The sequence below is a fragment of the [Haemophilus] ducreyi genome (assembly GCF_900109315.1).
In the GTDB taxonomy this organism is placed as follows: domain Bacteria; phylum Pseudomonadota; class Gammaproteobacteria; order Enterobacterales; family Pasteurellaceae; genus Haemophilus_B; species Haemophilus_B ducreyi.
Window position 1 is genome coordinate 1 of the sequence record NZ_FOJC01000002.1, and the last position, 115,343, is coordinate 115,343.

General features: G+C 36.8%; 107 protein-coding genes, 1 tRNA gene, 1 rRNA gene and 5 pseudogenes (1 of these 114 running past the window's edge). 71 read left to right on the forward strand and 43 right to left on the reverse strand.

Annotated features, from left to right (window positions below; all coding sequences use genetic code 11):
• The first annotated feature begins 129 nt into the window (after positions 1-129).
• A 5S ribosomal RNA gene (gene rrf / locus BMX01_RS01225) occupies positions 130-245 on the forward strand.
• A gap of 184 nt (positions 246-429) precedes the next feature.
• On the opposite strand, the gene BMX01_RS01230 is transcribed toward rrf, so the two are convergent.
• The gene (locus BMX01_RS01230; protein WP_064083251.1) at positions 430-1,878 is read right to left on the reverse strand and encodes an aminoacyl-histidine dipeptidase; all 1,449 of its coding nucleotides are present in this window, start codon (positions 1,876-1,878) and stop codon (positions 430-432) included.
• Positions 1,879-2,050: 172 nt separating this feature from the next.
• Here BMX01_RS01230 and gpt point away from each other — a divergent pair, with 172 nt between their 5' ends.
• The 3 genes from gpt to tdeA all read left to right on the forward strand — a co-directional run bounded on the left by gpt (position 2,051) and on the right by tdeA (position 4,731).
• Entirely contained in the window at positions 2,051-2,524 is a 474-nt protein-coding gene (gene gpt / locus BMX01_RS01235; RefSeq protein WP_064082714.1) for a xanthine phosphoribosyltransferase, read from the forward strand.
• A 68-nt stretch (positions 2,525-2,592) separates the two neighbouring features.
• On the forward strand, positions 2,593-3,213 hold the full coding sequence (gene gmk, locus BMX01_RS01240) for a guanylate kinase (RefSeq protein ID WP_064082715.1): 621 nt from the start codon (positions 2,593-2,595) through the stop codon (positions 3,211-3,213).
• Positions 3,214-3,324: 111 nt separating this feature from the next.
• Entirely contained in the window at positions 3,325-4,731 is a 1,407-nt protein-coding gene (gene tdeA, locus BMX01_RS01245; protein WP_064083252.1) for a toxin/drug exporter TdeA, read from the forward strand.
• A 42-nt stretch (positions 4,732-4,773) separates the two neighbouring features.
• Here tdeA and BMX01_RS01250 read toward each other — a convergent pair whose 3' ends face one another.
• The 13 genes and pseudogenes from BMX01_RS01250 to BMX01_RS01315 form a co-directional block, all read right to left on the reverse strand.
• Entirely contained in the window at positions 4,774-5,076 is a 303-nt protein-coding gene (locus BMX01_RS01250; protein WP_010945606.1) for an RnfH family protein, read from the reverse strand.
• Entirely contained in the window at positions 5,066-5,500 is a 435-nt protein-coding gene (locus BMX01_RS01255; protein WP_064082717.1) for a type II toxin-antitoxin system RatA family toxin, read from the reverse strand. The genes BMX01_RS01250 and BMX01_RS01255 overlap by 11 nt, the downstream gene beginning before the upstream one ends.
• Before the next feature lie 47 nt (positions 5,501-5,547).
• Entirely contained in the window at positions 5,548-6,603 is a 1,056-nt protein-coding gene (gene modC, locus BMX01_RS01260; protein WP_064082718.1) for a molybdenum ABC transporter ATP-binding protein ModC, read from the reverse strand.
• Positions 6,604-6,621: 18 nt separating this feature from the next.
• Positions 6,622-7,302, reverse strand: a complete 681-nt coding sequence (gene modB / locus BMX01_RS01265; protein ID WP_074647615.1) for a molybdate ABC transporter permease subunit — start codon at positions 7,300-7,302, stop codon at positions 6,622-6,624.
• Positions 7,303-7,336: 34 nt separating this feature from the next.
• The gene (gene modA, locus BMX01_RS01270) at positions 7,337-8,149 is read right to left on the reverse strand and encodes a molybdate ABC transporter substrate-binding protein (protein ID WP_064082720.1); all 813 of its coding nucleotides are present in this window, start codon (positions 8,147-8,149) and stop codon (positions 7,337-7,339) included.
• A 78-nt stretch (positions 8,150-8,227) separates the two neighbouring features.
• Positions 8,228-8,989: an ABC transporter permease gene (locus BMX01_RS01275; RefSeq protein ID WP_010945600.1), complete on the reverse strand. Its 762-nt coding sequence runs from the start codon at positions 8,987-8,989 to the stop codon at positions 8,228-8,230.
• A gap of 2 nt (positions 8,990-8,991) precedes the next feature.
• A complete protein-coding gene (locus BMX01_RS01280; protein ID WP_064083042.1) occupies positions 8,992-9,900 on the reverse strand; it encodes an ABC transporter ATP-binding protein in 909 nt (302 codons plus the stop codon).
• Between the two features lie 11 nt (positions 9,901-9,911).
• Positions 9,912-11,976: pseudogene (dnaX, locus tag BMX01_RS01290) on the reverse strand (DNA polymerase III subunit gamma/tau).
• Positions 11,977-12,003: 27 nt separating this feature from the next.
• Positions 12,004-12,543, reverse strand: coding sequence for an adenine phosphoribosyltransferase (gene apt / locus BMX01_RS01295; protein ID WP_064082722.1), 540 nt, complete (start codon positions 12,541-12,543; stop codon positions 12,004-12,006).
• Between the two features lie 195 nt (positions 12,544-12,738).
• Positions 12,739-13,506: a metal ABC transporter ATP-binding protein gene (locus tag BMX01_RS01300; protein ID WP_064083254.1), complete on the reverse strand. Its 768-nt coding sequence runs from the start codon at positions 13,504-13,506 to the stop codon at positions 12,739-12,741.
• Positions 13,503-14,408 carry a metal ABC transporter substrate-binding protein gene (locus BMX01_RS01305; RefSeq protein WP_064082724.1) on the reverse strand — a complete coding sequence of 302 codons (906 nt, stop codon included), beginning with the start codon at positions 14,406-14,408 and terminating at the stop codon, positions 13,503-13,505. Before BMX01_RS01305 ends, BMX01_RS01300 begins: the two co-directional genes overlap by 4 nt.
• Positions 14,409-14,478: 70 nt before the next feature.
• Positions 14,479-14,814 (reverse strand): TusE/DsrC/DsvC family sulfur relay protein, encoded by a 336-nt coding sequence (locus BMX01_RS01310; RefSeq protein WP_064082725.1) that lies wholly within the window; start codon positions 14,812-14,814, stop codon positions 14,479-14,481.
• 61 nt (positions 14,815-14,875) lie between these two features.
• Positions 14,876-15,541 carry a Bax inhibitor-1 family protein gene (locus tag BMX01_RS01315; protein ID WP_064082726.1) on the reverse strand — a complete coding sequence of 222 codons (666 nt, stop codon included), beginning with the start codon at positions 15,539-15,541 and terminating at the stop codon, positions 14,876-14,878.
• A 185-nt stretch (positions 15,542-15,726) separates the two neighbouring features.
• Between BMX01_RS01315 and pgsA the strand changes: the two genes are divergently transcribed.
• From pgsA to BMX01_RS01360, 9 genes are all read left to right on the forward strand, one after another.
• Positions 15,727-16,278 carry a CDP-diacylglycerol--glycerol-3-phosphate 3-phosphatidyltransferase gene (pgsA, locus tag BMX01_RS01320; RefSeq protein WP_064082727.1) on the forward strand — a complete coding sequence of 184 codons (552 nt, stop codon included), beginning with the start codon at positions 15,727-15,729 and terminating at the stop codon, positions 16,276-16,278.
• A gap of 86 nt (positions 16,279-16,364) precedes the next feature.
• Positions 16,365-18,203 (forward strand): excinuclease ABC subunit UvrC, encoded by a 1,839-nt coding sequence (gene uvrC, locus BMX01_RS01325; RefSeq protein WP_074647623.1) that lies wholly within the window; start codon positions 16,365-16,367, stop codon positions 18,201-18,203.
• A gap of 73 nt (positions 18,204-18,276) precedes the next feature.
• Positions 18,277-19,569: a uracil-xanthine permease family protein gene (locus BMX01_RS01330; protein ID WP_064082729.1), complete on the forward strand. Its 1,293-nt coding sequence runs from the start codon at positions 18,277-18,279 to the stop codon at positions 19,567-19,569.
• 98 nt (positions 19,570-19,667) lie between these two features.
• Positions 19,668-19,985, forward strand: a complete 318-nt coding sequence (gene trxA, locus BMX01_RS01335; protein WP_064082730.1) for a thioredoxin — start codon at positions 19,668-19,670, stop codon at positions 19,983-19,985.
• Between the two features lie 198 nt (positions 19,986-20,183).
• Entirely contained in the window at positions 20,184-21,389 is a 1,206-nt protein-coding gene (gene hflK, locus BMX01_RS01340; RefSeq protein WP_064082731.1) for an FtsH protease activity modulator HflK, read from the forward strand.
• Positions 21,390-21,391: 2 nt separating this feature from the next.
• Complete coding sequence (hflC, locus tag BMX01_RS01345; RefSeq protein ID WP_064082732.1) at positions 21,392-22,279, forward strand: protease modulator HflC; 888 nt, start codon at positions 21,392-21,394, stop codon at positions 22,277-22,279.
• A gap of 134 nt (positions 22,280-22,413) precedes the next feature.
• Positions 22,414-23,712 (forward strand): adenylosuccinate synthase, encoded by a 1,299-nt coding sequence (locus BMX01_RS01350; RefSeq protein WP_064082733.1) that lies wholly within the window; start codon positions 22,414-22,416, stop codon positions 23,710-23,712.
• Positions 23,713-23,836: 124 nt separating this feature from the next.
• Complete coding sequence (gene thiI / locus BMX01_RS01355) at positions 23,837-25,291, forward strand: tRNA uracil 4-sulfurtransferase ThiI (protein ID WP_064082734.1); 1,455 nt, start codon at positions 23,837-23,839, stop codon at positions 25,289-25,291.
• Between the two features lie 72 nt (positions 25,292-25,363).
• Positions 25,364-25,957, forward strand: a complete 594-nt coding sequence (locus tag BMX01_RS01360; RefSeq protein WP_412556278.1) for a Maf family protein — start codon at positions 25,364-25,366, stop codon at positions 25,955-25,957.
• 31 nt (positions 25,958-25,988) lie between these two features.
• On the opposite strand, the gene BMX01_RS01365 is transcribed toward BMX01_RS01360, so the two are convergent.
• Positions 25,989-26,879 (reverse strand): NAD(+) kinase, encoded by an 891-nt coding sequence (locus BMX01_RS01365; protein WP_064082736.1) that lies wholly within the window; start codon positions 26,877-26,879, stop codon positions 25,989-25,991.
• A 278-nt stretch (positions 26,880-27,157) separates the two neighbouring features.
• Between BMX01_RS01365 and thrS the strand changes: the two genes are divergently transcribed.
• From thrS to BMX01_RS01390, 5 genes are all read left to right on the forward strand, one after another.
• Entirely contained in the window at positions 27,158-29,089 is a 1,932-nt protein-coding gene (gene thrS, locus BMX01_RS01370) for a threonine--tRNA ligase (protein WP_074647625.1), read from the forward strand.
• A 222-nt stretch (positions 29,090-29,311) separates the two neighbouring features.
• On the forward strand, positions 29,312-29,890 hold the full coding sequence (gene infC / locus BMX01_RS01375; RefSeq protein WP_428843239.1) for a translation initiation factor IF-3: 579 nt from the start codon (positions 29,312-29,314) through the stop codon (positions 29,888-29,890).
• Between the two features lie 242 nt (positions 29,891-30,132).
• Positions 30,133-30,330: a 50S ribosomal protein L35 gene (rpmI, locus tag BMX01_RS01380; RefSeq protein WP_005596065.1), complete on the forward strand. Its 198-nt coding sequence runs from the start codon at positions 30,133-30,135 to the stop codon at positions 30,328-30,330.
• A gap of 76 nt (positions 30,331-30,406) precedes the next feature.
• Entirely contained in the window at positions 30,407-30,760 is a 354-nt protein-coding gene (gene rplT, locus BMX01_RS01385; protein ID WP_005546410.1) for a 50S ribosomal protein L20, read from the forward strand.
• Positions 30,761-30,896: 136 nt separating this feature from the next.
• Positions 30,897-31,175, forward strand: coding sequence for a hypothetical protein (locus tag BMX01_RS01390; RefSeq protein WP_064082738.1), 279 nt, complete (start codon positions 30,897-30,899; stop codon positions 31,173-31,175).
• 88 nt (positions 31,176-31,263) lie between these two features.
• Here BMX01_RS01390 and paeA read toward each other — a convergent pair whose 3' ends face one another.
• The 5 genes from paeA to BMX01_RS01415 form a co-directional block, all read right to left on the reverse strand.
• The gene (gene paeA / locus BMX01_RS01395; protein ID WP_064082739.1) at positions 31,264-32,553 is read right to left on the reverse strand and encodes a polyamine export protein PaeA; all 1,290 of its coding nucleotides are present in this window, start codon (positions 32,551-32,553) and stop codon (positions 31,264-31,266) included.
• 188 nt (positions 32,554-32,741) lie between these two features.
• On the reverse strand, positions 32,742-33,158 hold the full coding sequence (ruvX, locus tag BMX01_RS01400; protein ID WP_064082740.1) for a Holliday junction resolvase RuvX: 417 nt from the start codon (positions 33,156-33,158) through the stop codon (positions 32,742-32,744).
• An 11-nt stretch (positions 33,159-33,169) separates the two neighbouring features.
• Entirely contained in the window at positions 33,170-33,730 is a 561-nt protein-coding gene (locus tag BMX01_RS01405; protein WP_064082741.1) for a YqgE/AlgH family protein, read from the reverse strand.
• Between the two features lies 1 nt (position 33,731).
• Entirely contained in the window at positions 33,732-34,463 is a 732-nt protein-coding gene (rsmE, locus tag BMX01_RS01410; RefSeq protein WP_064082742.1) for a 16S rRNA (uracil(1498)-N(3))-methyltransferase, read from the reverse strand.
• Positions 34,464-34,589: 126 nt separating this feature from the next.
• On the reverse strand, positions 34,590-35,180 hold the full coding sequence (locus tag BMX01_RS01415) for a YajG family lipoprotein (RefSeq protein WP_064082743.1): 591 nt from the start codon (positions 35,178-35,180) through the stop codon (positions 34,590-34,592).
• A gap of 126 nt (positions 35,181-35,306) precedes the next feature.
• Here BMX01_RS01415 and BMX01_RS01420 point away from each other — a divergent pair, with 126 nt between their 5' ends.
• Positions 35,307-35,618, forward strand: a complete 312-nt coding sequence (locus BMX01_RS01420; protein ID WP_064082744.1) for a BolA/IbaG family iron-sulfur metabolism protein — start codon at positions 35,307-35,309, stop codon at positions 35,616-35,618.
• 88 nt (positions 35,619-35,706) lie between these two features.
• Positions 35,707-35,796, forward strand: a tRNA-Ser gene (locus BMX01_RS01425).
• Between the two features lie 109 nt (positions 35,797-35,905).
• Here the strand turns inward: BMX01_RS01425 and BMX01_RS01430 are convergent.
• Positions 35,906-36,217 carry a DciA family protein gene (locus tag BMX01_RS01430; protein WP_010945570.1) on the reverse strand — a complete coding sequence of 104 codons (312 nt, stop codon included), beginning with the start codon at positions 36,215-36,217 and terminating at the stop codon, positions 35,906-35,908.
• Between the two features lie 112 nt (positions 36,218-36,329).
• Here BMX01_RS01430 and secM point away from each other — a divergent pair, with 112 nt between their 5' ends.
• The 5 genes from secM to groL all read left to right on the forward strand — a co-directional run bounded on the left by secM (position 36,330) and on the right by groL (position 42,168).
• Entirely contained in the window at positions 36,330-36,650 is a 321-nt protein-coding gene (secM, locus tag BMX01_RS01435; RefSeq protein WP_064082745.1) for a secA translation cis-regulator SecM, read from the forward strand.
• Between the two features lie 86 nt (positions 36,651-36,736).
• Positions 36,737-39,454, forward strand: a complete 2,718-nt coding sequence (gene secA / locus BMX01_RS01440) for a preprotein translocase subunit SecA (RefSeq protein ID WP_064082746.1) — start codon at positions 36,737-36,739, stop codon at positions 39,452-39,454.
• 179 nt (positions 39,455-39,633) lie between these two features.
• Positions 39,634-40,032, forward strand: coding sequence for an 8-oxo-dGTP diphosphatase MutT (gene mutT / locus BMX01_RS01445; protein WP_064082747.1), 399 nt, complete (start codon positions 39,634-39,636; stop codon positions 40,030-40,032).
• A 179-nt stretch (positions 40,033-40,211) separates the two neighbouring features.
• Positions 40,212-40,502, forward strand: a complete 291-nt coding sequence (locus tag BMX01_RS01450) for a co-chaperone GroES (protein ID WP_064082748.1) — start codon at positions 40,212-40,214, stop codon at positions 40,500-40,502.
• Between the two features lie 22 nt (positions 40,503-40,524).
• Positions 40,525-42,168 (forward strand): chaperonin GroEL, encoded by a 1,644-nt coding sequence (gene groL, locus BMX01_RS01455; RefSeq protein WP_064082749.1) that lies wholly within the window; start codon positions 40,525-40,527, stop codon positions 42,166-42,168.
• Positions 42,169-42,311: 143 nt separating this feature from the next.
• Here the strand turns inward: groL and BMX01_RS01460 are convergent, their stop codons facing one another.
• Positions 42,312-42,647: a DUF5339 domain-containing protein gene (locus BMX01_RS01460; protein ID WP_074647628.1), complete on the reverse strand. Its 336-nt coding sequence runs from the start codon at positions 42,645-42,647 to the stop codon at positions 42,312-42,314.
• 457 nt (positions 42,648-43,104) lie between these two features.
• Here BMX01_RS01460 and BMX01_RS01465 point away from each other — a divergent pair, with 457 nt between their 5' ends.
• From BMX01_RS01465 to BMX01_RS01525, 13 genes are all read left to right on the forward strand, one after another.
• Positions 43,105-44,655: a cytochrome ubiquinol oxidase subunit I gene (locus BMX01_RS01465; protein ID WP_064082751.1), complete on the forward strand. Its 1,551-nt coding sequence runs from the start codon at positions 43,105-43,107 to the stop codon at positions 44,653-44,655.
• Between the two features lie 12 nt (positions 44,656-44,667).
• Complete coding sequence (cydB, locus tag BMX01_RS01470) at positions 44,668-45,804, forward strand: cytochrome d ubiquinol oxidase subunit II (protein WP_064082752.1); 1,137 nt, start codon at positions 44,668-44,670, stop codon at positions 45,802-45,804.
• A 12-nt stretch (positions 45,805-45,816) separates the two neighbouring features.
• The gene (locus BMX01_RS01475) at positions 45,817-45,915 is read left to right on the forward strand and encodes a CydX/CbdX family cytochrome bd oxidase small subunit (RefSeq protein WP_010945561.1); all 99 of its coding nucleotides are present in this window, start codon (positions 45,817-45,819) and stop codon (positions 45,913-45,915) included.
• An 11-nt stretch (positions 45,916-45,926) separates the two neighbouring features.
• Positions 45,927-46,217 (forward strand): cyd operon protein YbgE, encoded by a 291-nt coding sequence (gene ybgE, locus BMX01_RS01480; RefSeq protein WP_010945560.1) that lies wholly within the window; start codon positions 45,927-45,929, stop codon positions 46,215-46,217.
• Between the two features lie 134 nt (positions 46,218-46,351).
• On the forward strand, positions 46,352-46,741 hold the full coding sequence (gene ybgC / locus BMX01_RS01485) for a tol-pal system-associated acyl-CoA thioesterase (protein ID WP_074647630.1): 390 nt from the start codon (positions 46,352-46,354) through the stop codon (positions 46,739-46,741).
• Between the two features lie 32 nt (positions 46,742-46,773).
• Positions 46,774-47,445 carry a protein TolQ gene (gene tolQ / locus BMX01_RS01490; RefSeq protein WP_064082754.1) on the forward strand — a complete coding sequence of 224 codons (672 nt, stop codon included), beginning with the start codon at positions 46,774-46,776 and terminating at the stop codon, positions 47,443-47,445.
• A 68-nt stretch (positions 47,446-47,513) separates the two neighbouring features.
• Positions 47,514-47,954 (forward strand): colicin uptake protein TolR, encoded by a 441-nt coding sequence (tolR, locus tag BMX01_RS01495; protein WP_064082755.1) that lies wholly within the window; start codon positions 47,514-47,516, stop codon positions 47,952-47,954.
• A gap of 18 nt (positions 47,955-47,972) precedes the next feature.
• Positions 47,973-49,085 (forward strand): cell envelope integrity protein TolA, encoded by a 1,113-nt coding sequence (gene tolA, locus BMX01_RS01500; RefSeq protein ID WP_074647632.1) that lies wholly within the window; start codon positions 47,973-47,975, stop codon positions 49,083-49,085.
• Positions 49,086-49,102: 17 nt separating this feature from the next.
• Positions 49,103-50,383, forward strand: coding sequence for a Tol-Pal system beta propeller repeat protein TolB (gene tolB / locus BMX01_RS01505; protein ID WP_064083259.1), 1,281 nt, complete (start codon positions 49,103-49,105; stop codon positions 50,381-50,383).
• A gap of 24 nt (positions 50,384-50,407) precedes the next feature.
• On the forward strand, positions 50,408-50,881 hold the full coding sequence (gene pal, locus BMX01_RS01510) for a peptidoglycan-associated lipoprotein Pal (RefSeq protein WP_064082757.1): 474 nt from the start codon (positions 50,408-50,410) through the stop codon (positions 50,879-50,881).
• Between the two features lie 216 nt (positions 50,882-51,097).
• Positions 51,098-51,958, forward strand: coding sequence for a co-chaperone DjlA (gene djlA / locus BMX01_RS01515; protein ID WP_064082758.1), 861 nt, complete (start codon positions 51,098-51,100; stop codon positions 51,956-51,958).
• Between the two features lie 89 nt (positions 51,959-52,047).
• A complete protein-coding gene (dusC, locus tag BMX01_RS01520) occupies positions 52,048-53,025 on the forward strand; it encodes a tRNA dihydrouridine(16) synthase DusC (protein WP_064083045.1) in 978 nt (325 codons plus the stop codon).
• Positions 53,003-54,028 (forward strand): YcjF family protein, encoded by a 1,026-nt coding sequence (locus tag BMX01_RS01525; RefSeq protein ID WP_064082759.1) that lies wholly within the window; start codon positions 53,003-53,005, stop codon positions 54,026-54,028. The genes dusC and BMX01_RS01525 overlap by 23 nt, the downstream gene beginning before the upstream one ends.
• A 66-nt stretch (positions 54,029-54,094) precedes the next feature.
• Here the strand turns inward: BMX01_RS01525 and BMX01_RS01530 are convergent, their stop codons facing one another.
• Positions 54,095-56,011: an ABC transporter ATP-binding protein gene (locus BMX01_RS01530; protein WP_064082760.1), complete on the reverse strand. Its 1,917-nt coding sequence runs from the start codon at positions 56,009-56,011 to the stop codon at positions 54,095-54,097.
• A 138-nt stretch (positions 56,012-56,149) separates the two neighbouring features.
• On the opposite strand from BMX01_RS01530, the gene moeA reads away from it, so the two are divergent.
• Complete coding sequence (gene moeA / locus BMX01_RS01535) at positions 56,150-57,379, forward strand: molybdopterin molybdotransferase MoeA (protein ID WP_064082761.1); 1,230 nt, start codon at positions 56,150-56,152, stop codon at positions 57,377-57,379.
• Positions 57,379-58,128, forward strand: coding sequence for a molybdopterin-synthase adenylyltransferase MoeB (gene moeB, locus BMX01_RS01540; RefSeq protein ID WP_064082762.1), 750 nt, complete (start codon positions 57,379-57,381; stop codon positions 58,126-58,128). Before moeA ends, moeB begins: the two co-directional genes overlap by 1 nt.
• A 296-nt stretch (positions 58,129-58,424) precedes the next feature.
• Here moeB and rlmD read toward each other — a convergent pair.
• Positions 58,425-59,752: pseudogene (gene rlmD / locus BMX01_RS01545) on the reverse strand (23S rRNA (uracil(1939)-C(5))-methyltransferase RlmD).
• A gap of 215 nt (positions 59,753-59,967) precedes the next feature.
• Between rlmD and rapA the strand changes: the two are divergent.
• Both rapA and rluA read left to right on the forward strand, forming a co-directional pair.
• Complete coding sequence (rapA, locus tag BMX01_RS01550; RefSeq protein WP_074647634.1) at positions 59,968-62,889, forward strand: RNA polymerase-associated protein RapA; 2,922 nt, start codon at positions 59,968-59,970, stop codon at positions 62,887-62,889.
• Positions 62,890-62,945: 56 nt separating this feature from the next.
• Entirely contained in the window at positions 62,946-63,614 is a 669-nt protein-coding gene (gene rluA, locus BMX01_RS01555; RefSeq protein ID WP_064082764.1) for a bifunctional tRNA pseudouridine(32) synthase/23S rRNA pseudouridine(746) synthase RluA, read from the forward strand.
• Between the two features lie 184 nt (positions 63,615-63,798).
• Here the strand turns inward: rluA and ampD are convergent, their stop codons facing one another.
• Positions 63,799-64,350, reverse strand: coding sequence for a 1,6-anhydro-N-acetylmuramyl-L-alanine amidase AmpD (gene ampD, locus BMX01_RS01560; RefSeq protein WP_064082765.1), 552 nt, complete (start codon positions 64,348-64,350; stop codon positions 63,799-63,801).
• A 79-nt stretch (positions 64,351-64,429) separates the two neighbouring features.
• Here ampD and BMX01_RS01565 point away from each other — a divergent pair, with 79 nt between their 5' ends.
• The 4 genes from BMX01_RS01565 to ruvB all read left to right on the forward strand — a co-directional run bounded on the left by BMX01_RS01565 (position 64,430) and on the right by ruvB (position 67,843).
• Positions 64,430-65,272: a 23S rRNA (adenine(2030)-N(6))-methyltransferase RlmJ gene (locus BMX01_RS01565; RefSeq protein ID WP_064082766.1), complete on the forward strand. Its 843-nt coding sequence runs from the start codon at positions 64,430-64,432 to the stop codon at positions 65,270-65,272.
• Positions 65,273-65,373: 101 nt separating this feature from the next.
• Complete coding sequence (gene pyrE, locus BMX01_RS01570; protein WP_064082767.1) at positions 65,374-66,015, forward strand: orotate phosphoribosyltransferase; 642 nt, start codon at positions 65,374-65,376, stop codon at positions 66,013-66,015.
• Between the two features lie 162 nt (positions 66,016-66,177).
• Entirely contained in the window at positions 66,178-66,783 is a 606-nt protein-coding gene (gene ruvA, locus BMX01_RS01575) for a Holliday junction branch migration protein RuvA (RefSeq protein WP_064082768.1), read from the forward strand.
• Positions 66,784-66,838: 55 nt separating this feature from the next.
• On the forward strand, positions 66,839-67,843 hold the full coding sequence (ruvB, locus tag BMX01_RS01580; protein ID WP_064083046.1) for a Holliday junction branch migration DNA helicase RuvB: 1,005 nt from the start codon (positions 66,839-66,841) through the stop codon (positions 67,841-67,843).
• A gap of 80 nt (positions 67,844-67,923) precedes the next feature.
• Here the strand turns inward: ruvB and BMX01_RS01585 are convergent.
• From BMX01_RS01585 to ubiG, 7 genes and pseudogenes are all read right to left on the reverse strand, one after another.
• A pseudogene (locus BMX01_RS01585) lies at positions 67,924-69,224 on the reverse strand (NCS2 family permease).
• A gap of 161 nt (positions 69,225-69,385) precedes the next feature.
• Positions 69,386-69,874: a non-heme ferritin gene (gene ftnA / locus BMX01_RS01590; RefSeq protein WP_010945539.1), complete on the reverse strand. Its 489-nt coding sequence runs from the start codon at positions 69,872-69,874 to the stop codon at positions 69,386-69,388.
• On the reverse strand, positions 69,874-70,380 hold the full coding sequence (gene ftnA, locus BMX01_RS01595) for a non-heme ferritin (RefSeq protein ID WP_010945538.1): 507 nt from the start codon (positions 70,378-70,380) through the stop codon (positions 69,874-69,876). Before ftnA (BMX01_RS01595) ends, ftnA (BMX01_RS01590) begins: the two co-directional genes overlap by 1 nt.
• Positions 70,381-70,532: 152 nt before the next feature.
• Positions 70,533-71,507 carry a protein translocase subunit SecF gene (secF, locus tag BMX01_RS01600; protein ID WP_064082769.1) on the reverse strand — a complete coding sequence of 325 codons (975 nt, stop codon included), beginning with the start codon at positions 71,505-71,507 and terminating at the stop codon, positions 70,533-70,535.
• 10 nt (positions 71,508-71,517) lie between these two features.
• Complete coding sequence (gene secD / locus BMX01_RS01605; RefSeq protein WP_074647637.1) at positions 71,518-73,362, reverse strand: protein translocase subunit SecD; 1,845 nt, start codon at positions 73,360-73,362, stop codon at positions 71,518-71,520.
• A 24-nt stretch (positions 73,363-73,386) separates the two neighbouring features.
• A complete protein-coding gene (yajC, locus tag BMX01_RS01610; protein ID WP_064082771.1) occupies positions 73,387-73,683 on the reverse strand; it encodes a preprotein translocase subunit YajC in 297 nt (98 codons plus the stop codon).
• 113 nt (positions 73,684-73,796) lie between these two features.
• Positions 73,797-74,507 (reverse strand): bifunctional 2-polyprenyl-6-hydroxyphenol methylase/3-demethylubiquinol 3-O-methyltransferase UbiG, encoded by a 711-nt coding sequence (gene ubiG / locus BMX01_RS01615; protein WP_064082772.1) that lies wholly within the window; start codon positions 74,505-74,507, stop codon positions 73,797-73,799.
• A 63-nt stretch (positions 74,508-74,570) separates the two neighbouring features.
• Here ubiG and BMX01_RS01620 point away from each other — a divergent pair, with 63 nt between their 5' ends.
• The 7 genes from BMX01_RS01620 (at position 74,571) to BMX01_RS01650 (ending at position 84,487) form a co-directional block, all read left to right on the forward strand.
• Positions 74,571-74,951 carry a pyrimidine dimer DNA glycosylase/endonuclease V gene (locus BMX01_RS01620; RefSeq protein WP_010945533.1) on the forward strand — a complete coding sequence of 127 codons (381 nt, stop codon included), beginning with the start codon at positions 74,571-74,573 and terminating at the stop codon, positions 74,949-74,951.
• Between the two features lie 113 nt (positions 74,952-75,064).
• Positions 75,065-77,767, forward strand: coding sequence for a DNA topoisomerase (ATP-hydrolyzing) subunit A (gene gyrA, locus BMX01_RS01625; RefSeq protein ID WP_064082773.1), 2,703 nt, complete (start codon positions 75,065-75,067; stop codon positions 77,765-77,767).
• 266 nt (positions 77,768-78,033) lie between these two features.
• Positions 78,034-79,971, forward strand: a complete 1,938-nt coding sequence (locus tag BMX01_RS01630; RefSeq protein ID WP_064082774.1) for an ABC transporter ATP-binding protein — start codon at positions 78,034-78,036, stop codon at positions 79,969-79,971.
• 40 nt (positions 79,972-80,011) lie between these two features.
• Complete coding sequence (gene tcdA, locus BMX01_RS01635) at positions 80,012-80,776, forward strand: tRNA cyclic N6-threonylcarbamoyladenosine(37) synthase TcdA (RefSeq protein ID WP_064082775.1); 765 nt, start codon at positions 80,012-80,014, stop codon at positions 80,774-80,776.
• A 282-nt stretch (positions 80,777-81,058) separates the two neighbouring features.
• Positions 81,059-81,832, forward strand: coding sequence for a uroporphyrinogen-III synthase (locus tag BMX01_RS01640; protein ID WP_126497620.1), 774 nt, complete (start codon positions 81,059-81,061; stop codon positions 81,830-81,832).
• A 9-nt stretch (positions 81,833-81,841) separates the two neighbouring features.
• Positions 81,842-83,236, forward strand: a complete 1,395-nt coding sequence (locus BMX01_RS01645) for a uroporphyrinogen-III C-methyltransferase (RefSeq protein ID WP_064082777.1) — start codon at positions 81,842-81,844, stop codon at positions 83,234-83,236.
• A gap of 9 nt (positions 83,237-83,245) precedes the next feature.
• Positions 83,246-84,487, forward strand: coding sequence for a heme biosynthesis protein HemY (locus tag BMX01_RS01650; RefSeq protein ID WP_064082778.1), 1,242 nt, complete (start codon positions 83,246-83,248; stop codon positions 84,485-84,487).
• A 114-nt stretch (positions 84,488-84,601) separates the two neighbouring features.
• Here BMX01_RS01650 and rpsO read toward each other — a convergent pair whose 3' ends face one another.
• The gene (gene rpsO, locus BMX01_RS01655) at positions 84,602-84,871 is read right to left on the reverse strand and encodes a 30S ribosomal protein S15 (protein WP_064082779.1); all 270 of its coding nucleotides are present in this window, start codon (positions 84,869-84,871) and stop codon (positions 84,602-84,604) included.
• A 208-nt stretch (positions 84,872-85,079) separates the two neighbouring features.
• On the opposite strand from rpsO, the gene BMX01_RS01660 reads away from it, so the two are divergent.
• The 4 genes from BMX01_RS01660 to apbC all read left to right on the forward strand — a co-directional run bounded on the left by BMX01_RS01660 (position 85,080) and on the right by apbC (position 90,346).
• On the forward strand, positions 85,080-86,945 hold the full coding sequence (locus tag BMX01_RS01660) for a SurA N-terminal domain-containing protein (RefSeq protein WP_064082780.1): 1,866 nt from the start codon (positions 85,080-85,082) through the stop codon (positions 86,943-86,945).
• Positions 86,946-87,064: 119 nt separating this feature from the next.
• Positions 87,065-87,712 carry a YchE family NAAT transporter gene (locus BMX01_RS01665; protein WP_010945521.1) on the forward strand — a complete coding sequence of 216 codons (648 nt, stop codon included), beginning with the start codon at positions 87,065-87,067 and terminating at the stop codon, positions 87,710-87,712.
• A gap of 9 nt (positions 87,713-87,721) precedes the next feature.
• Positions 87,722-89,245 carry a peptide ABC transporter substrate-binding protein gene (locus tag BMX01_RS01670; RefSeq protein WP_074647639.1) on the forward strand — a complete coding sequence of 508 codons (1,524 nt, stop codon included), beginning with the start codon at positions 87,722-87,724 and terminating at the stop codon, positions 89,243-89,245.
• Between the two features lie 3 nt (positions 89,246-89,248).
• Positions 89,249-90,346, forward strand: a complete 1,098-nt coding sequence (gene apbC / locus BMX01_RS01675) for an iron-sulfur cluster carrier protein ApbC (RefSeq protein WP_064082782.1) — start codon at positions 89,249-89,251, stop codon at positions 90,344-90,346.
• Positions 90,347-90,428: 82 nt separating this feature from the next.
• On the opposite strand, the gene nrdB is transcribed toward apbC, so the two are convergent.
• The 4 genes from nrdB to nhaB form a co-directional block, all read right to left on the reverse strand.
• The gene (nrdB, locus tag BMX01_RS01680; protein ID WP_064083263.1) at positions 90,429-91,559 is read right to left on the reverse strand and encodes a class Ia ribonucleoside-diphosphate reductase subunit beta; all 1,131 of its coding nucleotides are present in this window, start codon (positions 91,557-91,559) and stop codon (positions 90,429-90,431) included.
• Between the two features lie 38 nt (positions 91,560-91,597).
• Positions 91,598-93,868, reverse strand: a complete 2,271-nt coding sequence (gene nrdA, locus BMX01_RS01685; RefSeq protein WP_074647641.1) for a class 1a ribonucleoside-diphosphate reductase subunit alpha — start codon at positions 93,866-93,868, stop codon at positions 91,598-91,600.
• A gap of 329 nt (positions 93,869-94,197) precedes the next feature.
• Complete coding sequence (dsbB, locus tag BMX01_RS01690) at positions 94,198-94,737, reverse strand: disulfide bond formation protein DsbB (protein WP_074647643.1); 540 nt, start codon at positions 94,735-94,737, stop codon at positions 94,198-94,200.
• Positions 94,738-94,847: 110 nt separating this feature from the next.
• Entirely contained in the window at positions 94,848-96,389 is a 1,542-nt protein-coding gene (nhaB, locus tag BMX01_RS01695) for a sodium/proton antiporter NhaB (RefSeq protein ID WP_074647645.1), read from the reverse strand.
• A gap of 187 nt (positions 96,390-96,576) precedes the next feature.
• Between nhaB and fadR the strand changes: the two genes are divergently transcribed.
• Positions 96,577-97,299 (forward strand): fatty acid metabolism transcriptional regulator FadR, encoded by a 723-nt coding sequence (gene fadR, locus BMX01_RS01700; RefSeq protein ID WP_064082787.1) that lies wholly within the window; start codon positions 96,577-96,579, stop codon positions 97,297-97,299.
• 12 nt (positions 97,300-97,311) lie between these two features.
• Positions 97,312-98,322: a PhoH family protein gene (locus BMX01_RS01705; protein WP_064082788.1), complete on the forward strand. Its 1,011-nt coding sequence runs from the start codon at positions 97,312-97,314 to the stop codon at positions 98,320-98,322.
• Positions 98,323-98,444: 122 nt separating this feature from the next.
• On the opposite strand, the gene tkt is transcribed toward BMX01_RS01705, so the two are convergent.
• Entirely contained in the window at positions 98,445-100,442 is a 1,998-nt protein-coding gene (gene tkt / locus BMX01_RS01710) for a transketolase (RefSeq protein ID WP_064082789.1), read from the reverse strand.
• A 370-nt stretch (positions 100,443-100,812) separates the two neighbouring features.
• Between tkt and rpmE the strand changes: the two genes are divergently transcribed.
• The 3 genes from rpmE to BMX01_RS01725 all read left to right on the forward strand — a co-directional run bounded on the left by rpmE (position 100,813) and on the right by BMX01_RS01725 (position 102,717).
• The gene (gene rpmE, locus BMX01_RS01715; RefSeq protein ID WP_064082790.1) at positions 100,813-101,025 is read left to right on the forward strand and encodes a 50S ribosomal protein L31; all 213 of its coding nucleotides are present in this window, start codon (positions 100,813-100,815) and stop codon (positions 101,023-101,025) included.
• Between the two features lie 134 nt (positions 101,026-101,159).
• Positions 101,160-101,909, forward strand: coding sequence for a glycosyltransferase family 25 protein (locus BMX01_RS01720; protein WP_064082791.1), 750 nt, complete (start codon positions 101,160-101,162; stop codon positions 101,907-101,909).
• Positions 101,910-101,913: 4 nt separating this feature from the next.
• Complete coding sequence (locus tag BMX01_RS01725) at positions 101,914-102,717, forward strand: glycosyltransferase family 8 protein (protein WP_158077647.1); 804 nt, start codon at positions 101,914-101,916, stop codon at positions 102,715-102,717.
• A 153-nt stretch (positions 102,718-102,870) separates the two neighbouring features.
• On the opposite strand, the gene xthA is transcribed toward BMX01_RS01725, so the two are convergent.
• The 4 genes from xthA to yfbV all read right to left on the reverse strand — a co-directional run bounded on the left by xthA (position 102,871) and on the right by yfbV (position 106,795).
• Positions 102,871-103,674, reverse strand: a complete 804-nt coding sequence (gene xthA / locus BMX01_RS01730) for an exodeoxyribonuclease III (protein WP_064082792.1) — start codon at positions 103,672-103,674, stop codon at positions 102,871-102,873.
• Positions 103,675-103,696: 22 nt separating this feature from the next.
• Entirely contained in the window at positions 103,697-105,073 is a 1,377-nt protein-coding gene (locus BMX01_RS01735; RefSeq protein WP_064082793.1) for a Na+/H+ antiporter family protein, read from the reverse strand.
• 190 nt (positions 105,074-105,263) lie between these two features.
• The gene (gene ttcA, locus BMX01_RS01740) at positions 105,264-106,214 is read right to left on the reverse strand and encodes a tRNA 2-thiocytidine(32) synthetase TtcA (RefSeq protein WP_064082794.1); all 951 of its coding nucleotides are present in this window, start codon (positions 106,212-106,214) and stop codon (positions 105,264-105,266) included.
• A 146-nt stretch (positions 106,215-106,360) separates the two neighbouring features.
• Positions 106,361-106,795 carry a terminus macrodomain insulation protein YfbV gene (yfbV, locus tag BMX01_RS01745; protein WP_064082795.1) on the reverse strand — a complete coding sequence of 145 codons (435 nt, stop codon included), beginning with the start codon at positions 106,793-106,795 and terminating at the stop codon, positions 106,361-106,363.
• 148 nt (positions 106,796-106,943) lie between these two features.
• Between yfbV and BMX01_RS01750 the strand changes: the two genes are divergently transcribed.
• From BMX01_RS01750 to BMX01_RS01775, 6 genes and pseudogenes are all read left to right on the forward strand, one after another.
• Positions 106,944-107,690 (forward strand): hypothetical protein, encoded by a 747-nt coding sequence (locus BMX01_RS01750; protein ID WP_064082796.1) that lies wholly within the window; start codon positions 106,944-106,946, stop codon positions 107,688-107,690.
• 1 nt (position 107,691) lies between these two features.
• On the forward strand, positions 107,692-108,243 hold the full coding sequence (locus BMX01_RS01755; protein ID WP_064082797.1) for a septation protein A: 552 nt from the start codon (positions 107,692-107,694) through the stop codon (positions 108,241-108,243).
• The gene (yciA, locus tag BMX01_RS01760) at positions 108,230-108,700 is read left to right on the forward strand and encodes an acyl-CoA thioester hydrolase YciA (protein ID WP_064082798.1); all 471 of its coding nucleotides are present in this window, start codon (positions 108,230-108,232) and stop codon (positions 108,698-108,700) included. The genes BMX01_RS01755 and yciA overlap by 14 nt, the downstream gene beginning before the upstream one ends.
• Positions 108,701-108,736: 36 nt before the next feature.
• Positions 108,737-109,018, forward strand: a complete 282-nt coding sequence (locus tag BMX01_RS01765) for a YciI family protein (protein ID WP_064082799.1) — start codon at positions 108,737-108,739, stop codon at positions 109,016-109,018.
• A 61-nt stretch (positions 109,019-109,079) separates the two neighbouring features.
• Positions 109,080-111,954: pseudogene (glnE, locus tag BMX01_RS01770) on the forward strand (bifunctional [glutamate--ammonia ligase]-adenylyl-L-tyrosine phosphorylase/[glutamate--ammonia-ligase] adenylyltransferase).
• A gap of 95 nt (positions 111,955-112,049) precedes the next feature.
• A complete protein-coding gene (locus BMX01_RS01775) occupies positions 112,050-112,427 on the forward strand; it encodes a YacL family protein (protein WP_064082801.1) in 378 nt (125 codons plus the stop codon).
• Between the two features lie 68 nt (positions 112,428-112,495).
• Here the strand turns inward: BMX01_RS01775 and gltS are convergent, their stop codons facing one another.
• The gene (gene gltS, locus BMX01_RS01780) at positions 112,496-113,716 is read right to left on the reverse strand and encodes a sodium/glutamate symporter (RefSeq protein ID WP_010945496.1); all 1,221 of its coding nucleotides are present in this window, start codon (positions 113,714-113,716) and stop codon (positions 112,496-112,498) included.
• Between the two features lie 264 nt (positions 113,717-113,980).
• Here gltS and yihI point away from each other — a divergent pair, with 264 nt between their 5' ends.
• The 3 genes and pseudogenes from yihI to lptD form a co-directional block, all read left to right on the forward strand.
• Positions 113,981-114,565 carry a Der GTPase-activating protein YihI gene (gene yihI, locus BMX01_RS01785; RefSeq protein WP_064082802.1) on the forward strand — a complete coding sequence of 195 codons (585 nt, stop codon included), beginning with the start codon at positions 113,981-113,983 and terminating at the stop codon, positions 114,563-114,565.
• A gap of 130 nt (positions 114,566-114,695) precedes the next feature.
• Positions 114,696-115,035, forward strand: a pseudogene (locus tag BMX01_RS01790) (DUF2489 domain-containing protein).
• Positions 115,036-115,103: 68 nt separating this feature from the next.
• Positions 115,104-115,343: the start of an LPS assembly protein LptD gene (gene lptD, locus BMX01_RS01795; protein WP_074647647.1), read on the forward strand. It continues 2,091 nt past the right edge of the window; 240 of the gene's 2,331 nt are visible here — the first part of the coding sequence; its start codon is at positions 115,104-115,106; the stop codon falls past the right edge of the window.

The window sequence follows — 115,343 nt, forward strand, 5'->3', positions numbered from 1 at the left end:
AATACTCAGACAGCTTGTTTTTAGTTTTATGACACTATAAAAGAACAAAGAAATAACAATCAATAGATAACAATCAGTCAATCAATAAATAAACAGACAAACAAAGACAGAATATCATCACCAGAATATTCTGGCGACAACAGTGCAGTGGTCCCACCTGAATCCATCCCGAACTCAGAAGTGAAACGCTGTTACGCCGATGGTAGTGTGGGGCTTCCCCATGTGAGAGTAGGTCATCGCCAGAGATTAATTACGACCCCGTAGCGACTGCTATGGGGTTTTTTGTTGTTTAAGCGAATAAAAAAAGAACAAACAACAAATAACAAATAAGGTAATTGGGTACTAGATAGCTAAAAAATAAAGGGCGTATGAAATACGTATACTAGAATAATATGCGGTTATTTAGCTATCTTGTTTTGATACAGTTGGTTAGACCGCTTTTGAAAGTAAAGTAGTGAGTAGTTGCCAATAGGTTTCTACCGCTGGAATATGTACTTTTTCATCTGGTGAATGTGCATTTTTAATAGTCGGTCCAATAGATACAATATCCATATGAGGATATATTTGTTTAATTAAACCACATTCTAGGCCTGCATGAATGACTTTAATTTTTGCTTCGTAGCCTAAAATTTGATCATAAATTTTTTTGGTAAGCGATGTGATTTTTGAATTTATATTAGGCTGCCAACTAGGGTAATTTCCGCTATAGGTGGCTTTTGCGTCAGTCAATGTAGCTAATGAATTAATTTTACTACGGACTTCTGCTTTACCGCTTTCTAGTAAAGAACGGACTAGAATATTTGCTGTTAAGTGTTGATCTTCAATTTTTATTAGTCCAATGCTTAAGGATGTTTCTACGACATTTTCAATAATATCGCTATTGCGAATAACGCCATTGGGTAATAGATTCAGTAGGTGAATCATTTTCTGGGTCGATTCAGGCGTGAGTGTTTTTTGTGGTAAATCAATCTGTTCTATTATGAATTCTAAATTAGGCTCAGCTAATTTTAGTTCGTTACTAATTTCAGTAGTTAGTTGCGTTAAGTAAGCGGTTAATTTTTGTTGATCTTTGGCTTTGAATGTAATCGTTGTTTGCGCATTTCGTGGTATTGCGTTATGCACGGAACCACCGGTTATATTTGCGATATGAATAGTATGTTGGCTTGCAAGATCAGCGAGTAAGCGTGTCAGTAGTTTAATAGCATTTGCTCTGGTTGTATGGATATCACAACCAGAGTGGCCGCCTTTTAAACCTTTTAAACTGATATGGTAAGTACACTCAAATTGAGTTGGTTGATATTCTAGCGGTAAAGTTAAATTAATATTTTCACCGCCTGCACAACCGATATAGATTTCACCATTATCTTCAGTGTCGGTGTTAATCATAATATTTGATTGAAGCCAGTTACGGCGAAGTCCTAAGACGCCTTCCATTCCAACTTCTTCGCTCATTGTCAGTAATACTTCGATAGTTGGATGTATAAGCACTTTACTTTCTAAAACAGCGAGGCAAGATGCTAATTCAATGCCATTATCAGCACCTAATGTAGTTCCTTTAGCTTTAACCCGGTCGCCATCAATATAGGGCTGAATGGGATCTTTAGAGAAGTCATGTATGGTGGATGGATTTGCTTGTGGCACCATATCTAGATGTGCTTGTAATGCGATGGATTGTCGATTTTCCATTCCTTTAGTGGCTGGCTTACGTATAAGAATATTGCCTACTTCATCACGTTCCACAAAAAGCTGTTTAGATTTTGCCCAATTGACAATAAAGTTTGCGAGTTTTTCTTCATGGTAAGAAGGATGGGGAATAGTACAAATTTGATCAAACCATTGCCATAGTATATTGGGAGTGAGTTTAGATATTTCTGACATATTTGCCTCTTAAAATAGGTGGGTAATAAGTAGTTAAAATTATTCAAATAATTGACCGCTATCGCTGAATAGATGCGGAAATGATAGCACGAATGTGCTTTTTAGGTTAGAATGAGATAAGTTTTATTTATTCGGTGCTTAGTCGCCGCTTTTTTTTATCTAGGGCTTTTTTATGGGTGGGAAATACACAAACGAAAAATATGTGGTGACGTGGGATATGTTTCATATGCATACCCGTAAATTAGCAGAACGTCTTTTGCCTGCGTCACAATGGAAAGGTATTATCGCAGTTAGTCGTGGAGGTTTATTTCCAGCAGCGGTCTTAGCACGGGAATTAAGTATTCGCCACGTAGAAACTGTATGTATTTCAAGTTATGAACATGATGAACAAGGCGAATTAAAAGTGTTACACGCAGCACAAACAGATGGTGAGGGTTTTATCGTTGTAGATGATTTAGTGGATACGGGGAATACTGCGAAAGAAATTCGTAGAATGTATCCAAAGGCAAAATTTGTGACTGTTTTTGCTAAGCCACTTGGTGCGCCGCTTATTGATGATTATGTTATTGATATTCCTCAAGAAACGTGGATTGAGCAACCTTGGGATTTAGGCATTACCTTTGTTCCTCCGCTTGCTCGTAAATAAATTCAAACTAGATGGAGAATTAATAATTCTCCATTTTCCGTTATTTATAGAACATTATCTATTCTCTTATGTTAGGCAATCTATATATACTTTCAGCACCCAGCGGAGCGGGTAAATCTTCGTTAATAAATGCATTACTTGCAGATTTACCTCGTACAGAAGTGCAGCTTTCAATTTCACATACAACGCGTCAGCCACGTGTAGGGGAGACGCATGGTATCCATTATTATTTTACCGAGCATCACGAATTTGAATCGTTGATTGAACAAGGTCATTTTTTAGAATGGGCAAGAGTATTTGATCATTATTATGGTACGTCATTGCCGATGATTGAGCGTAGCTTGGCGCAAGGTATTGATGTATTTTTAGATATTGATTGGCAAGGTGCTCGCCAAATCCGTGAAAAAGTGCCTAATGTAAAAACTATTTTTATTTTGCCTCCATCGCGCGCTGAATTAGAAAAGCGTTTAGTCGGGCGAGGGCAAGATTATTTAGAAACTATTGCTAAACGGATGGAACAAGCGGTATCAGAAATGACTCATTACAATGAGTTTGATTATGTCATTATTAATGATCAGTTTGAAACCGCATTAACTGAATTAAAAAGTATTCTTACTGCTGAACGTTTAAAACAATCAGCACAAGCTATTCGCCAACAAGCATTAATTGCTGAATTATTAGCTGAATAAGCGGTCTATTTAACTGGGTAATTTACCAAAAAATCTTTTTTGCGCGTAAGAAAAGATATTTGGTTGAAATTCAGTGCATATTATTTAAATTATTATTTTAAGGAAAGCTAAATGAAATTTTCAAAATTAGCATTATTTATTACGTTAGCAAGCTTTTTGTCAGCTTGTACATCGAGTATGACAAAAGATGGCTCGCTTGAACAAGCAAAAGCCAGCTACCAGCAATATGAAGAATTGACTAAGCAGTTTAATATTGATGAAGAATGGTGGAAAGGATATAACGATCCGCAGTTAAATCGTCTTGTTAGCCAAGCCTTAGCTAATAATGTTAACTTAGCCAAAAGTGCTATTTTGGTTAATAAAGCGCTATATAATGCGAATTTAGTCGGCGCTAGTTTAGTACCAACTTTTAGCGGTAGCGGTTCAAGCTCAGCATCAAAATTGTTGGTTTCTGATGGCTCATTACAATCATCTAATAGCGTTACCAAGGCGTCAAATGTTGTACACAATGCCTCATTCAATTTAAGTTATACGCTTGATTTATGGCGTCGTTTAGCTGATAGTGCTAGTGCATCGGAATGGGAATATAAAGCAACGATAGAAGACTTAAAAGCAACTCGACTTTCTATTATTAATGCTGTTGTGGCTAGCTATTATCAAATTGCCTATTTGAAAGATGTGATTAATGTTAGTGAACAAACCATTAAAAATTATGAACAGATTAATCATATTTTAGAAAATAAAATGGAAGTGGGGGCGATTGATCACTTAGCGGTTGAACAAGCCAAGCAAGCGACTTTGAATGCACGTAATGGTTTGATTGGCTATCATACTACTCTAAAAGTGGCGGAACAAACTTTACGTAACTTATTGAATTTAAAGCCAAATGAGCCTTTGCCAATAGAGTATCCAGCGATTTTGTCAGTTGAATTACAAGGGGTTGATATGAATGTACCTATTTCAGCTATCGCAAATCGTCCAGATGTAGCAGCAAAATTAAAACGTTTGCAATCGGCATTTAAATCATTAAGTGCGACGGAAAAAAGTTGGTTCCCGACGGTTACATTAGGCGCTTCAATTTCAAGTAGTGCGGCTAAATTAAGGAATATTGGTGATAATCAATTAGGCAATAGTATGATTTCATTGAATTTGCCATTCCTAGATTGGCAAACCGTCAAAAATAATGTGAAGCTTTCGGAAGCGGATTATCATTTGGCAAAATTGAATTATGAGCAAGTCATTACATCCGCATTAAATGAAGTGGATAATTACTATTATGCTTATCAACAGGCCTTTGATAGTTATACCACTTTGCAACAAGTGTATGAACATAATAAGAAAATTAGTTTTTATTATAAAAATCGCTATGAGTTAGGTGTTGCTGAATTTCGTGAATGGATTAACGCGATGAATGTAGAATTAACTTCTCAGTTAGCCATTTTGAATCAAAAATATACTATTTTGGCCAAAGAAAATGCCGTTTATCAATCAATGGCAGGTAAATATAAACGGTTATAATCACCACAATCAAAAAAGCACGATTATTATATCGTGCTTTTTTTAGGCTTTTTGGGCCTGTTCCGCGGCGCGTTTTCGCCGAATTTCTTTTGGATCGGCAACTAAAGGGCGATAAATTTCGATCCGATCACCATGGGCTACATAATCGGTTAACTTGGCGGGGCGACTAAAAATACCGACTTTATTGATACGTAGATCGATCTCGGTGTATTTGGCTAAAATACCAGATTGTAGAATAACATTCTGAATAGTCGTGGGCTGATCTAAGCTTATTTTCTTAAGAAAATATTGATCAGGGTAAGCATATATAATTTCTACGACGATTTGGGACGATTCAGACACCATATACCTCTTTAGCGCGTTGTTTAAAAGCGTTAACCATTTTTAATGTTATTTCATTAAACACTTTCCCAAAAATCATTGCGATGAGCAGATTGGAAAATTCAAACGTCAAATTTAGTGATATTTTACAACTATGTTCATCAAATGGTATGAAAGTCCAAGCGCCCTCTAATTGTTTGAAAGGCCCATCAATTAAATGCATTTCGATTTTGCGGTTTGGTATCATTCGATTATGCGTACTGAAATGTTGATTAATACCTAATTTTTGGATATGAAGCGCTGCTTTTAATTCTGTATCGCTGATACTGAGCGTTTTAGTGCCAACACAACCGGATAAAAATTCAGGGTATTTTTCATAATCATTGACAAGTTGATACATTTGTTCAGCACTATAAGGTACCAGCGAAGATTGGTTAACGATTGGCATATTTTTCTCTTTAATAAGTGGTCTATTTTTTCATATATTTTGCAAAGTTATAAAGAAACACTTTTAATCTGTACATAAACTTGTTGGCCAATTTTTAGTGCGAGTTCATCAAATGACCATAAGCTAATTGATGCCCAAATTTGATGTGTTTCAATCAAGACTGCAATATCTACCCGATCATCGTGTTTTACAATTTGAGTAATAATGCCGTTGAGAATATTTCTAATTGAGCTGTGTTGCACTTGATCTAAACTAATCGAGACATCTTTGCTTGCAATGGTAATCCTAAGTTTATCACCTATTTTATAATGAGGTGTTGCTGGGATCCAAATATGTTGTTTACCTAGTTTTAAGCCCACCATTTTATAAATAGGCTGTTGTATATTCAAGGGTAATTCTAATAAGCTTATTTTTTGTGTCTCTGATTGCCAATCAGCTAAAATATCGCTATGCCATACATTAACAACCGAGTCAAAAGCGATAATCTTACCTTGTTCAAGTAAGATCAGCTGATCGGCTAAACGAATAATTTCATCTAAACTATGAGTGACATATAGAATCGGAATGTCTACTTGATTTGCTAATTGACTTAAGTAAGTGATTAATTCTTGTTTACGAGGTAAATCAAGGGCAGATAGCGGTTCATCCATGAGTAAAATTTGTGGTTTAGTTAATAATGCTCGTCCGATTGCGACACGCTGTTTTTCACCGCCTGAAAGACTGCTTGGATAACGATTAAGTAAATGTTCAATCCCCAATAATTTCACAATTTGTAAGAAATGAGAATTATCCACCCGCTTACAGCCATATTTAAGGTTTTTGGCTACGGAATAATGTGGGAAGAGTCTATGTTCTTGAAATACATAGCCTATATGACGTTTTTCTGGCGCAAGATTAATACCTTGTTCATGATCATACAGTGTTTGCTCACCCAGTTTAATATATCCGCGTTGTGCTGTAGTCAGCCCCGCAATTAGATTGATTAAACTGGATTTGCCAGCACCAGAACGACCTAAGATAGCCGTAATGCCTTTAGCCGCAATGTGTAAGTTTACCGTTAAATTTAGTGAACCTAATTGTTGATGAATATTAATTTCAAGCATAGTAAAGTGAGTTTGAAGCTAACGTTTTTGCTTTTGGGCCAGCCATTCGGATGTAAATAATGCGAATAATGAAATGGCTATTGCTACCATACATAAACGCGTAGCCGCCAGTTCATTATTTGGTATTTCAATAAAAGTAAACAGTGCGGCTGGAATGGTTTGTGTTTGATTAGGAATATTGGATACGAAAGTAATCGTTGCACCAAACTCGCCTAATGAACGAGCAAATCCCAAAACAGCACCTGCGATAATGCCAGACCATGACAATGGTAACGTAATGGTCCAAAACACTTTCAACGGACTAGCGCCTAAAGTACGTGCCGCTTGTTCTAATTTGGGATCGATATTATCAATCGTTAAACGAATGGAGCGTACCATTAATGGAAATGCCATCACCATTGAGGCTAATACAGCCCCTCGCCAAGAAAAACTGAATGAAAAACCAAACCATTGCCATAATACTTGCCCAATAATGCCTTTTTTAGCCATTAAAATAAGTAATAAATAACCGATGACTACAGGTGGCAGCACAAGTGGTAAATGAACAATGCCGTTTAGTATATTCTTACCATAAAAATCTTTCCTAGATAATAACCATGCGATTGCAATAGCAAAAGGTAATGAAAAAAGCACCGCTATTGAGGTGACTTTCAGACTTAAAATAATCGCATCAAGCTCTTGTGGCGTAAAATTAAACATAGAAGATAACATTAATATTGTGCAGGTTGGCGCTTTAATCAGTACTGTAATCGTGAGTAAAAAAGTGGATAAAACCACCTGATCGCATTAATTTTATCGGATAAAAGCCCGCTGCTTCAAATTTAGCGATTGCAATGGGGCTTTTTAGATAATCTAAAAATTTTTTTGCAACGATTTTATTGCTGACGGTTGCAACGGGATAAATAACTTCACCATAGCTTTCTGTTGGGAAAGTTGCGACCACTTTCACTTTATCAGCGGCAATTTTTGCATCAGTTAAGTAAACAATGCCTAGTGGTGATTCTGCGCGTTGTACAAAAGCAAGTGCATCACGTACATTTTTAGCTCGAGCAAGCCGTGGCTCAACACTCTTCCAAAGTTGGTAATGTTGTAATGCTTTTTTAGCATATCTACCTGCGGGTACGTGATCAGGATCGCCCATCGATAAATAGCTATCGTTTAATTCTTTGTTAAAATCAATATATTCTATTTTGTTTGCATTAATCTGACTATCTTTAGGCGCAATTAAAACTAATTCATTTTTAACGAGCGGTTGGATATTATTTACTTTAGTAGGTTGATTTTGTTTAATATAGTCCATCCATTTCAGATCAGCAGAAATAAAAATATCCGCTGGGGCATCTTGTTCGATTTGCTTAGCTAATACAGAAGACGAAGCAAATGAAAAGATCACTTTATCTTCAGGATAAGCTTTCTCAAATGCTTGATTGATGTCTTGTAATACATTGGCCATTGAGGCTGCCGCAAACACCGTAATATCTTCCGCAAAAACCGCAGTGGTATTTAATGCTAATACACTGACTAAAAATCGTTTAAATGATTTCATTTGAAGTTCCTTAATGTTTTATACGAGAGATGGATATAATTCTAGCATTATCTCTCGTACAATTTATAACAATGAAAATCAGGTGCGTAATCCCACGCCCTTTTCAATTAATGAAAAAGCAAAATAGTATAGTATTAGAATAAAAATGATTAATACCGAGAAACTATAAGCGATGGATACATCACTAATACCTAAAAAACCATAGCGAAAGGCATTAATCATATAAACAATAGGATTAAATTTTGAGAGTGTTTGCCAAAATTCTGGTAATAATGTAATTGAATAAAATACACCGCCTAAATACGTTAATGGCGTTAAAACAAATGTAGGAATGCTACCAATATCATCAAAAGATTTAGCATATACTGCATTAATTAAGCCACCTAACGAAAAGGCAATTGTGGTCATTAATAAAGTTAACAGAATAATGCTCCAAGAATGAATTTGGTAAGAAACGAATAGCAATGAAATTAGCGTGACTAAAATACCTGAAAGCCCACCACGCACGATACTGCCGACAACATAACCCCAAATAATGTTATGGGTTGAAAGAGAAGAAACTAATAGTTCTTCAAAATTATGGGTAAATTTGCTTAGAAAAAAGGATGAGGCCGTATTTACATAAGAAGCTGTAATGGCTGTCATCATCACTAAGCCAGGTGCAATAAATTGTATATAACTGACCCCATTCATTTCGCCAATACGACTGCCAATTAATTGACCAAAAATCAAGAAATAAAGGGTAGTCGTGATAATTGGCGGTACTAATGTTTGACGCCAAATACGAATAATGCGCCGTGACTCTTTGGTTGCAAGCGTGAAAAAACCGGTTAAATTCATAATTAATTTGCCATTTTGATAAATAATTCTTCGAGACGATTAGATTTATTGCGCATACTTTGTACTTCAATACCTTGTTGAGCAAGTTGTTGAAACAGTTTGGTTAAACCTTGTGTTCGTTTCACTTCAACTTCAATCGTATTGTCATCTAACCATTTAAAGGTGTAATCATTAATAGTAAGCGATTGATTTTTATCTGTTTTTTGTAAATCTAATACAAACGTCTCACTTTCTAATTTTGCTAATAATGCTTTGATTGAGGTGTTTTCAATAAGTAAACCGTTTTGAATAATACCTATATTGCGACAGAGTGTTTCAGCTTCTTCCAAATAGTGTGTCGTCAGAATGATGGTGGTTCCTTGTTGATTAATTTCACGCAAGAAATCCCATAATGAGCGACGTAATTCGATATCTACGCCAGTAGTTGGTTCATCTAAAATTAATAATTTTGGATTATGCACCAATGCTCTAGCAATCATCAGACGCCGTTTCATACCACCGGACAATTCACGAGTAAGGTGATAACGTTTTTCCCATAATTCTAGTTTTTTAAGCCAAGTTTCGGCACGTATTAAAGCTTGTTGATAAGGAATACCATAATAGCCCGCTTGTTGTGTTAATACATTAATCACTTTCTCAAATTGATTAAAATTAAATTCTTGTGGAACTAAGCCAATTTGTTGTTTTAGCTGAATTTTCTGTGTGTCTAAGTCATAGCCAAATGCTTTGACTGTACCACTTGTTTTATTTACTAATGAGTTAATAATGCCAATAGTGGTTGATTTACCTGCACCATTATGGCCTAGTAACGCATAAAAATCGCCTTGTTTAACGACAAGATCGATTCCTTTTACCGCTTGTACCCCGGTTGGATAGGTTTTAACAAGCTGATGTATTTCAAGAGCATTCATTTGATTATCCATTATATGTTGGCGACAGCACGAATAGTTGATTCATCAATTTCAGCTGCAAAGGTATCACGTAATAGCATTAATTTTTCATCATTATTCAATGCTTGCTTAGCCGCTAAAGTTAATTTCTCAAAAATCATCCGGCGAATTTCTAGTGGTGTTTTGTGTTCGGCACTTTCGCCTATCACTAATTTATAAGTGAATCCTTTGTCTGCTAACGCGAGTGTTAAACTTTTTCGTGATTCTTCATTGTCTAAATGTGACATTGACGGTTTTAAAACTAAATCTAATTGTTGGGCTGTTGTTTGTGCAAGATAGCTATTAAGTGCTATTTGACGTGAAAAGCTACTGAGATTAAGGGTATTAATAATCTGACACCATTGATCTTGTTCGCAAGCAAGTTCAATGGTTTTGGCAACTAATTCAGGCGTTTTATCTTGTAAAATAGCCTGTTTAATTTCAGCAGGTTTAGTGCTTTTGTTCTCAATCGCTAACTCTGGATCTAGCCAAGTCCAACGATAATCTTCTTCGGTTGATTGACTGGCGACTTCCGGCACAGAGGGTTGACTCGTCACTTTAGCGGTAGAATGAGCTAAATTCATCAAACGTTCTTGTAAATCTAACGATTGATGTTGTGTGTTGGTCGTTATCTCTGTTGGCGAACTTGTTGAATTAACCGTTATAGATTTACGCTTTTTTTTTTTCGTGTTGATTTAATTCAACGTGCTTTTGTTGTAATTGTTTCCGCGCTTGCATTGCAACAAGTGCGGGTGAGATTAGCGTATTATTTGTGCTATCTGTAATATTAGCCGGCACAGTTTGTTGCGCAGACTTTATTGATCGTTTGCTTGAAGATTCGACCGCTTGTGCACTTGTTTTATCTGTTGTTACTTGTGTTAAATTTGCTTTGAGCTGTTCAAGCTTATGTTGGGTATTGTCAACCATTGCCGACTGTTCGTTATTTGCTTGATTTAGTTGCGCACGTTGGTTAATTTCTTCAGTACGTTTAGGATGAAATGCTAAGGCACGTAAAAATACCATTTCTACACCAATACTTTGTTCTGGTGCATAAGCTAATTCTTTTTTGCCGATGAGCATTAACTGATAAAAAAATTGCACATCTTCAGGTGGTATCTGTTTTGCGAGCAAATGTAATGGCGTGTCTGATGGTGCTTCTTGTTTAAGCAATTGCAACATTGCAATTTGGTGTAAGGTTTCTGCCACATCATTTAGCAATTGTTGCCAGTCAATGCCTTTTGTTGCAATGTTTTGGATAATAGCCATAACTTGATCGCCATTTGCTTGGGCTAGAGCCATCACTAATTCAAGCGGTTGATCATTATCGATTAAGCCTAACATTTCGCTAACTATCGGTAATGTAATATTGGCATTACTTACGGCAATCGCTTGGTCTGTCAAACTTAATGAATCTCGAATACTACCTTGAGCTGCTTTTGCTAGTTTTTCAATGGCGGCTAATTCATAAGGAATGTTTTCTTGCGTGAGAATAAACTCAAGATGCTGGCTAAGTTGCGTTGGTGTTAAAGTTCTTAAATGAAATTGCATACAACGCGATAAAATAGTCACCGGTAATTTTTGAGGATCGGTGGTCGCAAGCAAAAATTTTACATATTCGGGCGGTTCTTCAAGTGTTTTGAGTAAAGCATTAAAACTATGCCGTGAGAGCATATGTACTTCATCAATCAGATAAACTTTAAAGCGCCCAACTGTAGGCTTATATTGGACATTATCTAATAATTCTCGTGTATCTTCTACTTTCGTTCGAGAAGCCGCATCGATCTCAATTAAATCAATGAATCTACCTTCTTCAATTGCTTTGCAATTTTCACATTTGCCACAAGGTGTGGCGGTAATGCTTGTTTCACAATTGAGTCCTTTAGCAAACAAGCGGGCGATTGATGTTTTACCAACGCCTCGTGTACCAGAAAAAAGGTAAGCATGATGTAATTTATCTTGACGTAGACCGTTTTCTAATGCGGATAATACGTGTTGTTGCCCAATTACTTCTGAAAATCGTTGTGGACGCCATTTACGTGCTAAAACTTGGTAGCTCATGGATTTTTATCGTTTATTAAGAGAGGATTAATGGCCGTCAAATTCCACTAGTGTGAATGATTTGATGCCGATTTGTTCAAGTCGTGCTTTATCGCCTAAATCGGGTAACCCAATAACAAAAGCCGCATTTTTAACTTGACCGCCTAATTGGCGAATTAATTTGGCGGTCGCATCAATAGTGCCACCAGTAGCTAATAGATCATCTACCACTAATACGTTGTCATCTTGATTGATAGAATCTAGGTGCATTTCAAGTGTATCTTCACCATATTCAAGGGCATAGGATTGCGAAATAACGGCTCTTGGTAATTTATGAGGTTTACGCACTAATACAAAGGGTAGCCCTAATGCTAAGGCTACAGGCACTCCAAAGATAAAACCACGAGATTCTGTGCCGACGACTTTAGTGATGCCTTTATTTTTGAATTCTGTGACGATTGCATCTATAGATGCTTTAAATGCGGTAGGATTTTCTAGTAAAGAAGTAATATCACGGAAAATGATGCCAACTTTGGGGTAATTAGGAATAGATTTGGTAGATGATTTAATTAAATCTAGCTGATTCATTTTTGACCTTCTAAAAAGAATAAGATAATGGGTAAAATTTAACAAAAATCACTGAAATTACAAGAAAAATTTGGCATAAATAACGGTTAGGCGTTTATAAAGCGACTATCTTTTTAGCGAACAATAATATGAAAAAGACCGCTTGTACAGATAAGCGGTCTAATTTAGCCTAATATTGGCAATTTATGGCGCTTTTTATGGGTATTTAACTAGCTTGCAAAAATGTACAATGCCACCAAATACTTTCTCTAAATTTTGATGATTAAATGTTGTTGCCGTTGGGCCCGAAGCAAGCAATGTACGATTAATCATTAATACTTGATCGCAAAAACTAGATACACTGTTGAGATTATGAGTAGAAACCAATACTAAATGCCCTTCACTCCGCAATTGTTGAAGTAAAGCTACAATGACATTTTCTGTTTTGACATCAACACCAGTAAATGGTTCATCTAATAAAATAATCTGGCTTTCTTGCGCTAAGGCTCGGGCCAGAAATACCCGCTTTTTCTGTCCGCCTGAGAGTTCACCAATTTGCCGATGTTGCAAATGGCTAATATCAACATGTTGCATAGCTTGTTCAACTTTCTGTTTATCTAGTGCAGATGGATTGCGTAAAAAATTCATATAACCATAACGGCCCATCATCACAACGTCATAAACAGATACGGGGAATTGCCAATCCACTTCTTCACTTTGAGGCACATAAGAAACAAGGTTTTGTTTAAGTGCTTTTTGAATGGGCATTTGGTTCAGTAATACTTGACCGGTTAACGGCTTAACTAATCCCATCAAGCTTTTAAAAAGCGTTGATTTACCACCGCCATTTACGCCAATTAATGCACAAACAGTGCCATGCTGAAGTTGGAAAGAGACATTTTCTAAGGCTAAATGTCCGTTGTTGTAACGGACGGTTAATTTATCAACAGAAATTGATGCTGTAGCTTGTGTTATATTGTTCATTTAGGCTCTTTTTTGCCCGCTTCAAAACCATCTACTATAGTAGAAATTGTCACTTTTAATAAATCTAAATAAGTGGGTACAGGTCCTTCTTTGGTGGAGAGTGAATCAACGTATAATACCCCGCCATATAACGCGCCCGTTTCTTTAGCAACTTGTTTTGCAGGCTTATCTGATACGGTGCTCTCGCTAAATACGACTGGAATATGATTAGCTTTAACACCATCAATTACTTTTCTCACTTGTTGTGGTGAACCTTGTTCTTCAGCATTAATAGGCCATAAATATAATTCTTGTAAGCCGTAATCTTGTGCAAGGTAGCTAAATGCCCCTTCACTGGTTACTAACCAGCGTTGTTTTTCAGGAATAACAGATAAGCGTTGGCGAAGTGGCTCAGAGATTGCTTTTATTTTTTCGGCATAGGCTTTCGCATTTTGGTTATAGCTAACCGCATTTTCGGGATCGTATTTGACCAAGGCAGCTCGAATATTCTCAATATATTGCAACGCATTGGCGGAAGACATCCATGCATGCGGATTAGGCAAGTTTTTATATTCACCTTCTAAAATAGCAATCGGCTGAATGCCTTCAGTTACGACGACAGCCGGTGTATTTTTAACGTTTTCAAAGAATCGTTCAAACCAACGTTCAAGGTTCATGCCATTTTGTAGAATTAAATCCGCTTTTTGTGCTTTGACAATATCTTTGGGCGTAGGTTGATAGTCGTGGATTTCAGCACCTGGTTTAGTAATAGATTCTACAATTGCTTTATCACCGGCTACATTTTGGGCAATATCTTGAATCACTGTAAATGTGGTGACGACCTTGAAGGGGGCTGCTATTGCAACAGTTGTTCCCATTGCGCATGCAATAATTAGGGTCTTTTTTAGAAAGGAAAGATTCATACTATCTCCTATAGAATATTAAAATTGGATCGATGTGCGTTATTGAGAATAATTCACAGTAATATACCAATTATAAACATTTTATAGGTTTAGGCAAGCCAGCAATTTTAGTCGCTTGCTTGGCGGGACCTTCCGGAAATAAACGTTGTAAATAACGGCTATTGCCTTTTTCTTCACCAAATTTGAGCGTCATTGTTTTAACTAACATTCTAATCGCGGGAGATGTCTTATATTCTTGATAGAAATCCCGTACTAACCAAATAATTTCCCAATGTTCTTCAGTTAAATTTATTTGTTCTTTACTTGCTATTGCTATTGCTAACTCAGTAGACCAGTCATTTAAATTAAGTAAATAGCCTGCGGGATCAGTCAAATATTGTTTGCCATTACATTCGATCATATGCATTTGTTGATTGTTTAAATTAAAAATGCCACTTTCAAAGTGGCACTTAGAGGAGGAGTTATGCTTAATCGTCCTTGCTTAATACACCAAAAATTTGTAATAAGCTTAAGAATAAGTTGTAAAGTGAAACATATAAATCTACAGTTGCGCGAATATAATTTGTTTCACCGCCATGAATAATGTTGCTGGTGGTTAATAGAATAGCGCCGGTTGAAAATAGCGCAAATAAAACGCTCATTGCTAGGCTTAGCGCCGGTATGGCTAAGAAAATATTTGCAATAACGCCAACTAATAGCACGATGAATAATGCCATCATCATACCAGATAAAAAGGACATATCTTTTTTGGTGGTTAAGATATAAGCAGAACAACTAAAAAAGACTAAGGCAGTTGAAGCTAATGCTAACATAACTGCATCCCCTAAGCCTGCGCCTACATAGCGGTTCAAAATAGGGCCTAATGTGTAACCTAAGAAACCAGTTAAGGCAAAGACACAGGCAAGCCCTACGGCACTATTAGCATTAGTATTCGTTAAGAATAATAAGCCATAAAAACCAATTAATAAGCCCCACCAAGGTAATGCGGGGGCATTCATTGCCATTGCAAAATGAGCCACAATCGCTGAAAAAGCCAGTGTCATGGAGAGTAATAGATAGGTATTGCGTAAGACTTTATGCGTGCTAAGCAGAGACTGATTATGAGCTGTGTTAGCAATTAAACGATTTTCCATTTTGTTTCCTCTTTAATGATAAAGCTCGAAAATTATAAGCTATATATGGACAAAATCCCATAAATCAAGTGTAAATTAGTCGTTTTTAAAGAACGTATAGGATTAAATTTAGCGGGTAATAGCTGATTGTTGAGTACTGTGATACACTAAATAAACTGAATTTTTACCTTTCCGCGCTAGCTATGATGAAACTAAATTTCCCGACTTATCTTACTTTATTCAGAGTTGTGTTAATCCCATTATTTATTGCAGCATTTTATTTGCCTGAGGGATGGCATGCACCTGAAATTTCAACTTTAATTTTTTTCATTGCATCTATTACAGACGCATTTGATGGCTATTTAGCGCGTAAATGGAATCAAACAACCCGTTTAGGTGCATTTCTTGATCCTGTGGCAGATAAAATTTTGGTTACAGTAGCATTTGTCTGTATTGTGGAGTATTACCATAGTTGGTGGATTACTATTCCTGTTAGCATTATGATTGCCCGCGAAATTTTGATTTCTGCTTTACGGGAATGGATGGCTGAAATTGGCGAACGCGCGAGTGTTGCGGTGTCAATTTGGGGTAAAGTAAAAACCGCCTGTCAAATGTTAGCGCTAGGCGGAATGTTATGGCGACAAAGTACTTTTATGGAAATTCTTGCCTTTATTTTTCTCTACATATCGGCGATTTTAACGATTTGGTCGATGTTACAATATTTAAAGGCTTCTAAGAAGAGTTTGATGAAATCTTAATCTGTTGTGTAAAGATCAGAAAATGTTAGCTAAGCGGTCTAATTTTATGATTTTATAACAACATTAAAGGTTCAGATTAATTAAAAATGTCTCAATTTAATGCTAAAGCTTTCCTTGCCGATGTGCCGCATTTACCCGGCGTTTATCGTATGTATGACGCTAATCAAGCCATTATTTACGTTGGTAAAGCAAAAGATCTAAAAAAACGATTAGCGAGTTACTTTCGTAGTCAAGTTGCGAGCAAAAAGATCGAAGCATTGGTGGGCAATATACACCATATTGATACGACTATTACGCATTCAGAAACAGAAGCGTTATTGTTAGAACATAACTATATTAAACAACATCAGCCGAAATATAATGTATTATTGCGTGATGATAAATCTTATCCTTATCTGTTATTAACTAAACATCAACATCCTCGTTTAACGGCATTTCGTGGTAGTAAAAAAGTAGCGGGTGAATATTTTGGCCCTTATCCAAATGTGAGTGCGGTACGCGAAAGCCTAAATTTATTGCAAAAAATTTTTCCTATTCGACAATGTGAAGATAATTATTATAAAAATCGTTCCCGCCCGTGTTTACAACATCAAATAGGTCGTTGTTTGGCTCCTTGTGTTACTGGTTATTGTTCACAACAAGAATATGATAACCAAGTGAAATGGGTCCGTTTATTTTTACAAGGAAAGGATAGTCAAGTGATTGACTATTTAATGCAAAAAATGGAAATAGTCGCAAGTGAGTTAGATTTTGAAACCGCTGCACGCTTTCGCGATCAAATTCAGTCGGTTCGTGCGGTGCAAGAAAAGCAATTTGTAGCGAATCAGCGTTTAGACGATTTAGATATTATTTCCATCGCTTATCAATCCGGTTTGGCTTGTGTGCATATTCTATTTATCCGGCAAGGCAAAGTATTAGGTAATCGTGCTTATTTTCCAAAAGTACCGAGTCATACGGACCTCACTGAATTAGCGGATACGTTTATTGGTCAATTTTATTTACAGTTAAATCAACATCGTAGCATTCCAAATCAAATTATCCTTGATCAGCCATTAACTGAAAGCAATGCATTGGCTCAGCTTTTAACTGAACAAGCGGGCCATAAAGTTACCATTATTACTAATCATGTACGTGGCGATAAAAGCCGCTACCTAGCCTTAGCTCAAACGAATGCCCGTGCAGCATTAAGTTTACAACTTAAGCAGTCCACCACTATTCATAAACGTTATGATGCACTAAAAATTTTGTTAAAACTGCCCACAATTAAGCGAATGGAATGTTTTGATATTTCGCACACTATGGGATCTCAAACTGTCGCTTCTTGTGTGGTTTTTGATGAAAATGGCCCGCTAAAATCAGATTATCGGCGTTTTAATATTGAAGGCATTACCGGTGGCGATGATTATGCTGGAATGGAGCAAGCGTTGGTTAAACGTTATGATAAACCATTACCGGTTGAAAAGATTCCAGATATTATTTTTATTGATGGCGGTAAAGGTCAATTAAATCGTGCCTTGCAAGTCTTTGAAAAGCTAACGGTAGCCTGGGATAAACATAAACCATTGTTAATTGGCGTGGCAAAAGGCGCAGAAAGAAAGGCGGGTTTGGAAACATTAATTATTGGGCGTTTAAAGAAAGAAATTCATTTACCGATTGATAGCCCGGTGTTACACCTTATTCAACATATTCGTGATGAATCTCATCATTATGCCATTAGTGGTCATCGAAAAAAACGTCAAAAAGCCTTTGTTGATAGTGGTTTAGAGTCAATTGCAGGTGTTGGCGCAAAAAGACGGCAAGCATTATTGAAATATCTTGGCGGTATGCAAGGCGTCAAATCGGCAACATTGGCTGAGATAGCATCTGTGCCAGGCATTTCTAAAACATTAGCAGGTGTTATTTTTGATACCTTACATAATAGTTAAGTCTGAAGTGGAGCAAACGCTTGATGGTTAAAAGCTCCGTATAATTTGCCAACTTTTTCATTTTGGGGCTTTTATGCAAAACTTACGTTATCCTATTGATTCTAAACCTCCCTTTGGACTGAGCGTGCTACTTGCTGTGCAACATTTATTAGCAGCACTAGGCGGTATTATTGCCGTTCCATTAGTAATAGGTAATGTTTTAAAATTACCTACTTCAGACACTATTGTCTTAGTTAATGCGGCTTTATTAGTATCAGGTATTGTTACTATTATTCAATGCCATGGTATCGGTCCGATTGGCTTACGGTTACCGAGTGTGATGGGAACGAGTTTTACCTTTGTGGCAGCCGCATTAGCCATTGGCTTTAGTGAATACGGCGTAGCCGGTATTATAGGATCGTCATTAATTGGTTCTTTAGTGATGATTATCGGCAGTTTTTTTATGCCTTATGTATGTAAGCTTTTCCCGCCTGTGGTGACCGGTATTGTAGTGATGATGATTGGTTTAAGTTTGATTCCTGTTGCCGTTGATTGGTTCGCAGGTGGCCAAAAAGGTGATCCACATTATGCTGATCCAGCTAATTTAGCAATGGCAACCTTTGTTTTAGTCTTAGTGGTTATTTTAGTACAATGGGGAAAAGGTATTTTTTCTGCTGCCGCGATTGTGATCGGTATGCTCGTCGGGTATGCTGTTGCATTAGCATTGGGGTGGATTAATTTTGAAGCTATCCAAAATGCAGAGGCCTTTGCCATTCCTCAACCATTACATTTTGGTTTGGCTTTTCCTATTTCAGGCATTATTGGTATGTCAATTGCTTATTTAGTCACAATTGTTGAATCAAGCGGTAACTTTTTAGCATTAGGTAATGCAACACAAACGGAGATTACAGGTAAGCATTTACGTGGCGGAGTATTATGTGATGGCTTAGGATCCGCTTTTGCCGCAGTAATGTCAACGACACCATTTTCTTCTTTTGCACAAAATATTGGCGTTATTTCGCTCACTGGGGTAGCAAGTCGCTATGTTGTAACCGTGATGGGCGTACTATTAGTTTTGGCAGGCGTATTTCCATGGTTAGGTGCTATAATTGTTTCTATTCCTAGCCCAGTATTAGGTGGCGCGGGATTGATGATGTTTGCTATGATTATTGCAGCAGGCATTCAAATGTTAGACAAAGTGGAACGTTCAAAACGTAATGGTTTAATTATTGCTATTTCTATTGGCTGTGGTTTAGCTGTGATGACTCGACCAGAATTATTGGATAAACTACCTAATTTCTTTAAAGAAGTATTTGGTTCGGGAATTACCGTTGGATCAGTCTTAGCATTATTATTAAATTTAATTTTGCCAGAGGATAAACATTAAAATAATTAATGTAATTGGGCAAAGTAGCTTGAAATTAGCGAATAGAAGATTTATTTTAATTAGTGTTTAAACATTTTATTATTTTTAAGGAAACATATATGACACATCAAGTAACTGACGCAACATTTGAACAAGAAGTTTTAAAATCGGATTTACCTGTTTTATTGGATTTTTGGGCACCGTGGTGTGGTCCATGCCGAACGATTGCACCATGGTTAGATGAATTAGCACAAGAGTTTGCAGGACGTGCTAAAGTGGCTAAAGTAAATGTAGATGAAAATCAACAAATCGCTGCTCAATTTGGTATTCGTTCCATTCCAACGTTACTACTATTTAAAAATGGGGAAGTGGTCGCGACTCAAGTTGGTGTATTACCAAAATCACAATTAGTTACTTTTATTGAACAAGCGCTTTAATACTCATTAATAAGCATATAAACTTATCTACCTATCTAAGACAAAGAGAATTCTTTGTCTTTTTTATTTTGCAAAAAAGTTATTAAAAAAGACCGCTATTTATAAGATAAAACCTAGTAAAAGCAAGCACAAATAGGTACAATCTGCCAGTTACATTATTTTCTTAATGTAAATAAATTTTATTCTTTGGAGAAATTTATGTCGTGGAATGAATCAGGCAATCAGCAAGACCCTTGGGGTAAACCAGGTCAAAAAAAGCCTGAACAGCAAGAACCATCAGGTCAAGGTAATCAGCAAGATCCTAATCGCCCCAAATCAGCACAAAATCCACCTGATTTAGAGGAAGCATTTGGTAAGTTATTGAAAAAAATGGGCGGTGGTAATAAACACTCAAATAATCAACGACCAGCTTCTTTGGGTAAATTTATTCCTGCTATTGTGATTTTTAGTGCATTAGTATGGGGAGCATCAGGTTTTTATACTGTGCAAGAGGCAGAACGAGGTGTAGTAACCCGTTTTGGTAAGTTACATCAAATTGTGATGCCAGGTTTAAATTGGAAACCAACTTTTATTGATCAAGTCATTCCTATAAATATTGAACGCGTATCTGAATTAAAAACACAAGGTTCAATGTTGACTCAAGATGAAAATATGGTGCAAGTCGAAATGACCGTGCAATATCGCGTTGAAGATCCGGCTAAATATAAATTTAGTGTGCGTAATGCCGATGATAGTTTAAAACAAGCAACAGATAGTGCATTACGTTATGTGATTGGTCATATGTCAATGGATGATATATTGACTAAAGGACGAGCAACTGTCCGTGAAAAAACGTGGGAAACATTGCGTGAAATTATTAAGACCTACGATATGGGATTGCTAGTAACTGACGTAAACTTCCAATCGGCACGCCCACCGGAAGAAGTTAAAGATGCTTTCGATGATGCTATTAAGGCACAAGAAGATGAACAACGTTTAATCCGTGAAGCAGAAGCGTATGCACGAGGTCGTGAACCTCTTGCTCGTGGTCAAGCACAACGTATTATTGAACAAGCCACAGCCTATAAAGAACAAATTGTGCTTGAAGCACAAGGCGATATTCAACGTTTTTCTAAACTTTTACCTGAGTATCAGGCAGCGCCTGCGGTGATGCGTGAACGTTTATATATTGAAACAATGGAAAAAGTAATGAAACACACACCTAAAATTATTATGGATAGCAACAGTAATAATGTGAATGTATTACCGCTTGAAAAATTTTTAGGGAAAACGACGGCTTCTGAAGTAGCACAAAAACCATTGGCTACTCCGGTACAACAACCACAAGTTAGTCACCAACTAGCGCCAAGTGTAGTAACAGAAGACAGAAATAGGGAACAACCAATTCGTAGAGGGAGATTTTAATAATGCGTAAATTATTATTACCTATCGTGAGTTTGGTTATGATGGCATTGATTTCGTGTTTAGTTATTGTACCTGAAGGGTATCGTGGCATTATGTTGCGTTTTAATAAAGTACAACGTGATGCGGATCAAAAAGTAGTGGTTTATGAACCAGGCCTTCATGTTAAAGTTCCTTTTATTGATAGTCTAAAAATATTGGATTCACGAATCCAAATGTTAGATGATCAAGAAGATCGCTTTGTTACCGTAGAGAAAAAAGATCTGCTAGTGGATTCATACGTTAAATGGCGCATTAGTGATTTTGGTAAGTTTTATACTGCAACGGGTGGAGATGTTAAGCGAGCATCTGACTTATTACGCCGTAAAGTAGGCGATCGTCTGCGTTCTGAAATAGGTTCGCGTACCATTAAAGATATTGTATCTGGTTCACGCGGTGAATTAATGGCAGGTGCACAAAAAGCATTAAATGCAGGCGAAGATGGCGCAGAAAAATTAGGTATTGAAGTGGTTGATGTTCGTGTCAAACAAATTAATTTACCTAAGGAAGTATCTTCTTCAATCTATCAGCGTATGCGAGCAGAGCGAGATGCTGTGGCACGAGAACATCGTTCACAAGGTGAAGAAAAAGCAGAGTTTATTCGTGCTGAAGTAGATAAAAAAGTGATCTTAATTGAAGCGAATGCTAAGAAAAAAGCTGAAATTTTGCGTGGTGAGGGCGATGCAATTGCGGCTAAAATTTATGCAGATGCATTCAGTAAAGCGCCGGATTTTTATAGTTTTGTACGTAGTTTAAAAGCGTATGAAAATAGCTTTACGAAAGATCAACAGAATATGATGTTGTTGAAATCAGATAGCGAATTTTTCCGCTTTATGAAAGCGCCAACAAAATAAATTTATCATAAGCCCGATTGAGATCGGTTTTTTCATCTGTATTTTGGTTTGTAGCTGTGTAACCTATCTTTAGAGAACAGCTATAATCAGTTCAAAATTCAATGTAAATTATAATTAAGAAAGAGGCAATTCCTATGGGTAAAAGTGTTGCTATTCTCGGTGCTCAATGGGGCGATGAAGGGAAGGGTAAAATTGTAGATTTATTAACTGATCGAGTGAAATATGTGGTTCGTTATCAAGGTGGGCATAATGCGGGCCATACATTAATTATTAATGGAGAGAAAACGGTTCTACGTTTAATCCCTAGTGGTATTTTACGTGAAAATGTTACGTGTTTAATTGGTAACGGAGTTGTACTTTCCCCTGAAGCATTGATGAAAGAAATGGGTGAGTTGGAAGCACGTGGTATTAATGTTCGTGAGCGGTTAAAAATTTCAGAAGCGTGTCCTCTCATTCTTCCTTATCATGTAGCGATGGATCATGCGCGTGAAGCTGCATTAGGCAAAAATAAAATTGGTACTACCGGGCGTGGTATTGGCCCTGCTTATGAAGATAAAGTTGCTCGCCGTGGTTTACGTGTCAGTGATCTATTTGATAAAGAAGCATTTGCCACAAAACTTAAAGATATTTTAGATCTATATAATTTCCAATTAGTTCATTATTACAAAGTTGAGCCGGTAGATTTCCAAAAAACATTAGATGACGTTTTTGCTGTTGCTGATGTAATTAAAGGAATGGTGGCGGATGTAACCACTTTACTTCATCAAGCACGTAAAGAAGGCGTGAATATTTTATTTGAAGGCGCGCAAGGTACGATGTTGGATATTGATCACGGCACTTATCCGTTTGTAACCAGTTCAAATACCACTGCAGGAGGCGTTGCAACAGGGTCAGGTTTTGGACCGCGTAATCTTGATTATGTATTAGGCATTATTAAAGCGTATTGTACACGTGTTGGTAGCGGTCCTTTCACAACAGAATTATTTAATGAAGAAGGCGAGACAATTGCGCGTAAAGGTAATGAATTTGGTGCGGTAACGGGGCGTCCTCGTCGTTGTGGGTGGTTTGATGCAGTAGCGGTTCGTCGAGCAGTACAAATTAACTCTATTTCAGGTTTTTGTATGACAAAATTAGATGTTTTAGATGGCTTTGAAACGTTAAAAATTTGCACAGCATACAAAATGCCGGATGGTGAGATTGTAGAATATGCGCCAATGGCTGCAAAAGACTGGGAAGGTGTTGAGCCTATTTATGAAACAATGCCCGGTTGGTCTGAAAATACATTTGGTGTGACAAAATATGAAGCGCTTCCGCAAGCCGCACTTGATTATATTAAACGGATTGAGGAGTTAGTTGGCGTACCGGTAGATATTCTTTCAACTGGCCCAGATCGTATTGAAACAATGATTTTACGCGATCCATTTGTGGCATAGTGAGTTAATCTATCTGTAAGTGAAAAATACACGGAGTAATTCCCGTGTATTTTCGTTTTTATCCGGTGTAATTTTGGTCAAAATAAGACCGCTTGGTTTTATATAAAATATTGAAATAAACATTATGAAATTTATTATTAAACTTTTCCCTGAAATTATGATTAAAAGTGATTCAGTTCGTAAGCGCTTTATCAAAATTTTAACCTCAAATATCCGCAATGTATTATTACGTGAAACTGAGCAAGTGGCGGTTGTACGTAATTGGGATTTTATCGAAGTAAGGGCAAAAGTAGCAGAAGAAATACCGCTAATATTAGACTTATTAAAACGTACGCCTGGCATTCACCATATATTAGAAGTACAAGAAATGCCTTTTACATCATTGCACGACATTTTTGAACATACATTTGCCAAGTATCAAAATCAATTAGTGGATAAAACATTTTGTGTACGGGTACGACGTAAAGGTAAACACGAATTTAGCTCATTAGATGTTGAGAAATATGTTGGTGGCGGTTTAAATCAACGAATTGAATCGGCTAGGGTAAAATTGACCAAGCCTGATGTAACCGTCCGGATTGATATTAATGGCGATAAAATGTTATTGGTTGAGGCGCGCCATGAAGGATTAGGAGGCTATCCTATCGGCACGCAGGAAGATGTGTTATCGTTGATTTCTGGTGGTTTTGATTCTGGTGTCTCAAGTTATATGTTTATTCGCCGAGGTTCTCGAGTCCATTACTGCTTTTTTAATTTAGGTGGTGCTTCTCACGAAATTGGTGTGAAGCAGATGGCATATCATATTTGGAGTCGTTATAGCACTTCGCACAAAGTACGCTTTGTTGCAATTAATTTTGAATCTGTGGTCGGGGAAATTCTTGAGAAAGTGGATAACGGTCAGATGGGTGTGGTGCTCAAACGTATGATGGTAAGAGCGGCTAGCCAAATTGCTGAACGTTTTGCTATTCAGGCGATTGTCACTGGTGAAGCGTTAGGGCAAGTTTCGAGCCAAACGCTGACTAACTTACGCCTAATTGATAAAGCCGCGGATAGCCTAGTTCTTCGCCCGTTAATTACTCATGATAAAGAAAAAATTATTGCACTGGCTAAGCAGATTGGTACTGACGACATTGCCAAATCAATGCCAGAATTCTGTGGTGTTATTTCTAAAAATCCAACGGTTAAGGCGATCGAAAGTAAAATTGTTGAGGAAGAGAGGCATTTTGATTTTGATGTGTTAGAAAAAGCCGTCCAAAATGCAACATATTTAGATATTCGCGAGATTGCTTTACAGACAGAAAAAGACGTGGTGGCGGTTGAAGCAACCTCAGCATTGACTGAAAAAGACATCATTTTAGATATCCGTAGCCCAGAAGAAATGGACGAAAAACCCTTAATTTTAGCACAGACTCAAGTGATTGAATTGCCTTTCTATAAGTTATCCACGCAATTTGCGCATTTAGATCAAAGCAAAAATTACCTTTTATATTGTGAGCGGGGCGTAATGAGTAAATTACAAGCACTTTATTTAAAAGAAAAGGGCTATCAGAATGTGAAGGTGTTTAACTTACCAAAATAGCAAATTAATAAGCGCTTAAATTTGTGAAAAAAAGCGTGAAATTGACCGCTTTCACTGAATAAGAAAGGGATTATGCATAAAAAACTTTATCTTGCTTCAAATAGTCCGCGTCGTTGGGCATTATTACAAAATCTAGGTTTAGCTTTATTACCACTTGCAAGCGAAATAGATGAAACTGCACATGCAAATGAAATGGCTCAGGGTTACTGTTCACGTATTGCTAGAGAAAAGAATCAAGTGGCTCAAGCGGTTAGAATTCGCCAAAATCTTGCTGAATATCCGATTCTAACTGCCGATACCACGGTTTCGATTGACGGAGAGATTTTAGGCAAGCCAAGTCATCAGCAGCAAGCTGTTGAGATGCTCAAAAAATTATCTGGCCGAACTCATCAAGTTTATACGGCAGTCTGTGTAAGTGCTAATCAACAACTATTTGAGTGTATTCATAGCAGTGAAGTCACCTTTAAAAGATTATCTGAGGCTGAAATTTATGCTTATATTGCAACCGGCGAGCCTATGGATAAAGCGGGCGCTTATGGCATTCAAGCACTAGGTGGTATATTTATTCAGCATTTAGCAGGCAGTTTTACCGGTGTAATGGGCTTACCTATTTTTGAAACAGTCACGTTATTAAAAAAAGTCAATATTGAGGTTTTTCCATCTTAAAGCGATCATGTTCACAGTGTGGTGTTTAAGGCTAGAATAATTTACTTGACCAGCCTAATTTTGATCCTAATACAGTAAAATAGTTATAATCTTTTAGATGTAATAAGTGAAGTATATCCGGGCTTTTTCGCACAATAATGCGATCCTCTGGAGTAAAAGGCAAATCATCTTGCCCATCACAACTGATTTCTAAATTAGGTTGATTATATTGCGCAAAACGTAATGAAATATGGCTATCGCCATCGATCACTAAAGGACGAGATGATAGCGTGTGTGGGTGCATAGGCACTAATGCAATGGCATTCATATTTGGGGTAAGAATAGGGCCACCGGCAGATAATGAATAAGCAGTTGAACCTGTTGGTGTGGCAATAATTAGTCCATCTGAGCGTTGTGAAAAAGCAAATTTACTGTCAATATAGACCTCAAACTCAATGATTCGAGCTACTTGCGTCGGGTGAATGGCCACTTCATTTAACGCATTATTGGCAGAGATAATTTTACCGTTTTGCTCAATTTGAGCTTCTAATAAAAATCGTTGTTCAATGATAAATTCCCCTTTTTCTAAACAGCTATAAAGTTGCTCAAAAGCAGATTGCGGAGCTATATCCGTCAGAAAACCAAGATTTCCGCGATTTATACCAATTAATGGCACTTGATATTTTGCTAAAGAACGCGCCATTCCAAGCATATTGCCGTCACCGCCGATAACAATCACTAAATCTGCAATTTGACCAATTTCTTCAATACGCTTGCCATTGGGTAACTGTAGTTGTTCAGCAATTTTTTCCTCTACAAGTACGCTATAATGGCGGTCTTTTAACCAATTATAGACAGCTAAATGCGTTTTAAGTGTATTATCATGGCGAGGCTTCCCAACAATTGCGATAGTTTGGAAAGATCTTTTTGCGATGTTTTTCATGGTATTCATTTAACAATTTTAGAGAATGAGCTCAATTTTAACTTTTTTTATTGGTTGAGGATACGTAAAAAATTAACAGAAATACAGCGCTTGTTTTTTCTGTGCTGAATGTATGCTAAACTTAATAATGCTTTTATTGTCCACTTGTAAGGAACAAAATAAGCAACGTGCAATAAAAATTGCTGAAAAATCTATTAAATCAACCGCGTTTAGCGGTTTTTCTTTTTAAATTAACAAGTAACCTTTCGTATGGGTTACCACTGTAACAAGGATACAACATGCCTATTATAACTTTACCAGATGGTTCTCAACGCAACTTCGATAATCCGGTTTCTGTCATAGATGTTGCACAAAGTATTGGTGCAGGCTTAGCAAAAGCGACTATTGCGGGGCGTGTAAATGGCGAGCGCCGTGATGCTTGTGATATTATTGAACAGGATAGTACGCTTGAAATTATTACCGCTAAAGATGAAGATGGTTTAGAAATTATTCGCCATTCTTGTGCTCATTTACTTGGTCACGCGATCAAACAGTTATTTCCTACGGTAAAAATGGCGATCGGTCCAACGATCGAAAATGGCTTTTACTATGATGTAGATTTAGATCGTACTTTAACACAAGACGATTTAGAAGCGATTGAAAAACGTATGTTGGAATTAGCTAAAACTAACTACAATGTCGTGAAAAAACCAGTAAGTTGGCAACAAGCACGTGATACATTCGAAAAACGTGGTGAACCATATAAAATAGCTATTTTAGATGAGAATATTGAACGTACAGCAACGCCAGCACTTTATCATCATGAAGAATATATTGATATGTGCCGTGGTCCACACGTGCCCAATATGCGCTTTTGCCAACATTTCAAATTACAAAAAGTAGCAGGTGCTTATTGGCGTGGTGACAGCAAAAATAAAATGTTGCAACGTATTTATGGTACCGCTTGGGCAGATAAAAAACAATTAGCGGAATATTTGACGCGCTTAGAAGAAGCCGCAAAACGTGATCATCGTCGGATTGGTAAAGCATTAGATTTATATCATATGCAGGAAGAAGCACCGGGTATGGTGTTTTGGCATAATGATGGTTGGATCATTTTCCGTGAGTTAGAAACATTTGTACGCACTAAATTAAAAGAGTATGACTATCAAGAAGTTAAAGGTCCATTTATGATGGATCGCGTACTTTGGGAACGTACTGGACATTGGCAAAACTATGCTGATTTAATGTTTACTACACACTCTGAAAACCGAGAATATGCGATTAAACCAATGAATTGCCCAGGGCATGTGCAGGTTTTCAATCAAGGGTTAAAATCATATCGAGACTTGCCAATTCGTATGGCAGAATTTGGTTCTTGTCATCGTAATGAACCTTCTGGAGCGTTACACGGCTTAATGCGAGTCCGTGGTTTTACACAAGATGATGCTCATATTTTCTGTACTGAAGAGCAAATTGAAAGTGAAGTGACCGCTTGTATTAAAATGGTGTATGACATTTACAGTACCTTTGGTTTTACGAATATCTTTGTTAAGCTTTCCACGCGACCAGATAATCGTATTGGCGCAGATGATATGTGGGATCGTGCGGAAGCGGGTCTTTCAGCGGCATTAAGTGCTAATGGTTTAGGATATCAAATTCAGCACGGCGAAGGGGCATTTTATGGTCCAAAAATTGAATTTGCATTACGCGATTGTTTAGGGCGTGAATGGCAGTGTGGTACTGTACAACTTGATTTTGCATTGCCAAGTCGTTTAGATGCTTCTTATGTTACAGAAGATAATAGCCGCCATACACCGGTTATGATCCATCGAGCTATTTTAGGCTCAATTGAACGCTTTATCGGTATTATTACAGAAGAATATGCGGGCTTCTTCCCTGTGTGGTTAGCGCCAACACAAGCAGTGGTCATGAATATCACAGATAGTCAAGCGGATTATGTGCAGCAAGTGGTTAAACAGTTGTCAGATGCGGGGTTACGTGTTAAAGCAGATTTACGCAATGAAAAAGTCGGCTTTAAAGTTCGTGAACATACCTTACGGCGTGTGCCTTATATGCTAGTGTGTGGTGATAAAGAAATTACTGAAGGTAAAGTATCCGTACGTACGCGTAAAGGCGAAGATTTAGGCACTTTCAAGATAGAAGCGTTTGTTGAAATGCTTAAAGCACAAGTAAAAACACGTGAACTTAAATTATTAGGCGAAGCGTAATGTTATGTTAAGCAAAAAAGCGGTCGTATAGTCCCGCTTTTTTGTGTATTTAGGCTAGTAAATAAGACATTTCATATTATTGATAAAGCAAATGCTAATTAATTTGTGGATAAATTATTGCATACAACTATAATATCTTTTATAATCTTAACGTTTAGCCTCTATTTTTAGGAGGCTAAACATTTTTAACCGCGAGTTAAAATAATTAATAGCTATAAGCGGTTGATTTTATGTAAAACTGACAAGAGGAATAGTACTATCAAACCTGTAAAACGTGTTCAGTCAAATCGCGCGCATCGTTTAAATGATGAAATTCGCGGTGTGAAAGAAGTTCGCTTAACTGATGAAAATGGTGAACAAGTTGGTATTGTGTCAATTCAAAATGCCTTGAGCCGAGCGGAAGATGTTGAGTTAGACTTAGTTGAAATCAGTCCAAATGCTGAACCGCCAGTCTGTCGTATTATGAATTATGGTAAATTCATTTACGAAAAAGAAAAAGCGGCTAAAGAACAAAAGAAAAAGCAAAAAATTGTACAAGTTAAGGAAATTAAATTCCGACCAGGTACAGATGAAGGTGATTATCAAATCAAATTACGTAATATATTACGTTTCTTAGAAGACGGAGATAAAGTAAAAATTACGGTTCGTTACCGTGGTCGTGAAATGGCTCATCAAGAAATTGGTTTAGATGTCTTAGAACGTGTTAAAACGGATACGAGTGAAGTGGCAATAGTTGAGTCAGCACCGGGAAAATTAGAAGGTCGTCAAGCCGTTATGGTGATTGCACCGAAGAAAAAATAATTTTATTCTTGCATAAAATGGGCGGATCTTATAAAATCTGCCCGTTTCTTGTTATATAAATAACAGAAATAAAGTAATCCACAGGCACACTCAGCAGCCTGATTTGCTTTTTATGCTTATGTTAAATAAGTTAGATAGTGAAAACTATTTTTTATATGTCATTAGTTGCTTCCAAGTAACATTAGTAATACTGTTCGCCTAATTGACTTTTGATTAACAAACAATGCGGAGTTTCTAAAACAATGCCTAAAATTAAAACAGTACGTGGTGCTGCTAAGCGTTTTAAGAAAACAGCTTCAGGCGGTTTTAAGCGTAAACAATCTCACTTACGTCATATTTTGACTAAGAAAACCACTAAACGTAAACGTCATTTACGTCATAAATCAATGGTAGCAAAAGCAGACCAAGTATTAGTTGTTGCGTGTTTACCATACGCATAAGCTGATTTATTGTAGAAGTAAACAGACATATGTTAGTGAATTTTAGTTCAATTTATTACATTTAGGAGATTTAATAATGGCTCGTGTAAAACGTGGTGTTATTGCAAGAGCACGCCATAAGAAAATTCTTAAGGCTGCTAAAGGTTATTATGGTGCGCGTTCACGTGTTTATCGTGTTGCGTTCCAAGCTGTAATTAAAGCTGGTCAATATGCATATCGTGACCGTCGTCAACGTAAACGTCAATTCCGTCAATTATGGATTGCACGTATTAATGCGGCAGCACGTCAAAATGGCTTATCTTACAGTAAATTTATCAATGGCTTGAAAAAAGCTTCTGTTGAAATTGATCGTAAGATCCTAGCGGACATAGCGGTATTTGACAAAGTTGCTTTTGCTGCTTTAGTTGAAAAAGCAAAATCAGCACTATAGTATTATAGTTTTGATAACTGATAGGCACCTTTGGGTACCTTTTTTGTCTATTTTACCCTATGTTAGCACCAGAGATTATCATAAACCTAATGAATACAAGCATTTGCATTTAGTATCTATTTTTATAGGAGTAAATATGAGAAGATTATTTGTGATATTGATATCATCATTAATAGCGGCTTGTTATTCTATACCTCAGCAAAGTTCAGTCCCTACAGATATGAAAGCGGTGAGAGATTATCAACAACGTGTTATTTCTAAACATACGGCAAATTCAGCTGATCAAGATAATGAGTCGTTAAATCAAAGTGATAAACGTCCAAAGGTTAAGCATTATACGCCGATTGTCCATCCGATTGTTCGGCCAAGAATTGGTCTAGATTACCATCATAGTATTTATAATTTTAATTGGTAATGTGTTTAGTAATAAAAAAGCCCTATGTGTATAGGGCTTTTATTGTTTAATTATTGTTCGTTATTTTTGCGGTATTTTGACCCGCTTTTTATACGTCTTTTCTAAACGAAACCATTAGTTGATCGATTCTGAAATTTTCGGTATCAATGATTTCAAATTTATATTTATCATATAAGACGAAGTCGGTTTTTTTCGGGATTTTACGTAACATATACATCATAAAACCTCCGATTGTTTCGTAATTTTCATCTCTTGGGAAGGTGTGGATATTAAGCGCCCGCATTACATCTTCTAATGGTGTTGCGCCATCGATTAACCATGAATCTTCATCACGGCGCATAATCTGTTCTTCTTCTGTGGAAACTAATTCACCCATTACAATACTCATTACGTCATTAATCGTTAAAATGCCCACTACTAAGGCATATTCATTGACAATAACCGCAAAATCTTCACCGGCAGATTTAAATAATTCGAGTACTTCATATAGTGAAAGTGTATCAGGAATAAATACCGGTTTACGCAGTAGGCGAGAGTCGACCAACGAAACGTGGTCATTTTTTAGATATTGTGTTAATAAGTCATGGGTTTCAATGTAACCTAGAATTTTATCTAAGCCATTATCACAAATGAGGACTTTTGAATAAGGGTCTTCCCCTAGTGTTGCAAGTACTTGTTCGCGATTATCTTTTCTATCGAGGAAGATAATATTTTCACGTGTTGTCATTGTTGATGTAACTCGACGTTCTTGCATTTCAAATACGTTTTCAATTAGATAATGTTCTTGAGCTTTTAATATTCCCGCTTTGGCGCCAGCATCTACAACTGCAACAATATCCTCGGAAGTCATATTATCTTGTCGAACCGTTGATATGCCAAATAAGCGGAATAATAGATTTGCAATAGAATCAAATAGTAGAACTAATGGTTTAAAAATGGTGATTAAGCAGAGCATAATATTAATGGTGCGCACTGCAACTTGTTCGGGATAGGTCATCGCGATACGTTTTGGCATTAGATCCGCTAGTAATACAAAGGCGGAGGTGACTAGCGCAAAAGATAACCATGATGCCGTGCTTTCAGTCCATTCGGCTTGTGAATATTGTGCTAATAGTTTCGCTAAATAAGGTGTAATAGCACTTTCTCCAACAACACCACCCAGTATTGCAACCATATTTAGGCCAATTTGTACCATTGTAATAAATCGCCCCGGTTGTTCTTGTAATCGCATTACTTTTTCAGCACGAATATCGCCGTCTTTGGCTAAGCTATGTAATTTTAATTTCCTAGCGCCGGCTAATGAAATCTCGGAAGAGGAGATAACGGCACTGATAATAATCAATACCAAGATAATTAATATTGCTTCAAATAAACTCATTTTTTTCCTATTTTATATAATTAATTGAGTATAACATTAAATAAGGGGTGCATTTTTATTAATTTTTTCCCAAAATTGTCCGCTTGTTGCTATTGTTTATACACATTTTGGCTAACATATTCAAATTTGAGTTGATCACTTGACGGCATAACGTCAAAAAAGGCGGTTTTGTTCTGCCTTTTGATTTATTATGGGTTGTTGTCAAACCAGCTTTCTAAAATAAGACAAGCAGAGATCGTATCGATTTTGTCTTTTTTTAATGCTTTATAACCGCCACGTGAAAAAATTTCGCTTTTTGCTTCAGTTGTTGTTAAACGTTCATCTTGTAAAGCAACCGGTAGATTAAATCGCCCATTTAGTCGATTAGCAAATTTGCGAGCTCGTTGTGTTAATGGCTGTTCGCTACCATCCATATTAAGTGGTAAGCCAACGACTAATAAGCCTGGTTGCCATTCTTTGATAATTTTTTCAATGTGTTGCCAATTTGGAATACCGTCTTGGCTTTTAAATGCCGTGAGGCTTTGAGCTGTTTTGGTTATGCTTTGTCCGACAGCGCACCCAATGCTATAAGTGCCAAAATCAAATGCTAGAATAGTTGTTGCCATATATGCTCCCCTTAAGCTCTACCGGCGGGAGCCAAAATGCCTGAAATTCCTAGCATTTCATTTGCTTCAACCCAGCGATCTAAATAACCGGTTTCAAATAAAGTTTGGTTGTTTGCTTCTGAAAGTAACCAATAATTTTGGGCGATTTCTTGTTCTAGTTGGTGAGGTTTCCAAGTAGAGCAACCTAAGCAAACAATAAATTTTTCTGGGGCAGTTTGTGTGCCGAAACTATCTAAAACATCGCCTGAGGTGGTTAATGTGATGTCATCGGTGACTTTATAACTGTGGGTAAATTCATGAGCTGTTTTGCTATGAACAATAAAGCCACGATCTTGATTAACAGGACCGCCATTTAACACCATTTGATCTTGAGTATATATTCTTGGTTTGGCCATTTGAAAGTCCATTCGTGTGAGTAATTCAAGTACAGAAAGATCGGTTGGTGTATTAATAATTACACCAATGGTGCCGTTGTCATTATGCTCGCAAATATAGATTACTGTGCGATCGAAATATTCATCATCCATTTCTGGTGTAGCGATTATAAATTTACCTTGTAAATTGCCAAACATTTTAAAGATCTCCAAAACATACCTGTAAGGCGGTGATAGCGGCTAATGAAGCGGTTTCGGTACGCAGTACACGTTTACCTAACAATACTTCAGTAAAGCCTTGGTTTTCAGTCATTGCGATTTCTTCTGCAGATAGTCCGCCTTCTGAGCCTATTAACAAACGTACTCCGGCCGTTGGAATCTGCGGTAATTGGCGGATAGTGTATTTAGCGCGCGGGTGTAAATTGAGTTTTAGCATTTCATCTTGTTCTTTACACCAATCGGTTAATTTCATAATAGGCCGAATTTGGGGGACTTGATTACGTTCACACTGTTCACAGGCCGCAATAGCAATTTTCTGCCATTGTTGTAATTTTTTATCTTGGCGTTCATCATTTAATTTAACGCCGCAGCGTTCAGACCAAAGTGGGGTAATGATTTTTACGCCTAATTCTACGGATTTTTGAATCGTAAATTCCATGCGATCGCCACGTGAGATGACTTGTCCTAAGTGAATTGGCAAGTTTGATTCACGATCATCTAACTCACTATGCAAAATTTTTACTTGTATTTGTTTTTTTTGAACGGTTTCTAATACCGCGTGGAAAATATGGTTTGAACCATCGAATAAGATGATTTTTTCACCTACATTCATCCGTAATACTCTACCAATATGATTAGTTGCATCTTCACTTAAGTTACAACTGGTTTGGTTTTTTAATGGTTCTGGGTGATAAATTCTTGGTATTCTCATCGTTATTACTCAGTTTGAGAGGATATTCATTGAAAAGGCATGCATTTGATCAGGTTAAATAACATCAGCAGTCTAATTTATGGGTAAAATATGTAAAATTAGACCGCTTATTGAGCATTGTATGCATTATTTAAATTGATGAATTGCATTGCTAATTTCGTTGTCATTGTAAATAGTTTGAATGACATCTTGGTAGGTTTGGTTAAGAATATCGCGGATATCGTTATGATTCATTGTTATGCTAGCACCTTGATGGCTTCGCGAGGCATTAAAGTGTTTGTTAAATTTACCTTTTAAGCCATTTACTACAATTTCAATGCTGACTTCAGTATTGATTTTATAGCGGAGATTACCTTGTTCTACGTTGGCAAAGAATTTTTGTATATTGACTACTACATTAGCATTGCCTGCACATTGTACTAATTGAAAACCTTTAGCATTTAAATCTTGCATTAATGCTTGTTTAACTATTAATGCAACGTCTTGATTTGCAGTTAAATGATGAATATTGCCTTTTCGTATATAACTCGCCACTTGGTGTGAAGGACGAGAATCTTGTGCACTAATATTGACCATTACATTTTGATTATTCGTGTTAAAAGTGGTTGTAGGGCTAGGGGTTGTAAAGGTTAATATATTTGATTGTGATTGACAGCCTATTAAAATAGCACTACTTAAGAGTGCCAGTAGAATAAATGCTTTTTTAGATAATTTCATGTAAGCTCCTTGCTGATCAATAAAAGTGATTGATGAGTCGCTAAACTGATTAATGAGTGAATCAATCTATAATTAGTTTTAATTATCACTTATCAATGGTTAATTATCAATTCATAAGGAATAAAAATGTTGATTGAACAAATAATTCGTGCCAAATTAGATGCGACTTTTTCGCCTGTAGTGTTAAAGATTGAGAATGAAAGTTATATGCATAGTTCTGGAAAAGGGGCTGAATCACATTTCAAAGTGGTTTTAGTTTCAGATTTATTTATTGCGCAACGGGCGGTTGCTCGACATCAAGCGGTCTATAATTGTTTAGCTGATGAACTAGCGAATGGTGTGCATGCTCTGGCATTGCATACTTACACTTCTGCAGAGTGGATTGAACGGCAAGGGATTGTTGCGGCATCACCGAATTGTGTCGGTGTTGGACAATAATAATATCTTGCTTTTTCGCATTAAGTTAAACAAAATCCTTGATTAATCAGTGTAATATAAATATAATTTGCACTAAATTTAGTAATTAGGTGAGATGTCCGAGTGGTTGAAGGAGCACGCCTGGAAAGCGTGTATACGCGAAAGTGTATCGGGGGTTCGAATCCCCCTCTCCCCGCCACTTACTAAGTACGTTTGTATTGTTTTAATAGATTTTCCTTAGTTAAATTTTATTAACAATAGTTTTTTCTATTTGATCCCTAGTTAAATTAACTAGGGATTTTTTTATGTTATTTAGTCGATTGAAAATTTGGATTGATTTTAAATTTAAGTTGAAGGATATCAGGAAATTGACACTGGATTAGTTTTAATAACTGTAATTGATTTAATTGCAAACTGCGATATACCGTTGCATTTTGCACTTCAAAAACCAATTGATTATTCACTAAATTGATTAAGCGATAACAGCCAAGATATTCTGTTGGTAATAAATGCTGTAGTTTTTTATCTATACTATTTAATTCATTAGCCCGTAATACGATACGGCTTAAACTTGAGCTTTCTAAAATATCACTAATATTTTTTATGGTATTATTTTTCATCTTTTACGGGTTGTTATCTAAACATTGATTCAATATATGCTAATTTGTTGCCCATTTTACTAGAATTTAGAGTATAATTGACACTCTTTTTGCCTTATAAACGCGGATATTAATGAGTTTATTTAAACATTTTCACAAAACACCTTTTTGGTCGCAATTAGCCTTTGGAGTAATGGCGATTTTAGCGTTACCTGAATTTCAAGCGACAGTAGCAAGTGAAAGTGAGAATGAGCAAAATACTATTATTAATCAAGCAGTTATGCAATCTGCATTAAGTGCAGATGAAGTCGAACAGCAAGCACTTTTTGTTGAATTAAAACAAATCATTCATAACATTGCGCCACAAGCCGTCGTTTTTTACGATTTTTTAACTAAATGCTATCGCTTTGAGGTCGATTATCAACCACCTATTCGAGCCGGTCCTTTTATTTAAATCTAAATTAATCAATATTTCATCATCGCATTAAGGTGATAGGACACTATTGCGCAATTTTATTTAAATATTAAGGATCCTTTATTATGATTTCAAAAATTATTACCTCTATTTTCGGTTCAAGTAACGATCGTACGTTAAAACGTTTAAAAAAACGTGTGGTACACATTAATAAATTAGAAGCTGAATTTGAAAAATTATCAGATCAAGAATTACAATCCAAAACAGCTGAATTTAAACAGCGCCTTGCCGAGGGCGCAACTCTAGACAGTTTATTACATGAAGCATTTGCTACGGTTAGAGAAGCAAGTCGTCGTGTAATGGGGATGCGCCATTTTGATGTGCAATTGATTGGTGGAATGGTGTTAACTAACCGAAATGTTGCTGAAATGCGTACGGGGGAAGGTAAAACATTAACTGCGACATTACCTTGTTATTTAAATGCATTAATGGGTAAGGGCGTTCATGTAGTGACCGTCAATGATTATTTGGCTCGCCGAGATGCAGAAACCAACCGACCATTATTTGAGTTTTTAGGCATGACTGTAGCGGTTAATATCGCTGGTTTAGCTTCAGAAGTGAAACGTGAAGCCTACAATGCGGATATTACTTATTCGACTAATAGTGAATTAGGGTTCGATTATCTGCGTGATAATCTAGCACACACAAAAGAAGAACGCTTTCAACGTGAATTATATTATGCATTAGTTGATGAAGTAGACTCAATTTTAATTGATGAAGCACGGACGCCTTTGATTATTTCTGGTCCTGCAGAAGATACTACACAAATTTATCAAGCAATAGATACCATTATTCCACATTTAATTTCGCAAGATAAAGAAGATTCAGATGAATATACCGGTGAGGGCGATTTCACTTTAGATCTTAAGAATAAACAAGCCCATTTGACTGAACGTGGTATGGTAAAAGTTGAAGGCATTTTGACTGAAATGGGGCTTATGCAAGAGGGTGAAACATTATATCATCCAGCACGTATTGCATTATTACACCACGTTTATGCCGCATTACGAGCGCATAAATTATTTGAGGTAGATGTTGATTATATTGTTAAAGATGGCGAAGTGGTGATTATTGATGAACATACTGGGCGGACAATGGCGGGGCGTCGTTGGTCAGATGGTTTGCATCAAGCAATTGAAGCAAAAGAACACGTTAATATTCAAGGTGAAAATCAAACTGTTGCATCAATTACTTATCAAAACTATTTCCGTTTATATGAAAAGCTAGCAGGTATGACTGGCACTGCAGATACAGAAGCTTTTGAATTCCAACAAATTTATGGATTAGATACCGTTGTTATTCCAACCAATAAACCGGTTATTCGCGATGATCGTACAGATTTAATGTTTAAAAGCGAACAAGAAAAATTTGCGGCAATAATCAAAGATATTGAAGAATGTATGTCTCGCCAACAGCCGGTGTTAGTCGGAACAGCATCCGTAGAAAAGTCAGAACTCTTATCCAATGCATTAACAAAAGCAGGCATTAAACATAATGTACTCAATGCAAAATTCCACGCTCAAGAAGCTGAAATTGTTGCTGAAGCGGGTGCTCCATCTGCAGTCACTATCGCCACGAATATGGCGGGACGTGGTACGGATATTGTGTTGGGGGGCAACTGGAAAGCGGAACTTGCCAAATTAGACAATCCAACGGAAGCTGAGATTGAAGCGATTAAATCGGCGTGGAAAACGTGTTATGACATTGTAATGCAAGCGGGTGGTTTACATATTATTGGTACTGAACGCCACGAATCTCGCCGTATTGATAATCAGTTGCGTGGTCGTTCTGGTCGCCAAGGGGATCCAGGCTCATCACGTTTCTATCTCTCTTTAGATGACACCTTAATGCGAATTTACCTCAATGAAGGTAAGCTAAATATGATGCGTAAAGCATTTTCTGAAGAAGGCGAAGCGATGGAATCAAAATTATTAACGAAAGTGATTGCTTCTGCCCAAGCTAAAGTAGAAGCGCATAATTTTGAAGGTCGTAAAAACTTGCTTCAATATGATGATGTAGCAAATGAACAACGTAAAGCGATTTATGAACAGCGTAATTATTTATTAGAAACCAATGATATTTCAGCAATGATTGAAACGATTCGTGATGATGTATTTAATCATGTGATTAGTCGTTATATTCCGCCACAATCAATTGAAGAAATGTGGGATATTGCTGGTTTAGAAGAAGTATTACATCATCAGTTTGGTATGGAACTGCCTATCCAACAATGGCTAGAAAAAGAAAAGGACTTACACGAAGAAACGTTACGTGAGCGTATTATTAACCTTGCTAAAGAAGAATATCAGTCGAAAGAAGAAAAAGTGGGCACAGAAGTCATGCGTAACTTTGAAAAAGGCGTCATGCTACAAAATTTAGATGAACTTTGGAAAGAACATCTGTCTGCGATGGACTATTTACGCAAAGGCATTCATTTACGTGGTTATGCACAAAAAGATCCGAAGCAAGAGTATAAAAAAGAATCTTTTGAAATGTTCACTAATATGCTTGAACTGCTAAAATCAAATGTGATTAGTATTTTAAGCCGTATTCAAGTGCGTAGCCAGCAAGAAATTGAAGAAGCTCAGCGTCAACAGCATGAACAAGCTGAAGCAGAATCAGCCAACTATCAAGCGACCACAGAAGAAGCATTAGCAAAAGAAAAGCGTGATGCATTACCAGCAGAACTGACTAATTTACAGATTGGGCGAAATGATCCTTGTCCTTGTGGCTCGGGTAAAAAATATAAACATTGCCACGGCAGTAAAGCACGTTATGTTTAAGCTATTTACAGCGGTTAGATTTTCATAAAATTTGGTAAAATTTCTTAATTTAGACCGCTTATTTAGCTGAATTACAGTGTGATTTTGTGCATTGAAACTTTTTGTGTATCTACTAGCCTTATTAATAATAGATTATTTCAGCAAGCAAAATCGCCTAACTTACTTATTAAGGAATATCAATGACTAAACCTCTTATCCAAGTTGCAGCGGGTATCATTCGTAATGAATTTGGACAAATTTATGTAACACAACGACTCGCAGGTCAGGATTTTGCACAGGCATTAGAATTTCCCGGTGGTAAAGTGGCTTTACAAGAAACGCCTGAACAAGCGTTAAAACGTGAATTAGAAGAAGAAATAGGCATTCATATCTTAGGTGCTTTTCCTTATGAGCATTTTTGTTTTGAATATCCAACCAAAGTGATAGAGTTTTTCTTTTATTTAGTGGAAGAATGGGTCGGTGAACCCTTTGGACGTGAAGGACAAGCCGGTTTTTGGATCACACAAATGGATTTAGATGAAGCGGAATTTCCACCGGCTAATACTCAACTCATTCGACGTCTAAAAGCAGAATATTAAAATGTTAAGGAATATCTTAGTAAGATATTCCTTTATTTTTGGTGAAAAATACAACGAAATAGACGGCTTTTTATTAAAGTTTTGTAAAATCACCTTGAAAGTAATAAATTGATCCCAATCTAGCAACCAACACACGTGGAAGTGTGTTGTTATAATTTTTATGTTAGGAGTAAAACACAATGAGTATTCGTCCATTACACGATAAAGTTATTTTAAAACGTGAAGAAGTAGAGACCTGTTCGGCGGGTGGTATCGTTTTAACAGGTTCAGCGACAGTTAAATCAACTCGCGGTAAAGTGATTGCAATAGGTGCTGGTCGTTTATTAGAAAACGGTTCTATACAACCTTTATCTGTGAAAGAAGGTGATATGGTCATCTTTAATGAAGGTTATGGAGCAAAAGTAGAAAAAATTGATGGAGAAGAAATTTTAATTCTTTCAGAGAATGACATTCTTGCAATTGTAGAATAATCGAAGAATAAGGGATAATAAAATGGCAATAAAAGACGTTAAATTTGGTAATGATGCACGCGTAAAAATGCTTAAAGGCGTGAATATTTTAGCTGATGCAGTAAAAGTTACTTTGGGACCAAAAGGTCGTAATGTAGTATTAGATAAAGCCTATGGCGCACCAACGATTACAAAAGATGGCGTATCTGTAGCCCGTGAAATTGAATTAGAAGATAAATTCGAAAATATGGGCGCTCAAATGGTGAAAGAAGTTGCTTCTAAAGCAAATGATGTAGCTGGTGATGGTACAACAACGGCAACTGTTCTTGCTCAATCTATTGTCAGTGAAGGCTTGCGCGCTGTTGCAGCAGGAATGAATCCAATGGATTTAAAACGTGGTATTGATAAAGCGGTTGCTGCAGTAGTCGAAGAATTAAAAGCGATCTCTAAACCATGTGAAACATCTAAAGAGATTGAACAAATCGGCACGATCTCGGCTAACTCTGATGAAACGGTTGGTAAGCTTATTGCTCAAGCCATGGAAAAAGTTGGTAAAGAAGGGGTTATTACGGTTGAAGATGGTACAGGTTTAGATGATGCCTTAGATGTTGTGGAAGGTATGCAGTTTGATCGTGGTTATTTATCGCCATACTTTATCAATAAACCAGAAGCCGGTACGGTTGAATTAGACAACCCATATATCATTTTAGTTGATAAAAAAATCAGCAATATCCGTGAAATTTTACCGGTTTTAGAAGCCGTAGCAAAAGCGGGTAAACCATTATTGATTATTGCAGAAGATGTTGAAGGTGAAGCGTTAGCAACGTTAGTGGTTAATACTATGCGTGGTATTGTTAAAGTGGCTGCAGTGAAAGCACCAGGCTTCGGTGATCGTCGTAAAGCAATGTTACAAGATATTGCCATTTTAACAGCAGGTACCGTTATTTCTGAAGAAATTGGTATGGAGCTAGAAAAAGCAACATTAGAAGAATTAGGTCAAGCTAAACGCGCAGTAATCACTAAAGACAATACTACTATTATTGATGGTATTGGTGATGAAGCACAAATTAAAGCACGCGTAGTTCAAATCCGTCAGCAAATTGAAGATTCAACTTCAGATTATGATAAAGAAAAATTACAAGAACGCGTGGCTAAATTAGCGGGTGGTGTGGCAGTTATTAAAGTCGGCGCAGCTACTGAAGTTGCAATGAAAGAGAAAAAAGATCGTGTGGATGATGCACTCCATGCAACGCGTGCTGCAGTTGAAGAAGGAATTGTCCCAGGGGGCGGTGTTGCATTAGTTAGAGCAGCAAATAAAGTATCAGCTACGTTAACCGGCGATAATGAAGAACAAAATGTAGGTATTAAATTAGCATTACGTGCAATGGAAGCGCCATTACGTCAAATTGTAGAAAATTCAGGCGAAGATGCATCTGTTGTTGCGCGCGATGTTAAAGATGGTAGCGGTAACTTTGGTTATAATGCGACCACGGAAGAATATGGGGATATGTTAGAAATGGGTATTTTAGATCCGACTAAAGTTACTCGTTCAGCACTTCAATTTGCAGCGTCAATTGCAGGATTGATGATTACAACGGAATGTATGATTACCGATCTTCCAAAAGAAGATAAATTAGATGCTCAAGCCGCTATGGGTGGAATGGGCGGTATGGGTGGAATGATGTAATCATTCTTTTCATAATATCTCTTTTAAAGCCTTTGAGATTTTCTCAAAGGCTTTTTATTTGGTAAGCGGTGAATTTTTACAGAAATTTTGCAAATAAAAAAACCGAACTGACGAAATGTTCGGTTTTTAAGGAAATGTTGATCTTAGTGTTTTTGCTTTAATGTATTTAATGCAGTTAAGCCTTTATCGCAGCTCTTTTCTTGCATTTTTACTTCCATTTTTATGATTTGCTGTTTAGTTGAAGAAAGTTTATTTTTCATCTTAGTAACTTGAACATGTGTACCGGGCTGTTTTTCAGCATCTAACACAAGTTTATGGGCGACACTAAACATTTGTTTACATTGTGTAGGAAGGTTATTACTGCCAACCATTAGTTTTTCCATCGCCAGTGAAGAGGTTTTTATGTCAGCAAATGCATTTTGTGACGATATGCTGAATATAACACTCATTAAAATGAATGGCAGACCTTTTTTTAACATTATGTTTTTACCTTTTTCTGTTATAGTTAAAAACTATCATAGTTGTTATTGATAATTCTTCGCAATTATAGCAAATAAAAAAGTAAGGATCATTATAATATCGTAAAAATTTATGATCTTTTTATAATTTAAATTTGATGAAAATCAAAAATCATTTAGATACATAATTTTTTTAATTGTTTTTATTAGGCTTATTTATTCAATTTGTTACAAAAAATAAGATAATAGATCTGTTTTTTAACATTCAATTAATATTTTATTCAGGAATATGATCCACTATAACAAATCGGCTATTTTTAATTTTCTTATTTAGGGTTAGAATAGAAGCAGATTCTGAAAAAATAAAATACCTCTTTAATAATCAGGTGTTTGTTTTGAGTAAAAATTCTGTTGGAGTGGTTATTTGGGTTTATTAAATAATCAATAGTAAGTACTAATACTTTATAAGAGGACTGAGATGTTAGACGTTGTTGAACTCTCTCGCTTGCAGTTTGCGTTAACTGCTCTCTATCACTTCTTATTTGTGCCGTTAACATTAGGCCTTTCTTTCATCCTCGTTGTGATGGAAACCCTTTATGTAACGACTGGAAAAGAAGTCTATAAAGATATGACTAAATTCTGGGGTAAGTTATTTGGTATTAACTTTGCTCTTGGTGTAACAACTGGTATTACAATGGAATTCCAGTTTGGTATGAACTGGTCATATTACTCTCATTATGTAGGTGATATCTTTGGCGCTCCGTTAGCGATCGAAGGTTTAATGGCATTTTTCTTAGAATCAACTTTTGTTGGTATATTCTTCTTTGGCTGGGATCGCTTATCAAAGGCTAAACATTTATTAGCAACATATTGTGTCGCATTTGGTTCTAATTTCTCTGCATTATGGATTCTAGTCGCGAATGGCTGGATGCAAAACCCAATAGGTTCAGAATTTAATTTTGAAACTATGCGAATGGAGCTTGTAAGCTTTTCAGAACTTTTATTAAATCCAGTCACTCAATCAAAATTCTTGCATACAGCAACAGCAGGGTACACTTGTGCTGCGATTTTTGTATTGGGTATTAGTGCATATTATATTTTAAAAGGTCGTGATTTAGGATTTGCAAAACGTTCATTTTCGGTTGGTGCAAGTTTTGGTTTGATCTCTATTTTTTCTGTATTAGTAATGGGAGATGAATCAGGTTATGAAATCGGTAAAGCACAACCGACTAAATTAGCCGCAATGGAAGGTGAATTTGAAACTCACCCAGCACCTGCTGCTTGGAATGTTTTTGTTATTCCAAATATGGCAGAAATGAAAAATGAATTTTCAATTCATATCCCCTATATGGCGGGTATCATTGCTACACGTTCTTTAGATGGTGAAATTAAAGGATTACGTGATATTCGTGCAATCAATGAACAGCGCGTGCGTTCAGGTATAAGAGCTTATGGATTGCTAGAAAAATTACGTTCAGGTAATTATACGGAAGAAGACAAATTAGCTTTCCAAAAAGTGCAAAAAGATTTAGGTTTTGGTCTATTATTGAAACCATATACTGTAAACGTTGTTGATGCAACAGAAGAACAAATTCAAAAAGCAGCCGCTAGTACAATTCCTAAGGTAGGGCCTACTTTCTGGGCATTCCGTGCAATGATGGTATCAGGTGGCTTGATGTTGTTATTGATTTTGTTTGCATTTATTCAAAATATGCGCGGTACAGTAGGTAAAAATCGCTTGTTTTTACGCGCAATGTTATGGGGTATTCCATTACCGTGGATTGCGATAGAATCTGGTTGGTTCTTAGCCGAATATGGTCGTCAACCTTGGGCTATTTATGAGGTATTACCAACAGGAGTAGCAAATTCTGCATTAACTACGTTAGATCTTTGGATCTCTATTGGTTTGATATGTGGTCTATATACTTTATTCTTAATTGTTGAAATGTATTTAATGTTTAAATATGGCAAATTAGGTCCAAGTGCATTAAAAACGGGTCGATATCATTTTGAACAATCTGCGAAATAATAGGAATATAAAATGATCGATTATGAAATTCTCCGCTTTATCTGGTGGATATTAATTGCTGTTTTATTAATCGGCTTTGCGATTACTGATGGCTTTGATATGGGCGTATTAACTTTGTTACCTATTATTGGTAAAAGCAATGTTGAACGCCGTGTAATGATAAATACAGTTGCGCCACATTGGGACGGTAACCAAGTTTGGTTATTAACTGCAGGTGGTGCTATCTTTGCTGCTTGGCCAACCGTGTATGCGGTATCATTTTCTGGTTTCTATTTAGCGATGATTCTGGTCCTTGCAGCATTATTTTTCCGCCCGGTTGGTTTTGAGTATCGTGCAAAAATCGACAGTCCAAAATGGCGTAATGCATGGGATTGGGGATTATTTGTTGGTGGTTTTGTTCCGTCATTAATCTTTGGTGTAGCGTTTGGTAATTTATTACAAGGTGTACCATTTGAATTTAATGAGCTTAACCAAGCACAATATACTGGTTCATTTTTTGGTTTATTAAATCCATTTGCATTGTTGTGTGGTGCATTAAGTCTAACGATGTTAACGACACAAGGTGCGACTTGGTTACAAATGAAAACTACAGGTGATTTACGTTACCGTGCACGTTCAGTAGCACAGCTGGCTGCTATTATTGTGCTAGTCATCTTTATTTTAGCGGGCGTTTGGCGGTATTTTAAAGATGGTTTTATTATTACCAGTGATTTAGATCACAATGCGAAATCGTTGTTAAGTAATAAAACAGTTGCTGTAGAAAATGGCGCTTGGTTCAGAAACTTTTTTGAAATGCCTGTGTTATGGGTTGTACCAATGTTAGCTATTTTAGGTGCAATGTGTACTGTCATTGCTTCAAAAGCTAATCGTTCTGGTTTTGCATTTTTTTCATCATCTATTATGTTATTAGGTGTAATTTTAACTGCTGTAGTCTCCATGTTCCCATTCATTATGCCATCAATTTCTCATCCAGAAATGAGTCTGACAATTTGGGATTCAACAGCAAGTAAATACACGTTAACGGTAATGTTAATCGTTGCATGTATTTTTGTTCCAATGGTATTGGCTTATACAGGCTGGACATACTATAAAATGTTTGGTCGTTTAGATGCTAAATATTTAGAAGATAATAAAGCAAGCGCATACTAAGGAGATAAATAAATGTTTTATGTAACATGGGTATTAGGTATTTTACTTGCTATTCTTTTTGCGACAGTGGTCACAATTGGCATTGAGAAAAGCGGTAAATTTGATGAATAGGTTTATACTGAATGATTCATTCAATTTATAATTTAACAAGAAAGGGCTGGCTCAAGGCCCTTTCTTTTATTCTTGCATTATTACTCTTTATCGTAATTTTGCTTAATCCTCAGGTATTTGCATCGTACTTTGGTGGACATGTTCCTTATTTAGCAATATTTGTTTTTTATGGAATGGCTATTTTATGGATTCATGGTATTGGGCTTGATATCCACCGCACTTTTTGGCAATTACTTTTTTTACCAATTATGGGTTATTTAATTGTTATTAGTACATTAATATTTCTAATATTATTAAAATAATTCGAAAAAGTTCCATTTTTTTATAGAAAATATTTTTATTTTGCTATTGCACAACAATTTTTCTCTTTCTACAATAGTGCTTTATTTTGCTTAATTTTAAATCGTTATAAGTAATTTAGTGGCTAGGCATAAAGATGAATTTCCCAATTAGAGTTTATTATGAAGATACAGATGCGGGCGGCGTTGTTTATCATGCTAACTATCTCTGCTTTTTTGAGCGAGCACGTACGGAATTTTTGCGTAAAGTAGGTTTTTCGCAGCAGCGATTATTAGCAGATTCACACGCATTTGTAGTAAAGAATTTATATATTGATTATAAAATGGCTGCACACTTAGATGATTTGCTTAATGTTGAAACAATTGTTACTGAGTTAAAAAAAGTGACTATTATTTTTAAACAAATATTATGGCGAGAAGATATTTGTTTAAGTGAAGCGATTGTCACGGTTGCAAGTGTTGATTTGAGCAAAATGAAACCTTTAGCGATCCCTAAAGATATTTACCAAGGATTACAAGCGGTTTGATTTATTAGATAATTTACTTATTCGGAGTTTTAATGGAAAATCAATTTAATCTTGTTTCGCTGTTTATGCAGGCAAGTATTGTGGTTAAGATTGTTATTTTGATTTTAATTTGCTTTTCAATTTTGTCTTGGGCGATCATTATTCAGCGTAGTCAAGTATTAGCAAAAGCAAAAAAAGCAGTGGTAGCATTTGAAAATAAATTTTGGTCAGGTGATGATTTACACCGTTTGCACGAAAGATTAGAAAACCGTCGTGAAGGATTAAGTGGATCAGAGCAAATTTTTTATGCTGGATTTAAAGAATTTTTACGTTTACAACAAGTGAATCCGGAAGCTACTATGAAAGGCACTAGTCGCGCGATGCACTTAGCATTGAATCGTGAAGTAGAATCTTTAGAGAGCTATATCCCATTTTTGGGTACAGTGGGTTCTATTAGCCCGTATATTGGTTTATTTGGCACAGTATGGGGTATTATGCATTCATTTATGGGACTAAGCGGAGTTAAACAAGCTACATTGCAATCTGTTGCACCTGGTATTGCTGAGGCTTTGATTGCAACGGCAATTGGCTTGTTTGCCGCTATTCCTGCCGTTATGGCTTATAATCGCTTAAACTTAGCGATGAACAGATTAGAGCAAGATTATCTTAACTTTATTGATGAATTTATAACGATTTTACATCGTCAAGCATTCACTAAAAAATAGTATAAATAAGGTTGATTTGGTTGTGATTGCCCCAGATCTTTTGTTGGCTTAAAAAATGAGAGGAAATTATGGCTTATCGTCGTAAGCGTAATGAAATTAAGTCTGAAATTAATATTGTCCCATTTTTGGATGTATTACTTGTATTATTACTTATTTTTATGGTGACTGCTCCAGTGATTAGTCAAAGTGTTGAAGTTAATTTGCCAGAAGATAAGTATAGTCAATCCGTTTCTAATGAAGATAAAACACCTGTGATTTTACAAGTTGCAAAGGATGGGGCATATAAATTAAAAATTGATGGTAATTTTGTGCAAAGTGATAATGGTCAAGAGAATTTGAGTGAGCAAGAAGTGGTTGCTTATGCGAGTCAAACATTTGAAAAAGATAAAAATATACTTTTTTTAGTTGCTGCAGAAAAAGATCTTCCTTATGAAGATGTGATTAAAGGTATTGTACTTTTAAAGGATGCAGGTATAAAAAATGCGGGCTTAATGACCCAAGGAAAATAATATTAAAGGATAAAAAATGTGATAGCTAAAGATAATGGTCTACGACGCGCAATTATAGTTTCAATCTTATTCCACGGATTATTGATAGGTTTATTTCTATTAGGATCGTTTTTTACAAATACCGTATTAGAATCAGCGGGGGGAAATGATGGTAACGGACAAGAATTTGAAGCGGTAATGGTTAATACTGAACAGATTGCTAATCAATATAATCAGCCTAAAAAAAATAACAAAAGTAATTTGCCACCGAAAAAAGTAGATGAACAAGCAAAATCTAAACAAGAAGTGGAACCTAAAAAGGAAGCAACGTCTTCTGATACTGCTGAGCAACCAACACAAGAAAAACAGTTAGTTAACGCTAAAGAAAAACAAAAAGCTAAAGAACTACATCAACAAACTGAAGCGCGTAAGCAAGAGATTTTAAAACAAGAACAATTAAAGAAAGCACAAGCTGTAGAAGCTATACGTAAAAAACAAGCAGAAATGGCGCGCCCGAAAGCGGATGCTGAAGCAAAGAATTTACAAGCGATGGCAAAAGCTGCTCAAGAGGATAAAGCACAAAAAAAATTAGAAGCGCAAAATAAAGCTAAATTACAAGCTGAACAAAAAATGAAAGAAAAAGCTGAAAAAGAGGCTAAGCTAAAAGTGGAAAAAGAAGCAAAAAAAAAAGCTAACGCAGAAGCTAAATTAAAAGCCGAGCAAGATGCAAAACAAAAAGCTGACGCAGAAGCTAAAGTAAGAAATGATAAAGCCTTAAATGATTTTATAAATAGTAGTGTTGTGGGTAATAGTCAATCACATAGTGATGGATTACAAAGCAATGTAAATTCAAGAAATGTAGGTAAGGGTAAAAATATCGCAGATGTTGGATATGCACAGCTGATTAAGAAAAAATTAGCACGTACTTATCGAGTTGATCCAAGTTTTAGTGGGCGTGAATGTCAAGTAAAAATTTTTATTGATTTAAATGGCTATATAGTTAGTCACCAAGTATTATCTGGCCCTGAAGATATTTGTCGTGCAGCTGTTTCTGCTATTACATCTGCAAAAAATGTACCTAAAGCACCTAATGAAGAGATCTATAATAAGTATAAATCTCCAATTATTAAGTTTGGTTTGAAAATTCTATAATAACCTAGAGGTTTAAGATGAAATTGAAATTCCGTTATACGAGTCTGATTAGTGTAGTAAGCATTTTTTTTAGTAGTGTGGTTATGGCAGAATCAGATATAGTTATCTCAGTGGATGAAGGGGTAAGTATTGCTCAGCCAATTGCTGTTGTGCCTTTTAAAGTAAATGGTGGAGTGCCTGAAGATGTTGGTCAGATTGTTGCAGATGATTTACGTAATAGTGGTAAATTTACACCTATTCAACGCGCTAAATTACCTTCATACCCTACTTCTGTTGCTGAAATTAATTCTCAGCAATGGACGGATATCGGTGTTGATGTGGTCGTTGTGGGGCAAATAACGACCGCTAATAATGGTTATAATGTGGCCTATCAATTAGTTGATACGTTGAGTAATCCTGCGGTAGTATTAGTGCAAGGATCTTTTAATGTACCTGCAACCCAAATGCGCCAAGCTGCGCATACGGTGAGTGATCAGATTTTTGAAAAGTTAACACAAATTCGTGGCGCATTTAGGACGAAAATTGCTTATGTAGTACAACGTGGTGTGTCTGCATATGAGCTAAGAGTGGCTGATTATGACGGTTTTAATGCATTTACTGTTGTAAAAAGTAAAGAGCCATTAATGTCGCCTGAGTGGTCGCCAAATGGAAGTAAATTGGCATACGTTACTTTTGAAAATAAAAGACCACAAATAGTCGTTCATGATTTGCGTTCTGGGCAACGTAGTGTGGTGGCTGCATTAAAAGGACATAATGGTGCTCCTGCATTTTCACCTGATGGCTCACGTCTTGCTTTCGCATCTAATCAAGATGGTGAATTAAATATTTATATTGCCAATATTAATGGTGGGACGCCTATTAAACTAACTGCAAACGTAGGTAATAACACTGAGCCAAGTTGGTCGCCGGATGGTAGTATAATCTACTTTACTTCCGATCGTGAAGGCTCTCCACAAGTATATAGAATGAGTTCTTCAGGTAATGATGTGATTCCTATCGGAACAAGAGGTAGCTATAATGCTAAAGCTTCATCTGATGGTAAGAATTTAATCATGATTGTGGGTGATAATGTGGTGAAACAAGATCTAACTTCAGGTAGTACAGAAGTATTGAGTTCAACATTTTTAGACGAAAGTCCGAGTATTTCACCAAATGGCATTATGATTATTTATAGCTCGACTAAAGGTACGAGCAAAGTGCTACAATTGGTGTCCGCAGATGGCCGTTTCAAAGCTAACTTGCCAGGAGCAGAGGGACAATTTAAATTTCCCGCTTGGTCACCTTATTTGACTAAATAATAAAATTCTTTTTAGGAGTAATAAATGAAAAAAATAGCTAAAGTATTAATGATCGCGGCACCAGCATTTGTATTAACGGCTTGTAGTAGTTCATCAGGTAAAACAGATGCTAATGCGAATATGAATGGCGATGCTATGGCGGTTAATCAATTTGGTGGGATGACTAGCGAAGACTTACAGACTCGTTATAACACAGTGTATTTTAATTTTGATAGCTATGCTGTTGAAGGGGAATATCGCCAACTTTTAGATGCTCATGCAGCCTATCTAACTTCTTCAAATAGTAAAGTAACGGTTACAGGACATGCGGATGAACGTGGTACGCCTGAATATAATATCGCTTTAGGTCAGCGTCGTGCAGATGCAGTGAAAAACTATTTAGCGACTAAAGGCGTTAGCCAAGTTTCAACCGTTTCTTACGGTGAAGAAAAACCTTCTGTATTAGGACATACAGAAGCTGATTATGCGAAAAATCGCCGTGCAGTATTAGAGTACTAATTTATATATTTTAATAATATTAAAAGCCCTGTATTTTCAGGGCTTTATTTTTATGGCTAAGCGGTTAGATAAGTAAAATTTTTTGCTATTTAAAATTTAATAACGTTGGCAGTTAATTATTCACGCTTGAGTATTTATTAAAATATTTTCTTTTTGTTATTTTAGGATAAGATAACTTATTGATCTTATTTGTTTTCCAATATAAAAGGACAAAAAATGCAATTTATTGGCAAAATCATCGGGTTTTTTATTGGTTATAAGCTATTTGGTGGATTATTTGGCGGTTTACTTGGGATTTTTATTGGCCATTTGGCAGATAAAAAATTGTATGAATTAGGCAGTGTTCGTTCATCTATTTTTGGTAAAAATTTAACACGTCAATCTTTATTTATGCAGACGACTTTTGCCGTGCTTGGCCATATTGCAAAAGCAAAAGGGCGAGTTACAGAAGATGATATTCAATTAGCTCGGCAATTAATGGTTCGTTTACGTTTAGATAATGCGAATCAACAGTTAGCTCAACAAGCATTTACTTTAGGCAAGGAAGCTAATTTTCCGTTACGCCAAGTTATTCAAGAGTTTCGGGAAGCATGTGGGCAACGTGCAGATTTATTGCGTTTTTTTGTGGAAGTTCAGATGCAAGCGGCGGCTCAAGATGGTCAGTTAGATATCAATGAGCAACAAATTTTATTTACTATTGCCGAAACGATAGGTATGTCGCGTTTTCAATTTGAGCAAATGCTGGCAATGGTAATGGCGGCACAACAATTTCGATCTGGTGATTTCTATCAGCAATATTCGCAACAACAGGGATCCTACCAACAGCATTCATACGATGGCTATCAATACTCAAATAATGGTCCTAATATCAAAGATGCATATACTGTATTGGGTATTAATGAAAATGATGAGCACAATGCAGTTAAACGTGCATACCGTAAATTGATGAATGAACATCACCCTGATAAATTGGCAGCAAAAGGATTACCTGATGAAATGATGGAGCTAGCCAAGGAAAAAGCACAACAAATTCAGGCCGCTTATGATCTTATTTGTAAAACGAAAGGATGGAAGTAATTAATATTATAAGGCGTTGGCATATTTTTATTATGGCGATATGTGCTAACGCCCTGAGTTACTTATTCAATTACCCATTCAAACGACCAATGATTAAATCAACACCCCGTATTATGTTAGCGCCAATGCAAGGCGTGTTAGATCCTTTTATGCGTAAATTACTTACCGCTTATAATGATTATGATCTTTGTGTTTCAGAATTTGTTCGTGTGGTTGATCAACGGTTACCTAAAAAAACATTTTATCGTTTAGTGCCTGAATTATTACAAGGAGGTTTAACGGACTCGGGGACACCAATTCGCGTACAACTTTTGGGACAATATCCACAATGGTTAGCTGAAAATGCTCAATTAGCGATTGAACTTGGCTCTTATGGCATTGATTTTAATTGTGGTTGCCCATCAAAAACAGTTAATGGTAGCCATGGGGGGGCGGCATTATTAAAAGATCCTGAATTAATTTATTGTGCGACGAAAGCCATTCGTGAAGCGGTTCCAAAAGCACAGCCGGTTTCTGTGAAAATGCGATTAGGTTGGGATTGCGATAGTCAATGTTTTGAAATTGCGGATGCTATTCAACAAGCTGGGGCAGATGAAATCACTGTACATGGGCGAACTAAGCAGGACGGTTATCGAGCAGAAAGAATTAATTGGCAAGCGATTGGGCAAATTCAACAACGTTTAAATATTCCGGTCATTGCCAATGGTGAAATTTTGGATTTTAATTCTGCGCAAAAATGTAGAGAAATTACCGCTTGTTGTGGTCTAATGATTGGGCGTGGAGCATTAAACACGCCAAATTTGAGTAAAGTGATCAAATATAATGTAGCTAAAATGGCTTGGTCTGAAGTATTACAGTTATTATATGAATATGTAAATATGCCAAATGAACGAGATTCAGGTTTTTATCACGTAGCACGTATTAAACAATGGTTACATTATCTAGATAAAGCGTATCCTGAAGCGGTTGATTTATTTCAAATAGTAAAAACAGAACACAGCTATGATGGCGTAAAAGCACATATTGAAAAAGCGGTAGGGCGTAATGAAAAAACAACTTTTCAATGAAGAAAATGTTTCAATTGAGCAAAAGATTGAAGCTAAACAGGAATTTGATGCTACAAAAGTGAGCGTTGAAGGTGAAACAGAGCAATTAACGGCGGAACTGGTTATTGAAAAAGGCTTTACACCTTCACGTTTTTGGATAAGAGGATTATTAGCGGTTTTAGTGTTGTTTGGGCTAGCCGTGATAGCACGAAGTGTTCAATGCTTGATCGATAGCGTGCAAGCGCATCAATGGATTGATTTAGCTTTTGCAATCGTCTTTTTTATGGTCAGTTTAGCGGGGATTGGTGCAATTATTCGCGAATGGTATTGGTTAGTTTATTTACGTAAACATCAAGATACTCAACATATAAGTAAGCAATTATTGATGGATGAATTATTGGTGACTAGCGGTCAAGATAATGTAGCTATTTGCCACCAGATTTTAGCAGATTTAAAATCATTACCGCATATTGCAGTAGCGAAACAACGTTGGCAAAGTCAATTAAATGAAGCCTATAATGCAAAAGAAGTGCTGTATTTATTTAGTGAAAATGTATTGAAGCCACTTGATACACAAGTAAAACAAATTATTGCTAAAAATGCCACTGAAAATGCGATTATTGTAGCCGTTAGCCCGTTAGCAATTGTGGATATGCTGATGATTGCGTGGCGTAATATTGCGTTAGTAAATAAGATCAGTCGATTATATGGAATGCGATTAGGTTATCTGAGCCGGCTTAAATTATTTAAGATGGTGCTTACAAATATGGTATTTGCGGGCGCTACTGAAATGGCAACCGATGTAGGAATGGATTTTTTCTCACAAAATTTAACCGCTAAAGTTTCGCTTAGGGCGGCACAAGGCATTGGCGTGGGGTTATTGACGGCGAGATTAGGCATTAAAGCGATGGAATTTTGCCGTCCAATTGCCTTTCAAAAAGAAGAGCGCCCCAAAATATCAGAGATTCGGCAACAGTTATTGATTGCGGTTAAAAATCGTTTTTTTGCTAAAAATGCAGCTTAGATAATACAACAAGCACATTGCGCACGTGATATATAAGCACTTGATCATTCAAGTGCTTTTTTTCATCTATTTTAGCATCTTTTCTAATGTTTCTTGTGCTTCTAACCACATTAGCTCATTTTCTTCCAGTGATCTTTTGGCTTCTACTTGTTGAGCAAGTGTTTCAGCTAATTGTGCTTTATTGCCTGCTTCATAAAGCGTATTTGAGGCAAGTAATGTCTCTAGTGTGGTTAGTTTTTCAGTTGCTTTTTCTATCGCGTTTTCCAATTGGCTAATTTTTTTGCGTAATGGCGCCGTTTGTTGGCGAAGTTCTGCCGCTAAGCGTTTTTGCGCTTTATGGGATTGAGCAGAATTATCTTGCTCAGTTTTGTTTAACGCGGTTGAATTTACTTGATTGCTGACAGTGGCAAGTTGATTCTGTTCGATCAGCCACTTTTGATAATCGTCTAAATCACCTTTAAATTCGGCGACTTTATGATTATGCACCAAATAGAATTCATTGACGGTCGTGCGTAATAAATGGCGGTCGTGTGAAACAACAACTAAAGAACCTTCATAATAAGTTAAGGCATCTGTTAATGCTTGACGCATATCTAAATCTAAATGGTTGGTTGGTTCATCTAATAACAACAGATTTGGGCGTTGCCAAACAATTAATGCTAATACCAGACGGGCTTTTTCACCGCCTGAAAAAGTCATTACCGGTTGATTGACTTTATCTCCTTTAAAGTCAAAACCGCCCAAATAATTGCGTAATGCTTGTTCAGTTTGCTGTGGAGCTAATTTTTGTAAATGCCAAAGTGGGCTTTCATCAAAGCGTAATGTATCCACTTGATGTTGCGCAAAATAGCCTAACTGTACCCCTTTTGCGAGTTGAATATTACCTGCCAGTGGGTCGATTTTTCCGGCTAATAGTTTAATTAGGGTTGATTTACCCGCACCATTGCGACCAAGCAATCCGATACGAGAGCCCGGCACTAAATTAAGTTTGACAGATTCTAAAATAACTTGTTTCTCATAACCGGCACTGACTTTTTCCATCATCAGTAACGGACTAGACAACGATAATGGCGGTTTAAACTCAAATTCAAACGGTGAATCTGCATAAGCCGGTGCAATCAATTCCATTTTTTCGAGCGCTTTGATACGGCTTTGTGCTTGTTTGGCTTTGGTGGCTTTCGCTTTAAAGCGGTCAATAAAACTTTGTAAATGAGCCACTTTTCTTTGTTGTTGTTGATAAGCCGCATTTTGTTGCGAAATCTTAGTCGCTCGTTGTATCTCAAAAGAGGTGTAGTTGCCGGTGTATTCTTGAAACCGTTGGTTTTCCAAGTGAATCACGTGATCAATAATGGGATCTAAAAAGTCACGGTCGTGTGAAATGAGCAGTAAAGTGCCACGGTAATTAGTCAACCATTTTTCTAACCAAATCACTGCATCTAAATCTAAATGGTTGGTGGGTTCGTCAAGTAATAATAAGTCAGAGCGACATAGCAATGCTTGTGCTAGGTTTAAACGCATACGCCAACCACCAGAAAATGATTTCACTGCCAAGGTAAGTTGTTCATTAGCGAAACCTAAGCCATTTAATAATGCCGCAGCACGAGCCTGAATCGTCCACGCATCAATCATATCTAGATGGTTGTGAATATGGGCGATTTGATTACCGTCATTTGCCAAGTTGGCTTTTTCAAGCTGTGTCATCAACGTAGTATATTCACGGTCACCTTGAATAACGTAATCTAGTGCAGAAATATCTAATGCCGGAGTTTCTTGATTGACCCACGCCATTGAGCAGTTTTTGGGTAACGCGACTTCACCTGCTTCTGCTTGAAGTTCGCCTTTTATTAAAGCAAAGAGTGAGGATTTCCCACAACCATTTTTGCCAACAAAGCCAACTTTTTGGCCTTTATGAATAGTCGCAGAGGTTTTATCTAAAAGGACATTAAGCCCTCGTTTTAAAATTAGTTCTGTAAAAAAGATCATTGCTAGCGGTCTGTTTATGTTAAAATTTTGAAATTAATAGCCTATTTTAGCAGATTGAAACAAAAAATAGTGAGATTAGCTATTTTAGAATAAGTTAATGATTACATATATAGATAAATTCAGAGGATATTTAAAATTATGGCATTACTTCCTTTCGCTGATGCATTGAATCAAATGCTTGAACGTTTAATTGTAACGGATAAATTTGAAGCACTTGCACTGAATGAATGTGCTAACAGAGTTGTGGCAGAAGATATTTTCTCACCGATTAATGTGCCTAGTTTTGATAACTCTGCAATGGATGGTTATGCGGTTCGAATTGCTGATTTACAAGCCAATTTAACATTGAAAGTAGCCGGTAAAGCATTAGCAGGCCATCCATTTACACAGCCAATTCACGCGGGGGAATGTGTTCGCATTATGACAGGAGCAATGGTGTCTGCTGAGATGGATGCTGTTGTTATGCAAGAAGATACTGTTATGAATCCAGATGGCACTGTTACTTTCAATGCAGTGGAAAAAGTTGGGCAAAATATTCGTCGTATTGGCGATGATATTCAACAACATGCATTAGTATTAGCTAAAGGTAGCCAATTAAATGTCACAACATTGCCATTATTAGCCTCACTTGGAATTGCGAATGTGCCAGTTTTTCCACGCTTGAAAGTGGCGATTCTTTCTACGGGTGATGAGCTAACGTCGGTTGGTCAGCCACTTGAAGCGGGTAAAATTTACGACACCAATCGTTTTGCCGTTCGTTTAATGTTAGAGAAATTAAATTGTGATATCCAAGATTATGGTATTTTGCCAGATGATCCGGTGCTTTTTGAACAAATTTTTACTGAAGCACAAGCTAATGCAGATGTGTTAATTACCAGTGGCGGAGTATCAGTAGGTGACGCTGATTTTACGAAAGATGTTTTGCAAAAATTAGGTGAAGTTGGTTTTTGGAAAATCGCAATGAAGCCGGGTAAACCCTTTGCATTTGGTAAATTATCCAATGCGTGGTTTTTTGGTTTACCGGGTAATCCCGTTTCCGCGTTAGTCACTTTCTATCAGCTAGTTCAGCCGGCTTTAGCAAAATTAGCGGGTTTAAATCAAGCCGTGCGGGCTAATTTAACGCAAAGTATGACGGCCATTGCTTGTCACGCACTCAAAAAAGCAGTAGGGCGCCAAGATTTTCAACGAGGTTTCTATTATCTAAATGAAGCCGGGGAAATGCTTGTACGAGCGGTTGGCACTCAAGGTTCACATATTTTCAGTGCTTTTTATGAAAGTAACTGTTTTATTGTCTTAGAAGCAGAACGCGGCAATGTTGTTGCAGGCGAAAAAGTCACTATTCAGCCATTTAATGGATTATTACGCTAATGGAATTAACAGATCAAGAAATGCTGCGTTATAACCGGCAAATTATATTGCAAAATGTTGATTTTGATGGACAAGAAAAGTTGAAAGCAAGTCGCGTTTTGATTGTTGGATTAGGTGGCTTAGGCTGTGCTGCTGCACAATATTTGGCAGCTGCTGGGATCGGGCGGTTAATTTTAGTTGATTTTGATGAAGTATCGTATTCAAATTTACAACGCCAAATTTTACACAGTGAAGCGAATATTGGTATGCCGAAAGTGCAATCTGCCAAAGCCCGATTAAGTCAGATTAATCCTTACATTCAAATTGATGCCATTAATCAAAAATGTAGTAGTGAACAATGGGCTAGCTTGATTGCTAAAGTTGATGTAGTCGTGGATTGTACGGATAATGTTGAAGTACGTAATCAACTAAATGTGCAATGTTTTGCACAAAAAAGACCGCTTGTGTCAGGTTCTGCCATTCGTTTTGAAGGACAAATTTCCGTGTTTACTTATCAAGCTGATGAGCCTTGCTATAGTTGTTTAAGTCAATTATTTGGTAGCGGTACGTTAAGCTGTGTTGAAGCGGGCGTAATTGCGCCAATTGTTGGCGTGATTGGTAGTTTACAAGCGTTAGAAACGATCAAATTATTGTTAATGATCGGCACGCATTTAACCGGTAAATTGCTTATAATGGATGGTTTACATTTTTCTGTACGTGAGATGACTTTACCTAAGCTTACGACTTGTCCGATTTGTCATAAAGCGTAATAGAAGTTTCAAGAAATGCAAAGAAGTGAGAAGTTCGGTTTTATAGTTTGACGATAAAAAGCTTTCTCAGTAATATGCTCTCGACATCTTATTCCTCCTTATGTTGTTCATCGGTGAAACTGTAAGTTGAGATCTTGTTTGCAGTTTGGGAGGAGGAGTGACTCATTTCCTTTTAGTTTTGCTTTTGTTTTTTTGTTTTATTTGTCTCCTTTTATAGAACAGTAATTCATTTTAAGAATTAGAACAAAAGAATTTTCCCCCGTAGTTTTCTACGGGGTTTCTTTTTTTTATAGGGTCTATTTTATAAACATTGAAATGGATTCTAAATGCCCCGTATGTGGAAACATATCAATCACTGCTGATTTTGCGATTTTATAGCCATGCCTAATGAGTTTTTCAGCGTCACGCACTAAAGTCGCTGGATTACACGAAATATAAATAATTCGCTCTGGTGTTAATGCCATTAAATGATCTAAACAAAACAAGGCGCCGTGACGAGCGGGATCGAGTAATACTTTATTAAAAGGTTGTGTAGCCCAATGTTGATCAACAAAAGATTCTGCTAAATTAGTTTGGTAAAATGCTATATTGTTTAACCCGCTAGTTTGCTGATTTATTTTGGCTTGCTTGACCATTTCCTCCACACCTTCTACTCCAACTACAAAACCCGCTTGTTGTGCAATCGGTAGACTGAAATTGCCTATGCCACAGAATAAATCAAGAATGCGATCTTCTGCTGTAATTGCTAGCCATTCTAACGCTTTATTAACCATTTTTTGATTTAACGGCTGATTAACTTGAATAAAATCACGAATGCAAAAATGTAATGTTAGCCCGTTAATTTGGTAATAAGGTGCTTCACCGCAAAGATGTTCAATGTGATTCTCATCACACATTAAATAAAGCGACAGCTGTTCTGTTTTTGCAAAATTGAGCAACATTTGCTGATCTTGAGCATTTATTTTTCCTATATGGCGAACCAACATCGCTCGCGTATTATCAGCGTTAACTAGTTCAATATGGCCTAATGCTTTTTTCATTTTCCAGCCAGCAAATAAGTGTTGTAGTTTGGGCAGTAATGTAGAAAGCGGTTGTTCTAGTACTTCACAGTCAGTAAGCGGAATAATTTGATGAGTATTTTGCTGACGAAACCCAATCATTAATTGATTATGTTGTATTGCCATACTTAATTTTGTTCGGCGACGATAATGTTTATCTTGACCGCTAATCATCGGTTGCCAATCAATCGGCTCTGTTTGCAAACGTTGTAATTGCTTAAAGAATGCCTGTTGTTTGGTTTGGCGTTGTACATCAAGCTTAATATGTTGCATTTGGCATCCCCCACATTGTGGGTAGCTGATACAACTCGGTTGCTGACGAAGTGGAGAAGCCTGTAATATTTTGTTGGCTTTTGCTCTACCATATTGGCGTTTTTCTTCAATCACGTGAATTAACACTTGTTCATTAGGCAAAGCGTTTTCGATAAACCACGTTTTGCCATTGATTTTAGCTACACCTAATCCTTGGTAATCCAGTGAGTGGATATTAATAATTTGTCTAGCGGTCGTTTTGCAACAGTTTTTGGCAGTCTGTTTTGCTGTTTTTCAGAGTAAAAAATCGCCATCGTTTATTTAAAAGGTATAAATGAATTTGGAATAAAGGAGCGGTATTATATATGAAAAAGTAGTTAATATGATTTCAAATGTAGAGATAGCGCTTATTGCAAGTATTTTTTGTGTTAATTTTGTAAATTAGTTGCATAATCAGACCGCTGAAAACGGAAAAATTTGTTAAAATAATACGAAATTTATCCGTCATAAATGTGAAAGAGAGATAATAATGTTCATAATAGGTCAACGTTGGATTAGTGAATCAGAAAATAATTTGGGCTTAGGGATAGTAACAGCGCGAGATAATCGTACGGTAACGATTCGCTTCCCTGCCGCTGAAGAAGAACGTATTTATGCTTTAGCGGTTACGCCATTAATACGCGTGCAGTTTCAAAAAGGCGATCGAATTAATTGCATTGACGGTTGGCAATTAGATGTAGAAGACGTTTTAGATAATCAAGGCTTTGTTATTTACTTAGGCAGCCGAGTAGATAATGGCGAACAAGTGGCATTACCTGAAATGCAATTAGATCATAAAGTCTGTTTTAGCAAGCCTCAAGACCGCTTATTTTCTGCGCAAATAGACCGCTCAGATCGTTTTGCATTACGTTATCGAGCCTTACAACATCAACAAGCACAATTTCAATCGCCTTTACGCGCTATGCGCGGTATTCGTGCCAGCTTAATTCCTCATCAATTACATATTGCCAAAGAAGTCGGGCAACGCGTAGCACCAAGAGTGCTATTAGCAGATGAAGTAGGCTTAGGTAAAACGATTGAAGCCGGTATGATTTTACAGCAACAATTATTTTCTGGACGGGTTGAACGTGTATTAGTGTTGGTGCCCGAAAGCTTGCAACATCAATGGTTAGTGGAAATGTTGCGCCGTTTTAATTTGAACTTCTCTTTATTTGATGAAGAACGTTGTAGTGATTTTGATAAAACTGATGAAGACGGCAATGATATCAGCGAAAATCCTTTTGAGAGTGAAGCCCTTGTCATTGCTTCAATTGATTGGTTAGAAAAGGCCACAACTCGCGCCACTCAAGTGCTCTTAGCGGATTGGGATTTATTAATTGTAGATGAAGCGCATCATTTAGTTTGTTCTGCTACAGAATCAAGCCAAGCTTATCAATTTGTGGCACGACTAGCGAAAAAAATAACCGCTGTATTATTGTTAACGGCAACGCCCGAGCAGCTTGGCCTAGATAGCCATTTTGCCCGTTTAGCGTTGCTAGATCCTGACCGCTTTTATGATTATGCAACCTTTATTGCAGAACAAAAAGCGTATAAGCCTGTTGCTGATGCCGTAGCAAATCTATTGAATGATAAACCCTTAAATGATATGGCAAAAAATGCAATTGCAGAATTGTTAAGTGAACAAGATACAGAACCAATGTTCAAAATCATTAACAGTGAAAAATCAGCAGAATCAGACCGCTTACAAGTTCGTCAAGAGCTGATTAATGCATTAATTGATCGGCATGGGACTAGCCGTGTGTTATTCCGCAATACTCGACAAGGCGTTAAAGGTTTTCCGCATCGAGTTTATCATCAAATTACCTTAGAAATGCCAGACCAATATGCAAATGCCTTAAACGTAAGGGCTATGATGGGAAGCATGGAACCACAAGATCATTTTTATCCTGAACGCCTATATCAACGCCTAAACCTACAGGCGCCAATGGGTAACCGTTGGGAGGATTTTGATCCGAGAATAGCATGGTTAATGACGTTCTTGAAAAATCATCGCGATGAAAAAGTATTAATAATTTGTAAACAAGCGGAGATAGTTATCACATTAGCACAAGTTTTGCGTGAACGGGAAGCCATTCGAACCGCGGTTTTCCACGAAAATATGACGATTGTCGAACGCGATCGTGCTGCGGCTTATTTTGCACAAATAGAAGAGGGCGCACAGGTGTTGATCAGTTCTAGTATTGGTTCAGAAGGGCGTAATTTTCAGTTTGCGCATAATTTAGTGCTATTTAATTTACCAGATAATCCAGATTTACTAGAGCAGAGTATTGGTCGATTGGATCGTATCGGGCAAAAAAATGATATACAAATTTATGTCCCTTGTTTTAAAAACTCAATGCAGATAGTGTTAGCGGAATGGTATCACCGTGGCTTAAATGCCTTTGAAGAGGCTTGTCCGATGGGCAGTAATTTATTCGCTGAATTCAGTGAAACATTACAATCCTTTTTTAATGATCCTCAAGCGACTGGTTTTGAAGAATTTATTGCAAAAACCAGTAAACGTCGCCAACAGCTAAAAATGGAATTAGAACAAGGGCAAGATCGCTTATTAGAATTGAATTCAAATGGTGGTGAAATAGCCCAAGCATTGGCTGAAGCTATTGCTCAAGAGGATAATAATCCACACTTGGTAAATTTTGCTTTAAATTTGTTTGATATCATCGGTTTAGAACAAGAAGATTTAGGCGAAAAATTGATCGCATTGAATCCAACAGGGCATATGCTAGTGTCTGATTTTCCAGGCTTATCCGAAGAAGGAACAACGATTACATTTGATCGCCAACTAGCATTAATGCGAGAAGAGATAGAACTGTTAACCTGGGATCATCCAATGATTCGCCATGGCATTGATTTAATTACTTCAGGTGATATTGGCAAGTGTGCTATTTCATTATTAATTAATAAAAATTTACCAGCCGGCACATTATTGCTTGAAGCGATTTATGTAGTAGAAGCACAAGCACCAAAGAGTTTAAATCTGACTCGTTTTTTACCGCCAACCCCGGTTAGGGTATTGCTTGATAGCAAAGGCAATGATATGGCGTCACAAGTGGCTTTTACCAGTTTAGAAAAACAGTTGAAGCCAGTGAATAAACAGATGGCAAATAAAATTGCTAAAATGGCACAAACACAAATTAAAAAATTGATTACGCTCAGTGAACAAAAAATCGAAACCAAAGCACAAGCAATCATCATAGCCGCAAAACAACAAGCGGATAATGTATTAAGTGCAGAGTTACATCGTCTGACGTCACTACAAGCGGTGAATAAAAATATTCGAGCCGATGAAATTGAATTATTAGAGCATTTGAAAGTAGAATCACTTGCACAACTGACTCAAGCAAATTGGCGGTTAGATAGTTTACGTGTAATTGTGAGCAATAAAGCATAACAGCGGCGTAAAACAAGCACCTTTCTGCGGTAACTATTCATTCGAGAACATGTAATATGGCATTAATAGAATATCATCCACCACTTAATCCTTTTTTAGAGGAAGTGTATCGCGATAATCATATTGTCGTGATTAACAAGCCTAGTGGTTTATTATCTGTCCCGGGCAATCGACCAGAATATTACGATAGCGTCATGACCCGAGTGCAACAAAAGTATGGCTTTGCTGAACCAGCGCATCGTTTAGATATGGCAACGAGCGGTATTATTTTATTAGCTTTAAGCAAAGTGGCAGAGAAAGAACTTAAACGGCAGTTTCGAGATCGAGAACCCAAAAAACATTACATTGCTTTACTGTGGGGGAAGTTAGGTGATCGGGTAGGGCAAACGGGAGAAATTAATTTTCCACTTATTTGTGATTGGGAAAATCGACCGCGACAAAAAATTTGTTATGAGCGTGGTAAAAAAGCAACAACACATTATGAAGTGCTTGAACACTTAGCCAATAACACTACGCGCGTCAAATTTACGCTAATTACTGGCCGTTCACATCAATTAAGAGTACATTCATTAGCATTAGGCCATCCGATTATTGGTGATAAATTTTATGCGAACCCGTTAGCGAAAAGTTTAGCGCAGCGTTTATGTTTACATGCAGAAAGTTTGACGATTGCTCATCCGATTTCTGCTGAATTGATTACTTTTAATACAGAACCCACTTTTTAAATGGGTAAACTAAGCTAAATATATTTAAGCTTTACAATTTAATATCTTTACTTTTTGGTATAAATGTTTTACACTACAATCAGTTTATGACAATTAGTCCTGTTATAAGCTCGTCATCCAAATGACTTAAAATTTTATTCATCTAATCTTTGGCTAGGGTAAAACCTAGCCTTTTTTTATATTGTTAAGTGGTGAGTAACGATTTGTAATAACGCCAATTAAAATATTGGCCAGGATCAATTTTTCTACCGGGAGCAACGTGACTATGGCCAACAATCCGATCGATCGTTATTTGAGGGTATTCAGCCATAATGGCTTGAGTTAATTGTGCCAAAGATTGGTATTGTGCTTCAGTAAAAGGGTGATTATTACTACCTTCTAACTCAATACCGATTGAATAATCATTACATTTTTCGCGCCTCTCGAAACTAGAAACGCCCGCATGCCAAGCGACATCGTTAAAATTCACATATTGGGTAATTTCACCTTTACGATTGATTAAACAATGTGCCGATACGCGTAAATCTTTAATTTGTGCAAAAGAAGGGTGAAGCGATGAATCTAACTTGCCTTGAAAAAATTGATCAATAAAAGGCTGACCAAATTGATCAGGCGGTAAACTAATATAATGAATAACGAGTAATGAAATATCATCTATTTTCGGACGCGCATTAAAATGTGGAGACGGAAGTTGTCTTTGTTGAACAAGTGTGCCATTTTTAATCATTAATTGCATATATCACCTTGGGAGTGTTTTTCAATGAGGTTACGTGTTAGAATTAGTCAATTAAATTTGAAAAAAGTTAGATAAAATTATGCTTAGTTATCGCCATAGTTTCCACGCAGGTAATCACGCGGATGTTGTCAAACATATTGTACAACTGTTGATTTTACAATCATTAAAGCAAAAAGATAAAGGCTTTTTATATCTAGATACTCACGCAGGTGTTGGGCGTTATAGTTTATTCAGTGCAGAATCTGAAAAAACCGGTGAATATTTAGCCGGTATTGCACGCCTTTGGCAACGTATCGATTTACCTGAAGAAATTGCCTTTTATATTGAGGAGCTGAAAAAAGTAAATAAAGGGGAAAAATTACGTTATTACGCAGGCTCACCTTTGCTAGCAGTTAATCAATTACGTCCTCAAGACCGGGCAATTTTAACTGAATTACATCCACACGACTTCCCATTATTACGTCAAGAATTTGCTAAAAAAGAGAATGTAATAACTAAACGTGAAAATGGTTTTCAACAACTAAAAGCCGCTTTGCCTCCCAAAGAACGGCGAGGGTTTATATTGATTGATCCGCCTTATGAGTTAAAAGAAGATTATGAACAAGTCGTCAGTGCGGTTCAAGCGGGCTACAATCGCTTTACAACAGGCATATATGCTATTTGGTATCCCATAGTCAGGCGTCAACATACTAAACGAATTATACGAGGTTTGTGTGACAGTGGCATTCGCAAAATTTTGCAGATTGAATTTGCAGTACGGCCTGATTCAGATCAACGTGGTATGACGGCTAGCGGTATGATTGTGATTAATCCGCCTTGGCAATTAGCGAGTCAGATGCAGAAAATTTTACCTTATTTAACAGAAGTTCTCGTACCAGAAGGAACAGGATCTTGGGTTGTTGATTGGATTTCACCAGAATAAATGATCCCCCTAGTTGTTGTGGCTAGGGGATTTTTTTGCCATTTTTAAGCTAATAGTGAGCTTAAATTGCCCGCTTAGCTTATATTTTGAGAGGAATTGAAATGGAACAATATAAATATGATTTTATTGAATTTGCTTTAAGTCGCGATGTATTAAAATTTGGTGAATTTACTTTAAAATCAGGCCGCATAAGTCCTTATTTTTTTAATGCGGGCTTATTTAATACGGGACGTGATCTAGCAAAGTTAGGTGAATATTATGCAACAGCGATTCAAGCCAGCCAGATTGAATATGATGTCTTGTTTGGGCCCGCTTATAAAGGTATTCCGATCGCCACTACAGTAGCGGTTGCTTTAGCCAATCAATTTGCCATTGATAAACCTTGTTGTTTTAATCGAAAAGAAGCCAAAACGCATGGAGAAGGGGGACAATTAATTGGCGCAGTTTTACAGGGTAAAATTTTATTGGTAGATGATGTGATTACAGCCGGCACAGCAATTCGCGAATCAATGCAATTAATTAAATTAAATCAAGCCAGTTTAGCTGGTGTAATGATTGCCTTAAACCGCCAAGAGAAAGGAAATGGCGAATTATCAGCTATTCAAGAAGTTGAACGAGATTATGCTTGCCAAGTGCATTCAATTATTAATTTTGATGATTTAGTTTATTTCATCGAACAATCAGCTAAATACGCGCCTTACTTAACTAAAATGCGAGAATATCGAGCTAAATATGGTGTTTAGCGACATTTTTTTCACAATGTAACATAAAATTGCATAAATTAGCCCGCTTGCTAAGCCTGTTTTTTTATACAGTTTTGTGCTATGCTATTTGAACAACACTTCCTAGTATATTACGAGGAATTTTTTATGGTTAGCAAGGTAGATTTTAGGTAGAAGCAAATTATGATTGGACGTTTATACGGAAAAATTATTGAGAAACAGCCCCCCGAGATGGTTATTGATGTACAGGGCATAGGCTATGAAGTTTTATTACCTATGACCAGTTTTTACCATTTACCCCAAGTCGGTGAAGAAACCACTATTTTTACTCATTTAGTCGTACGTGAAGATGCGCATTTATTATTTGGTTTTGCCCAAAAGCAAGATCGCACCTTGTTTCGTGAATTAATTAAAACGAATGGTGTTGGGCCTAAATTAGCGCTTGCTATTTTATCCGCAATGTCTGTTGTGCAATTTGCCAATGCGGTTGAGAACGAAGAACTGGTTAAATTAACTAAAATTCCAGGTGTTGGACGTAAGACCGCTGAACGATTATTAGTTGAATTAAAAGGCAAGTTTAAAGGAATAGCACAAACGGATTTCTTTGTAGAGCATTCACACGAAACGATGGTTGCCACCTATGAAATAGATGCTTCAGAAGAAGCGCGTGATGCTCTCCTTGCATTAGGTTATAAGTTAACCGATGCAGAGAAAATGATCAAAAAAGTGCATAAATCCGGTGCAACCAGTGAACAACTCATTCGCGATGCACTAAAAGCATCACTATAAAATCTTAATAGGCTATGTGAGCCTAATTGCTATTTATATCGAAAACTATTACCAAATGATTGAAGCAGACAGAATAATTAGTGCCTCGCTACAGCGAGAAGAAGAAGTCGTTGATCGCGCTATCCGCCCCAAATTATTAACCGATTATGTTGGTCAGCCATCAGTAAGAGAGCAGATGGAAATTTTTATCAAAGCGGCCAAATTACGCCATGAAGCGCTTGATCACTTACTGATTTTTGGCCCTCCCGGCTTAGGAAAAACGACCTTAGCGAATATTGTTGCTAATGAAATGGGCGTTAATATTCGAACAACCTCTGGACCAGTATTAGAAAAAGCGGGTGATTTAGCCGCAATGTTAACCAATCTAGAGCCGTATGATGTTTTATTTATTGATGAAATTCACCGCTTATCACCGGCTATTGAAGAAGTGCTTTATCCTGCGATGGAAGATTATCAATTAGATATTATGATTGGTGAAGGCCCTGCGGCGCGTTCGATTAAATTAGATTTACCACCTTTTACCCTAGTGGGCGCAACCACGCGTGCCGGTTCATTAACTTCACCATTACGTGATCGTTTTGGTATTGTACAGCGGTTAGAATTTTATAATGTGGACGATTTAACTTCCATCGTCAAACGCAGTGCCGCGTGTCTAAATTTGAATCTATCAGCGGATGGCGCTTATGAAGTTGCGCGACGTTCGCGTGGTACACCGCGGATTGCCAACCGTTTATTACGTCGAGTTAGAGATTATGCAGATGTTCGCAATAATGGCGTCATTACTTCAGAGATTGCTAAACAAGCATTAGTGATGCTTGATGTTGATCCGCAAGGATTTGACTTTATGGATATCAAGTTATTGCAGGCGATTGTTGAACGTTTTGATGGTGGGCCTGTGGGTTTAGATAACCTTGCAGCGGCAATTGGTGAAGAACGTGAAACCATTGAAGATGTATTGGAGCCTTATCTAATTCAGCAAGGTTTTTTACAACGAACACCCCGAGGGCGGATTGCCACCACAAGAACTTATGCACATTTAGGTATAAGTTTGAGTGAATAAAATAGCTATTATTGCATCATAGCATGAAAAAAAGCCCGCTTGAAATGATATAAGCGGGCTTTTTTTATAGAGTTAATTGATTAGATGGCTAAATCAAACGCATAGAATGCGACTAAGGCAATTGCAATAAAGATAGTACCAATATTGAGCTGTTTGAATTCACCCGCAATAATGCGACCAATCACTAATGTTGAAAAACCTAGCATAATACCTGTAACAATATTTGCAGTTAATACAATAAACACGGCGCAAACTAAGCCAGCCATTGCACTAATAAAATCATTAAAATCTAATTTTGATACGTTACTTAACATTAATAAACCAACATACATTAACGCTGGTGCAGTAGCATAACCCGGCACTAAAAATGCGAGTGGTTGAAAGAATAGCATCAGTAAAAAACCGATCCCCACTACCACGGCAGTTAAACCAGTTTTACCGCCTACGGCAGTTCCTGCGGCAGATTCAATATAAACAGCAGCAGGCGCAGTACCAAATAACCAGCAAGAATAGAACCAAATGAATCTGCAGTTAATGCACGCCCACCATTAATAATTTGGCCATCTTTATCTAATAAATTCGCTTGACCTGCTACTGCACGAATTGTGCCTGTTGCATTAAAAATAGCGGTCATTACTAACGCGAATACGACCGGTAAAATAGCCGTATTGAGTGCACCACTAATGTTTAAATTTAAGAATTGTGAATTATCACCAAAACTTGGCATTTTAAAGAAGCCGGTATAGTTAACATTTGGATCAAACATTAAACCAATCACAGTAATTGCAATAATGGCCCATAAAATAGAACCTTTCGCTTTTAAACGTTCTAAACCAATGATAGCAGTTAAACCTAATAATGCCATCATCACAGGGAATGAAGTGAAATCGCCCATTTTTACGGGTAAACCAGCTTGATTACTTACTACTAAGCCAACACGGTTGGCAGCAATTAATAATAGGAATAAACCAATCCCAATACCGGCACCATGTGCAATGCTTATCGGCAGATTACGTAAAATCCAAGCGCGTACACCAGTAATTGAAATTAGGGTAAAAATCAGACCCATTAAAAAAATGGCACCTAATGCCACAGGGATTGAAATGCCTTGTCCCAACACCAAACTAAAGGCAGTAAAAGCGGTTAATGAAATAGCACAGCCAATTGCCATAGGCACATTTGCCCATAAGCCAATAATAATAGAACCTAAGCCAGACACTAGACAGGTTGCAATAAAGACCGATTCAGCAGGAAAACCGGCTTGACTAAGCATTCCCGGTACAACAATCACGGAATAGACCATTGCTAAGAAAGTGGTTAAGCCAGCAATAATTTCTTGGCGGGCAGAGGAACCACGTTCTTCAAATTTAAATAAAGACATAACGACCTCAAAGAAGTAAGGATGAAAATCATTTCAAGGGGCTGGATTGTACAGAAGAATAAACAGATAAGCAAACGCGTGCTTTGAATGTTTTAAGCTAAGCGGGCTATTTTAATTAGGTTATTTCAAAATAGACCGCTTATAAGGTATAAATTATTTTGCTACGGATAGCTGGCTAAATCTTTATCAATGTAATATAACGCTTTACCATCTTCACCTAATAAATTGAATTTATTTAAGATCGTATTAAATAAGAATTCTTCTTCGTGTTGTTCTGCAACATACCATTGTAAAAAATTGAAAGTGGCATAATCTTTCATTTCAAAAGCAGTATCAACTAATTGATTAATTTTAGTGGTAATATACTTTTCGTGTTCTAAGACCATTTCAAATAATGCTTTAAGGGAAGCATATTCAGCAATTGGCGCCTCAATAGCCGCAATCTCAACAGATGAACCTGTTTCATTCAAATAACTGAACAAGCGACGCATATGTTGCATTTCTTCTGTGGCGTGCGCTTTTAAAAATTTAGCCGCACCCGCAAAGCCATTTTTATCTGCCCAAGCAGACATTTGTAGATAAAAATTAGAGGAATAAAGCTCTAGATTTAATTGCTCGTTCAAACGTTGAACCATATTTTGCGGTAACATTATGCTGCTCCTTGTGATTGTTCTAACTCTTCTAAATCTTTATCAATGAAATAAAGTGATTTTTTACCTTCGCCTGCAACAGAGAACTTGTCTAAAATTTCACTAAATAATTTCTCTTCTTCGTGTTGTTCTGCAACATACCATTGTAAGAAATTAAATGTTGAATAATCTTTGGCGGCGGAAGTGGCTTCCACTAATTCATTAATTTTAGCGGTTACGTGTTTTTCGTGTGTTAACACCATATCGAATAACGCTTTTAATGATGGATAATCTGCTTGTGGCGCATCTATTTTACCTAGTATCGGCAAACTACCTGTTTCACTGACATAGTTGAATAGTTTTTGCATATGGGCTAATTCTTCATCAGCATGGCTCAGTAAAAAGTGTGCTGCGCCCTCAAAACCATTTTTTGAGCACCAAGCAGACATTTGCAGATAAAGGTTAGAAGAGTAAAACTCTAGATTGATTTGTTCATTGAGCTTGTCAACGATAGCTTGCTGTAACATATTTTTTCCTTTCCTTTTGCTTGAAAGTTTAGATGAATGAGAGCTAATTTCATTTCGAAATGCAGATACGACAAAGGGGCAGAATATTCTACCCCTTTCATTAGCCACTAAATTATATACACTAATTTAATAAAATGCTATTACTATAATAATCAGTAATCAATAAATGATTGTTGATCCGCGCCTTCTTTTTCCACCACCGGCTTGATCATATGTTCACGATCTAAACCTAATTGTAATGCCACCCCAATCGCGACATAGATAGATGAATAAGTACCAAAGCCAATACCAATTAATAAGGCAAGTGAAAAGCTATGGATTGTTGGACCACCGAATAAAAATAATGCCAAGACTACAAATAGCGTGGTGATTGACGTCATTAGTGTACGAGAGAGCGTTTGGCTTAATGAAATATCAATGATCTCTATCGAAGTTACTCGGCGAATTTTACTGAAGTTTTCGCGGACACGGTCAAAAACTACGATCGAGTCATTCAATGAATATCCTACAACGGATAAAATTGCGGCTACAAACGTTAGATCAATTTCAATCTGTAAAAATGAAAACAAGCCAACAGTAACTAACACATCGTGGAATAGGGCTAAGATACCACCAATTGCTAAGCGGATTTCAAAACGTGTACCAACGTAAAGCAATAACATTCCAAGCGTTGCCAACGTAGCCCAAATGGCACCTTGTGTTAATTCTTCACCAACATTGGGGCCGACAAACTCAACGCTTTTAATGATAGCATTAGCATCAAGATCGCGATGGACTAAATCCATTATCTTATTACCTAATGACATATCACCCGCTGAGGCAGGTAAGCGAATCATTAATTCTTTTTGACTTCCAGTTGTTTGAACTAACGCACTTTCATAACCATTTTGCTTAAGTAAGGTTCTGATTTCAGCTAAATTGACAGGTTGTGAGAAAGTCGTTTCGATCACTGTCCCACCGGTAAAATCTAACCCCCAGTTAAAGCCTTTGGTCACAATGGAAAATATACATAATCCAGTAACAATAAATGAGAATAAAAAACCGAAATAACGGTATTTCATAAATGGAATTAATTTATATGGCAGTTTAATGTCTGACATATCTTTTTCTTGTTGAATAGCTGACATTTATACCGCCTTAAATCCAAAGTTTTTTGACACGTTTACCGCCATATATCCAGTTGACTAACATCCGTGTTCCAGTAATTGCAGTGAACATTGAAATCATCACACCTAATGCTAGAGTAATTGCAAAGCCTTTTACCGGGCCTGTACCAACAGAATACAACACTAAAGAAGTCAGTATGGTGGTTAAGTTAGAATCGAAAATTGAGGTAAATGCGCCATTATAGCCTTCATTAATGGCTTGTTGAATAGAACGGCCATTGCGGAGCTCTTCTTTAATCCGCTCATAAATCAATACGTTGGCATCAACTGACATACCTACGGCGAGGATAATACCGGCAATACCTGGCATGGTTAAGGTTGCACCAATTAATGACATTAAGCCAATCGTTAATACCATATTTACGAGTAATGCTGCAGTAGCAAAAATACCAAAAACTTTATAGTAAATTAAACAGAATACAATGGTTAAAATTAAGCCATATATACCCGCTTCCATTCCTCTTGCTACATTATCAGCACCCAAAGAAGCCCCTATGGTTCGCTCTTCAACAATAACAATCGGAGCAATCAAGGCGCCAGAACGTAACAATACTGCTAGATTTTGTGCTTCTGCCGTAGAGTCAATACCCGTAATTTGGAATTGACTACCAAGACGTGAGTTAATCGTTGCTACATTAATTACTTCTTCATGTTTTTCTAAAATAACTTTGCCATTTGCATCTTTACGACCAGAATCTTTAAACTCGCTATACAGCGTTGCCATCGGTCTGCCAACAGCACTTTTGGTAATATCTGCCATCATATTACCGCCTTTTGCATCAAGATGAATACTTACTTGTGGTAAGCCACGCTCATCTTTGCCAAAAGTTGCATCGACAATATGTTCACCACCAAGTGAAGGTTTACGGCGCAATACAACGGCACGTCCATCACGTGTATGTTTTAGTTCAGAATCAGCAGGCACAATACCTCGTGTAGCAGATTCAACATTTGCTTCAGCATTGACTAAACGAAACTCAAGGGTTGCAGTTGCACCTAATAACTCTTTGGCACGCGCAGTATCTTGCACACCAGGCAATTCAACCACAATTCGATCAGCACCTTGACGTTGAATAGTTGGTTCAGAAACCCCTAATTCTTCAACACGTTTGCGTAAAATAGATAAGTTTTGTTCAATTGCAGTATCACGAGATTTAGCCAGAGTTGCTTCTGAAGGGGTAAACGCAACTTCAGAAGCGGTAATAAACTTGGTTTCAAGATATGCGTGATTACGTTTAATAAAACGCGCCGCTTTTTCAGCAGTATCATTGTTAGCAAATTCAATCTGCGTGGTAAAATTATCCCCTTTTTTGATCGCTTTATACTGTAATTTTTCTTTGCGTAATTCAGTACGTAAACTATCTTGTAGGGTTTCTTGTTGCTTAACTAATGCGGTATTCATATCAACTTCCATTAAGAAGCGAACGCCACCACGTAAATCTAAACCTCGTTTCATTGGGCTACCGCCAATGTCGCTTAGCCAAACAGGCGTAGCAGGAGCAAGGTTTAATGCAACGGAGAATTTATCACCTAATACTTCAGAAATTTTTTCTTTTGCAGGTAGTTGTTGTTCATCATTAGTTAAGCGGACCAAAATAGAGCCGTTCTCAAGAACGGCTGACTTTGGTGTAATATTCATCGATGACAACGTTTCTTGCACATGCGCGAGCGTTTCGCTCGAAGCTTCTTGACCACGTGTACCTGAAATTTGTACAGAAGGGTCTTCGCCATATAAGTTTGGAAGAGCATATAAGCCACCGATGATAATCACAAAGATGATCATCAGATTCTTCCATAATGGGAAACGGTTTAACACAATAGATCCCCTAAAATAGGAAAATTAAGAAAGCGCTTTCATTTGACCTTTCGGCAATACAGCAACGATATAGTTGCGTGAAATAACAACTTCAGTTGTATCGTTTAAAGCAATCACAACATTTTCACTGTCAGAACTTACTTTAGTAATACGACCGATTAAACCGCCATTTGTTAATACTTCATCGCCTTTTGCTAAGCTAGCAAGTAAATCGCGTTGTTGTTTTTGGCGTTTCGCCTGTGGGCGATAAATCATAAAGTAGAAAATTAAACCAAAAATAGCCAAAATAAAAATCATTTCTAATCCGCTACCTTGTTGCATAAAATCTCCTTAAAATCAATACATTATAGTTTTAAAAAATAGAAGGCCAAATCAATGAGGATATGAAGAGCCTAACATAGCACATCGATGGATTTTTGGCAAAGTTTGATCGTCTATTTGGCTTTCAACATCGCGATATAATTACAGCTAACGTCATTATTTAACCAAAATTTTTCAGTTAACGGGTTAAAGTGATAGCCTTTCATTTCCTTACATTCTAGGCTGGCTTGATCACACCAGGTTAATAATTCCGCAGGCTTAATAAACTTTTCAAATTCATGTGTGCGTTTGGGCAACATTTTCAATAAGTATTCTGCGCCAATAATCACCAACATATAAGCTTTTAGCGTACGATTGATCGTAGATAAAAACAGCACACCATCTGGCTTTAATAACGCTTTACAACTTTGAATTACGGAGAGTGGATCGGGTACGTGTTCTAACATTTCCATACAAGTCACCACATCAAATTTTTCTGCGTTACAAGCGGTATGATTGAGGCGTAAATCTTCAACCGTCGTTTGTTGATAATGTATAGTTAACTCATTCTCAATTGCGTGTTGTTTGGCAATTTCTAGTGGCTCAGTTGTCATATCAATACCTGTGACAATTGCACCTGCCTGTGCCATTGCTTCACTTAAAATACCGCCACCACAACCAACATCTAACACTTTTTTGCCAAATAAACCATTTGCTTTTGTTTGGATATAATTAAAACGTAAGGGATTTAGCAAAAGAATTGGTTTAAAACTGCCATTCGGATCCCACCAAGAGTGGGCCATCTGCTCAAATTTTGATAGTTCTTGCTGATCAACGTTGTGCATAATCTATTCCTTCAATGAATTTACCTATACTATAACGCATTTAGTTTAAAAGGAAAATTACGGATGACTAGAATTAATCTTGTTCCACCCGCTGAATTATGTGATCAACATTTACTGGCTGAACATAGAGAATTAACACGCATACCCAATACCATTGCTAAAGGTAAATTTAAATTAGCGGGGCAGCCTAGTGATTACAAATTAGGTGAAGGACACGTCCGCTTCTTCTTTAATAAATTAGCCTTTTTAAAACAACGCTATGATGCTTTGCACGAAGAATGTTTGGCTCGAGGTTTTAATGTGCAATACTTTTGGACAGAAGATTTACCACAAGATCCTGCACTTTGGTTAGATTACCAACCTACAGAAAATGCTTTAAAAATCAATCGAGCAAGAATTGCTGAACGAATGCCAGCAAAAGTACGTTTCACACAAAGAAAATGACCGCTTATTCCCCCTTTTTACTCGATTTTATGCTATACTTCGACAAATTTTTTTCCTCTATTTTGCTGAAAAGGCTAGAGGTCTCTTTTTATAAACGTGATTAGGAAATTTCAATGAGCGAATTAGCCAAAGATATTACTCCCGTCAGTATTGAAGACGAATTAAAAACGTCTTATCTAGACTATGCGATGTCAGTGATTGTAGGCCGTGCATTACCAGATGTGCGTGACGGCTTAAAACCGGTACACCGCCGTGTATTATTCTCAATGGATCGAAACAGCAATACCTTTAACAAACCGCACGTCAAATCAGCACGCGTGGTTGGTGATGTAATCGGTAAATATCACCCGCACGGTGATTCTGCTGTTTATGACACCATTGTCCGCATGGCACAGCCTTTCTCGCTCCGCTATATGTTAGTCGACGGCCAAGGTAACTTTGGTTCAATTGACGGTGATGCACCGGCAGCAATGCGTTATACCGAAGTTCGTATGCAGAAAATTACTCAGGAATTATTGACTGATTTAGACAAAGAAACGGTCGATTACTCGCCAAACTATGATGGCAAAGAAATGATTCCTGATGTATTACCCACTAAAATTCCCACGTTATTGGTTAATGGGTCTTCTGGTATTGCCGTGGGTATGGCAACCAATATTCCACCGCATAATCTAAATGAAGTATTAGACGGTTGCCTTGCTTATATTGAAAATGATCAACTTAGCATTGAAGAATTAATGCGATTTATCCCAGGCCCAGACTTTCCAACGGGAGCCATTATCAATGGTAGTAAAGGGATTGAAGATGCTTATCGTACAGGACGAGGTAAAGTTTATGTACGCGCAAAAGCAACAGTCGAAAAAACGGAAAAAAATCGTGAACAGATTATTGTCACTGAATTGCCATATCAAGTGAATAAAGCCAAATTGATCGAAAAAATTGCTGAATTAGTCAAAGACAAAAAAATAGACGGAATCAGTAGTATTCAAGATCACTCTGATAAAAAAGGCATCTCAATTGTGATTGAGATAAAACGAGATGCCGTCGGTGAAGTGGTCTTAAATCACTTATATTCATTGACACAAATGCAAGTCACTTTTGGTATTAATATGGTGGCATTAGATCATGGTCAACCAAAAGTATTAAATCTCAAACAAATTATTGAAGCCTTTGTTAAACATCGGCGTGAAGTAGTGACGCGCCGTACAATTTTTGAATTACGTAAAGCACGTGAAAGGGCGCATATTTTAGAAGGACTCGCGATTGCCTTAGCTAATATAGATCCAGTGATAGAATTGATCCGCCAGTCAAAAACTGCGGAAGAAGCCCGCTTAGCATTATTGGATCGCGCTTGGTCATTAGGCAATGTTGCTCCAATGTTAGAAGCGGCGGGAGTTGACGCCTCTCGACCGGAAGATTTAGCGGTTGAATTAGGGGTACATAATGGCGAATATCATTTATCTGAAGCTCAAGCACGCGCTATTTTAGAATTACGTTTACACCGCTTAACCGGCTTAGAACACGAAAAAATTGTTGATGAATACAAACAATTATTAACGGAAATCGGTGAATTATTACACATCTTAAACAATGCTGAACGTTTAATGCAAGTTATTCGTGAAGAATTAGAAAAAGTTAAAGCAGAATTTGGTGATGAACGTCGCACTGAAATCACTGCTGCCTCAGGCGATATCAATTTAGAAGACTTAATTGCACAAGAAGATGTAGTCGTAACCCTCTCACACGCAGGCTACGTTAAATATCAACCGCTATCTGACTATGAAGCGCAACGCCGAGGCGGTAAAGGTAAATCTGCAACTAAAATGAAAGAAGATGATTTCATCGAAAAATTACTAGTAGCAAATACGCACGACACCATTCTTTGCTTCTCAAGCCGTGGTCGCTTATACCAATTAAAAGTTTACCAACTACCACAAGCCAGTCGAGGAGCAAGAGGCACACCAATTGTCAATATTCTACCGCTTGTTAAAGAAGAAAATGAACGAATTACTGCCATCTTACCTATTCCAAAAGGCGAATTTTCAACAGATAGATTTATTTTTATGGCAACCGCAAGTGGTATCGTCAAGAAAGTCTGTTTAGATGCATTTAGTCATATACGCTCAAGCGGTCTAATCGCGTTAAAACTTCGCGAAGGAGATGAATTAATCGGCGTAGATATTACTGATGGCGGCAGTGAAATTATGTTGTTCTCTGCGCAAGGTCGGGTAGTACGCTTTGCAGAAAAAGCAGTTCGCTCAATGGGCAGAACCGCAACAGGCGTTCGCGGTATTAAGCTTGCCACAAGCGACATACTTGCCGATGATATAGAAGATACTGAAATTATTGAAATTGAGCAGGAAGAAACAGAAGATAATACCGCCGTCAATCTAAACACCGATCGCGTAGTATCATTGGTCATCCCACGAGCAGATATAGCAACTAGTGGCGATATTCTAACTGTAACAGAAAACGGCTATGGTAAACGCACCGTCTTAACCGAATACCCAATCAAATCCCGTGCAACTAAAGGTGTTTTATCAATTAAAGTGAATGAACGTAACGGTAAAGTAGTTGCTGCCGTACAAGTAGATGAATTAGATCAAATTATGTTGATTACTGATGCGGGCACCTTAGTTCGAACACGCGTTGCCGAAGTCAGTTTAGTGGGTCGAAACACACAAGGTGTACGGATTATCCGTACCGCCGAAGATGAAAAAGTTGTTAGCCTTGAACGCCTTTGCGAACCCGAAGAGGATGAAAGTAACGAACTACAGCGCGACACCGAAGTAATAGAAACTTCAACTGAAGCATAACATAAAACAAATAAGCGGTCGTTTTTTCAGAATATTAAGCAAATTTTCAGAAAAATCGACCGCTTTTAAAATGAAAGAAGCAATATTCCCATTCGAATGTATTAAAGACATTACACAATATATTTTGACTTTCAAACAAAAAACACACCACTTAAACACGATGGAGAAAGGCTTTAATCTTTAAGGTAATGTTCGCAATAAGTAAATGCCTTTATTGAGAAATTTAAAGGTATCGGTGGAAATATTTAGATAATTAGGTTTATAAAATGGCATTATTGAATTTATCTAACGCCTATTTAGGCTTTGGTGATTATCCTTTATTGGATCATTGTGAGTTGCATATTGAAGCAGGTGAACGCGTCTGTTTAGTTGGGCGTAATGGCGCAGGTAAATCGACGCTGATGAAAGTTTTAGCAGGTGAAATACAGCTTGATGATGGTCGCTTGATTTTAGAAAAAGATATTGTGGTTACTCGCCTTGAGCAAGATCCGCCTCGTCATATCCAAGAAACGGTATTTAATTATGTGGCAGAGGGGATTGCGCATTTGAGTCAATTATTGAAGGAATATCATTATATTTCACAACAGATGTTGACAGAGTATAGCGATGAGTTGTTGGCGAAATTATCAGCAGTACAAATACAGTTAGAACATAATAATGGTTGGCAATTTGAGAGTCGGATTCAAGACACGCTTAAATTACTTGAGCTTGATCCAGATAAAAAATTATGTGAGTTATCGGGCGGTTGGGTGCGTCGAGCTGCTTTAGCCCGTGCGTTGGCGGCTGATCCTGATATTCTGTTATTAGATGAGCTGACCAACCATTTAGATGTGGAGGCGATTACGTGGTTGGAAGCGTTATTGCTTAATTTCAAAGGATCGATCATTTTTATTTCGCACGATCGTTCGTTCATTCGTAAGATGGCCACGCGGATTGTGGATTTGGATCGCGGTAAATTAATTTCTTATCCGGGCAATTATGATCTGTATTTGACGACTAAAGCGGAAGATTTACGGGTAGAAGCCTTACAAAATGAGTTGTTTGATAAAAAATTAGCACAAGAAGAGGTTTGGATTCGTCAAGGCATTAAAGCACGCCGAACGCGGAATGAAGGACGGGTCAGAGCCTTGAAGAAATTACGTGAAGAACGGCGAAATCGGCGTGAATTACAAGGTTCGGCAAAAATCCAATTAGATACGACCGCTCGTTCGGGTAAAATTGTGTTTGAAATTGAAAATGCTAGCTATGAGATTGAAGGTAAAACGTTGCTGAATAATTTTTCTGCGACGATTCAACGAGGCGATAAAATTGCCTTAGTTGGAGCTAATGGTTGTGGTAAAACGACGTTAATTAAATTGTTACTTGGGCAATTACAGCCAACTAGCGGGTCGATTCGGTGTGGTACTAAATTAGAAGTGGCTTATTTTGATCAGTATCGAGCCGAGTTAGATCTGGAAAAAACGGTTATGGATAATGTAGCGGACGGTAAACAGGATATTGAAGTAAATGGTGTAAAACGTCATGTTTTAGGCTATTTACAAGATTTCTTATTTCCCCCTAAGCGTGCAATGACTCCGGTAAAAGCATTATCGGGTGGTGAACGTAACCGTTTATTGTTAGCTAAATTGTTACTTAAGCCAAATAATTTACTGATTCTAGATGAGCCAACCAATGATTTAGATGTAGAAACGTTAGAATTGTTGGAAGAGTTGTTGGCTGATTATCAAGGCTCTTTGTTAATTGTTAGCCATGATCGTCAATTTATTGATAATACTGTCGAAGAATGTATTTTCTTTGAAGGCGATGGTGTGTTGAATAAGTATATTGGTGGTTATTTTGATGCTAAACAACAGCAAATAAATTCTCAGGTAATGCAGGAAAAAATGGCAGTTAAGCGGGCGGAAACGGTTGAAAATTTGCCCGCTGATTTAGCAAAAGTAGCGGTGCAAACAAAAAAAACGGATAAGAAAGTGAAACTTTCTTATAAAGAACAGCGAGAACTTGATGATTTACCCGCTAAAATGGAAGCGCTAGAGAATGAGATTAGCGTTTTGCAAATGGAAGTAAATAGTGCAGATTTCTTTAGTCATGATCAACAATATACCCAAACACAATTGCAGAAGCTGGCAGAAGCTGAAAATGCTTTAGAGATAGCATTTGAACGCTGGGAGCAGTTAGAAAATATCAAGAATGGCAATGGCTAGCGGGCTAATTTGTTTAAAAATTTGTAAGTAATGAGAATAGATGGAACGAATAGATAATTATGAACGGCGGTTTGGTGGCATTGGGCGGTTATATATGGTAGAGGGCTTGGCTGTATTGCGCCGTGCACATATTTGTGTAATTGGTATTGGTGGCGTGGGATCTTGGGTCGTGGAAGCGTTAGCGCGTTCGGGCATCGGTAACATTACGATGATCGATATGGACGATATTTGTGTAACCAATATCAATCGTCAAATTCATGCTATGACGGGTACAGTGGCCCAGCTGAAAACAGAGGCAATGAAACAACGTGTGTTGGGCATAAATCCAGAATGTGTGGTAGATATTATTGATGATTTTATTACGCCAGAAAATATCCCAGATTATTTAAATCGATCTTATGATTATGTGATTGATGCGATTGATTCAGTCAAGACTAAGGCGGCGTTAATTGTTTATTGTAAGCGGTATAAAATTAAATTAATTACCATCGGTGGTGCAGGCGGGCAAACGGATCCTAGTCAGATTCAAATCGCTGATTTAAGTAGGACAATTCAAGACCCATTAGCGTCAAAAGTGCGATCGTTATTACGTAAGCAATATCATTTTAGTCAGAATCCGAAACGAAAATTTGGTATTGATTGTGTGTTTTCTAGTCAACCATTAATTTTCCCTCAAATGGAAGAGGGGTGCCAAGTGTCTGCGAGTATGAATTGTGCTAATGGTTTTGGTGCCGTGACGATGGTGACTGCGACGTTTGGTTTTTTTGCGGTTAGTCGAGTGATTGATAAATTATTGCATCGATAATAGCTTGATTTTTTAATCATGATTAAAAAATGGCGATCATTTGATTGATCGCCATTTTTATCGACCGCTTGTGGTTTGAGCTATTGACTGTAATACGTTTGCCGTTGATCTTAAAAAACAGACAGTTGAAGTGTATAGACGTTTAATGATAAATTTTGGCAGTAATGACTAATTAGTGATAGGATAGCATTATTTTTATGAAATATATGCGGGCTAGATGTATGGTATTGGGCTAGCAAAAATCGTTAAACATTACCATAATGAAGGGCATCAATTGCAGTAGTGTGTAAAAAATATGATATGAATGTATTAATTACTTATCCGGCGTCACGGGCACAAAAGTTAGTAGAAATGTGTCAACAACACCGTATTTTTGCTATTTATCAGCCAATATTCAATGTTGAATTAAGCGCGGATTTACTTGATTTGCCGTCAGCAATGTCTCGTTTAAATGCGGGAGATAATGTTATTATTTTATCAAAAGAAGCCTTTGATTTTGCTTGGCAGACATTAGCGGATACCGGCTTTGCTTATCGCGCAGATTTAAATTATTTTGTCGCCGATAAATATCTTGCAGCTTATGTGACAGCCAAGACAACACGGCCTGTGCATTATCCTGATACTGAACAGTGCAATCAGTTATTGCAATTGGGTAAATTGCCACAGTTAACCGATAAAAAAGTATTAATTCTTTGTGCTGAAGAGCAACGAGGTTTATTTCAAAATCAGCTCGCGGAAGCTAAACAAGTTCAGTATTTAGCCTGTTATTATCATAAACATATTGAACAACTGACGGCACAGTTAAGCTTAGCTAAGCGGGCAGGAATTGATACAATTTTGATTGAAAATGAAGATGTTTTATTGACTTTATATGAACAAATAGCCGCAGAGGACTGTCAGTGGTTAGTGAAAACGCGTTTAGTTGTTATCAGTCAGAATATTGCAAAGATTGCTGAAAAACTCGGATGGCAGTCTGATCACGTGGTTATTGCAGGACAAACGGATAATCAAACTCTGTTAAATATAATGTTAACATTTATCAATAAAGCTAATTAAGGTGGGTATATGCCAAAAGATAAACAGCAGATTGAACACGATAAACAAATGGCAGAGGAAGCCATTATAACAGATCAACAAGCGGTAGATGCTTCGCAAGAAGTTGAAAAAGATTTAGCTAAATCGACCGATTATTTAGCGAAAGAGGAGATAAGTGTGGATCAAACTAAACCCAAAATGATGAGTGAGAAAAAATCGACCGGTAAAGGCATTGCTTTTTTAGCCGTATTAATTGCGATCGCAGTCAGTGGAGTAAGCTATTATTTAACGAATGAGAAGTTGAATCACCTAACACAATTTGTCACTAAAGCAACACAAGATCGCGAAAATATACCGCTTGAATTACCTAATTTTGAGGTTGAAAAAGCACAGCTAGATGAATTATCCAGTATATATAAAAAATCATTGGAACGAATTGAACAACTCGAACAAGAACAAGCGGCTTACACTAACAAAATTGATAGTTTACAAGCACAATTAAGTAAATTAAGTGGTATTGCACAATCTGATTCAGTGATTTGGAAATTATCAGACGCTGATTTTTTGCTTAATAATGCGTTACGTAAAATGGTGCTTGATAATGATATTGATACCACTAAAAAATTATTACTAGAGGCAGATACCGTATTAGCACAAGTGCCAAATGACAAAGTAGCAGACATACGAGAAGCGATTAGAAATGACTGGGAGCTACTAGCCAGTATGAATGTAGTGGATCAAAATAGCTTGATGCAACAACTAACGACATTAGCAAATAGTTTAGATGATTTACCGATGCTGTCTAGTGGGCCTACAGAAGATGATCCGATTACCAATAGCAAAGTGAGTGATTCGATTAATGATTGGCAACAAAATCTTGAAAAGAGTGCAAGTTCATTCTTAGACCATTTTATTCGTGTCACGGATCGTAACAAAGCAGATGCCAAAGTATTTATTGCACCGAATCAAGAAATTTATTTACGCGAAAATATCCGCTTACGGTTACAAATTGCTATTTTAGCCGTGCCACGTCAGCAAAATGAATTATATAAACAGTCGATTGATGCTGTTAGCACTTGGATTCGTAGCTATTTTGATACGCATAATGAGAATGTGAAAAACTTCTTAAAAGAATTAGATGATTTAGCTGAACAATCTGTTTATATTGATGCGCCAAACCGCTTAGGAAGTTTAGTTTTACTTGAACAATTACTGAATAAAACCCCAAAAGCGATCGATAAAATTGAAATAAAAGCTGAAAAAGCGTTGCCTGAGCCGACAGACAGTGAAGTTAAAAAAGGTGAAGCAAATGCAGAAGCTATCGCTGAGAATGAATCAACCGAAGCAAATCATTCAGCAGTTGAAATGGACGTAGAATCAGAGGCTTATCCATCATCTGAATCAGCCGAGCAAACGGCTCAATAGGAGAAAGTTATGTTTAGAGTGCTGTTTTTAATGCTGTTATTGCTTGCAGGTTTAGTCGCAGGCCCATATCTTGCTGGAAGTCAAGGTTATGTTCGAATTGAAACTGATTCGAAAGTAATTGAAATGAGTTTAGTAATGTTGGTCGTATTCTTTATTATGGCTATGTCAATGGTTTATATTATTGAATGGACCATCATTCGTTTTTTTCGTTTAAGTAAAGGCTCATATAGTTGGTTCTTTCATCGTAAACAAAAACAAGCCCAACAAGAAACCTTGGAAGGCTTAATGAAATTCCGTGAGGGGGATTATTCTAAAGCAGAAAAATTGTTTAGCAAAAATGCTAAACACGCGGGCTCACCAATTTTAAATTTAATTAAAGCGGCAGAAGCAGCACAGCAACGTGGTGATGAATTTAATGCAAATAAATATTTGATTGAAGCTAGTCAATTATCACCCAATAGTGTGGTGGTTGAATTAACTCGAGCAAAAATTTTAGTACAACAAAATAAATTACCCGCCGCGCGCAGTGCAATTGATAGCTTAATTGAATTAGCACCACGCAATACAGAAGTGTTACGTTTAGCAATTGATATTTATAAACAGTCAAAAGCCTTCAATGCGTTAGATGCTGTATTAGAAAATGTTGGACAGAATAGCTTCTTATCAACCGAAGAATATATTGCATTAGAGCATTTCGTGAATGATGGGCTATTAGATGAGAAAATGAATGAAGAAGGTCAAGATGGCTTACTTACTTGGTGGGAAAATCAACCAAGCCGTATCCGTAAATATATTTATGTGCGTACCGGCCTTATTCAGCGTTTAATTGATACTGAAGATCATGAATCGGCGGAACAAATTGCATTAGAAACCTTTAAAAAATATGAAGATAAACAACTATTGTCATTGTTAAAACAATTGACCCGTATTCAAGTTGCAGAAGATAGCAAATTAGTTAAAACATTAATTAAGCGGGCAGATAAAGCAGAAGAATGCTATCGTGATGATTATGCAAGAGCATTAGGCTATATCTACGCAAGACTTAGTTTGTTTGATGAGGCAAGAAGCTATTTCGTTATGTTACTTGAGCATCAAGAATGTACGGCGAATGATCGGATTATGGCATTACATGTTGCTGAACAAACCAATGATACGGCATTAATTGCTAAAATCCGTACGCTTAATTTGAAAGAAGTGAGTATAGAACAATATAATAAGCCACTAGTCAATGTAACAGATAAAACGACATAACTTTTCGCGGAAAGCGTGTTAAAAGCCACTTATCACCATAAGTGGCTTTTTTACTTCTCAATAAGGCGGATACAAAAAAACCGAGCAATTTGCCCGGTTTTTCGTATTCTGAAATTAGCGACGTAAGCCTAAACGTGCGATAGTTTCTGAATATTTAGCAAGATCAGTACGTTTTAAGTAGTCTAATAATTTACGACGACGTGAAACCATACGTAATAAACCACGGCGACCATGGTGATCTTTTTTGTGTGTCGCAAAATGCGTTTGTAAGTGATTGATTTGTGCGGTTAATAATGCAATTTGTACTTCTGATGAACCAGTATCTTTTGCATCACGGCCAAATTCAGCCACGATCTTTGCTTTTGCTTCTACGCTTAGAGACATATTTATATCCTTTTTTTCAGGGTTGATAATACATCAATAGCCGATCTCTAACTCAGCTATGACAAGGAGGTCAAATTCTAAAGATAAAGCGGTAAAATTTCAATAAAATTTTGTAAAAATGCGATAAATTTCAGATTTGAGAATTAGTGAGTTTACAGTATAATCAACTTAATTTTTTGTAATAAATAGATACATTAGGGATTAATTAATGATTGAAAAAATGCATGAGCGAACTAATAGTGTTGCTTTTAAAGTTATTTTTGCGTTAGTTTCTTTATCATTTGTGCTGACAGGGATTGGAACGGGATTGGTCGGTGCAGATACGTCGGCGGTCAAAGTAAATGGTACAACCATTGATCAACACGCGTTTAATACGGCAAAAGCACGTCAGCAGAATGTGTTAAATGCTCAATTAGGTGAACGTTTTTGGGATTTATTAGATACGCCAGAATATGCTAAGCAATTTAATCAATCGGTATTAGACGGTTTAGTCAATGATGAATTAATGCGTCAATATGCAAAAGATCTAAAATTAGGTATTAGTGCTAATCAGATCAAATCCCAAATTGTCAATAGCCAAATATTCCAACAAGATGGCAAATTTAATAATGAACTTTATCAACATGCGTTACGTAACAATGGCCTAACTGCTGATGGCTATGCGGCAATAGTGAATGAGGGAATGTTATTATCACAAATTCAAAAAGGTATTGTGGAGAGTGATTTTAGTGTGCCAGTAACAGAAGCGTTACTTGCTAAATTATTATTACAACAACGCCAAGTTCGCTTAGCCACTTATCCAATTGCAAAAGAAATAGCAAATCAAACCGCTTCGGTTGAGGAATTGCAAAAATACTACGACGCTAAGAAAACAGATTTAGTTGAGCCAGAACAATTAGTCGTTGAATATGTGACTTTTATGCTGAAAGATATCGAAAAAAACATTCAGGTAACAGATGAACAAGTTGCAACTTATTATGAAAAAAATAAAGCAGATTTTGTTACTAAAGGCGAAACCCATTTAGCGCATATTCAACTAGCAAATGAAGAAAAGGCTAAGCAAGTTGCAGAAGCGCTTAAACAAGGAACAGATTTTGCTATGTTAGCCACTGATACATCAACTGATTCTTTATCTGCGCAACAAGGTGGAGATTTAGGTTGGACAAAAGCGGGCATTTTCCCCGAAACTTTTGAACAAACGGCTAATGCTTTAGCGGTTAATGAGGTGAGTGAACCTGTTAAAGTAGATAATAATTATCACATTATTAAAGTTTTAGATCGTAAAGAAGATGTGGTTTTACCGTTTGAAATGGTTAAAGATAAGATTGTGAAAATTATTCGTGATGAATTATTGTTGACTGAATATTCTAATATTAGTCATGAAATGGCAAATAAAGCCTTTGATAATAGTAGTTCATTAGCAGAGGTGGCACAAATAGCAGGTGTTAATGTACAAACATCAACACAATTTAACCGTGAACATATTCCGGCGGATTTAAATAATGAAAAAGTGATTAAAGCGTTATTTAATGGTGAGTTGCGTCAATCAGGTCAGAATTCTGATGCGCTTGATGTAGGTAATGAAGGCGAGCCTAAAACGATGTTTGTACGCGTCAGAGATTTTTATCCAGAACGTGTAAGAACATTTGATGAAGCTAAAGCCGATATAGAACAAATAGTTAAACATCAAAAAGCAGAACAGCTATTATTAGCTAAAGCAGAAGAAAATGTAAAAGCTTTAAATGAAGGGAACGCAGTTAATGTTGATTTTAACGAAGCAGAAACCTTAGTGTATGCTAAAGCTAGAGCGGATAATCCAATCTTATTTAAAACAGTCTTTGCGATGCAAAAACCGACAGATAAACCGACTTATCAAGTGACACATAATCAGCAAGGAGATGTTGTGATTGTGAGCTTAGAGAAAGTGATCGATGGTAAACAAGAAGAATTTGCTCCACTGGCGCGTCAATTAAAACAACTAGATCAGACATTATTACGCAATGACTTACTAAAAGATCTACGATCTAGAGCATCAGTTGATGTGAATCAAAACTTTATTGAGCAACTTAAATAAATTGTATTAAATAGTGATTAAAATAACGCCTAAACTTTTTTGTTGGGCGTTTTTGTTTTGTCAGCATAACGGTTACTCGCTATAATGTAACAATCGTTTTAGATAAAAAGTAGGTTTATGTGGACATTCTTGTTAATTTTGCCATTTATCTTCAATTCTTTATTGGATTGTTTGCGATCGTCAATCCATTTGGATCCTTACCCATTTTTTTCACGATGACGGCTAATCAGTATGAAACTGAGCGTAATCATACTAGTTTAATAGCCGCCTCTTCAATCGGCATTATTTTATTAGTCAGTTTGTTTTTTGGTAAATTAATTTTAGATACATTTAGCATTTCATTAGACTCTTTTCGTGTAGCGGGTGGCTTTTTGATCGCAAGCATTGCGATGACGATGATTAGTGGCAAACTGGGTGAGCATAAACAAAATAAAGAAGAAAAAAATGCTGATGTCAGTGAATATGAGAATATTGCAGTTGTGCCATTAGCGATGCCGATTATGGCGGGGCCGGGGGCAATTGGTTCAACTATCGTGTGGGGAACTCGTTATAATAATGTAGTAGATTATGTTGGCTTTAGCCTTGCGATTCTGCTTTTTGCATTAGTGTGTTATTTGCTTTTTCGTTTTTCAGCGCCATTGGTGAAAAAACTCGGTAAAACAGGCTCTAATGTAGTGACGCGTATTATGGGGTTAATTCTAATGGCATTAGGTATTGAAATTATTGTAACGGGATTAGGAAATCTATTTCCTGGCTTAGTTAAATAGGAAGTGTGTATGCAATCTTTTAGAGATGTTTTTGGGCATTTTTGTGTGATTCTATTAAGTGCGATGCTACTCATCTTATCGGGTTGTGATCAACATAAAGATCGAAGATCATCATCGCTAAATTCAAATATGACCTTAAAGCGGGCATTTTATTTATATGAAATGGTATTTGATCCACATTTTATTACTACACATGAACAATCGGCGCCAATTCGGGATCTCTTAGTGGGGTTAATGGGATTTAATCAGAAAGGCGAGATTGTTGCCGGAGTGGCACAGGAATGGCGGACTGAGAATAATCAACAATGGCAATTTGTTTTAGATAAAAAGGCGAAATGGTCTAATGGTCAAGCGGTTACCGCTGAAGATTTTGTAGCGAGTTGGCAACGTTTGATCAATCCTCGTAATGCTTTTCCGTTAGCTAATTACCTCGTTTATATGGGAGTGGAAAATGCGAAAGATATTTTACGTGGCGATAAAGCGGTCGAAGATTTAGGTGTAATCGCACTAGATGATCATACTTTACTGATTCGCTTGGAAAAAGCAAATTCGCAGCTGGTTAAAATGTTGGCTCACATTGCTTTATTACCGACTTACCATGGGCAAGTTCCGACGGCTGAACACTTTATTAGCAATGGCGCTTATCGGTTAGATCATTTTACTGATATTAAAATTAGCTTAAAAGCGGTTGAAAAAACGTTGCCTTTTACCGAAGTAGAATACCATAAAATTAATGAGCTACAGGCGATTAGACAATTTGATATCATTGAAAATCCGTTAGTCAGTCAAGAACATAATATTTGGCAATTTCCACGTTTGTGTACCTATTTCTATGAATTTAATTTTGCTGATTTGCAATTGAAGAAAAAAGAAATACGGCAAGTTATTAAATCAATGGTGTTATCTGCTCGAGTGCCACAAAAATATGGCATTGCGAGTTTTTCTGTCTTACCTAAAAGTATGCGAACCACAAGAGCCACACCGTGGCAGCCAATTTTAATTGAGCAATTATTGCAACAGGCAGATATTAGTGAACATAATCCATTGAAGATAAATTTACTTTATGATGAACAAAGCAAACATAGTGTTATTGCAGATCAAGTTATTCGTGCATTAAGTCAGTCAGATCTGATTCAAGTGTCACCAGTAGGCGTTACGTGGGACGATCTATTACATCGCCGTAATCTCAAAGATTTCCAAATGAGTCGTGCTGGTTGGTGTGCGGATTATCCTGAGGCCTTGCAATTTATTGAGCATTTTCATTCACAAAGCCCAGATAATAAAACAAACTACCATAATGTAGTGGTTGATCAAAGTTTAGAAAAATTGCAACTTGATAATTTATCTGAGCAACAACGTCAGCAACTGATTGAGAAGGTTGTTGAACAAATAGACAATGATATTGCCATTTTACCTATGTTCCAATATTATCGTAGAGTGGCAATTGACCCGACAGTCTTAGGCATTGATTTAAATAATAATAGCGAAGTTATTTATAGCAAACACTTATATCGAATAAAACCAAAGGATTAATTGATGAATCAACTAAACGGACAGCAATTAAATGACATCACATTGGTGTTGCAAAATTTTACCCATTCAACACTAAAAAAAGATTTAATTAGCTTAAATGCCTTTAAGAAAGCGGAACTAGCTGGCGGGATTTTAAGGATTGAATTAAGTATGCCTTTTGTTTGGCAAATAGGTTTTGAAGCATTGCAAGCGGAAGTAGAACAACAACTTAAACAAATTACAGGTGCAAGCGGTGTTAAATGGGTATTAAATTACCAAATTGCTACACTTAAACGGGCAAATAATCATCCTGCGGTTAATGGTGTTAAAAATATTATTGCGGTAACTTCAGGCAAAGGCGGCGTTGGTAAATCAACTACTTCGATCAATCTTACATTAGCTTTGCAAGCACAAGGCGCTAAGGTCGGCATTCTTGATGCGGATATTTACGGGCCTTCAATTCCACATATGTTGGGCGCGCAAGATCAGCGACCTACTTCACCAGATAATCGGCATATTACGCCAATTGAGGCGTATGGTATTCAATCTAATTCCATAGGTTATCTAATGGCGGAAGATAATGCAACGATTTGGCGAGGCCCAATGGCGAGTAGCGCATTAAGTCAACTATTAAATGAAACCTGGTGGACGGATTTAGATTATTTGGTTATTGATATGCCACCTGGCACCGGGGATATTCAATTGACCTTGTCGCAACAAATTCCAGTGACGGGTGCAGTAGTTGTTACTACACCACAAGATATTGCATTGCTAGATGCCATAAAAGGTATTGCGATGTTCCAAAAAGTCGCTGTGCCTGTGCTTGGCGTAATAGAAAATATGAGCGTGCATATTTGCCAAAATTGTGGCCATCAAGAAGCTATTTTTGGTACCGGCGGGGCAAGTAAAGTCGCTGAAAAATATAATACACAACTGTTGGGGCAGTTACCATTACATATTCGTTTACGGCAAGATTTAGATGCAGGAACTCCAACCGTGGTTGCGGATCCAACACACGAAATTAGTCAAGCCTATTTAGCATTGGCGGCCAAAGTAGCGGCAGAACTTTATTGGCAGGGGGCGGTCATTCCGTCTGAAATTATGATTCGGGAAGTGAAATAATTTGAATGGTTTTTATGCATTATTGCGATAAGCGGTCGTTTTCAGTAAAAAAACGACCGCTTATTTTAAGTGGCTTGAATGATTAAAGTTCGAAATTATCAAAGTCATTGCTGTCAACTTTTGAATCAATTTGTCCAACTAAATAAGAGCTTACCTCTACTTCTTGTGGAGCGACTTGTACATTATCAGAGACTAACCATGCGTTAATCCAAGGGATAGGGTTCGACTGGGTGGCGAAAGGCAAGGGTAATCCGACCGATTGCATACGAATATTGGTAATATATTCGACATATTTAACTAAAATTTCTTTATTTAAACCAATCATTGAACCATCTTTAAACAGATATTCTGCCCACTCTTTTTCTTGTTCAGCAGCAGCAACAAATAAATCATAAGCCTCTTGCTGGCATTCAACCGCAATTTCTGCCATCTCAGGATCATCTTGACCTGATGCAATAATATTTAACATTTGCTGAGTACCTGTTAGGTGTAGATATTCATCGCGTGCGATGAATTTAATAATTTTTGCATTGCCTTCCATTAATTGGCGCTCAGCAAAGGCAAATGAACAGGCAAATGATACGTAAAAACGAATCGCTTCTAATACGTTGACGCTCATTAAACAGAGATAAAGTTGGCGTTTTAAATTACGTAATGTAACTGCACACGCTTTACCATCAACTTGATAAGTACCTTCACCATAAAGAGTATAAAGTTGTGAATCACGAATTAAATCATCATAATAACAAGAGATATCCCTAGCACGCTTAATGATTTCTTCATTGGTGACAATATCATCAAATACAATGGAAGGATCATTAACAATATTACGAATAATATGAGTATAAGAACGTGAGTGAATAGTCTCAGAAAACGTCCAAGTTTCAATCCATGTTTCTAATTCTGGAATAGAAACAAGCGGCAAAAAAGCGACATTGGGGCTTCGGCCTTGAATAGAATCTAATAGCGTTTGGTATTTTAAATTACTAATAAAAATATGTTTTTCATGTTCAGGCAATGCTTGATAGTCAATGCGATCTTGAGATACATCAACTTCTTCAGGACGCCAGAAAAATGAAAGTTGTTTTTCAATTAATTTTTCAAATAATTCATATTTTTGTTGATCATAACGAGCAACATTCACGTTTTGACCAAAGAACATAGGTTCTTTTAATTGATCATTTTTATTTTGCGAGAAAGTGGTATAAGCCATTGCTCATTATCCTATTCTATTTTAAGCATATCTTTTGTTTAAATTCTACACGCACCATCAGCACAGTTGGCATCTAAATCTTCTTGCGAGTCTTCTGCGCCATCACGTGTATTTTGATAATAAAGTGTTTTTAAACCATATTTATAGGCGGTTAATAAGTCTTTAAGTAAGATTTTCATTGGCACTTTATCGTCTTCAAAGCGTTTCGGATCGTAGTTAGTATTGGCTGAAATAGCTTGGTCAACAAATTTTTGCATAATACCAACTAAATGTAAGTAGCCATCCATGTTGGGAATATCCCAAAGTAATTCATATTGATCTTTCAATGTTTCATATTCAGGAACAACTTGTTTTAAAATACCATCTTTAGAAGCTTTAATACTAACGTAACCACGTGGCGGTTCAATACCATTCGTTGCATTTGAGATTTGCGATGAAGTTTCTGATGGCATTAGTGCGGTCAAGGTCGAATTGCGCAATCCAAATTGTTTAATGTCAGCACGTAATGCTTCCCAATCATAGTGTAATGGTTCTTGAGTAAGTTGATCAATATCTTTTTTGTAGCTATCAATCGGTAAAATACCTTTAGCATAAGTGGTTTCATTAAAGCCTTTACACGGACCTAGTTCTTTGGCTAAGTTCATGGAAGCTTTGAGTAAATAGTATTGAACTGCTTCAAAAGTGCGATGTGTTAAATCATTCGCACTTCCATCTGAATAACGCACCCCATGTTTGGCTAGATAGTAAGCATAGTTAATTACCCCAATACCAAGTGAACGACGTGCTATTGCCCCTTTTTCAGCCGCTTTTACCGGATAATTTTGATAATCCAATAACGCATCTAATGCTCGCACTGCTAAATCAGCAAGCGGTTCCAATTCATCTAAATTTTGTAATCTGCCTAAGTTAAATGCTGAGAGTGTACAAAGTGCAATTTCACCTTGCTCATCGTTTATATTATTCAATGGTTTGGTTGGTAAGGCAATTTCTAAACAAAGATTCGATTGACGAATAGGTGCTACGCTTGGATCAAAAGGCGAATGAGTATTAGAGTGATCGACATTATGAATATAAATTCGACCGGTTGATGCTCTTTCTTGAATCAATAACGAGAATAACTCAATAGCTTTTACGCTTTTCTTCCTGATGCTAGGATCTTGTTCATATTGCAGATAAAGTAGTTCAAATTTTTCTTGATCCGCAAAAAAGGCCTCATATAACCCTGGTACATCAGAAGGACTGAATAAAGTGATATCTGATCCTTTAATGAGGCGTTGGTAGATTAATTTATTGATTTGAACGCCGTAATCCATATGGCGACAGCGGTTATCTTCCACTCCGCGATTATTTTTAAGCACAACTAAACTTTCTACTTCTAAATGCCAAATCGGATAGAAAACCGTTGCTGCACCACCACGAACGCCACCTTGTGAACAAGATTTTACCGCTGTTTGGAAATGTTTATAAAATGGAATACAACCGGTATGGAATGCCTCACCATTTCGAATTGGACTGCCTAATGCACGAATAGCGCCTGCATTAATGCCTATTCCTGCACGTTGAGATACATATTTAATTACCGCTGAAGACGTTGCATTAATTGAGTCTAAACTATCTCCACATTCAATTAGTACACAAGAACTAAATTGACGAGTTGGTGTTCGAACGCCCGCCATAATTGGAGTCGGGAGTGAGATTTTAAAGGTCGACGTTGCATCATAAAAACGATGGATATAGTCTAAACGAGTTGCTTTGGGGTAACTAGAAAATAAACATGCAGCAACTAAGATATATAAGAATTGTGCCGATTCGTAAATTTCACCCGTAACACGGTTTTGGACTAAGTATTTTCCTTCCAATTGTTTGACGGCAGCATAGGAAAAATTCATATCACGTTCATGCACTAAAAAGCCATTCATGACATTCCATTCTTCTTCGCTATATTGCTTTAGCAACAAATTATCATATTTACCCAATTTAACTAATTTTTGTATGTGTTCAAATAAATGGGGTGGATAAAAAGTACCATAAGCTTTTTTACGCAGATGAAATACGGCTAAACGCGCGGCCAGATACTGATAGTCAGGCGTTTCTTTACTGATTAAATCAGCAGCTGCCTTAATAATCGTTTCGTGAATATCTGACGTGCGAATGCCTTGATAGAATTGGATATGAGCGCTTAATTCTACTTGCGAAACTGAAACATTAGCTAAACCCTCAGCAGCCCAAGTAATAACACGATGGATTTTTTCTAAATTTAAAGGTTCTTGTTGTCCATTACGTTTAGTTACCATTAATTGGCTGTGCATAAAAAACGCTCCTTTTTCTGTTGGATTTTAACCACTATATGTTGTGGTTTTTATAGAATGGTGTACAAGATATGGTTTTTTTATGCTGAATTCAAGCAGAAAATTTTTTGTCTAGCTTATTGACAATAGATAAGTTATTGATGAGTGAAGAAATCAGTAAAAAAGAAAAATGAATTTACTAATTATGGAAGGAATCATATTATTTTTTTATTGCTATTTATGATTAGGCTTGGTTAGAACGGTAGTTAAATTTTTTAAGATAGTCGAAAGCATTTTTATGAAAAAAGCGGTCTAATTTACATAATTATTTGCAAATTAGGCCGCTTATATTATCTAAATACTGAGCGATATTGTGGCGTAGCGCGTTTAAATTGACTCATAAAGACAATTAAGAAAAATAGCATAAATAAACTAAAGGCGACAATTAACCATTCTGGCATTCCCCAGCCTAACATTTGCCATTGCCTTTCACTACAATTGACTGTGCCAGCAGCAAAAATATTGGGAAACCATTCATCAAGCGGTATCGTTTGTGGGAATTGTGGTTTAAACTCACATTGATTCCAAGGCGATGGATTGGCTTGATAATCATAATGTTTAATAGAAAGTGATAAACCTTTAAATGCACTGAAACCCCATAATACTAGCGCTAGCCAGCGGAATAGGAAGAAATTAGGCGCAATTAAGGCAATTAAGCCAGCAATTAATAAACCAGTAAGTGCAACGCGTTCATATATACACATAACACACGGAATTAGGCCTAATTTATATTGGAAATAAAGACCAGTTACTTCAAGAGTACAGGCTAAAGTTGCAAGTAATAACCAAGCGGGTCTACGTAACGATAGTTCTTTGAAATAGCTGAGCATATAAAGTACCTTTTTTCTGATATGTTTAGGTATTGTATCCGATTTTATGCCTTTTTCGTATAATTATCTTCCTTCACTCACGATTGAATGAAGGAAGTAGAATAGTGTATTTAGCGCGCAATTAACCAACCCCAATTAGTCATTAATTCGGTAAGCGGTGGAAGTAAATATTCTAAGGCAAAGAAACCAACGATAGACAATACTATCGTATAAGGTAATGCCATATATATCATTCTACTATATGAAAGACGAATTAATGGTGCGAATGGTGAAGTAAGTAAGAATAAGAATGCAGCTTGTCCATTTGGTGTGGCAACAGACGGTAGGTTAGTACCGGTATTGATGGCGATTGCGATTAAATCAAACTGTTCACGGCTGATAAAGCCAGACGTTAATGCCGCTTTGGTCTCATTCATATAGACAGTGCCAACGAAAACATTATCTGAGATCATCGATAATAAGCCATTGAAAACATAGAATAACGCCAATTGAGAATGCGGATCTGCCGATAAGACAAAATTAATAATGGGTTCAAATAATTTAAGATCCACAATAACGGCAACAATAGTAAAGAATACTACAATTAGGGCAGTAAAAGGCATTGGTTCTTGGAAAGAACGGCCGATTGCGTGTTCATCAGTAATGCCACAAAAAGCTGTACAGATAATAATAATCGTTAGCCCGATAATCCCAACATCAGCAAGATGTAATGCTAAACCAACAATTAACCAAATACCTGCAAGCGCTTGGATAGCCATTTTTACCCGATCTTGTTTGGTCATATGTTGTTCTTGCAATACATTATAACGTGCAAGCACGCCCCAAACACGACGTGGTAAACGTTCACCATACCCAAAGATTTTAAAATGTTCGAGTAATAAACACGTTGCAATACCACAAATTAATACGGGTAAACTGACCGGTGCTACACGGATTAAAAACTCAATGAATCCCCATTCTGCTTGGCTTGCAATAATTAAATTTTGTGGTTCGCCAACCATTGTCATTACACCACCTAATGCACTGCCTACGGCTGCGTGCATCAATAAACTCCGCAAAAAAGCACGGAATTGTTCAAGAATCTTTTTATTGGTAATAATCTTATCGTCGTTACTAATATCAGTAGAATCTTCAAAGGTACTGCCAGAAGCGACTTTATGGTAAACACCATAAAAACCGGTTCCTACGCTGATAATTACGGCAATAACCGTTAAGGCATCCAAGAAAGCGGACAAAAATGCAGCGCTTAAACAAAATGAAAGCGAAAGTACTTTTTTAGAACGAATTACAATTAGTAATTTAGTAAATACATATAAAAGCAGTTGCTTCATAAAGTAAATACCGGCAACCATAAACATTAATAATAAAATAACTTCAAAGTTCGCTATAACCTCATGTTTCACGTGGTGAGGTGAAGTCATACCGATTGCAACGGCTTCAATTGCAAGTAAACCACCAGGTTGTAATGGATAACATTTTAATGCCATTGAAAGTGTAAAGATAAATTCAGCGACTAGTGTCCAACCAGCAATAAATGGACTAACAAAGAAGTAAATTAATGGATTTATCACCAGAAAGGTAATAATACATAACTTATACCATTCAGGCGCGCGGCCTAAAAACGTTTTAAAGATAGCATTAGAGCTATTCATGAAAGGGCCTCCTATTTAAAAATTAAAAATAATAAACCTATGCTAATTGTAATCTCGTTGAGATTAAAGGATAATAAGCTTTATCGCACGTTTTTGTGGGACTTTTTTGATTTTAGATAAATATCACACTTTTTGTTAATTTTACATCATATTTTGACTAAATATGATGTTATGGAGATGTCGCACCATGGATAACACTTATATTTTGAAAGCACGAAGCCCAGCGGCGCTTGCTGAAGAATATATCGTACGAAGTATTTGGGATAAACGCTTTCCGGCAGGGTCTGATTTGCCTGCAGAACGTGAGCTTGCGGATAAAATGGGGGTAACAAGAACTACATTACGCGAAGTTTTACAACGTTTGGCTCGTGATGGCTGGTTAAATATCCAACATGGTAAACCGACAAGGGTGAATGATGTTTGGGAAACTGCGGGGCCTAATATTATTAGCACCTTAATAAAATTAGATAAATCTTATATTCCAGTTATTATTGCCAATGTTGTGTCATTACGTACGCGTATGGCAGAATCATATATTCCTGAAGCAATTAAGTTAAATCCTGCACAATGTTGTCCTCTTTTTGCACAGTTAGATACGCTTGAAGATACCGCAGAAGCTTATGCAATATTTGATTACAATTTATTCAGACAATTGACTTTTTTGGCAAATAAACCGGTCTATGCTTTGATTTTAAATAGTTTTAAACAAATGTACCACCAAGTTGCCAATCTTTTCTTCGCTGATCCAGCTTGCCGTCAATTAAGCCTTTCTTTTTATCGTCTTTTATTGTCCGCCTGTGTAGAAGAAAATCATGAGAAAGCTATTCAAGTATTAGTCGATAACCGCCAATTAAGTAGCGAAATTTGGGTTAAGTTATTACAGACATTGCCAGAGCAATTTGGTGTGTGAGGATAGAAGATTTTGGATGCAATTATCATTACATTAACGCCACAAGATAATTCACGTTTACAATCATTATGTGGCAGTGTAGATCAGCATATTACCTTGATTGAAAATAATTTTGGCTTGTCGATTGCACGTAATGGCTTTACTTTTACGATAGCGGCTACAGATAATCTCCATTGTCCTCCTCATTTAATGCAACATACAGCACAATTATTGAGGCAACTTTATCAACAAACCGCACCGCTTAAAGGCAAAATTCCCCTCTTAGATCTGCCCGATATACATTTAGCTATTCAAGAAAGCCGAATGTTATTACAACAATCAAACAGCTATCCACAACACGATATAGTTATTAAAACCAAACGCGGTGTTATTAAGCCACGAGGAGAACACCAAAATGCTTATTTACATAATATTTTACATCATGATATTAGCTTTGGCATTGGGCCCGCGGGCACGGGGAAAACATTTTTAGCGGTTGCTGCCGCCATTGATGCGCTAGAAAAACAGGAAATACGCCGTATTTTATTGACACGTCCTGCCGTTGAAGCGGGCGAAAAATTAGGTTTTCTTCCGGGTGATCTTGGTCAGAAAATTGAACCCTATTTAAGACCGCTATATGACGCTTTATTTGAAATGCTTGGGTTTGAAAAAGTGCAAAAACTGATTGAGCGAAATGTGATTGAAATTGCACCGCTTGCTTATATGCGTGGTCGCACTTTAAATGATGCTTTTGTTATTTTAGATGAAAGTCAAAACACAACGATTGAACAGATGAAAATGTTCTTAACACGAATTGGTTTTAATGCTAAAGCAGTGATTACGGGGGATATTACACAAATTGATTTACCACGTAGTCAAAAATCAGGCTTAAAACATGCAATTGAAGTGTTGAAAAAAGTTGAAGGGTTAAGTTTTAATTATTTTGATAGTCAAGATATTCTACGGCATCCAGTGGTGGCTAAAATTGTAAAAGCCTATGATGTTTGGGATATGCAAAATACCGCTCAGCGTGATGTTATATAGCGAAATTAGCCAGATGAACAGCAAAATCCGAAACAGGATATGAAATCAAATAAAGCGGGCTAATTTATGATAAATACTTAAATTAGCCCGCTTTTTTGTTAGTTAATTATTCATTTGGTTAATTACCACATTTCTTTTGCTTTGGTCACCACGTTTTCCACGCTAAAACCAAATAATTTGAATAATTGATCTGCAGGTGCTGATTCACCAAAACTATTCATACCGATAATACGGCCTTCAAAGCCAACGTATTTGTACCAGAAATCAGATAATTGTGCTTCAATCACTATGCGTTTGGTGATAGAGCGAGGTAACACTGACTCACGATAAGATTCGCTTTGTTTATCGAAAATATTCGTTGATGGCATAGACACTACGCGTACTTTTTTACCTTCATTTTCAAGCACTTCAGCGGCTTTAATTGCAAGTTCGACTTCAGATCCTGTCGCAATTAAGATTAAGTCTGGAGTGCCAGATGCCTCTTTCAACACATAACCGCCACGAGCAACATTCGCTAATTGTTCTGCCGTACGCGACTGCTGTGCTAAATTTTGCCGTGTAAAGATCAATGCAGTTGGCCCATCTTGACGTTCAATAGCGGATTTCCACGCAATGGCTGATTCAACTTGGTCACAAGGGCGCCACGTTTCTAAATTTGGAATGTAACGTAATGAAGCGGTCTGTTCTACTGGTTGATGCGTTGGACCATCTTCTCCTAAACCGATAGAATCATGGGTATAAACAAATAAGGCACGTTGTTTCATTAATGCTGCCATACGTACAGCATTATGTGCATATTCATAGAACATCAAGAAAGTCGCACCATAAGGGATAAAACCACCGTGCAACGCAATACCATTCATAATGGCAGACATACCGAATTCACGAACCCCATAATTGATATAATTCCCATCAACATTATGATCCGCACGAATTGGTTTTGAACCAGACCAAAGCGTTAAGTTTGAACTGGCTAAATCTGCAGAGCCACCTAAAAGTTCAGGCAATAAATGTGCATAAGCTTCGATCGCATTTTGTGATGCTTTACGGCTTGCAATTGAAGCAGGATTAGCTTGTAATGTTTCAATAAAGTGACAGGCTTCTGTTTGCCAATTTGCCGGTAAATCACCCGCCATACGGCGTTTAAATTCAGCAGCAAGCGCTGGATAAGCGGTCTGATAAGCAACAAATTTTGCATCCCATTCTTTTTCGATTAAGCAACCTTTTGCCTTAGCATCCCAGTCTGCATAGATATCCGCAGGAATTTCGAATGGCGCATATTGCCAATTTAATGCTTGGCGAGTTAATGCAATCTCCTCATTACCTAATGGAGCACCGTGGCAATCGTGTGATGCTGATTTGTTTGGTGAACCATAACCAATAATTGTTTTACAGATAATTAACGTTGGGCGATCTTTTTCCGCTTGTGCATTTTCAATCGCTATTTTGATTTGGGTTGCATCGTGTCCATCTACATTCCGAATCACTTGCCAGCCATAGGCTTCAAAACGTTGTGCAGTATCATCAGCAAACCAGCCATCTACATGGCCATCGATAGAAATATTATTATCATCATAAAAAGCAATTAGCTTACCTAAACCTAATGTGCCCGCTAATGAACAAGCTTCATGTGAAATACCTTCCATTAGACAGCCATCACCTAAAAAGGCATAAGTATAATGATCAACAATTTTGTGGCCTTCACGGTTAAATTGAGCCGCTAATGTTTTTTCAGCAATGGCCATTCCTACCGCATTAGTAATACCTTGACCTAACGGACCGGTTGTTGTTTCTATACCGGGTGCATAACCATATTCAGGATGTCCAGGTGTTTTAGAGTGCAATTGACGGAATTGTTTTAAATCTTCAATTGAAAGATCATAACCGCTCAAATGCAATAAACTATAAATTAACATGGAACCATGACCGTTGGAGAGCACAAAGCGGTCGCGATCTGCCCATTTAGGATTAGTCGGATTATGCTTTAAGAAATCACGCCATAATACTTCAGCAATATCAGCCATTCCCATCGGCGCACCGGGGTGGCCTGAATTAGCTTTTTGTACTGCATCTATACTTAAAAAACGAATTGCATTCGCGAGCACTTTACGTTCTGTCATATATTACTCCTCGTAATTAATGATTATGCTAAAATAACTTGTATAATGAGTTATCAAATTCTACACTATTTTTCTAATAAAACTCAAAAAAACTGCAATGAAATTGTGAGATAGCTCACAATAAATGAATTTTTTTGAGTAAAAATGATTGATTTTGACAGGGGGGGCTAGATAAAATTTGGATAAGAATCCTACTGCGTTATTGATCTTTATTCTAAAATAAAATAGAATTTGCTTTCTTTTGGCGTTGAGTAATTTACTCAACATATTTTTAGTTACATATGGTACTTATCAGCGGATGTCGTTAAATATATAAATCATTTAACTGCAACAAGATAAGTGGCGATATGGCTTCATCAGAGGTTCTCCAATGAAACAAGGTATTCACCCAGAATATAAAGAAATTACGGCAACATGTTCTTGCGGTAATGTAATTAAAACACGCTCAACAGTAGAGAAAAATTTAAATCTAGACGTATGTGGTAATTGTCACCCATTCTATACGGGCAAACAGCGTGTAGTTGACACAGGTGGTCGTGTTGAACGTTTCAATAAACGTTTTAATATCCCGGGCACTAAATAATTATTGTTTTGTCAATAAAACCCTGCTATTGCAGGGTTTTATTGTATTTATGCTATAGCATAGTTAAAAGGCTATATTTAATTTTGTAAAATTGAAAAAATTCTATTTAAGAAAGGAATATCAAATTAAATCGTATGTTACCCATTTTTATTATTAACTTAGAAAAATCAGTTGAGAGAAAAAAAATTATTCAACAACAATTTTCTCATTTAGCGACTGAAATACCATTCGAGTTTTTCAATGCTATTTATGGCAAAGAAAATCCTGATTTTTATTTATTTAAAAAATATAATGAGTCAGAAAGAATTAAAAGAAAAGGTAACCAAATGAATCTCGCTCAATTAGGTTGCTTTGCTAGTCATTATTTATTATGGGAAAAATGCCTCGAATTAAATCAGCCAATTATTATTTTGGAAGATGATGCAATTCTTCATGATAATTTTATTGAAGCGTATGATTTTTTAAGTGATAAAGAAAATATATTTGAATTTTTATGGTTAAGCCCACCTGCTCCAGCACGTAGAGGACAACAAGGCAAGAAACTTTACCAAATTAATGCTAAAGAATTATCTGTATTCAAATTTTATAAATGTTGGGGAAATACAACAGGTTATTATATTACTCCTGCTGCTGCAAAAAAATTACTAAATTATTGCCAAGAATGGATTTATGATCTCGATATTACTATTGAAAGATATTGGGCTAATGATTTAGCTTGTTTAGCTTTGATTCCAGCTTGCCTTGAGCCCGATTTGAGTTTAGAAAGCAATATTCCGGTGGATAAAGGCAAACAGCAACGCACAGTCGCTATTCGTTTGAGAAGAGAATTTTATGCTTTGAAAGATAAATGTTTAAAATTCATTTATGATACTATTAAAGGATAGGGATATGAATATAGTGTTTTCTTCTGATGAAAATTATGCTCCACATTTGTCTGTTTGCTTATACAGCATATTGTCTCATAATTATAATATAAATTTTTATATTTTAGATTTAGGTATTAAAGAAGAAAGTAAGAGTTTTATTAAGTCATTAGTAGAGAAATTTAATTCAAATATTGAATTTATAAAAATTTCTGTAGATAGTTTCAGTAACTTTCCTATATATATTGATTATATATCATTAGCAACTTATGCAAGATTAAAGTTAACAGATTATTTGCCTCAATTAGAAAAAGTATTGTATTTAGATATAGATACTATTGTGAATGGTAGTCTTATTGATTTATGGGATTTAGATTTGAATGAATATTATATTGCGGCTGTTGCTGATCCATTTATAGAAAGTTTAAATTATAAAACAATATTAGGATTGGATAAAAATATTTATTTCAATGCAGGTGTTTTGCTCATTGATTGTATAAAGTGGAAGCAATATAATATTTTTGATAAAAGCGTTAAGATAATTAAAGATTTGAGTAAAAAATTACAGTATCAAGATCAGGATATTTTAAATCTTATTTTAAAAGATAAAGTTTTATTATTAGATTGTCGTTATAATTTTATGCCTAGTCAGTTAGATTTTATAAAAAGAGATAAAGTGAGAAAAGGAATAAAAATAACTACACCTATTGTTATTTATCATTATTGTGGTCCTAAAAAGCCTTGGCATATAGACTGTACTAATTTTAATTGTGAGTTGTATGCTTATCTGTCTAATAAATTGCAAGATAAACCTGCTCATTGGTCCTAGACTTTTACGTACAACTTTAAAGATTAGATTTAAGAGAATTAAAAAAAATTAATTTATAAATTTATATATGGTATTTATTGATTTATTATCAAAATGATAATTAAGCGGTCTTATTTTGCTAATTTTAAGTAAATAAGACCGCTTTTTAGTGAATTATTTAAATACTGCCCAAATAGGGGCATGATCAGAGGGTTTTTCCATAGCTCTGATTTCTAAATCAATTCCTGTTTCTACACAATGGTTTGCTAGTGTTGTTGAAGCTAAAATTAAGTCAATTCGTAACCCACGGTTGTCATTAAAACCTTTAGAGCGATAATCAAACCATGAGAATTGATCAGTTGTAGTTGGATGCATTGCGCGGAAAGTATCTACTAAACCATAGTGATATAAACGGTTTAACCATTCGCGTTCTTCTGGTAAGAAAGAACATTTGCCTTCTCTTAACCAACGTTTACGATTTGCTTCACCAATCCCAATATCTAAATCCGTAGAGCAGATATTCATATCACCCATAATAATAATAGGGTTGTCTGCTGTTAGGGTGGTTTCTAAATAATGTTGTAGGTCAGCATAGAATTTTGCTTTAGCAGAAAATTTTGTTTCATGCTGGCGATTTTCACCTTGTGGAAAGTAGCCATTTAGTACGGTTAGGATACCAAAATCAGTGTTAATCTCTGCCATAATCATTCGTTTTTGGGCATCAGCTGTATCATTTGGAAAGCCTTTACGAATGGTAAGCGGTTGTTTTTTAGTTAAAAGCGCTACGCCATAATGGCCTTTTTGGCCATGATAAAAAACGTGATAGCCCAGATGTTCTACAAGTTGATGTGGGAAATCTTCATCTGCAACTTTGATTTCTTGTAAGCCGATTACATCAGGTTGATGTTTATTGATGATTGCTTCTAATTGATGTGGTCTAGCCCGTAAGCCATTGATATTAAAAGAGATAAACTTCATAAAAACCTTAATGGGGAAAATGTTATAACGTCATCGCGGCAATCCAACCAAAGATTAATAATGGAATGCTAAAATGTAAGAAAGTAGGGACGACAGAATCCCAAATGTGATCATGTTTGCCATCAGCATTTAAGCCTGATGTAGGGCCTAATGTTGAGTCAGAAGCTGGCGAGCCTGCATCGCCTAAGGCGGCGGCAACGCCCACAATCGCCATGGTTGCTAATGGGGAAAAACCAAAAGACATACAAAGTGGTATATAAATAGAGGCGATAATCGGTACTGTTGAGAAAGAAGAACCGATCCCCATGGTAATGAATAAACCGACAACTAACATTAATAATGCTGCGAGTTCTTTATTATGAATAACATCTTTTAGATTTTCTACTAATGTTAACACGCCTCCCGTTGAATTAACCACGTTGGCAAAGCCTGATGCGGCGATCATCACAAATCCAATCATAGCCATTAAACGTAAACCATCTTGAAAAAGATCATTAGTTTGTTTTAGTTTAAAAATGCCACCTAGGGCAAAAATAATTAAACCCGCCAGTGCGCCGATAATTGTGGAGTTGGTAAGGAGTTGCATGCAACAAGTAGTCAGAATGGCAATAATGCTGATCCAAACGTGTTTGAGCTTAACTTGTTGTATTCGTTCAGCCATTTGATGATTAGTTGGTTCGGCACTATTTTCTTGATAAATACGCGGTTTTCGGTATGAAACGAAGAAGGCAAATAGTAGCCCACAAATCATACCGGCAACAGGGATCGCCATTGCTTTGGTCATATCTGCGGTAGTTGCCGCTAGATTGTAAGCGGCACCGGAGTGGTTGATGTTTTTTACTAAAATACTTTCAATAAAGATTTGTCCAAAGCCTGCGGGAATTAACATATAAGTTGCGGTTAAGCCGAAAGTTAATGCGCAAGCAACAGCTCGGCGGTCAATATGTAGTTGATTCATTATTTTTAGTAAGGGGGGAATCACAATCGGAATAAAAGCAATATGAATAGGAATAAGATTTTGTGATGACATTGCAAAGGCAGTTAATACAAATAAGATAATGTATTTAAACCAAAAAACAGAACGGCCAGAAGGTTGCTTTCCAAATGCGGAGATGACTTTGTAAGCAAGTAAATCGGTTACACCAGATTTAGATAACGCTACTGCAAAAGCACCTAAGACGGCGTAATTCATTGCTGTTTCAGCACCGCCACCAAGTCCGCCGGTAAAACTGCGGAGCGTTTTGATTAGTGCATCAAATAAGCCCATTTGTTCGACACCATAGTTGCCGATTAGTCCACAAGTAAGCGCAGCAATAATTAACGCTAAAACTACATTAACACGGAGTAAACTTAACACAAGTAAGACGATGATTGAGATAACTACTTCATTAGTTAACATTGCGTTTCCTTTTTTATTCTAATAAATGAAGATTTTTCTAATGTAACGCAAAAAATAGCATTGTCGAGTATTTTTTAGGGATTATGCATATAAATTGATGCGCGTTAGATCAGGCGATCAAAATAAGCGGTATTTTTAGATAAATAAAGAGCAATCATTTAAGATTTGCTCTTTTTGGGGTGCGTGTTAATTATACGGCTTTGAATTGAATAGTCCCATTTTGCGTATATGCCTGTTTTTCATCTTCTTCTTGGATATTAAGCGTTATTGGAATATCCATTTTATCAAATGCAATATCGCCTTCTATGCCGTTGATCATTTCACCGTGTTTCACTGCTTTGAAGTTAAATAATTGTGTGTCACATAAATGCGAAGGTGTAACATTTTGTAAAGCACTAAACATTGTTTCAATTCGACCAGGATATTGGCGATCCCAACTTTGTAGCATTTCCTTAACTACTTGGCGTTGTAAATTAGGCTGTGAACCACATAAATTACAAGGAATGATTGGGAATTGTTTAGCTTCTGCATATTTTTCAATATCTTTTTCTTTACAGTAAGCAAGCGGGCGAATCACAATATGTTTAGCATCATCGCTGATTAATTTGGGTGGCATTGATTTAAGTTTACCGTTATAGAACATGTTTAAAAATAATGTTTCTAACATATCGTCACGGTGATGGCCTAGGGCAATTTTGGTTGCGCCGAGCTCAGTTGCAGTGCGATATAAAATGCCACGACGTAATCGGGAGCAAAGTGAACAGGTTGTTTTTCCTTCTGGAATTTTTTCTTTCACAATGCCGTAAGTGTTTTCTTGCACAATTTTGTATTCTACGCCAATGGACGCGAGATATTCTGGCAAAATATGCTCAGGGAAACCGGGTTGTTTTTGATCTAAATTAACCGCTACAATATCAAAATCAATGGGGGCACTGAGTTTTAGATTTAATAAAATGTCTAATAAGGTATAGCTATCTTTACCGCCAGATAAGCAGACCATTACCTTATCGCCAGCTTCAATCATATTAAAATTAGCAATTGCATTGCCAACATTACGCCGTAAACGTTTTTGTAATTTGTTAAAATTATAAGTGATTTTTTTATCTTTTAGGTTATTGGTAGGCTGAGTGTTTTGGTTCATCATAATGGTGCAATAATGTGAGAAAAAATGGAGTTCAATTAACGCGTGCGAGCAAGTTGGCAATAGTAAAGATTTCCACATTTTTTGCAAGCATAATTGACTTTTGTTGGTGAGTAAGTGGTCAGTTTTTGCTGAAATTAACCAGTTTAAAGCTCATTAAAATAGTTATCGCCCCAGGTTTCTTCTGCAAGTTTCAATAAATTAGCAAAATCTTGATAAGAAGGTACCGCTTGATCTTGCATAATTTTTTGTTCACTGATTAATTTTTGTTTAAGTGATTGATACCAATCTAATAATGATAGTGGTAGCGGTGTGGTTGCTCGTTTTCCTAACCAATAAAGTCCTTGACAAGGTAAGCTGATGGCAAACAATGAAGTGATGATCGCATTAGCTAAGATAGATTGAGTAGGATCAGTAAAGAAATATTGCCAGAGAATGGTGAAACAAGCGAATATGGGCATAAAACGAGCAGCCTGTTTCACTAAGCGGATCAGGCGGTAATCTGGCATAAATAAAGCTAATTTTTTTTGATTTGGGTAAGTTTCAAGATAGCGTTGCCCTAATTGTATGGTATTAATCATTATTGATCGCATATTTGATAATAGAGAGATAAACAGCATAACATAACTTTTCGCTAACGAAAATGCGAGAACTTAATGCAGCAGCAGTAAACAATTGTTATACTTCGCTACAATTTTATTACACTTTTATAAGTATAAGGATAATTCAATGCCAATTAAGTTTGCTAATTTATTCCAAGATAGTTGGAATTTTATTCGTAATCAACATACTTTCTCGTTATTTGCTTTTATATTATTGGTTTTATTACAAATTGCTAATATGCTATTTTTGCCAAAAATGACGATTGAGCAGGCACAAGCGGTTAATAATCCACAATTATTAGTGGATTTTCTACCGATTATGTTATTGGGTGTGGTGGATATTTTCTTGGGAATTTTATTTATCTTAAACATTAAAAGAATTAATGAGGGTAGTTTCCAACACTTTTTTCAACCATTAGCTGAAGCAGGTCGTAAATTGTTACCTGTTGTGTTATTGAATATTCTGATGGTGTTACCTTTATCTATTGTAATGTCATTTCAGCTATTAAATGTAGCTAACGCCACCAATCCAATGTTAGGCATTATGTCTTTTGTGTTGGTAATTGTTGGGTTTTGGGTGTTAATTAGGTTATCTTTGGCCAGTTATGCCTATTTACTTGAAGATATAAATACTGTCAGTGAAGCGGTTCGTTTTACTTGGCAATTAACCAAAGACAAAATTTTTCCAGTTATGCTATTTTGTGTTATTTCTTATTTTGCTACGCGGCTATTAGTGGGTTTGGAAGACCAACTAGCAACTAATATGGTGGGCATGGCATTAAATGTTGTAGCTAATGCGTTTGTAACCTTATTTACCGCAGTATTTTCTTTCCGTTTTTATCAAGTTTATCGCCAAGTAGCATTAAGAGGCTAGTATGAAACAATTATTAGAATTTATCCCGCTAATTTTATTTTTTGCTGTATATAAATTGGTTGGCGTGCAAGCTGCGGCGATTACGCTAGTATTAGCTACGATTTTGCAATTAATTTTAGTCCGTATTTTATTTAAAAAACTTGAAACCTCACAATGGATAGTGGGGCTATCGGTCATTATTTTCGGAATATTGACTGCGTATTTCGATGATTTAGCCTTTCTGAAATGGAAAGTTACTATTATCAATGGGCTTTTTGCGGCGGTATTGTTGATTAGTCAATATGTTTTTCATAAGCCGGTGGTCAAAATGTTATTGGCAAAAGAATTGAACCTGCCAACACAAGTTTGGAACAGACTTAATCTTGGTTGGGCGATTTTCTTTATTATTTGTATGTTGATTAATATTATTATTAGTCAATTATTTTCAGATGATACTTGGGCGACATTTAAAACCTTTGGTTTTACTGGTTTAAGTCTTGTGGCAGTAATTATAACGGGTATTTATCTTTATCCATATATTAAAAAGTTGGAGAATAACAATGAACAAAAATAAGCCTAATGAGCAACCTTCGGGTAAATTATTACTCAGAACGCTTGCTATGCCGTCAGATGCCAATGCAAATGGAGATATTTTTGGTGGCTGGATTATGTCACAAATGGATCTGGGGGGGGCAATTTTAGCTAAAGAAGTAGCTAAAGGACGTGTAGTTACGGTGACCGTGGATAAAATGATTTTTCATCGTCCAATTTCAGTGGGTGATGTAGTCTGTTGTTATGGCTCGGTGGTAAAAGTTGGCCGTTCTTCGATGCAAGTTAAAGTGGAAATATTTATTAAACAGGTTTACGATGGCTCACGTGAGTGTTTTCGGGTCACTGAAGCATTATTTACTTATGTTGCCATTGATAATATAGGTAAATCACGCGCTATTCCACGGGATAATAATCCGGAGTTAGATGAAGCTTTAGTAAGAATTGAACGATGTTTATCTGAACAAGCGATCGAGTCTTAAGCGGTTTAACTTATAGCAACAAACGGAGAAAATAGAATGTATTATGTTATTTTTGCACAAGATAAACCAAATATGTTAGCTACTCGTTTGGCTGTTCGTTCAGCATATTTAGCTCGCCTAACCGAATTACAAACCGCGGGCAGGTTATTAACCGCGGGGCCTAATCCTAGTGAAGAAGGGGATAATATAACCGGTTCGACAGTGATTGCGGAATTTGATTCATTAGCGGCCGCACAAGTTTGGGCTGAACAAGATCCTTATGTCAGCGCGAGTGTTTATCAAAATATTATCATCAAACCATTTAATAAAGTGTTTTAATCTTCAATATAAAAGTACAAATGAAAATTTGTGCTTTTCTCTTCAATAATCATCCTATTTTATGTGTTCTCAACTTGATTTTACCTGCTTACCACTTGTGAATACGGGAGAAAATAGACCGCTTGCAATCGCAGTGGCTATGTCAAATTTCGTGAAAAAAACGCTACAAAAGCAAGCTGATTTACGTAATGATTGGCAACGAAAATTGCCGACAGTAGCAGATTGTGGCAATTATGCTGAACGATTAACAATACATTTATCAACGATTAACGATGAAGCGCAACTAAGCCATTGTTTGCGTAACTTTAGGCATCGTGAAATGGCGCGCTTAAGTTTTATTCAGTCAAATAAATTAGCAACGGTTGAGTTTGTTTTTGAGCAATTATCTGATTTAGCAGAGGCCATAATTCTTGCCGCGCGAGATTGGTTATTTACCCGTTGTTGTGCAGAATATGGCACGCCTGTGAATGGTTTAGGTGAAATACAACCCTTATTAATTATTGGTATGGGAAAATTAGGTGGCAGAGAATTGAATTTCTCTTCAGATATCGATTTAATTTTTACTTATCCCGAAGCGGGGCAGACGGTAGGCGGTCATAAAACAATTGAAAATAGCAAATTTTTTACTCGTTTAGGGCAACGTTTAATTAAAACATTAGATGAAATTACGGTAGATGGTTTTGTTTATCGGACAGATATGCGATTACGGCCTTTTGGCGATAATGGCGCATTATTGCTTAGCTTTGCAGCAATGGAAGATTATTATCAAGAACAAGGGCGTGATTGGGAACGCTATGCGATGATCAAAGCGAAAATTCTTGGTGAAGATTTAACGGATATGAATCACCGTTACTTGCAACAAATGTTATGCCCTTTTGTCTATCGCCGTTACCTTGATTTTAGTGCGATTCAATCTTTACGTGAAATGAAGCAAAAAATTAGTCGAGAAGTATTACGCCGTAATTTACAGGATAATATTAAATTAGGCGCAGGCGGCATTCGTGAAATTGAGTTTATTGTACAAACATTCCAAATGATACGGGGTGGGCGGGATAAAATTTTACAACAACGTAGTTTATTACAAGTGTTGCCACATTTAGTTACGCTTAATTTATTGACTAAACAGCAAGTCAAGCATTTAGGTGATGCATATATTTTTCATCGACAATTAGAAAATGTTTTACAGGCAATTGATGATCAGCAGACACAATCTTTACCGGCTGATGCGGAGAATCAAGCAAGGATAATGTATGCGTGTCAATCGTATTGGCAAAAAGATCAACAAAACCAACCGCTTATGATCGAATATCATTGGCAATCGTGGCAACAGTTTTTGTTCACGCTAGCGCAACATCAACAGCATGTTAGGGCGATTTTTAACCAGCTTATCGGTGAAGAAGAACAAGCGGATCAATCGCCGATCAATAAACAGTTGGCTATTTGGCAAGATATTTTGCATCCTGAAATTCGTCAACTAGAATTAGCCGAAGTATTACGCGATTATCCGGTGGCAACTGAAGATTATGCAACGATCTTTCATCTTTTGGCGAATACCTTACAGGATTGGAGTAAACGACCAATTGGTGTGCGAGGACGCAAAGTGCTTGGTCAGCTTATGCCTAAAGTTATGCACAGCATTTGTAGTAAAACTGATTATTTAGTGGTATTGCCACGCCTGCTGAATATTATAGACAGAGTGACTACCCGCACGACTTATTTGGAACTATTGCAAGAAAAAGATCAAATTCTACTGCTTTTAGAACGGCTTTGTGGCCATTCAATTATGGTCGCCGAACAAATTGCACGCTATCCTATGTTATTAGATGAATTCATCATCAACAAAAGTTTGATGCAAGTGATTGAATTTGAACAGTATAAAACCGAGTTAACCGAATATTTAATTCGTATTCCTGAAGAAGATGAAGAAGCCTTAATAGATGCGTTACGGCAATTTAAGCAAGGGCATTTATTACGCATTGCGGTCGCTGATATTTTAGGCGTTTTGCCGGTAATGAAAATTAGCGATCATCTCACTTATTTAGCGGAAGCAATCATAAGTGAAGTGGTCAATATGGTGTGGAAATCATTAGTAAAACGTTTTGGCAAACCAACCCATTTAGCAGAAGATGAACAAGGTTTTGCGGTGATTGCGTATGGTAAATTAGGCGGATTAGAATTGGGCTATAATTCTGACTTAGATCTTGTTTTTTTACACAATGCGCCGCTAGAGGGGGAAACAAGCGGTCGAAGATCGATTTCCAACCATCAATTTTACTTAAAACTTGCCCAAAAGATTAACTCGATTTTTAATTTAAATACTAGCGCAGGCGTATTATATGAAGTAGATATGCGCTTAAGGCCATCAGGCGATGCCGGCTTGTTGGTCAGTACTTTCCAAGCGTATCAATATTATCAACAACATGAAGCTTGGACTTGGGAAACTCAGGCATTAGTTCGTGGCCGTTGTGTGTATGGTTCAGCTAGCTTAATCGATGAATTTAGTCGAATTCGGCGTACAACACTTTGTTTAGCGCGTACAAGCGGTCGATTACGCCAAGAAATTAGCCAAATGCGACATAAAATGTATCAGCATTTAACCAAAACAAGCACAGGGCAATTCAATTTGAAAACTGATCAAGGTGGCATTACGGATATTGAATTTATTGCACAAAGTATCGTATTAGAATATGCTCATTGTTATCCGGAAATGGCGAAGTTGGTCAGATAATGTACGCATTTTTACCGCAGCGATTGAATGTGGCATTCTGAGTCAACACGTTGGCGAAGGCTTAAAGAATGCTTATACTCACATTAGAAATCGGATTCATCAATTGAATTTATTACAATTACCCAGCATAGTTAATGATACTGAATTTGTATCAGAAAGAGCATTTGTGACGAAAATTTGGCAACAAATTTTTACTGATAATGAATGAGCAGACTAAGCGGTCAGTTTTAGCTAATTTTTTACTAAATCCGTGCGCTTGTTTACTTTATAATAGTTGAAAAATTGTTAAACAAGGAGTTTACAATGGAATATCAATTTACGCATTCAATACACGGGATTGTGGCGAAATGTTCAATGGAACATGAAGTATTTGCGCGTTGGTTAAATACAGAAATTATTGGCCATACACAAAATCTACATAATATTTTAGCTGAAATTGAAAAATGTCGTGCGGCATTTCCAAACCATTATGAATGCGTATTTGAAGGCCAAGAATATAGTTTGTATTTTGATTGCGATGAAGTAATCGTTAAAGCAAATAATTTGGCAATGGCGATAGATGAAGTTATTGTGGAAGAAGGTCTGCAACTTTATGATCAAGAAAGTGTTGCGTTTTGTGGTTTAGAAGATTTTGAACGCTTTTTACAGGCATACCATAAGTTTAGTAGCACTTACCATTAAGCAAGGCAATGGATTCAATAAAAAAGAGTGCTTAATTGCACTCTTTTTGTTTGATGATAATAATCACATTAGCGTAAGAAATCCACAAACGAAGTAATTACCGCCAAATTTAATATATCCACAAAAAAAGCTCCAACTAATGGCACAATTAAGAAAGCTTTATGTGAAGACCCAAATTTTTCAGTTACAGATTGCATATTAGCCACCGCTGTTGGCGTAGCGCCTAATCCAAAACCACAATGACCGGCAGTTAAAATAGCGGCATCATAATCTTTACCCATAACACGATACGTAACGAAATAACCGTAGAGAATCATCACTAACGTTTGCACCACTAAAATAATCAGCATTGGACCGGCTAGCCCCGTTAATTCCCACAGTTTGATACTCATTAAGGCCATTGCTAGGAACATACTTAAAGAAGCATTACCGAACACATCAATAGCACGGTCAAACATATCAAATTTGAATACTTTAGTTAAAACATTACGCAAGATAACCCCGAAACCCAGAGCCCAGACGAATTGAGGTAAACTAATATCAGGAAAAGTGTTGACGATAATAGATGAAAAACCTAAACAAGCAGCAAAGAGTGCCATAGTCTCAATGGTAGAGCTAGCGGTGATATAACGAATAGAATCGTGATCTTCGAAAGTACTGCCGTCATATTGTTCTGCAGAGGTATCTACCCGTTTAGTGATCTGTTGCGAGCGATCTTTTTTCATTTTATTGATTAATCGCCGTGCAATCGGCCCACCGATTAACCCACCAGCCACTAAACCAAAAGTGGCTGATGCCATCGCCATTTCCATTACGCCGGTAATATTATATTCTTCTGAAAAGATTTTCGCCCAAGCCGCACCCGTACCGTGACCACCTGTTAATGTGATTGAACCGGTGAGTAAGCCTATCATTGGATCTAGCCCTAAGGCACTGGCTAAGCCAACCCCGATCACATTTTGGATAATAATATAGAGGCTGACGACAACCAGGAAAATCACTAATGGCATACCACCTTGTTTTAGACGTGAGAAATCAGCAGATAACCCAACAGATGAAAAGAAGGCTAGCATAAACGCATTTTGTAAGCTTTGTTCAAATTGTAGAGAAACGCCAAACCAATTATATAAGCAGAGAATAGCCACTGCTGCGATTAAACCACCTGCAACGGCCTCAGGAATATTAAAGTCTTGTAATACTTTAATTTTATTCACAAAAAACCGCCCGACTAAAAGTACAAGTGTCGCAGTAATTAATGTGTGGTAACCATTAAATACAATAGGTTCCATAAGCACTCCTCTAAAATGTTAAATGAATGTTTAAAAAATAATGTTTTGATACTAGAACAATAGTGATCATTTGTCAAAGATGAGTATAAAAAAATTTATTGTTAAAATTAGAAAAATTTATTAATAAATCCTTAAACTTAAAAAAAGTTGAGTGAGATCAGTGTTTCTCACAGAATAATATTTACTTTTTTTATTTCTTCTCAGCCAATCGAATTCCTTGTAGAATGAACATTTAATTTTAAGCCTAGTAACAAATAGCAGATTATGAGTCGAAGTAAAAAAACACGTCGTATTAGCGACATTATGCCAGCACGTAAAGCGGATAAAAAACCAGTGTTGCCAATAAGCAACAGTAAAAAGCGGAAACCAACACGCTATGAATTAGATGTACAAGCACGTGAAGAGAAGAAAAAGCGTAAGCATAAAGGATTACCAACAGGCTCTCGTAACGTAATAATAGAGCAAAAGACAGCGTCAGCAAAAGTTAAAAGGGATCCACGTGTTGGCAGTCGCAAAAAAGTGCCATTAATGGTCGAATTTGTCAATAAACCAGAAAAAGGACAAATGATTAAACCCGTAGCGCTTGAACCATCAAATCACGCCACAAAAGCAACACTTTCACCGGAAGTTGAATTAGCGCAATTAGAAAATAATGAATGTTTAAATCAATTATTGGATCAGTTAGAAGCAGGTAAAGTACTATCAGCTCAAGATCAACAGTTTGTTGATGAATGTTTAGATCGTGTACATGAACTGATGATTGAATTAGGTATTGAAGATGATGAAGAAAATAACGAGGATCTTTTACTACGTCAATTTGAAACGATAGACATTAATAAATTTAAATAATTAGTCGGAAGCGTTTATGTTTCAGTTTGTGCTTATCATATTAGCTATCCTGATCGTATTTACTATGGCAGGGTATGCTTTCTATTTATTGGTTAAATTACGTCAACAACAAACCGCTAAGTAACGATTATTGCAACAAACGATGCAAGCCAAGCATTGTGGAAAGCATTGAGGTGATTAGTCGAGCTATGTTATCGGCACAATGTGATTTTTCAGAAAGCGTATTACGTTTAAAACCCTTGTGTGAAGTATTGAGTTTAGGATTTAGTCGCTATTCCGCAATGTATAGCTTATATCAAGTGGTAGAAAATATGCCTATTCTCGCAGAGCGCAAAGCCTTAAAAACAAATATCCGAATGAAACTTGATTTAATACGTGAAACTAAAGAAATGGAACTCGAAACGCAAATCAAAGCTGAATGCCAGCAATTGTTGGATGATATAAAACAATTAGCCATCATATTGACTTAGGTTAAGTCAATATTTAGCGTCAATTATATTCTGATGGGAAATGCCTATCTTTATCAAAAGGAATTGTTATGAAGATTCGTTATAGTGTGTTGTCTACATTCATCATTTCAGCACTTTATAGTCAAGACACTCAAGCTAATTTAAAACATCAATGTTTACTGAGAGTGCCACACTTTGCGGGCGAAGAAATTACGGCTGACCAACTCAATATGCCGATTGAAATTGAAGCTGATCGTGCGGTCATTAACCAACCAAAAGAAGCAAACTATAGTGGTAACATTACTATTAAACAAGGCAACCGCTCAATT

Coding starts and splice junctions, on each gene's coding strand:
- BMX01_RS01230 (WP_064083251.1), bottom strand. CDS start 1,878: ATGTCAGAAATATCTAAACTCACTCCCAATATACTATGGCAATGGTTT.
- gpt (WP_064082714.1), top strand. CDS start 2,051: ATGGGTGGGAAATACACAAACGAAAAATATGTGGTGACGTGGGATATG.
- gmk (WP_064082715.1), top strand. CDS start 2,593: ATGTTAGGCAATCTATATATACTTTCAGCACCCAGCGGAGCGGGTAAA.
- tdeA (WP_064083252.1), top strand. CDS start 3,325: ATGAAATTTTCAAAATTAGCATTATTTATTACGTTAGCAAGCTTTTTG.
- BMX01_RS01250 (WP_010945606.1), bottom strand. CDS start 5,076: ATGGTGTCTGAATCGTCCCAAATCGTCGTAGAAATTATATATGCTTAC.
- BMX01_RS01255 (WP_064082717.1), bottom strand. CDS start 5,500: ATGCCAATCGTTAACCAATCTTCGCTGGTACCTTATAGTGCTGAACAA.
- modC (WP_064082718.1), bottom strand. CDS start 6,603: ATGCTTGAAATTAATATTCATCAACAATTAGGTTCACTAAATTTAACG.
- modB (WP_074647615.1), bottom strand. CDS start 7,302: ATGTTTAATTTTACGCCACAAGAGCTTGATGCGATTATTTTAAGTCTG.
- modA (WP_064082720.1), bottom strand. CDS start 8,149: ATGAAATCATTTAAACGATTTTTAGTCAGTGTATTAGCATTAAATACC.
- BMX01_RS01275 (WP_010945600.1), bottom strand. CDS start 8,989: ATGAATTTAACCGGTTTTTTCACGCTTGCAACCAAAGAGTCACGGCGC.
- BMX01_RS01280 (WP_064083042.1), bottom strand. CDS start 9,900: ATGAATGCTCTTGAAATACATCAGCTTGTTAAAACCTATCCAACCGGG.
- apt (WP_064082722.1), bottom strand. CDS start 12,543: ATGAATCAGCTAGATTTAATTAAATCATCTACCAAATCTATTCCTAAT.
- BMX01_RS01300 (WP_064083254.1), bottom strand. CDS start 13,506: ATGAACAATATAACACAAGCTACAGCATCAATTTCTGTTGATAAATTA.
- BMX01_RS01305 (WP_064082724.1), bottom strand. CDS start 14,408: ATGAATCTTTCCTTTCTAAAAAAGACCCTAATTATTGCATGCGCAATG.
- BMX01_RS01310 (WP_064082725.1), bottom strand. CDS start 14,814: ATGCATATGATCGAATGTAATGGCAAACAATATTTGACTGATCCCGCA.
- BMX01_RS01315 (WP_064082726.1), bottom strand. CDS start 15,541: ATGGAAAATCGTTTAATTGCTAACACAGCTCATAATCAGTCTCTGCTT.
- pgsA (WP_064082727.1), top strand. CDS start 15,727: ATGAAACTAAATTTCCCGACTTATCTTACTTTATTCAGAGTTGTGTTA.
- uvrC (WP_074647623.1), top strand. CDS start 16,365: ATGTCTCAATTTAATGCTAAAGCTTTCCTTGCCGATGTGCCGCATTTA.
- BMX01_RS01330 (WP_064082729.1), top strand. CDS start 18,277: ATGCAAAACTTACGTTATCCTATTGATTCTAAACCTCCCTTTGGACTG.
- trxA (WP_064082730.1), top strand. CDS start 19,668: ATGACACATCAAGTAACTGACGCAACATTTGAACAAGAAGTTTTAAAA.
- hflK (WP_064082731.1), top strand. CDS start 20,184: ATGTCGTGGAATGAATCAGGCAATCAGCAAGACCCTTGGGGTAAACCA.
- hflC (WP_064082732.1), top strand. CDS start 21,392: ATGCGTAAATTATTATTACCTATCGTGAGTTTGGTTATGATGGCATTG.
- BMX01_RS01350 (WP_064082733.1), top strand. CDS start 22,414: ATGGGTAAAAGTGTTGCTATTCTCGGTGCTCAATGGGGCGATGAAGGG.
- thiI (WP_064082734.1), top strand. CDS start 23,837: ATGAAATTTATTATTAAACTTTTCCCTGAAATTATGATTAAAAGTGAT.
- BMX01_RS01360 (WP_412556278.1), top strand. CDS start 25,364: ATGCATAAAAAACTTTATCTTGCTTCAAATAGTCCGCGTCGTTGGGCA.
- BMX01_RS01365 (WP_064082736.1), bottom strand. CDS start 26,879: ATGAAAAACATCGCAAAAAGATCTTTCCAAACTATCGCAATTGTTGGG.
- thrS (WP_074647625.1), top strand. CDS start 27,158: ATGCCTATTATAACTTTACCAGATGGTTCTCAACGCAACTTCGATAAT.
- rpmI (WP_005596065.1), top strand. CDS start 30,133: ATGCCTAAAATTAAAACAGTACGTGGTGCTGCTAAGCGTTTTAAGAAA.
- rplT (WP_005546410.1), top strand. CDS start 30,407: ATGGCTCGTGTAAAACGTGGTGTTATTGCAAGAGCACGCCATAAGAAA.
- BMX01_RS01390 (WP_064082738.1), top strand. CDS start 30,897: ATGAGAAGATTATTTGTGATATTGATATCATCATTAATAGCGGCTTGT.
- paeA (WP_064082739.1), bottom strand. CDS start 32,553: ATGAGTTTATTTGAAGCAATATTAATTATCTTGGTATTGATTATTATC.
- ruvX (WP_064082740.1), bottom strand. CDS start 33,158: ATGGCAACAACTATTCTAGCATTTGATTTTGGCACTTATAGCATTGGG.
- BMX01_RS01405 (WP_064082741.1), bottom strand. CDS start 33,730: ATGTTTGGCAATTTACAAGGTAAATTTATAATCGCTACACCAGAAATG.
- rsmE (WP_064082742.1), bottom strand. CDS start 34,463: ATGAGAATACCAAGAATTTATCACCCAGAACCATTAAAAAACCAAACC.
- BMX01_RS01415 (WP_064082743.1), bottom strand. CDS start 35,180: ATGAAATTATCTAAAAAAGCATTTATTCTACTGGCACTCTTAAGTAGT.
- BMX01_RS01420 (WP_064082744.1), top strand. CDS start 35,307: ATGTTGATTGAACAAATAATTCGTGCCAAATTAGATGCGACTTTTTCG.
- BMX01_RS01430 (WP_010945570.1), bottom strand. CDS start 36,217: ATGAAAAATAATACCATAAAAAATATTAGTGATATTTTAGAAAGCTCA.
- secM (WP_064082745.1), top strand. CDS start 36,330: ATGAGTTTATTTAAACATTTTCACAAAACACCTTTTTGGTCGCAATTA.
- secA (WP_064082746.1), top strand. CDS start 36,737: ATGATTTCAAAAATTATTACCTCTATTTTCGGTTCAAGTAACGATCGT.
- mutT (WP_064082747.1), top strand. CDS start 39,634: ATGACTAAACCTCTTATCCAAGTTGCAGCGGGTATCATTCGTAATGAA.
- BMX01_RS01450 (WP_064082748.1), top strand. CDS start 40,212: ATGAGTATTCGTCCATTACACGATAAAGTTATTTTAAAACGTGAAGAA.
- groL (WP_064082749.1), top strand. CDS start 40,525: ATGGCAATAAAAGACGTTAAATTTGGTAATGATGCACGCGTAAAAATG.
- BMX01_RS01460 (WP_074647628.1), bottom strand. CDS start 42,647: ATGTTAAAAAAAGGTCTGCCATTCATTTTAATGAGTGTTATATTCAGC.
- BMX01_RS01465 (WP_064082751.1), top strand. CDS start 43,105: ATGTTAGACGTTGTTGAACTCTCTCGCTTGCAGTTTGCGTTAACTGCT.
- cydB (WP_064082752.1), top strand. CDS start 44,668: ATGATCGATTATGAAATTCTCCGCTTTATCTGGTGGATATTAATTGCT.
- BMX01_RS01475 (WP_010945561.1), top strand. CDS start 45,817: ATGTTTTATGTAACATGGGTATTAGGTATTTTACTTGCTATTCTTTTT.
- ybgE (WP_010945560.1), top strand. CDS start 45,927: ATGATTCATTCAATTTATAATTTAACAAGAAAGGGCTGGCTCAAGGCC.
- ybgC (WP_074647630.1), top strand. CDS start 46,352: ATGAATTTCCCAATTAGAGTTTATTATGAAGATACAGATGCGGGCGGC.
- tolQ (WP_064082754.1), top strand. CDS start 46,774: ATGGAAAATCAATTTAATCTTGTTTCGCTGTTTATGCAGGCAAGTATT.
- tolR (WP_064082755.1), top strand. CDS start 47,514: ATGGCTTATCGTCGTAAGCGTAATGAAATTAAGTCTGAAATTAATATT.
- tolB (WP_064083259.1), top strand. CDS start 49,103: ATGAAATTGAAATTCCGTTATACGAGTCTGATTAGTGTAGTAAGCATT.
- pal (WP_064082757.1), top strand. CDS start 50,408: ATGAAAAAAATAGCTAAAGTATTAATGATCGCGGCACCAGCATTTGTA.
- djlA (WP_064082758.1), top strand. CDS start 51,098: ATGCAATTTATTGGCAAAATCATCGGGTTTTTTATTGGTTATAAGCTA.
- dusC (WP_064083045.1), top strand. CDS start 52,048: ATGATTAAATCAACACCCCGTATTATGTTAGCGCCAATGCAAGGCGTG.
- BMX01_RS01525 (WP_064082759.1), top strand. CDS start 53,003: ATGAAAAAACAACTTTTCAATGAAGAAAATGTTTCAATTGAGCAAAAG.
- BMX01_RS01530 (WP_064082760.1), bottom strand. CDS start 56,011: ATGATCTTTTTTACAGAACTAATTTTAAAACGAGGGCTTAATGTCCTT.
- moeA (WP_064082761.1), top strand. CDS start 56,150: ATGGCATTACTTCCTTTCGCTGATGCATTGAATCAAATGCTTGAACGT.
- moeB (WP_064082762.1), top strand. CDS start 57,379: ATGGAATTAACAGATCAAGAAATGCTGCGTTATAACCGGCAAATTATA.
- rapA (WP_074647634.1), top strand. CDS start 59,968: ATGTTCATAATAGGTCAACGTTGGATTAGTGAATCAGAAAATAATTTG.
- rluA (WP_064082764.1), top strand. CDS start 62,946: ATGGCATTAATAGAATATCATCCACCACTTAATCCTTTTTTAGAGGAA.
- ampD (WP_064082765.1), bottom strand. CDS start 64,350: ATGCAATTAATGATTAAAAATGGCACACTTGTTCAACAAAGACAACTT.
- BMX01_RS01565 (WP_064082766.1), top strand. CDS start 64,430: ATGCTTAGTTATCGCCATAGTTTCCACGCAGGTAATCACGCGGATGTT.
- pyrE (WP_064082767.1), top strand. CDS start 65,374: ATGGAACAATATAAATATGATTTTATTGAATTTGCTTTAAGTCGCGAT.
- ruvA (WP_064082768.1), top strand. CDS start 66,178: ATGATTGGACGTTTATACGGAAAAATTATTGAGAAACAGCCCCCCGAG.
- ruvB (WP_064083046.1), top strand. CDS start 66,839: ATGATTGAAGCAGACAGAATAATTAGTGCCTCGCTACAGCGAGAAGAA.
- ftnA (WP_010945539.1), bottom strand. CDS start 69,874: ATGTTACCGCAAAATATGGTTCAACGTTTGAACGAGCAATTAAATCTA.
- ftnA (WP_010945538.1), bottom strand. CDS start 70,380: ATGTTACAGCAAGCTATCGTTGACAAGCTCAATGAACAAATCAATCTA.
- secF (WP_064082769.1), bottom strand. CDS start 71,507: ATGTCAGCTATTCAACAAGAAAAAGATATGTCAGACATTAAACTGCCA.
- yajC (WP_064082771.1), bottom strand. CDS start 73,683: ATGCAACAAGGTAGCGGATTAGAAATGATTTTTATTTTGGCTATTTTT.
- ubiG (WP_064082772.1), bottom strand. CDS start 74,507: ATGCACAACGTTGATCAGCAAGAACTATCAAAATTTGAGCAGATGGCC.
- BMX01_RS01620 (WP_010945533.1), top strand. CDS start 74,571: ATGACTAGAATTAATCTTGTTCCACCCGCTGAATTATGTGATCAACAT.
- gyrA (WP_064082773.1), top strand. CDS start 75,065: ATGAGCGAATTAGCCAAAGATATTACTCCCGTCAGTATTGAAGACGAA.
- BMX01_RS01630 (WP_064082774.1), top strand. CDS start 78,034: ATGGCATTATTGAATTTATCTAACGCCTATTTAGGCTTTGGTGATTAT.
- tcdA (WP_064082775.1), top strand. CDS start 80,012: ATGGAACGAATAGATAATTATGAACGGCGGTTTGGTGGCATTGGGCGG.
- BMX01_RS01645 (WP_064082777.1), top strand. CDS start 81,842: ATGCCAAAAGATAAACAGCAGATTGAACACGATAAACAAATGGCAGAG.
- BMX01_RS01650 (WP_064082778.1), top strand. CDS start 83,246: ATGTTTAGAGTGCTGTTTTTAATGCTGTTATTGCTTGCAGGTTTAGTC.
- rpsO (WP_064082779.1), bottom strand. CDS start 84,871: ATGTCTCTAAGCGTAGAAGCAAAAGCAAAGATCGTGGCTGAATTTGGC.
- BMX01_RS01660 (WP_064082780.1), top strand. CDS start 85,080: ATGATTGAAAAAATGCATGAGCGAACTAATAGTGTTGCTTTTAAAGTT.
- BMX01_RS01670 (WP_074647639.1), top strand. CDS start 87,722: ATGCAATCTTTTAGAGATGTTTTTGGGCATTTTTGTGTGATTCTATTA.
- apbC (WP_064082782.1), top strand. CDS start 89,249: ATGAATCAACTAAACGGACAGCAATTAAATGACATCACATTGGTGTTG.
- nrdB (WP_064083263.1), bottom strand. CDS start 91,559: ATGGCTTATACCACTTTCTCGCAAAATAAAAATGATCAATTAAAAGAA.
- nrdA (WP_074647641.1), bottom strand. CDS start 93,868: ATGCACAGCCAATTAATGGTAACTAAACGTAATGGACAACAAGAACCT.
- dsbB (WP_074647643.1), bottom strand. CDS start 94,737: ATGCTCAGCTATTTCAAAGAACTATCGTTACGTAGACCCGCTTGGTTA.
- nhaB (WP_074647645.1), bottom strand. CDS start 96,389: ATGAATAGCTCTAATGCTATCTTTAAAACGTTTTTAGGCCGCGCGCCT.
- fadR (WP_064082787.1), top strand. CDS start 96,577: ATGGATAACACTTATATTTTGAAAGCACGAAGCCCAGCGGCGCTTGCT.
- tkt (WP_064082789.1), bottom strand. CDS start 100,442: ATGACAGAACGTAAAGTGCTCGCGAATGCAATTCGTTTTTTAAGTATA.
- rpmE (WP_064082790.1), top strand. CDS start 100,813: ATGAAACAAGGTATTCACCCAGAATATAAAGAAATTACGGCAACATGT.
- BMX01_RS01720 (WP_064082791.1), top strand. CDS start 101,160: ATGTTACCCATTTTTATTATTAACTTAGAAAAATCAGTTGAGAGAAAA.
- BMX01_RS01725 (WP_158077647.1), top strand. CDS start 101,914: ATGAATATAGTGTTTTCTTCTGATGAAAATTATGCTCCACATTTGTCT.
- xthA (WP_064082792.1), bottom strand. CDS start 103,674: ATGAAGTTTATCTCTTTTAATATCAATGGCTTACGGGCTAGACCACAT.
- BMX01_RS01735 (WP_064082793.1), bottom strand. CDS start 105,073: ATGTTAACTAATGAAGTAGTTATCTCAATCATCGTCTTACTTGTGTTA.
- ttcA (WP_064082794.1), bottom strand. CDS start 106,214: ATGAACCAAAACACTCAGCCTACCAATAACCTAAAAGATAAAAAAATC.
- yfbV (WP_064082795.1), bottom strand. CDS start 106,795: ATGATTAATACCATACAATTAGGGCAACGCTATCTTGAAACTTACCCA.
- BMX01_RS01750 (WP_064082796.1), top strand. CDS start 106,944: ATGCCAATTAAGTTTGCTAATTTATTCCAAGATAGTTGGAATTTTATT.
- BMX01_RS01755 (WP_064082797.1), top strand. CDS start 107,692: ATGAAACAATTATTAGAATTTATCCCGCTAATTTTATTTTTTGCTGTA.
- yciA (WP_064082798.1), top strand. CDS start 108,230: ATGAACAAAAATAAGCCTAATGAGCAACCTTCGGGTAAATTATTACTC.
- BMX01_RS01765 (WP_064082799.1), top strand. CDS start 108,737: ATGTATTATGTTATTTTTGCACAAGATAAACCAAATATGTTAGCTACT.
- BMX01_RS01775 (WP_064082801.1), top strand. CDS start 112,050: ATGGAATATCAATTTACGCATTCAATACACGGGATTGTGGCGAAATGT.
- gltS (WP_010945496.1), bottom strand. CDS start 113,716: ATGGAACCTATTGTATTTAATGGTTACCACACATTAATTACTGCGACA.
- yihI (WP_064082802.1), top strand. CDS start 113,981: ATGAGTCGAAGTAAAAAAACACGTCGTATTAGCGACATTATGCCAGCA.